Origin of the sequence: Streptomyces sp. BA2 (assembly GCF_009769735.1) — a bacterium.
GTDB lineage: Bacteria > Actinomycetota > Actinomycetes > Streptomycetales > Streptomycetaceae > Streptomyces.
The window spans coordinates 4,759,043-4,874,385 of the sequence record NZ_WSRO01000002.1 but is presented as its reverse complement, the minus strand read 5'-3'; the positions used below and the strand labels follow the sequence as shown (position 1 = coordinate 4,874,385).

Genomic DNA, 115,343 nt, shown 5'->3' with positions numbered 1-115,343 from the left:
TCCTCGTCGATGTCACGGACCATCTCCATGGCCAGCGGCGCCATCTTGCACTCGGTGTACCGCATGGCGGCGGCCGGGTCGTTGCCCGGGGAGCCGAAGTTTCCGTTGGAGTCCACCAGGGGCATCCGCATCGACCACGGCTGGGCCAGGCGGACCAGGGCGTCGTAGATGGAGGAGTCGCCGTGCGGGTGGTAGGTGCCCATGACGTCGCCGACGACGCGGGCGCACTTGTAGAAGCCCTTCTCGGGGCGGTACCCGCCGTCGTACATCGCGTACAGGACGCGGCGGTGGACGGGCTTCAGGCCGTCCCGCACGTCGGGCAGCGCACGCGACACGATGACGGACATCGCGTAGTCGAGGTACGAGCGCTGCATCTCCGTCTCGAGCCCGACGGGCTCGACACGCATGCCCACGCCGGGGACGGCGGGCTCCTCTTCGGGCATCACAGGGGTGTTCTCGTCGGCCATTGCTGGTCAAAGTCCTTTCGAGGTGCGGCTTGTGCGGCCGACTCAGATGTCGAGGAAGCGGACGTCCTTGGCATTGCGCTGGATGAACGAGCGCCGTGCCTCGACGTCCTCTCCCATCAGCACCGAGAAGAGGTCGTCGGCCTGTGCCGCGTCGTCCAGGGTCACCTGGCCGAGGACGCGGTGGTCCTGGTCCATCGTCGTGATGCGCAGCTCCTCGGCGTTCATCTCACCGAGACCCTTGAAGCGCTGGACCGAGTCGTCCCTGATGCGCTTGCCCGCCTGGCGGCCGAGCTCGACAAGCGCGTCGCGCTCACGGTCCGAGTACGCGTACTGGAAGTCGTCCCGGCTCCACTTGATCTTGTAGAGCGGCGGGCGCGAGAGGTAGACGTGGCCGGACTCGACGAGTGGCCGCATGAAGCGGAACAGGAAGGTCAGGAGCAGGGTGTTGATGTGCTGGCCGTCGACGTCGGCGTCCGCCATCAGGATGATCTTGTGATAGCGGAGCTTCTCGATGTCGAAGTCCTCGTGCACGCCCGTGCCGAAGGCCGAGATCAGGGCCTGGACTTCCTGGTTCTGCAGGATCTTGTCGATCCGCGCCTTCTCGACGTTCAGGATCTTGCCTCGGATGGGCAGGATCGCCTGGTACATCGGGTTGCGGCCGGACTTCGCCGAACCACCGGCGGAGTCACCCTCGACGATGAAGATCTCGCACTTCGTCGGGTCGTTCGACTGGCAGTCGCTGAGCTTTCCGGGCAGCGAGGCCGATTCGAGCAGCCCCTTGCGGCGGGTCAGGTCGCGCGCCTTGCGGGCGGCGACACGGGCCGTGGCGGCCTGGATGCCCTTGCGGATGATGTCCGCGGCCTCGTTCGGATTGCGGTCGAACCAGTCCGTGAGGTGCTCGTGCACGACCTTCTGTACGAAGGTCTTCGCCTCGGTGTTGCCCAGCTTGGTCTTGGTCTGGCCCTCGAACTGCGGCTCGCCCAGCTTCACCGAGATGATCGCCGTCAGACCCTCGCGGATGTCCTCGCCCGTGAGGTTGTCGTCCTTCTCGCGCAGCAGCTTCTTCTCGCGCGCGTACCGGTTGACCAGGCCCGTCAGCGCGGCCCTGAAGCCCTCCTCGTGCGTACCGCCCTCATGCGTGTGGATCGTGTTCGCGAAGGAGTAGACACCTTCGGTGTACTGCGAGTTCCACTGCATGGCGATCTCGGCCGAGAGCATGCGCTCCTTGTCCTCGGCCTCGACGTCGATGACGGTCGGGTGGATCATCTCTCCCTTGCGGGAGTTGAGGTACTTCACGAAGTCGACGATGCCGCCTTCGTAGTGGTACGTCACCGTGCGGGCCTCGGCGGCCTCGTCGTCGGTGGCCTCGGCCGAGTCCGCACCCGCCGTCGCCTTCGCCGACTCGCGCTCATCAGTGAGTTTGATCGTCAAACCCTTGTTGAGGAACGCCATCTCCTGGAAGCGCCGTGCCAGCGTCTCGAAGGAGTACTCCGTCGTCTCGAAGACGTCCGGGTCGGCCCAGAAGGTGACCGTGGTGCCCGAGTCCTCGACCGGCTCGTGCTTGGCGAGCGGGGCCGTCGGCACACCCAGCTTGTAGTCCTGGGTCCAGCGGTAGCCGTCGGTCCTGATGTCGACGGCGAGCTTCGTCGACAGGGCGTTCACGACGGAGACACCGACGCCGTGCAGGCCACCGGAGACCGCGTATCCGCCGCCGCCGAACTTGCCGCCCGCGTGCAGCACGGTGAGCACGACCTCGACGGCCGGCTTCTTCTCGACGGGGTGGATGCCCACCGGGATGCCTCGGCCGTTGTCGATGACGCGTACGCCGCCGTCGGCAAGGATCGTGACGTCGATGGTGTCCGCGTGCCCGGCGAGGGCCTCGTCGACGGAGTTGTCGACAACCTCTTGCACGAGGTGGTGCAGGCCACGCTCACCGGTCGACCCGATGTACATGCCAGGCCGCTTGCGGACCGCGTCCAGACCCTCGAGGACGGTGATCGCGCTGGCGTCGTACAAGGCTGTGACCTCGCCGTTCTCGCCAGCGACGGTAGACGGGATGTTCTCGTTGGGGTTGCCGGAATCGGCCACGAAGCGCCCTTTCTGGCACAGCACAAGCCAAGCACCCGGCAGTGACCGGAGCGGCTGCGTCGTTCAGCGATAGTCAGCTTTTTCTATGCGCCCCACGAGTGGGGCGGGATTAGCTTCCAGTCTACCGGTAGCGCCGACAGTGATGGGGGTTTGCCGGTACCTGAGTCCGCATGTGCCGTCCTGAAGCGGCGTCCTCCGACTCCCCATATACGGAGCGGGGCCCTAGGAGGCTCACAGCGGCACTCAGCGCTTCGGGGTGTCAACCTTGAGCTACCACCCGGTACGGCCTCAGCCGTAGGTGTCGCCGGGGCCCGTGCTGCCCGGTGCGCGCAGGGGTCCGAAGCGGCGCGGGGGGCCGCCGGGACCGAGGACTTTGATGAGGCGCACGGTGCCGTGGCCGAGGTCCTCGTTGAGGCGCGCCACCAGCTGGGGCGCCAGGAGACGCAGGTTCGTCGCCCAGGCCGTGGAGTCGCACTGGACGGTCAGGACGCGCTCGTTCTCGTCGTACCGCTGCGGGACACAGTGGTTGGCCAGGTCTTCGCCGACGATCTGCGGCCAGCGGCCCATCACCCCGCCGACCGCGGCAGGCGTCTCCCAGCCGCGCTCGGTGATCAAGCGGTTGATGGCGGAGCCGAGCGGCTGCGGGTCACGCCCGTCGGCGCGCGCGCCGGAGCGAAGGCCGCCCCTGCGGGCCTGCTTCTTCTGCTGCGCGGCGTCGCCACGCGCGCGTGCTTGCTCTTTGGCGGCACGGAGGGCGACACGGGCGAGGTCGACGCCGGAGGGCTCGGGCGTCTTCGGCATCTCCTTGGGGGCGTCCTGAGGCGTGTCCTTGGCGGGCTCTTCGGCGCTCATACGCACTCCCGGCTCAGGCGTGTCATACGCGCTCCACCGCGCCGTCCGCCACCGCGAACCGCGCTCCGGCGAGCACGCCCGGCACGTCGTCGTCCACCGCTGCGGTGACCAGGACCTGCTCGCCCGGCGCCACCAGCTCCGCGAGCCGCTCCCTGCGGCGCGTGTCGAGCTCCGCGAACACATCGTCCAGGACGAGCACGGGTTCGTTCCCCTCGGCACGCAGGAGGTCGTACGAGGCGAGGCGCAGCGCCAGGGCGTACGACCAGGACTCGCCATGGCTCGCGTACCCCTTCGCGGGGAGCTGGCCGAGCTTCAGGAGCAGGTCGTCGCGGTGCGGGCCGACCAGCGTCACGCCCCGCTCGATCTCCTGCTTGCGTGCCTCTTCGAGAGCGGCGATCAGCTGCTCGAACAGGACCTCACGCGTGTGGCCCTCGCCCGGCGCCGACGGCTTGTAGTCCAGGGTGACGGGCCCGCCGCCGGGTGCCAGCTGCTCGTACGCCTTGTCGGCGAGCGGCTGCAGCGCGGCGATCAGGTCGAGCCGCTGCGCGAGCAGTTCGGCGCCCACGCGCGCGAGATGCTGGTCCCAGACGTCGAGTGTGGACAGGTCCATGGAGCGTCCGCCGTGCCGCCGCGCAAGGGCCGCCGACTTCAGGAGGGTGTTGCGCTGCTTCAGCACGCGGTCGTAGTCGGACCGCACGCCCGCCATGCGCGGGGAACGCGCAGTGATCAGCTCGTCGAGGAAGCGCCGGCGCTCACCCGGGTCGCCCTTGATCAGCGCCAGATCCTCGGGAGCGAACAGCACCGTGCGCACGATCCCGAGCACATCACGGGGCCTGACCTGCGAGGACCTGTTGATGCGGGCGCGATTGGCCTTGCCCGGATTGAGTTCGAGCTCGACCAGCTGCTGGCGCTCGCCCTGCTGGACCGCCGCCCGGACGACGGCACGCTCGGCGCCCATGCGCACCAGCGGGGCGTCCGAGGAGACCCGGTGGCTGCCGAGCGTGGCGAGATAGCCGATGGCCTCCACGAGGTTCGTCTTGCCCTGGCCGTTCGGGCCCACGAACGCGGTGACGCCCGGATCGAGAGGGACCTCGACCCGGGCGTACGAGCGGAAGTCGGCCAGCGACAGATGCGTGACGTGCATGGTGTGCGCCGACCTCCCCCGGCCTTACTTCACTTGCTGAGAGGCCTGTGGGAAACAGCTGGTGTTCCCCACAGGCTGTGGATCAGTGCTCGCTCTTGGACTCGACGGCGTGGCCACCGAACTGGTTGCGCAGCGCCGCGATCATCTTCATCTGCGGGGAGTCGTCCTGCCGCGAGGCGAACCGGGCGAAGAGCGAGGCCGTGATCGCGGGCAGCGGCACGGCGTTGTCGATGGCGGCTTCCACCGTCCACCGGCCCTCGCCGGAGTCCTGCGCGAAGCCGCGCAGCTTCGCCAGGTGCTCGTCGTCGTCCAGGGCGTTGACCGCGAGGTCGAGCAGCCAGGAACGGATGACCGTGCCCTCCTGCCAGGAGCGGAAGACCTCGCGCACGTCCGTGACGGAGTCGACCTTCTCCAGGAGCTCCCAGCCCTCGGCGTAGGCCTGCATCATGGCGTACTCGATGCCGTTGTGAACCATCTTCGAGAAGTGGCCCGCGCCGACCTTGCCGGCGTGCACGGAGCCGAAGTCACCCTCGGGCTTGAGGGCGTCGAAGATCGGCTGGACCTTCGCGATGTCCTCGGCGTCGCCGCCGTACATCAGCGCGTACCCGTTCTTCAGGCCCCAGACGCCGCCGGAGACGCCGCAGTCGACGAACCCGATGCCCTTGGCGGCGAGCTCCTCGGCGTGCTTCTCGTCGTCCGTCCAGCGGGAGTTGCCGCCGTCCACGACGACGTCGCCGGGCTGGAGCAGCTCGGCGAGCTCGTCGACGGTGGACTGGGTCGCGGCTCCGGCCGGAACCATCACCCATACGACACGCGGACCCTTGAGCTTGCCCACAAGCTCTTCGAGGCTGTGGACATCCGCGACGTCCTGGTTGCGGTCGTATCCGATGACGGTGTGGCCTGCGCGGCGGATGCGCTCGCGCATGTTGCCGCCCATCTTGCCGAGGCCGACGAGACCGAGCTCCATCAGTGGTTCCTTAAGTAGCGATGTGGCGTGGAGGCACCTTCGTACCCGCGTCCGAGCCTACGCCCGGACGCACGCTCACACCTGTGGGCTCAGCCGCTCAGACGTACAGGCATGATCAGGTACTTGTAGGCCTCGTCGGCCTCCGCGTCCACGGCCGGCCTGCCGCTCAGGAGCGCGGGCTTCGTCGACGTCGTGAACGACAGCTGGGCGACCGGGGAGTCGATCGCGCTCAGGCCGTCGAGCAGGAACGTCGGGTTGAAGGCGATCGAGACGTCGTCGCCATCGAGCTGGGCGTCGACCCTTTCCACAGCCTGTGCGTCATCGCTGGAACCGGCCTCCAGGATCAGCACGCCCTGCTCGAAGCTGAGCCGCACCGGAGTGTTCCGCTCGGCCACCAGGGCCACGCGCTTCACGGCCTCGACGAACGGGGCGGTCTCGATGACCGCGATCGAGTTGAACTCCGTGGGGAAGAGCGTCTTGTACTTCGGCAGGTCGCCCTCGAGGAGACGCGTGGTCGTACGCCGCCCGGCGCCCTCGAAACCGATCAGACCCTCACCGGCACCGGAGCCGGACAGCGCCAGGGTGACCGTGTCGCCGCTCGTGAGCGCCTTCGCGGTGTCCAGGAGCGTCTTGGCGGGCACCAGGGCGACCGCGGACGCCTCGGGGTTCTCCGGCTTCCACAGGAACTCGCGGACCGCGAAGCGGTAGCGGTCGGTGGAGGCCAGGGTGACGGTGTCGCCCTCGATCTCGATGCGTACGCCGGTCAGGACGGGCAGCGTGTCGTCGCGGCCCGCGGCGATGGCCACCTGGGCGGCGGCGGAGGCGAAGACCTCACCGGGGACCGTGCCGGTCGCGGTGGGCATCTGCGGCAGCGCGGGGTACTCCTCCACAGGAAGTGTGTGGAGTGTGAATCGCGACGAGCCGCAGACCACCGTGGCCCGCACACCGTCTGTGGAGATCTCCACCGGACGGTTGGGAAGGGCGCGGCAGATGTCGGCGAGCAGCCGGCCGGAGACGAGGACCGTGCCCTCGTCGTCGATCTCGGCGTCTACGGAGACACGCGCCGAGACCTCGTAGTCAAAGCTGGAAAGGCTCAGTGCGCCTTCCTCGGCCTTCAGCAGCAGGCCCGCGAGGACAGGTGCCGGTGGCCGGGCCGGGAGGCTGCGCGCCGCCCACGCCACTGCCTCCGCGAGTACGTCGCGTTCCACCCGGATCTTCACTTAGCCGCCCTCCTGCTGTTGCTGGCACTGGGGACCAGTCTGACGCACCGCACTGACAGTGGGTGCCCGTCGGGGTCAAGTCGTGACGAGCGGCGTCGGAGGTCCGGAGCGCGAGTTGTGCACAGGCCCCTCTTCGAAGCCAATTCCCCGGTGACTCTAGGGGGCAGTAGTAGTAGGGCCTGTGGAAACCGTGGATAACCGCGTATGCGCAGGTCAGTGCCGGTTTTTTATCCACTGCGCCTGTGGGCGGAGGCGGTGGACAACCGGTGGTTTCTGTGGACGGGCGAAAGTTCTGCACACCCGATGCACAGGCAGGGGGCACTTCTCCCCAGCGCCGTCCCCAGTTTTACCCACCTTCCCCACAGGCCAACCGACCACCTTGGTGTGACGCCTTTCACTCGGCACGGTGACGGGGCGCGTTGCGTTGCCGAACAGTGGACAGCCGTGTGGAGAAGCTGGGGAAAGCTGGGGACAACCGGCCCGAGCCTGTGGGTTGCCGGTGGACAAGTTCATGCACACCCTGTGGACGAGATTTTCCTCCACAGCCTGTGGAGGGCCTTCGTCCACCAATCCACAACCACCTGACCTGGCTTGATGATCCTTCAGCAGGGTCCCCTGTGGACATCATCTGGACAACTTCCGGGTCCCCAGGGTGTGGAAGGAAAAAAGGACGCACATCTGTGGAGAACACCCCTCTCAGCTGGGGAAATCGAACAGCGGAGAGGGGCGGACGGCCTCCACGCGCGCGTGCACAACGGCAAAGGGCGCCCCGGAAGTTGCTCCGGGGCGCCCTTCAGAGGTGTTTCTCGGCGTCTGTCAGCCGTTCTTGATGCGGTTGGTGAGCTCGGTGACCTGGTTGTAGATCGAGCGCCGCTCGGCCATCAGCGCGCGGATCTTGCGGTCTGCGTGCATGACCGTCGTGTGGTCGCGGCCGCCGAACTGTGCGCCGATCTTGGGCAGGGAGAGGTCCGTCAGCTCGCGGCAGAGGTACATCGCGATCTGGCGGGCCGTCACCAGTACGCGGCTGCGCGAGGATCCGCAGAGGTCGTCCACCGTGAGGCCGAAGTAGTCCGCGGTCGCGGCCATGATGGCCGTCGCCGTGATCTCCGGAGCCGCGTCCTCGCCCCCCGGGATCAGGTCCTTCAGAACGATCTCCGTCAGCCCCAGGTCCACCGGCTGCCGATTGAGCGAGGCGAAGGCAGTGACCCGGATCAGCGCGCCCTCCAGCTCACGGATGTTGCGTGAGATGCGGGACGCGATGAACTCCAGGACCTCCGGCGGGGCGTTGAGCTGCTCCTGCACCGCCTTCTTACGAAGGATGGCGATACGCGTCTCCAGCTCCGGCGGCTGGACGTCGGTGATAAGTCCCCACTCGAAGCGGTTGCGCAGCCGGTCCTCCAGGGTCACCAGCTGCTTGGGCGGCCGGTCGCTGGAGAGCACGATCTGCTTGTTCGCGTTGTGGAGCGTATTGAAGGTGTGGAAGAACTCCTCCTGCGTCGACTCCTTGCTCGCGAGGAACTGGATGTCGTCGACGAGCAGGATGTCCATTTCGCGGTACCGCTTGCGGAAGGTGTCGCCCTTGCCGTCGCGGATGGAGTTGATGAACTCGTTCGTGAACTCCTCCGAGCTCACGTAGCGCACGCGCGTGCCGGGGTAGAGGCTGCGGGCGTAGTGCCCGATCGCGTGCAGAAGATGCGTTTTGCCAAGCCCCGACTCTCCGTAGATGAAGAGGGGGTTGTACGCCTTGGCGGGCGCCTCGGCCACGGCGACGGCTGCCGCGTGCGCGAAACGGTTCGAGGCACCGATCACGAAGGTGTCGAAGAGGTACTTCGGGTTGAGGCGCGCGGTGGGCTCGCCCGGGGCCGACGCGGGGGCGGGCTGAGCTGCCAGGGGGCCGGGTGCGCCGCTGCCGTGGACGCCGTGGCCGTTGCCGTGGCCGCCGCCCCTGGGGTCGTGGCCTCCGGAGCCCGGGGACTGCTCGTGACGCTCGCGCCGGTCGTGTCTGTCATGTCTGTCGTGGCGGTCCTGCTGGTCCTGCCGGTCCTGGCGCTCCTGCCGGTCCTGGCGGTGCTGGTCGTACGGGGAGTGCCCCTGCGGAGGCTGCGACCGGTAGTCGTGCTGGGGCTGCTGGGGGCTCGCGTACGGGTCCCGCTCGGGGAAGCCCAGCCGCGGCTGCTGCCAGCCGTAGTCGTCCTGCTGCTGGGGCTGCTGCTGCGGCCAGGCGCCGGGCGCGGGGCGCTGGTAGTCGGGGTACGCGGGGCGGGCGGTCGGCAGCTGATCGGAGCCGCGGCCCGGGGAGTGCTCATCCGGGGCGCGGCGGCCGTAACTGTCGTACGAATCATGGCCCTGACCGGGGCCGGGGTGCTGCTCGGGCTCCTCATAGCGCTGCTGCTGCTGTTGGCCGGGCTGCTGCTGGAGCGGCGGCGCCGGCGGGGTGGGCCGGTCCATGGGGTCGCCGACCGAGTCGTCCACCGTGATGGCGATACGGATCGGGCGGCCGCACTCGCGGCTCAGCGACTCGCTGACGATGGGGGCCAGGCGCCCCTCGAGCACGCCCTTGGCGAACTCGTTCGGTACGGCCAGCAGAGCGGTATCGGCGACCAGTGCCAGCGGCTGGCAGCGTTTGATCCAGCGCTCGTCCTTCGCGTCTACACCGTGCCCCCGCCCCTCACCCAGCAGCTGCTCCAGAACTCGTGGCCACACTGCGGCAAGATCGGCAGGTACGTCAGCCACAAGGCACGCTCTCTCACGGGGTCCCACGAAGGTGTGGTTCTTGGGACGGGAAATCGGGATGGGCAGGGAGAAGGGAATGAATCGGAGTTTGCCCACGGTAGTCAGGCCAACGGCTGCGGTTCAAGTTGTTGTCCACAGGCTGTGCACAGTGTCTCTCCCTGACGATCGGTTTGACCGGATGGCGTAGCCCCGCGTACCGTGACCAGGTCGAGTTGTCGATGGCTGCTGCCGCCTGCCTCCGATGGGCAAAGATCACGATCTGTGATTGTGAAGCGGTGCACTCGGTGCGTATTCGCGAGCTTCTCGTGGGCGCACGGTGACAGCCAGGCGATGTCCCGCCACCACACAATCATTTCTGGAGCCCCCGAGTGAGCAAGCGCACCTTCCAGCCGAACAACCGCCGTCGCGCCAAGACCCACGGCTTCCGCCTGCGGATGCGCACCCGTGCCGGCCGCGCGATTCTCGCGAACCGTCGTGGCAAGGGTCGCGCCAGCCTTTCCGCCTAATCGCATCAGGTCATGACGTCGTGCTGCCTACCGAGCATCGGCTGAGGCGGCGCGAAGACTTCGCGACCGCGGTACGCCGAGGACGACGGGCCGGACGCCCGCTTCTCGTCGTCCATCTTCGTAGCGGTGCAACGGACCCGCACGTGCCTGGGGAGAGCGTTCCCCCGACGCGTGCGGGTTTCGTCGTGAGCAAGGCCGTTGGCGGAGCCGTCGTACGCAACACGGTGAAGCGCAGGCTTCGCCATCTGATGCGCGACCGGGTGGGCCAGCTGCCCCCCGGTAGCCTGGTAGTCGTACGAGCGTTGCCCGGATCGGGCGACGCCGCCCATGCACAGCTGGCCCAAGACCTGGATGCCGCCCTTCAGCGGCTGCTGGGAGGGGGCGCTCGATGAAGTACCCACTGCTGGCTCTGATCAAGCTGTATCAGTGGACGATCAGTCCGTTGCTTGGACCGGTGTGCAAGTACTACCCGTCGTGCTCCCGCTACGGCTACCTGGCCATCGACCGGCACGGTGCGATCAAGGGAACGGCGCTCACTGCCTGGCGCATCCTGCGGTGCAATCCGTGGTCGCTCGGTGGTGTCGACCATGTCCCGCCGCGCAAGCGTCCGCGGTGGCACGAGATGCTGCGCGCCATGTGGCGCGAGCGCAAGGGCGGGCCCTCCGCCGCTGGCGTGCCCACCGGGGAGGTCTCCCCGGATACCCCGAGCCCGGCCGCCGAGACCCCGTCCCATGCTCAAGGAGCCTGATTAGTGGACACGATTGCCAGTCTGTTCAGCTTCATCACGACACCCGTTTCCTGGGTCATCGTCCAGTTCCACTCGCTGTACGGGGCCATTTTCGGTCCTGACACGGGCTGGGCCTGGGGCTTGTCCATCGTGTCCCTGGTGATCCTGATCCGTATCTGCCTGATCCCGCTCTTCGTGAAGCAGATCAAGGCGACCCGGGCGATGCAGACGCTGCAGCCCGAGATGAAGAAGATCCAGGAGCGCTACAAGAGCGACAAGCAGCGTCAGTCCGAAGAGATGATGAAGCTGTACAAGGAGTCGGGCACGAACCCGCTCTCCTCGTGCCTTCCCATCCTGGCGCAGTCGCCGTTCTTCTTCGCCCTGTACCACGTGCTCTCCGGCATCGCGTCGAACGACACCGTCGGCGTCATCGACAAGCCGCTGCTCGAGAGCGCGCAGAAGGCGCACATCTTCGGCGCCCCGCTGGCCGCGAAGTTCATGGACAGCGAGGAAAAGGTCGCGGCGCTGCACGCCTCGCTGACCGACGTCCGCGTCGTGACCGCGATCATGATCGTCCTGATGTCGTTCTCGCAGTTCTACACGCAGCGCCAGCTGATGACGAAGAACGTGGACACGACGGTCAAGACGCCGTTCATGCAGCAGCAGAAGATGCTGATGTACGTCTTCCCGGTCATGTTCGCCGTGTTCGGCATCAACTTCCCCGTCGGTGTCCTCGTCTACTGGCTGACCACCAACGTGTGGACCATGGGTCAGCAGATGTTCGTGATCCGCCGGAACCCGACTCCGGGCTCCAAGGCCCAGGCCGCGTTCCTGGAGCGCCTGCAGAAGCAGCTCACGCACTCCAAGAAGGTGCGGGGTCGTGGCAACACGAACGTCATCAAGGCGATCGTCGCCAAGGGCCGTGACCGCAACGAGTTCGAGCGCAAGTTCATCAACGGTCTGAGCAAGGCGGGCCTGGTGGCCCAGGCCGACGGCTCCGTCGCGCAGAGCGACTCCACTGTCGCCACGGAGACCGAGGACGGCGCCACCGCCGCCGGCGGCGGTGCCCCGAAGCGGCAGCAGCCCAAGCGCCAGAGCAAGTCGCAGCGCCAGTCCGCCGCCGCACACAGCAAGGCGGAGAGCGACTCGGAGACGGCTTCGGATGCGAAGACGTCACTGGAGAAGACTCAGGACGAGCCTGAGGACGCCGCTCCCAAGGGCAAGGCCGCGGGTGGCAAGTCCGGGTCAGGTAACGCACGCCAAGCCAAGTCGGGGCAGCGCAAGGGCCAGCAGCGGCCCAAGCACCCGTCCAAGAAGTAGAAGGAGTCCATCCCGTGACGGAAGGCACCACCGCCCCCGCCGAGGTCGAGGTCGAGGTCGAGGCCGGCGACACTCTCACCCGTCTTGAGCAGGAGGGTGAGATCGCGGCGGACTACCTCGAGGGTCTGCTGGACATCGCCGATCTCGACGGCGACATCGACATGGACGTCGAGGCTGACCGCGCCGCTGTCTCGATCATCAGTGACTCGAACAGCCGCGATCTGCAGAAGCTCGTCGGCCGTGACGGTGAGGTCCTGGAGGCGCTCCAGGAGCTGACGCGTCTCGCGGTGCACCGCGAGACCGGTGACCGCAGCCGCCTCATGCTGGACATCGCGGGCTACCGCGCCAAGAAGCGCGAGGAGCTCTCCGAGCTGGGAGCCAAGGCTGCGGCCGAGGTGAAGAGCTCCGGTGAGCCGGTCAACCTCAAGCCGATGACGCCCTTCGAGCGCAAGGTCGTGCATGATGCGGTCAAGGCCGCCGGTCTGCGCAGCGAGTCCGAGGGCGAGGAGCCGCAGCGCTTCGTCGTCGTGCTTCCCGCCTGATCGCACGCCGTTTCCCCGGCCCCGTCTGTTCGCAGGCGGGGCCGGTCTTTGTCAGCCTGATAGTCAGCCACCCCAGTGCGGTACGGAAGGACGGTCCCCGTGACGGAGGCAGCGGAGCTCCCCTCGGCGCCCGAGGAGGCCCGGGCGGTATTCGGTGAGCGCTTCTCGGACGCGGTCCGGTACGCGGAGTTGCTGGCCGACGCGGGAGTGCAGCGCGGCCTGATCGGCCCTCGCGAAGTGCCTCGGCTGTGGGAGCGGCATCTGCTGAACTGCGCGGTCCTCTCCGAGGTCGTGCCCGAGAACGTGGTGGTGTGCGATGTCGGCTCGGGGGCGGGGCTGCCGGGCATTCCGCTGGCTCTCGTCCGGCCGGACCTGAAGATCACGCTGCTTGAACCGCTGCTGCGGCGAACCACGTTCCTCACCGAAGTGGTCGAGCTGCTCGGACTCGACCACGTGACCGTCGTGCGGGGGCGGGCCGAGGAGGTCCTTGGCAAGCTGCCTCCCGTCCATGTGGTGACCGCGCGGGCCGTGGCGCCACTGGACCGGCTCGCGGCCTGGGGCGTGCCGCTCCTGCGTCCCTACGGGGAGATGCTGTTGCTCAAGGGCGACACGGCCGAGGAAGAGGTCAAGGCCGCGGGGGCAGCGCTGAGCAAGCTCGGTGCGGTGAACACCTCGGTGCTGCATGTCGGTGAGGGCGTGGTGGATCCGCTGTCCACGGTCGTGCGGGTCGAGGTCGGGGAGAGCCCCGGCGGTGTGCGCTTCGCGGCCAAGCGCGCGAAGGCTGCCCGTACGGGGCGGACGCGGCGTCGCCGCTGAGCGACCCGCCCTCTTCGGTGAGCGGTTTCAGCCCTCGTTGGTGAGCGGCCTCGACCCTCGTCGTTGATCCGTCCTGACGACGAGCCGTACTCCACAAAAGCTGCCAAACGTACGCATACCGGGGTGTCGCGCAAGCGGCACCCCGGCTGCCGTGCATCGTGTTTCACGTGAAACGTCGCTCACTGCTGCATGGCATCATCAGTCGCGGCCGCGCTGCGGAACCTCGCGAGCGTCGGCCACTCGGTTCCCTCGATAAGGGAACGGAGTTGTCCACAGAGGTGGATTCGTCCACAGAAGACCGGGCCTCGCTGGTTCACGACCCTCAAAGCATGGGAGGCTCTGTTCATTGCGAGCCTGAAGTCGAGGAGAGTGAATCCTTGCGGTCCGACGCCAACATCGCGGGACCGATGACCGATCCGGTCCCCGGTCCCCGTACCGAGTCGGCGGGGGAGGATGTTTCACGTGAAACACCGCCCCCGATGGACGACACCCCTATCGGTCGTGCTGCCCAACTGGCGGTGGAAGCCCTGGGCCGTGCAGGCGAGGGCCTGCCACGACCCGAGCAGACCCGAATCATGGTGGTTGCCAACCAGAAGGGTGGAGTGGGCAAGACGACGACAACCGTCAATCTCGCCGCTTCACTCGCTCTGCACGGCGCGCGTGTCCTGGTCATCGACCTCGACCCGCAGGGCAACGCCTCCACGGCTCTGGGCATCGACCACCACGCGGAAGTGCCGTCCATCTACGACGTGTTGATCGACAGCAAGCCGCTCTCCGAAGTCGTGCAGCCGGTCCCCGATGTCGAAGGACTCTTCTGTGCCCCGGCCACCATCGATCTCGCCGGTGCGGAGATCGAGCTGGTGTCGCTGGTGGCCCGGGAGAGCCGACTGCAGCGGGCGATCCAGGCGTACGAGCAGCCGCTGGACTACATCCTCATCGACTGCCCGCCGTCACTCGGGCTGCTTACGGTCAACGCCCTGGTTGCCGGCGCGGAGGTTCTGATCCCCATTCAGTGCGAGTACTACGCACTGGAGGGTCTCGGTCAGCTCCTGCGCAATGTCGACCTGGTGCGAGGGCACCTCAACCCTCATCTGCACGTCTCGACGATCCTGCTCACCATGTACGACGGCCGGACCCGGCTCGCCTCACAGGTGGCGGACGAGGTGCGCACCCACTTCGGCGAAGAGGTCCTGCGGACGAGCATTCCCCGCTCCGTCCGTATCTCCGAGGCGCCGAGCTACGGGCAGACCGTGCTGACCTACGATCCGGGATCGAGCGGTGCCCTCTCGTACTTCGAGGCGGCACGGGAGATCGCGCTCCGCGGCGTCGGCATTCGCTACGACGTACAGCACGCCCAGATGGGCGCTCAGAATGATCAGCACAGTATGACGGAGGGGATGCAGTGAGCGAGCGACGGAGAGGACTGGGTCGTGGCCTCGGCGCCCTGATCCCTGCGGCCCCGACGGAGAAGTCGGCCGCCCAAGCCATGGGCGGAGCTTCGGCCTCGCCCAGCGCTGTTCCGGTACTCACAGCCGAGCGAGGAGTGGCGGCCGCGAAGGTGGCGGCGCTCCCGCAGAGCCCCGTTTCACATGAAACGGAGCAGCCGCTGAACGGAGCGGTGGAGGCCGAGGAGAGTCCGGTCGGCGCGCACTTCGCCGAGCTACCTCTCGACTTCATCACGCCCAACCCGAGGCAGCCCCGTGAGGTCTTCGACGAGGACGCTCTCGCCGAGCTGGTGACCTCCATCAAGGAGGTCGGGCTTCTCCAGCCTGTCGTCGTACGGCAGGTAGGAGCCTCGCGGTACGAGCTCATCATGGGCGAGCGGCGCTGGCGGGCTTGCCGTGAGGCCGGACTCGAGCGCATCCCGTCGATCGTCCGCGCGACGGATGACGAGAAGCTCCTCCTGGACGCGCTCCTGGAGAACCTGCACCGTGCGCAGCTGAACCCGCTGGAAGAGGCTGCCGCCTACGACCAGCTGCTCAAGGACTTCAACTGCACGCACGACCAGCTGGCGGACCGGATCGGCCGTTCCCGCCCGCAGGTCTCGAACACGCTCCGGCTGCTGAAGCTGTCGCCGGCGGTTCAGCGCAGAGTCGCTGCCGGGGTGCTCTCCGCGGGCCACGCCCGTGCTCTGCTGTCCGTGGAGGACTCGGAGGAGCAGGACCGTCTGGCGCATCGGATCGTGGCCGAGGGGCTCTCGGTGCGGGCCGTCGAGGAGATCGTGACCCTCATGGGGTCGCGGCCGCAGAGCACTCCGCGGGCCAAGGGGCCGCGGGCGGGTGCTCGGGTGTCGCCGTCGCTGACCAGCCTCGCCACTCGTCTCTCCGACCGGTTCGAAACCCGGGTGAGGGTGGACCTGGGGCAGAAGAAGGGCAAGATCGTCGTCGACTTCGCCTCGCTGGAGGACCTGGAGCGCATCCTCGCGACGCTCGCCCCGGGTGAAGGGCCGGTCCTGAAGAACGGGCTTGCCGAGGACTCCGCCGAGGACGACACGTCCGAAGGCGAAGAGGCCTGAGCCTCAGCAATCAGTCCGCCGAGAGCGGGCCGTGTCCGGTCTGTGCCGGAACACGGCCCGCTCTTTGCTTTCCTACGGTATCGGTGCAATCGCATCGTGGATACGATGCGATTGGGTATGGCACATCCAGCTGACGGCACCTCATTGGGGAGGGGAGGGCCCATGCGATCGGTGAGCCGCACCGGACTGATGACTGCGGGCCTTGGGCTGGGAGCCGTCGGCGGATTCGTCGGCAGCCTGCTGAAGGAACGGAGCGCTCTGACTGCCGCCCGTGATGCGGCGGGCGAAGGAAGTGAGGAACAGCCTTCATGGGGCGTCGGCTCGTACCGCTCACGCTGGACAACCTTCCGGACCTTCCCCAGCGTTGCCGGACGTGTGTCTTCTGGGAGCTGGACCCGGTCAGCGGCCAGGCCGCGGTAAAGGCCGGTACGCCGGAGCTCGAGAAGGAGGCGTGGATCTCCGCCGTCCTGCTGGAGTGGGGCTCCTGCGGTCGAGTCGTCTACGTCGATGATGTTCCGGTGGGCTTCGTGCTGTACGCCCCGCCGGCGTACGTGCCTCGGGCCACCGCCTTCCCGACGAGCCCTGTGTCCCCCGATGCCGTGCAGCTGATGACCGCCTGGATCATGCCGGGCTATCAGGGCCAGGGGATCGGCCGGGTCATCGTCCAGACAGTCGCGAAGGACCTGCTGCGCCGGGGGTTCAAGGCGATCGAAGCCTTCGGGGATGCCCGATGGGAGAAGCCCGCCTGTGTGCTGCCCGCCGATCATCTGCTGGCGGTGGGCTTCAAGACGGTCCGTCCGCACCCCTCGTATCCACGGCTGAGGCTCGAGCTGCGTACGACGCTCTCCTGGAAGGAGGACGTCGAGTTGGCGCTCGACCGGCTGCTGGGGGCGGTGCAGAAGGAACCTGTGCTTCGGCCGCTCTGACTCACCCCGGGCCGCGCACTGCCTCACCCTCACCCCAGTCATGCGAATGGGCCAGCCCCGGAGGGCTGGCCCATTCGTGTTTCACGTGAAACAACGCGTCGCTTGTCGCGGCGCCGCTCGTTACTCGGCGATGAAGTCCGCGAGGTCGCGCTCCAGCGCGACCTTCGGCTTGGCGCCGACGATCGTCTTGGCCACCTCGCCGCCCTGGTACACGTTCAGGGTCGGGATGGACATGACGCCGTACTTGGCCGCGGTGCCCGGGTTCTCGTCGATGTTGAGCTTGACGATCTCGATCTTGTCGCCGTACTCGGCCGCGATCGCCTCGAGGGAGGGCGCGATCTGGCGGCACGGTCCGCACCATGCGGCCCAGAAGTCCACCAGGACGGGCTTGTCGTTCTTCAGGACGTCTTCCTCGAAGGAGGCGTCGGTCACGTTCTTCAGAGTGCCGGCCACGGCGGGCTCCTTAACTCGGTGGTGCGGTAGGGAGGATGGGATGTCAGACGGTGGCTGCGGCCGTCTCGCTGTCCACGAGGGCAGCGAGGAACCGCTCGGAGTCCAGGGCGGCGGAGCAGCCGGTACCGGCCGCAGTGATCGCCTGGCGGTACGTGTGGTCGACGACGTCACCGGCGGCGAAGACGCCGGGCACGTTCGTCCGGGTCGAGGGCGCGTCGACCGTCAGGTAGCCCTCGTCGTCCAACGTGAGCTGGCCCTTGAAGAGCTCTGTGCGCGGGTCGTGGCCGATGGCGATGAACAGGCCGGTCACGGGCAGCTCGGAGGTCTCGCCCGTCTTCAGGTTGCGCAGCGTCAGGCCGGAGAGCTTCTGCTCGCCCTTGATCTCGGCGACCTCGCTGTCCCAGACGAAGCTGATCTTCGGGTCGGCGAAGGCGCGCTCCTGCATCGCCTTGGAGGCACGCAGGCTGTCGCGGCGGTGCACGATCGTCACGGACTTGGCGAAGCGGGAGAGGAAGGTGGCCTCCTCCATCGCGGTGTCGCCGCCGCCGATCACGGCGATGTCCTGGTCCTTGAAGAAGAAGCCGTCACAGGTCGCGCACCAGGAAACGCCGCGGCCGGAGAGCGCGTCCTCGTTCGGCAGACCGAGCTTGCGGTGCTGGGAGCCCGTCGTCACGATGACGGTCTTCGCGCGGTGCACGGTGCCCGCCGTGTCCGTCACGGTCTTGATCTCGCCGCTGAGGTCGACGGCGATCACATCGTCCGGCACCAGCTCGGCGCCGAAGCGCTCGGCCTGGGCCCGCATGTTGTCCATGAGCTCGGGGCCCATGACGCCGTCCTGGAAGCCGGGGAAGTTCTCCACCTCGGTGGTGTTCATCAGCGCACCGCCCGCGGTGACGGCGCCCTCGAACACCAGGGGCTTCAGCGACGCTCGCGCGGTGTAGAGCGCCGCCGTGTAGCCGGCGGGCCCGGAGCCGATGATGATCACGTTACGGACGTCGGTCACGGCTTGATTCCTCGTCTCTGGAGACTGCTGCGTACTGCTGGCGGGTGCCTGTCTCAGGTCTCTCACCCCACCCAACGGATCCTACGGGGCATGCATTCCCGACGTGTCCGAGCGCACGGAAGCATGTCAGGGACGCCAGGATGCCACGCTGAGCCGGGTCTCCCGCCGCAGTGGTGAGAGGGTCAGGGCCGCGCGTAGGAGTTGGTCAGCAGTACCTTGCCCGCGGCCGTGGCCGACGACGCCTTGTCCACGCACGTCGCGTCGATGACGTAGGCGGAGACCTTCGTGGCGTCGGAGTCGTGGGACGCCACGACGAGGTAGGCGTCCTTCCCCTGATAGGTGCCCTCTTCGGCGGCGAGCGGTGTCCTGTCGCCGATGCCGAGCTGGACGCACTTCGGGACGGCGACCGTGGCCTCGCGCAGCTTCTGGTCCTTCGGGGACTCCGGGCTGGACCGCACGCCGAAGGACGGCTCGTCGCTGCCGGAGGAGTCGGGTCCCTTGGTGGGTGCCTTGGCGAGCAGGTCCGTCACCTTGCCCTTGAGCGTGCCTTCGGAGAAGGCGTGCGCGGAGTCGGTGTGGCCCGAAGCCGTGTCGCCCCTACCGCCCGAGTCGCTGCCCACGTTCTGTATCAACAAGGAACCGAGACCGATGGCGGCCGCTGTGAAGACGGCGCCGAGTACTACGTTGCGTCGACGGCCGCCCCTGAAGCGGCTTCTGCGTCCGGGCCCCGTGGAGGCGCGGGGGTGTCCTGCGGGCCGGTCAGCGGGCTCGGTGCGTTCCACGGAGGCGGGGCGTTCCACGGCGACGGACGTTGTTTCACGTGAAACACGCGCGGCGGCCGTCGGCTGTGGCGCTGGATCCGGATCGATCGACTCGACGGAGCCGGGCACGATCTCGACGGAGTCGGGTGCGATGGAGTCGGGTGCGATGGAGTCCAGCAGCGCTTCCGCCGCCAGTGCCGCGTCGATACGCCCGGCGACGTCGGCCGGCATCCGTGGCGGTCCCGGCAGCGTGCCGAGCATGCCGCGGATCTCCTCCAGGGAGTCGTAGACATCGGCACAGAGCGTGCAGTCATCAAGATGCCGCCGCACATCGGCGGTGCGGGACGGAGTGAGCAGCCCCTCCGTGAGGTCGGAGATCTCAGCGACTTCTGGGTGCCCGGCCGAGTCGGTCGTGGTTGTCACGCTCGCCCACCTCCGCCCTTCACAGCAGCTGAATCGCTTGGTCCCGCATCCCGTGGTCCCGCTGCAGGTGGGACGGATGTCCCCTGCGTCCGGTTCCTTTCCGGGTCCGACTTCTTGCCTTCGTCGTCGTCGCCGCTGTCTCCGCGCTGCTTACGGGGCTCCGTACGCAGGTGGGTGAGCAGCGGCAGCAGTCTGGCTCTTCCGCGTGCGCAGCGGCTCTTCACGGTGCCGGTGGGTACCTCGAGCACGCGGGCCGCCTCAGCCACCGGATAGCCCTGCATGTCCACGAGGACGAGGGCGGCGCGCTGGTCGTGCGGCAGGGTGCCGAGCGCCTCGACGAGCTCGCGGTGCAGATCACCGCGCTCGACGGGGGCCGCCGCCGACTCGTGCGGTTCGAGGAGCTGCTCGAGCCGGTCGGTGTCGTCGATGGGAGAGGTCTTGCGGGACGCCGCTTTGCGTGCCCGGTCGAGGCAGGCGTTCACGGTGATCCGGTGCAGCCACGTCGTGACGGCCGACTGTCCGCGGAAGGTGTGGGCGGCGCGGTAGGCGGAGACCAGAGCGTCCTGGACGGCGTCAGCGGCTTCCTCGCGGTCGCCCAGCGTGCGCAGGGCCACGGCCCACAGGCGGTCGCGATGGCGCCGGACGAGCTCGCCGAAGGCGTCCTTGTCCCCAGCCACGTGGCGGGCCAGGAGGTCCTGGTCGCTCATCTCGCCGTGCGTGGTGTCGTCCACCGTTCGAACCCCCTCCCCCGGTGAGCCTCGGCCTCAGCCTGTGAACTTCACATCCGTGATGGCCTGCTTGTACCCGGCGCTGCTGTACTCATCACGCGGTGACTGCGGTACATCGGTGAGCCAGACCAGTACGTACCGCGTCGAGACGGGCTTCTTCGCCTTGATCTTCGCGCTCTGACCCGTGGTCGTGACGGTGCCGATCTTCTTCATCGCGCTCGGAGGCGTCGACGAGGACATCGAGTCCGCGGCGTACAGCTCGACCGTGGTGTGGTCGCCGCCGTAGCGGAGGCCGAGCGACGCGGTCGACACGTCCTGCTCCTCGCCGAGGTCGTAGACGATACCGACGCCGGGCTTGTACGGGGCCAGCTTGGGGCCCTCTATGAAGCTCTTGGACCGCCAGTACGTCGAGTCGTCGCCGTCGTACGTGTTGGGGACGCCCTGAAGATCCTGCGGGCCACCCTTGAGGACGTACTCCGCGCCGTCCGTGATCTTGATCGGACGCGTGGGCTTCGGCTTGTTCTTGTCGCCCTCGTCGGAGGTGTCGGCGTTGCCGGGGTCGTCGGAGTTGCCCCGGTCCATCAGCGCGTCCGCGAGCTGCCAGCTGCCGAGCCCCAAGGCCGCGATGAGCAGTGCGGACACGGCCCACTTGAGGGCCTTGCCGGTGCGGCTCTGCAGCGGGGGCGGCGGGGTCGGAACCGGCTGGGTGACGCCAGGACGGGGCGCGGTACGGCCGTACGTGCCCTGCTGATAGGTCGTGCGCTGGTACTCGGGCGGTGCGGTGAACGCGGGCTCCGGCGGGCGGATGCGCGGCATCTCACCGATCGCCTTGACCAGCTCCTCCGGCGTCGTGCACGGCGGCTCCTGGCGGGAGGCTGTCGCACCCTCGTTCACGAGCGCGCGCATGGCGAGCTCGGAGAGGCCCCTGTGCACGCCTGCGCGCACCTGGTCGGGGGCGATCAGGCCGACGCCCTTGGGCAGCCCTGAGAGGCCGTACGCGTCGTCCTCGTACGGCCAGCGCTGGGTCAGCGAGGCGTACAGGAGCGCGCCGACCGCTTCGGTGTCCGTGCGCTGCGGGGTGTCGGAGTTGATGCCGCGCAGCGCCGCGTTCACGGCGAGGCCGCGGATGCGGTACTGACCGGAGGACGTCCGCAGCACCGCGCTCGGGGTCAGCCGCAGGTGGGCGAGGCCCTCGCGGTGGGCGGCCGCCATGGCCTGGGCGACCTGGGTGACGAGCTGGTACGCGTCGTGCGCCTCGAGAGGGCCCGCGGCGAGCAGCGCGGTCAGTTCCGTGGCGTCGGGCAGCCACTCGTGCACCACGTAGACGAGGTCGTTCTCCTCGACCGCGTCCAGGACGTGGACGAAGCGGGGGTCGCCGAGCAGTGCCGACGAGCGGGCCGCGGCCAGAACCGATCGTGCCCGCGGATGGTCGGCCGGCAGGAGATGCACGCCGACGGCCCGGCGGAGCTTCTCGTCCACCGCACGCCAGCTGCTGAAACCGTCCAGACGGGTGACGCACTCTTCGAGTCGATAGCGTCTGGCGAGCTTGTGACCGCTGTGCAGCTCGGGGGGTGATGCCGCCCCCGGGCTTGTGGGCTCCTCGGTCTCCGCTGTGCCTTCTTCTGCCGTTTCCCGCTCCCGGGTCTGGGCCACCCCGTCGGCCGTGGCCTCGTCCGCCTTCGCGGTCAGCGGCTCATCGCCGCTGTTGTCTGCCACGTCGACGGCAGCTGTGCTCCGTTCCGCCACCGTCGTTCCTGCCTCCCCATCCGTTGCGCTTCGTCAGACGCCAAAGCCAATTGTGCCCACAGTCCGGCGCTATGCACGACACGCGGTGGCCGGTGATGGTTGTGCGAACCCCTGTATCTCACCGTCCGAGACGGCCGCGGACCATCCCGACCATGGAATTGAGCTCCGCAATCCGCATCTTTCGGGCGGCCACGAAGAAGACGCCGCCGAGAATGATTCCACCGGCCACCAAGGCGATCAGGGAACCGCCGGCGCCGTCGCCCAGAGCCTTGAGGATCCCGTAGCCCACGGCGCCGCCGAGGATCGCTGCCGGGATGCACGCCATGGCGAGCCGGGCGTACGTACGCAGGACGTGGGTGCCGTCCAGATCGCCGCCGAGCCGGTTGCGCAGCCTGCGCCAGGCGACACCGACGCCGACCGCGTAGGCGAGGCCGTACGAGGCGGCCATGCCGACCACAGCCCACTGGGCGGGCAGGAGGACGTAGGCCAGGGCGCTCGCCGCCGCGTTGACGGCGGCCACGATGACCGTGTTGTAGAAGGGCGTCCGGGTGTCCTCGTAGGCGTAGAAGCCGCGCAGGATGACGTACTGCACCGAGTACGGGATCAGCCCCAGGCCGAACGCCATCAGGACGAAGCCCATGGACTGGGCGGCCTGGCTGCCGCTGGAGGCGAACAGCAGGGTGCACATCGGGACGCCGAGGGCGACGAACGCGAAGGCGACCGGGACGATCGCCACCGCGGAGGTGCGCAGGCCCTGTGAGATGTCGTCGCGGACCGCGCCGGGGTCGTTGTCGTGGGCCGCCCGCGAGATGCGGGGCAGCATGGCCGCCATGACGGAGACGGTGATGATGGCCTGTGGCATGCCCCAGATCAGCTGGGCGTTGGAGTAGGCCATGATGCCCGTGCCGTCCTTGCCGGAGGCCTTGCCCGCGGCGGTGGCCAGCTGGGTGACGACGAGCACGCCGGCCTGGTTGGCGAGGACGAAGAGCACCGTCCACTTGGCGAGCTTGACCGCCTTGCCGAGGCCGTGGCCCTTCCAGTCGAAGCGGGGCCGGAACCGGAAGCCCGTCTCGCGCAGATACGGGATCATCGCCAGGGCCTGGACAATCAGACCGAGCAGGGTGCCGATGCCCAGGAGACGGACACCGTCCGCCGGGATGTTCTCGACCCGCATGCCCGAGTCACCGGACGTTCCGTAGACCCAGATGAACAGGCCGAACGTGAAGATCATGACGATGTTGTTGAGGACCGGGGTCCACATCATCGCGCCGAACTTTCCGCGGGCGTTGAGGATCTGGCCCATCACCACGTGCACGCCCATGAAGAAGATGGTGGGCAGGCAGTAGCGGGCGAAGGTGACCGCGACGTTGTTGGCCGGCGGGTTGTTCGCGATGGGGGTCGACATCAGCTTGACCAGCAGCGGCGCCGCGAAGACGGCCAGGGCCACGATGAGGCCGAGCGCGACCATGACGAGGGTCAGCAGGCGGTTGGCGTAGGCCTCGCCGCCGTCCTTGTCGTCCTTCATGGCGCGCACCAGCTGCGGCACGAAGACCGAGTTGAGGCCACCACCGACGGTCAGAATGTAGATCATCGTCGGGAGCGTGTACGCGACGGTCCAGGCGTCACCGAGTGTCGCGGCGCCGAGGGCCGCAGTGATCACCATGGTGCGTACGAAGCCGGTGAGCCGGGAGACCATCGTGCCCGCGGCCATCACCGCGCTCGACTTCAGCAGGCTCGCCGCGCGTCCGCCGCCGCCCGACTTCGGGGCCGGGGCGGGGGCCGGGGGAGCCGCCGGGGCAGGCACCATCGGAGGCTCGGGGGGCTGGTAGCCGCCTGGCTGCTGGTAGCCGTTGCCCTGGGGGTAGCCGTTGCTCTGGGGGTAGCCGTCCTGCTGGTAGCCGCCGGGCTGCTCGCGGTAGCCGCCCGGCTGCTGGTCCCGGAAGAGGTGAGCGAAGGCGTCCGGCTCGTGGCGCTCCTCGCCGGAATGCGTGACCAGGTCGTCGACGCCCACGAACTGCGTCGTACGGGCGTCGTCGCCGTACGGGAGGTGCCGGGTCGGGCCTTCGGGTTCGGGGGCCGGGGTCTGCGCCCACACGCGGGGGTCCGGGGCGTGCTGGGGGGAGGGCGGCTGAGCGTAGAGCGGCTGAGGGTCCTGGTAGTAGCCGGGCGGCGGCGGGGGGTGCGCGGCGCGGTCGTAGAGCGCCTCGGTCACCGGGTCCTGGGCGGCGAGGTCCTGTGCGCGGTAGGGGTCCTGGTCGTAGGCGTCCTGGAGGTACACATCCGGGGCAGGCTCGGGTGGCACCTGCCCGTCCTCGGGGGGACCGGAACCGCCCGCGCCCTGGCCACGGTCACCGTCGTACGGCGCGTTCATGGATTACCCCACCTCATCGTCCCCGGGCCCACCGGCCACGACATCGCTCAACGGTCCACTCTCTCACCCGTGTCCGACGGGTCGGTGCTTTCCGGAGCGGTGTCCGGTGTCGGGTCACTCGGCTGCTCGGGGTCGTCCTCCCCCGACTCCGGGCCGGACTCGCCGTCGGGTCCGTCGTCCGGGCCCTCCTCGGCCTGCTGCCGGGCGGCCCGCTTGCGCTGCGTGTACATGCGGAACCCGGCGAGCACGAGGAGCAGCACGCCGCCCGCGATGACCAGCATCACCGTGAGGGTGATCTCGGTGACGTTCACGTCGAACTTGACCCGTTCGCCGTACGGCTGGCCGTCCTCGGTGTAGAGCTGGGCGTAGACCGGGACCGGGCCGTTGGCGTTGGCCGTGGTGGTGAACTTCACCGACTGGGCGTGGCCGCCCGCGACCTTGACCGCCTGTTCCGAGTAGGCCTTGCCACCGATCTTCAGGCGTGTGGGGTTCTCCGACGTCAGGCGCAGAACCATGTGGTCGACGCCCTGGACCAGGTTGTTCTGCACCGTCACCGGGATCGTCGCGCTGCGCCCCGAGAGCTTCGCGTCGGACTTCTTGATCAGCGCCACTTGCTCGATGAGCGTGGTCAGGTAGTTCTCCACGCCCTGGCGGAATGTCGCCGCCTCGGCTGCCCTGCCCCGCCAGGACGTCGACATCTCGCGGTCTATGGCCCGCCCGAAGGGCGTGATGACGCGGTCGGGCTCGCTGAGGATCGTCTGGAAGCGGTTGAGCTTGCTCTGGGTGTTCTGAATGGACTTGAAGGCCGACTGCGGCAGCTCCTGCTTGCGCAGCGATGCCGGATAGGACTTGGCCGACGGCACCTGGGTCGTGGCCGACGGGTCCGGCTTCGCCTTCGCCGCCGTCGACAGGCCCTGCGGCTCCGACCAGCGCTCGTCGGAGAGGGCGGTCAGCGCCTTCGCCATCGACTGGGCCTGGCTGGCGGACGGCATGCGCTGCGGGGCGACGACGATGCTGCGCTGCTTGTCCGGGTCCTGCAGCGTGACCATCAGGCTCTGGGCGAGGAACTCCTGCACGGCGAGCGTGGAGCTCTCGGCCCCTGTCATGTCGCCCTGGAAGGCCGTGGAGAGGCGTGCGTCGGCCACCACGGCCGTCGTGCCGCCGCCGATGGGCCGGGCGGCGTTGGGCGTGTACGGCAGCGCGTCGCCCTCACGCAGGCTGTCGCTACGGGCGATCACCGAGTGGGCGCCCGCCGAGGTGGAGACATCGACGATCGACGGATCGAGGGCGCCGTCCACGGGCCACGCGAAGTCCGACTGCGGCTTGACGTGGAGGATGACCTCCACGGCCTCCGCACCCACATCGGTGGCGTCCTTGAGCTGGCCCAGGTAGCCGGTGACGGCCTTGCCGTTGTGGGCGAGCGAGGCCAGGTCGGGGTCGGCGAAGGGCAGCGCGACGACCTTCTTGTCCTTCACGGTCTGCTCGAGCTTGTTGAGCCACTCCTTGGCGACCGCCTGGTTCTTGCCCGCCGTGGTGCTCTTCCCGTCGGCGGTCTGTACTCGGTAGTTCCGCGTCATCGCGTCGACCGAGGCCAGCAGGTCGGGATCGATGACCCAGGTGACATCGAGCTGGCGGCCCAGGGACAGCATCTGCTCCAGGCGGCCGCCCGGGGCGAGCTCCTTGGCCAGGTCGTCGTCCGTGAAGACGGGCGTCTGCTGCTCGTCCGAGCCGGTCTCCGCCGTGAGGTGCGCGGTGGAGATGAGCGGCCACAGATAGGTCGTCTTGGTCTTCGTGCCGGCGGCGCTTGGCTGCCAGGGCAGGAAGGTCCGCTCGAAGCCGAGCACCTGGGACCACGGCTGGGCGGCGGTCCGGCCCGTGAGGGAGACGCCGAGCTGGTAGACGCCGTCGGCGCCGAGGTCCAGGGCCTTGACCGGGACGGAGATGCTGAAGTCCTGGCGGGCGCCGGGGGCGAGCTTGGAGAACTTCTTGACGTACTTGCCGCCGACCTCAGTGCCGTCGGCTCCCGGCTGGTAGCCGGTGCGCTTGGCGGCGGAGTCGATCTGGCTCCGGCCGTTCAGGGTCGGCCCCAGGCGCAGCCCGGCCTCGGCCCCTGTCACCGCCTGCTTGCCCTCGTTGGTGACCGTGCCGGAAACGGTGAGCGTGTCTCCGTCCGACGGGGCGGTCGGTGTGAGCTTGTTGAGCGAGACGTCGACGGTGTTCGAACCGGTGGCGTCCGCCGGCGCGCTCGGCGTCGCGGCGTGCGCGGTCGGCTCCGCCGACACCTGCAGCATGCCGGCCAGCAATGGGGCGCCGGCCAGCAACGCTGCCGTACGCCGCAGCCACCGGCGGGCAGGTGAGGGACTGGTCCCCGGGAAGTCTGCCGCCTCGGCCACGCGTTGCCCGTCCTCGTCGTCGTCAGTGGTCGTCGGTTGTGCGTCCACGCATGGTAACGAGGTGCGCTGTGGCGAAGTGCCGCGGACTGCTCCACATGATCGGAAGACCTGGCCGGGGAGGGGCGCGCGGCCTCGGAGGCCCCGCCGAAAACGGGGCGGCTGGGGGCGTCCGGGGCACGTACCCTTTTCTGTTGTGCCGAACGCCAATGAAGAAAATCCCAGCGCACTGAGCCAGGTGCAGCGCCGCGCGGTCAGTGAACTGCTGCGTGTGTCCCCTGTCGCGGACGACCTTGCCCGCCGATTCCAGGAGGCCGGGTTCTCCCTTGCCCTGGTCGGCGGGTCGGTCAGAGACGCGCTCCTTGGCCGGCTCGGCAATGACCTGGACTTCACGACCGATGCCCGCCCCGAGGACGTACTGAAGATCGTCAGGCCGTGGGCGGACTCGGTGTGGGAGGTCGGGATCGCCTTCGGCACGGTGGGCAGCCAGAAGAATGGCTACCAGATCGAGGTCACGACGTACCGCTCCGAGGCGTACGACAGGACCTCGCGCAAGCCCGAGGTGTCGTACGGCGACTCCATCGAGGAAGACCTCGTACGCCGTGACTTCACCGTCAACGCGATGGCCGTCGCTCTCCCGGAGAAGGAGTTCGTCGACCCGCACGGAGGGCTCGATGACCTGGCGGAGCGGGTCCTGCGTACTCCTGGCACCCCGGAGGACTCCTTCTCCGACGACCCGCTGCGGATGATGCGGGCCGCGCGGTTCGCCGCGCAGCTCGACTTCGAGGTGGCTCCAGAGGTCGTCGCCGCCATGAAGGCGATGGCCGAGCGCATCGACATCGTCTCCGCGGAGCGTGTCCGTGACGAACTGAACAAGCTGATCCTCTCGCCGTACCCGGCGAAGGGACTGGCTCTACTTGTCGACACAGGCATCGCCGAGCGCGTACTGCCCGAGCTCCCGGCGCTGCGTCTGGAGAGTGACGAGCACCACCGCCACAAGGACGTCTACGACCACTCGCTGATCGTCCTTGAGCAGGCGATGGCGCTGGAGGAGGACGGCCCGGACCTGACGCTGCGGCTCGCGGCATTGCTGCATGACATCGGGAAGCCGCGGACGCGGCGCTTCGAGGACGACGGCCGGGTCTCCTTCCACCACCACGAGGTGGTGGGCGCCAAGATGACCAAGAAGCGGATGACGGAGCTCAAGTACTCGAACGAGCTCGTGAAGGACGTCTCGCGCCTGGTCGAGCTGCACCTGCGTTTCCACGGCTACGGGACGGGTGAGTGGACGGACTCGGCCGTACGCCGCTACGTACGCGACGCGGGCCCTCTCCTCAGCCGGCTGCACAAGCTGACCCGGTCCGACTGCACGACGCGCAACAAGCGCAAGGCCAATGCGCTGTCGCGGGCGTACGACGGCCTGGAGGAGCGCATCGCGCGGCTCCAGGAGCAGGAGGAGCTGGACTCGATCCGCCCCGACCTGGACGGCAACGAGATCATGGAGATTCTGGATGTGCGGCCGGGCCCGGTGATCGGTCAGGCCTACAAATTCCTGTTGGAGCTGCGCCTTGAGAACGGGCCGATGGAGCGGGACGCGGCGATCGCGGCGCTCAAGGAGTGGTGGGCCGCACAGGAGTGAGATGAGGCGCGGTGCGATGTTTCACGTGAAACATCGCACCGGATCCGGACATGCGAAGGGGGCACTGTTTCACGTGAAACAGTGCCCCCTTTCGCGTATGCCGTTACTTGTTCTTCAGGCAGAGCACCACGTCGTGGCCGCTACCGGTCTGGTAGTAGGAGACCTCGGTCCCCTTGACCGCATCGCACTTGCTGACGCTGCTCGTGTCGTCGAACTTCTCGATGACCTCGAACTCGGCGTCGCTCGAGGAGCAGTCGGTGTTCTTGAGGTCCGGCGCGGACTGCGTGCCCTTGTTATGCAGGCAGTCACCGACGGCGGTCGTCTCGGCGTCGCTCTGGCCGAAGTACCACTTACCGGCGGCGATAAGGATGGCGACGACTATGAAGCCACCGATGCGCAGCATGAGCTTCTTGCCGCGGCCACCACTCGGCGCGGCCGGAGGAGGAACCGGCGCCCCCTGGTTGTACGGCGGGTAAGGCTGCTGCGGCACGGTGGGCTGGCCGGGCTGGCCCGGCTGCCCGGGGTGCGGCTGCACGCCCTGGCCGTACGGATTCTGGCCCTGGGGCGGAGTAGTCACTTGGGGATCCCCCTCGAACGGAAGCGCGATGGCGCGGATACGACGTCCGTAAGTTATAGGGGTGCGGTGACATCTCTGAAGTCCAGAGGTGCTCTGTGTCACTGATGTGACACTTACTGCACGTCAAACCTGGCCATAGCGGCAGCAATTGCTGCGTAGATAACGGCCACCGTGACCACCAGCGGAACCGATCGCCCGTCAGGCGGCAGCATCAGCGCGGCTACTCCCGCCGCGCCGACGAAGGCGACGTTGAACAGGACGTCGTAGACCGAGAAGATCCGGCCACGGAAACTGTCGTCCACCGCCGACTGCACCACCGTGTCCGTGGCGATCTTCGCGCCCTGTGTCGTCAGGCCGAGCAGGAACGCGGCGACGAGCAGCGGGGCGGGGGTGAAGGGGAGGGCGAGCGCCGGTTCCAGGATTGCCGCGGCGCCCGCGCAGGTGACGATCCAGCCGCCGGCCGTCAGCCGGTTCACCGCCCAGGGAGTCACCACGGCCGCCGCGAAGAAGCCCGCCCCGGAGACGCCCACGGCGAGGCCGAGCAGGGCGAGCCCGTCGGACTCCGAGGACGACCAGGCGTACCGGCAGAGCATCAGGACCATGACCGTCAGGGCGCCGTAGCAGAACCGCATGAGTGTCATCGCGAGGAGCGCGCGGGCGGCCGGGCGCCGCTGCGACAGATGCCGCACCCCGGCCGCCAGGTCCCGCGCCGTACCGGAGAGTGCCGCGCCGAGCCGCGGCCGCACCAGCTCAGGGTCCGGGCCGAGGAGGTCACGCGCCATCCGCAGTGAGGCGAGCGCCGCGCAGAGGTACAGGGCGGCCCCGAGCAGGACGACCGCCGCGTCCGAGTCGGAGCCCACCAGGCGCACGGTGAACGCGAGACCGCCGCCCACGGTGGCGGCCAGTGTCCCCGCGGTCGGTGAGAGGGAGTTGGCCATCACCAGGCGCTCGTCGTCGACCACGCGCGGCAGCGCCGCCGAGAGCCCGGCGAGGACGAAACGGTTGACGGCGGTGACGCAGAGCGCGGAGGCGTAGAAGAGCCAGTCCGGCACGCCGCTCAGCATCAGCACCGCGGTCACCGAGGCGAGAGCGGTCCGCAGCAGGTTGCCGTACAGAAAGACCTGACGGCGTGGCCAGCGGTCGAGGAGCACGCCGGCGAAGGGGCCGATCAGTGAGTATGGAAGGAGCAGCACCGCCATCGCGGAGGCGATCGCCGCCGGCGAGGTCTGCTTCTCCGGCGAGAAGACGACGTACGTCGCGAGGGCCACCTGATAGACGCCGTCCGCGCCCTGGGAGATCAGCCGCACGGCGAGCAGGCGCCGGAAGTCCCGCAGGCGCAGCAGTATGCGCAGGTCACCGACGACAGCCATGGGGCACAGCCTCACATACGAGGAGGGTCCCCGGGCGGATTGCCCGAGGACCCTCAACAGCTGTTCAAGCGGCGGGCTTTAGCGCGCCCCTCTGTGTCTCGCTAGCGCTCGACCTCGCCCTTGATGAACTTCTCGACGTTCTCGTACGCCTCGTCGTCGAAGTACTGCACCGGCGGGGACTTCATGAAGTACGAGGACGCGGAGAGGATCGGGCCGCCGATGCCGCGGTCCTTGGCGATCTTCGCGGCGCGCAGGGCGTCGATGATGACACCCGCCGAGTTCGGGGAGTCCCAGACCTCGAGCTTGTACTCCAGGTTCAGCGGAACGTCACCGAAGGCGCGGCCCTCGAGGCGGACGTACGCCCACTTGCGGTCGTCGAGCCACGCGACGTAGTCCGACGGGCCGATGTGGACGTTGTCGGCGCCCATGTCACGGTCGCGGATCTGCGAGGTGACGGACTGCGTCTTCGAGATCTTCTTGGACTCGAGGCGGTCGCGCTCCAACATGTTCTTGAAGTCCATGTTGCCGCCGACGTTGAGCTGCATCGTGCGCTCGAGACGGACACCGCGGTCCTCGAACAGCTTCGCCATCACGCGGTGCGTGATCGTGGCGCCGACCTGCGACTTGATGTCGTCACCGACGATCGGGACGCCCGCCTCGGTGAACTTGTCGGCCCACTCCTTGGTGCCGGCGATGAAGACCGGAAGGGCGTTGACGAAGGCGACCTTGGCGTCGATGGCGCACTGCGCGTAGAACTTCGCGGCGTCCTCGGAACCTACCGGCAGGTAGCAGACGAGGACGTCGACCTGCTTGTCCTTGAGGATCTGGACGACGTCGACGGGGGCCTCGGCGGACTCCTCGATCGTCTCGCGGTAGTACTTGCCCAGACCGTCGTGGGTGTGGCCGCGCTGGACGGTGACGCCCTTGTTCGGCACGTCGCAGATCTTGATGGTGTTGTTCTCGCTGGCGCCGATGGCGTCAGCGAGGTCGAGCCCGACCTTCTTGGCGTCCACGTCGAACGCGGCGACGAACTCGACATCGCCGACGTGGTACTCGCCGAACTGGACGTGCATCAGGCCCGGGACCTTGGTGTCCGGGTCTGCGTCCTTGTAGTACTCGACGCCCTGGACCAGCGAGGCGGCGCAGTTGCCCACGCCGACGATGGCTACGCGAACCGAACCCATTCCGGTTGCTCCCTGTGTGATCTGTGTATTCCGGATGAGACCCTGCGGACCGCGGGGCCTCACTTGGCGGTGTCATCGGACGGATCCGGCGGCGGGTTCATGTCCCGCCGCCGGGGCAGGCCGCCCGACTCCCCAGATGTGCTGTCGTGCTGAGCGGAGCTGTCCGGGGCGGACCGTTGCTGGTCCCGCCCCGCGCGCTCGCTCTCGATGAGCTCGTTCAGCCAGCGCACTTCGCGCTCCACGGACTCCATTCCGTGCCGCTGCAGCTCAAGCGTGTAGTCGTCCAGGCGCTCCCGAGTACGGGCCAGGGAGGCGCGCATCTTCTCCAGACGCTCCTCGAGGCGGCTGCGACGCCCCTCGAGCACCCGCATGCGTACGTCCCGCGATGTCTGCCCGAAGAAGGCGAAGCGGGCGGCGAAGTGTTCGTCCTCGTACGCGTCGGGGCCGGTCTGTGAGAGCAGCTCCTCGAAGTGCTCCTTACCTTCCGCCGTCAGCCGATAGACGATCTTGGCGCGGCGCCCGGAGAGGGGGGCCGCGAGGGCCTCCTCCGGGGTGCCGCCCGATTCCTCGATCAACCAGCCGTTGGCGACCAGCGTCTTGAGGCAGGGGTAGAGCGTCCCGTAGCTGAAGGCGCGGAACACTCCCAGCGATGTATTGAGCCGTTTTCGCAGCTCATAGCCGTGCATCGGGGACTCGCGCAGCAGGCCGAGCACGGCGAACTCGAGGATGCCGGAGCGTCTGCTCATCTTCGCCTCCCGTCTGCCAGCGTCTGTCGACACGGTCTTTATGCCGAGCTGATGTATCGACTCGATACATCGAGACGATAGAACGGCCTTCCTGCTGGGGCAAGGGGGGAAACGGTGAACGGCATCACATCACCGATTCGTAGGAAGTAACTTGCCTGATTTGGGGTGAACTTCTGCCCTAAGAGGGTTTTGACGGTGCGTAGTCTGTGCGCCATGCAGACCGCCGGGAACCAAGTGACGCGTGAGGGCGTCGTTGTCCCTGGTGTAGTGCGGATGAGCGCTGAGAAGGGCGCATCCGTACTTCGGGGGGACCGGAAACCAGCCGCCGTTTCCAGGCGCGGATACCTGCGCCTGCCCGAGGAGTAATCGTTCGATGAGCGAGCACCGTCGCAAACCGCCGCAGCCGCAGGGCGGCGGACGCGCCGCGGCCAGACGCGGCGTCCCAGGCGCGTCGTCGGGTCGCCGCGCGGCACCGCGTGGCGCCACTGGATCGCCCACTTCCTCAACCGGTTCGCACGGATCAGGGGCCCCTGACGACGGGGACCGTTCCTACGGCGGCCGTGCCGAGGCCCGTCGTGCCGCGCAGCGCAGTGGTGCTGTCGGCGCGGGCGGAGGCCGCCGCAGAGCGGCCGAAGGAGCCGGTGCCGGGCGCGGAGGCGCCGGTGGCGGCGGTCGGCGCGGCGGTGGTGGCCCGAACGGGCCGGGCCGCGGCCGAGGCCGTGGCGGTCATGAGCCCCGCAAGAAGCGGTTCATCGACTACCCGCGTGCGAACAAGGATGGTCTGCGGCGCTGGGTTCCGTCCTGGCGTCTGGTCACCGGCCTGTTCGTCGGCCTCCTCGGCAGCCTGATGGCGATCACGGGGATCGCGTACGCCTTGGTGGAGGTGCCGAAGGTCGACGAAGCGGCCAAGGCGCAGAACAACGTCTACTACTGGGCCGACGGCAAGCAGATGGTCGCGACCGGCGGTGAGACGAACCGCCAGATCATCGACTTCGACAAGATCCCCGTGGCGATGCGCACCGCCGTCATCTCGGCCGAGAACAAGACGTTCGAGGACGACAAGGGCGTCGACCCCATGGGCATCACGCGTGCCCTGGTCAACATGGCCAAGGGCGGCGAGACCCAGGGTGGCTCGACCATCACTCAGCAGTACGTGAAGAACGCGCGCCTGGGAGACCAGTCGCAGACGTTCACGCGTAAGTTCAAAGAGCTCTTCATCTCCATAAAGGTCGGCCGGACGGTCTCCAAGGAAGACATCATGGCGGGGTACCTCAACACCGCCTACTACGGCCGCGGGGCCTATGGCATCCAGGCCGCCGCCCGCGCCTACTTCGACAAGGACGCCGCCGACCTGAACCCCAGCCAGTGCGCGCTCCTGGCGACGGTCCTCAAGGGCGCCACGTACTACGACCCGGCGGGCTCCCCCGAGGTCGACCCGGCGGCCTCTCGGGAAGCCAACACCGAGCGGGCCACCAAGCGCTGGAACTGGATCCTCGACGAAGAGGTCAAGGACGGTCACCTGACCGCCGAGGTCCGGAACAAGTACAAGGAATTCCCGAGGCTGCACAACCCTCGCTCCAACGCTCAGCTGGGTGGTCAGGTCGGATACCTGGTCGACCTTGCCAAGGCCTACGTGATCAACAATAGCGACGGCCAGATCACGGCCAACGACCTCCAGCAGGGCGGCTACGAGATCCACACGACCTTCGACAGGACCAAGGTCAAGGAACTCGAGAAGTCCGTGGAGAAGGTCCGCAAGGCGAAGATCAAACCCAAACAGCGTCCTGACAAGGACACGCACGTCCAGTTCGGTGGCGCGTCCGTGAATCCCAAGAACGGGGCGATCGAGGCCATCTACGGCGGTGAGGACGCGACCAAGCACTTCACCAACAACGCGGACCAGACCGGTGCGCAGGTCGGCTCGACGTTCAAGCCCTTCGTGCTGGCAGCGGCGTTCAAGGACGGGACGCGCGCCAAGGACGGGCCGGAAGTCCAGGACGAGACTCAGCGCACGATTGTCAACCCCAAGAGCCTCTACAGCGGCAAGAACAAGCTCAAGATCAAGAACTACAACGACAGCATCTGGACGGACCGAGAAGGCAAGGAATGGCTGCAGACCAACGACGGTGACCAGTCGTACAACGCGCCGACCTACCAGATCGACCTCCGTGAAGCGATGCGGGAGTCCGTCAACTCGGCCTATGTGCAGCTCGGCATGGACGTCGGCCTGGACAAGGTGAAGGAGGCTGCCATCGCTTCCGGCATCAAGGAGAACAGCCTGGCCAGCGCCAATTACCCATCCTTCTCCCTCGGTACGTCCTCTCCGAGCGCGATCCGCATGGCCGGCGCGTACTCCACCTTCGCGTCCAGCGGCAAGCAGAACGATCCGTACTCGGTCAAGAAGGTCGAGCACAAGGGCAACACCGTCTACCAGCACGAGTCGCAGACCAAGCGCGCCTTCGACGAGTCGGTCGCCGACAACGTCACCGACGTGCTCAGGACCGTCGTCGAGAAGGGCACGGGCACCTCGGCCCAGCTGAGCGGCCGCCAGGTGGCGGGCAAGACCGGTACGACCGACGGCAACAAGTCCGCCTGGTTCGTCGGGTACACCCCGCAGCTTTCCACCGCGATCAGCATGTACCGCCTCGACGACAACGAAGGGAACAAGAAGCGCGAGTTCCTGGAGATGTTCGGTACGGGTGGCGAGGAGAAGATCCACGGTGCCTCGTTCCCCGCGCAGATCTGGCAGGACTACATGGAGCAGGCCCTGAAGGGCGCTCGTGTGGAGAACTTCCCCGTGCCGGACCCGATTGGTTCGGTCGTCGGTGAGACCCCGCCGCCCGCTCCGAGCCCGACCCCGTCGAAGACCGAGGAGCCGGAGAAGTCCCCCTCGCCGAGCCCCTCGGATACCGGGCCGTCGCCGAGCCCCTCAGAAACCCCCGACCCCGGTGAGTCCTGTGCCGACTGGGACTGGCAGTGCAACAACAACGGAGGTGCGTCCGAAGGTGGGGACACCGACGGCAGTACCGGCGGGGAGTCGCCACCGGCCACCGATGAACCGACAGGTGGCGGAGGCAACAACGGAAGCGGCAACGGAGGCTGGCTCGGGGGCCCGGACGGCTGACCTGCTTCCCTGTGCGGGTGTTTCACGTGAAACACCCGGTTTCACGTGAAACATGCGCCGCTGAGCGCTGACGAGGGCCGCCACACCGCACCGGTGTGGCGGCCCTCGTCGTGTTCTCAGGCGCGTACGGCAGGATGTGCGGCATGCCCAGTGCAGAGACGACGCGCACGAGCGTGCACAAGACCACCAGTGCGCAACAGCCGGAGCCCGTACGGCCGACCAAGGAGGATGAGGTCGCCGCGGCCGGCAGCGAGCTGATCGGTGGACCCATCGGCCGCAGAGTGCTGTACGCGGCGACATGGTGGACTCCCGTACGCGTCATCGCGCTCGTGGCCATCGGGATGTTCGCGCTCGGCATGGTGCAGAAGATGCCGTGCTACGACGGCGCCTGGTTTCAGGGCGCGAGCTCGCAGTACACGCACGCCTGCTACTCCGACATCCCGCACCTCTACCAGGGGCGTGGTTTCGCCGACGGGCTCGTGCCCTACTTCGACAAGCTGCCCGGCGACATGGAGTACCTCGAGTACCCGGTGCTGACCGGTGTGTTCATGGAGGTGGCCTCCTGGCTGACACCGGGCAGCGGCAGCATCCAGCACCAGGAGAAGTTCTACTGGATGGTCAATGCCGGGATGCTGATGGCCTGTACGGCGGTCATCGCCGTCTGTGTCGCCCGCACTCACAGGCGCCGCCCCTGGGACGGCCTGATGGTCGCCCTGGCACCCGCCTTCGCGCTGACGGCCACCATCAACTGGGACCTGTTCGCCGTTGCTCTCACGGCTGCCGCGATGCTGATGTGGGCGCGCGGGGGGACGTTCTCCGCGGGCGTCCTGCTGGGCCTGGCGACCGCCGCGAAGCTCTACCCGGCGCTGCTCCTGGGGCCACTGCTCATCCTGTGCTGGCGGGCAGGGCGCTGGCGGCCGTTCCTCATGACGGCCGGGGCCGCGGTGGGGGCCTGGCTCGTGGTGAACCTGCCGGTGATGATCACGCATGACGCGACGGGCTTCCACATCCGCGAGGGCTGGGCGAAGTTCTACACCTTCAGCCAGGAGCGGGGCGTCGACTTCGGCTCGTTCTGGCTGATCCTCTCGCAGCGCATGGACGACCCGCTGTCCACGGACACGGTCAACACCTTGGCGACGGCGCTGATGCTGCTTGCCTGCCTCGGGGTCGGAGCACTGGGACTGACCGCACCGCGCCGCCCGCGCTTCGCGCAGCTCGCCTTCCTGGTGGTCGCCGCGTTCATCCTCACCAACAAGGTCTACTCGCCGCAGTACGTACTGTGGCTGATTCCCCTCGCAGCGCTGGCCCGGCCGCGCTGGCGTGACTTCCTGATCTGGCAGGCCTGCGAGGTCGCGTACTTCCTGGGGATCTGGCTGTACCTCGCGTACACGACAAGCGGAGACGCTCACAAGGGACTGCCGACCGAGGGCTATCAACTCGCCATCGTGGTCCACCTGCTGGGGACGCTGTACCTGTGTGCCGTGGTCGTACGCGACATCCTGATGCCGGAGAGGGACCCGGTGCGGCGGTCCGGGGACGATGACCCCTCAGGGGGCGTCCTGGACGGCGCACAGGACGTCTTCGTCCTCGGTCAGGCGGCCCATCCGCCGCGGCACGCGGTGCACGCCACCGAGGCGCCCCAGGTGCGATGGGGGACGACGTCGGGCGACGTTTCGCCCTGAGCGAACAGGCCGCTGGGGTGGTCGGGAACGACTGAGGGCCAGGAACGACTGATGGGCCGGGAACGCCTGAAGGGCCAGGAACGACGACTGTCGCTCCTGGCCCTTCAGTCTGTTCAGTCTGTGGTCGTTCCGGCCGCGATCAGCGGTCGACGATGCGGTCGAACTGCGTGGTGGTGTGGCGCAGATGGGCCACCAGCTCCTCGCCCACCTTCGGCTCCGGAGCGTCCGAGGGTACGAAGAGGATGGAGACCTGCATGTGCGGCGGCTCCGCGAACCAGCGCTGCTTGCCGCCCCAGACGAACGGCGAGAGGTTGCGGTTGACGGTCGCGAGGCCCGCGCGGGCCACGCCCTTCGCACGCGGCACCATGCCGTGCAGCGCCTTCGGGGCCTCCAGGCCGACGCCGTGCGACGTGCCGCCCGCGACGACGACCAGCCAGCCGTCGGACGCGACCTTCTGCTGGCGGTAGCCGAAGCGGTCGCCCTTGGTCACCTGCGTGACATCCAGGACGGCGCCGCGGTACTCGGTGGCCTCGTGGTCACCCAGCCACAGATGCGTACCGATGCGCGCGCGGAAACGCGTCTGGGGGAACTGCTGCTGCAGGCGGGCGAGTTCGTTGGCCTTGAGGTGGCTGACGAACATCGTGTGCAGCGGAAGACGGGCAGCACGCAGCCGGTCCATCCAGCCGATGACCTCCTCGACGGCATCCGAGCCGTCGGTGCGGTCCAGCGGCAGGTGGATCGCGAAGCCCTCGAGCCGCACGTCCTCGATGGCCGCGTGCAGCTGTGAGAGCTCCTGCTCGCTCACGCCGTGCCGCTTCATCGAGGACATGACCTCGATGACGACGCGGGCGCCCACGAGGCCGTGTACGCCGTCCAGGGACGACACGGAGCGGATGACGCGGTCGGGCAGCGGCACGGGCTCCTCGCCCCGCCGGAACGGGGTCAGGACCAGCAGGTCACCGCTGAACCAGTCCTTGATCCGGGCGGCTTCGTACGTGGTGCCGACGGCGAGGACGTCGGAGCCGAAGCGGGTCGCTTCTTCCGCGAGGCGCTCATGACCGAAGCCGTAGCCGTTGCCCTTGCAGACCGGGACGATTCCCGGGAACTGCTCCAGCACGTGCTTGTGGTGTGCCCGCCAGCGCGCGGTGTCGACATAGAGCGTGAGCGCCATGGCCGGATCCCGGAACCTTTCTCGTGGCTGCGGTGTATCAGAGGTATGAAGACTATTCGTGGTTGCGCGAATTGTGCCGGGGCGGTGCGGTCAGCGACGCGACATGTAGATGTCGAGCGCCTTGTGGAGCAGCTTGTTGAGCGGGAAGTCCCACTCGCCGATGTACTCGACAGCCTCTCCACCCGTGCCCACCTTGAACTGAATCAGTCCGAAGAGGTGGTCCGTCTCGTCCAGAGAGTCGGAGATGCCCCGCAAGTCATAGACGGTGGCGCCGAGCGCGTAGGCGTCCCGGAGCATCCGCCACTGCATCGCGTTCGAGGGCCTGACCTCACGGCCGATGTTGTCCGACGCGCCGTAGGAGTACCAGACGTGCCCGCCGACGACGAGCATCGTCGCCGCGGACAGGTTCACGCCGTTGTGCCGCGCGAAGTACAGCCGCATGCGGTTGGGGTCCTCGGAGTTGAGGGCCCGCCACATCTGCTGGAAGTAACCCAGCGGCCGCGGACGGAACTTGTCGCGGACCGCGGTGATCTCGTAGAGGCGCTGCCATTCGGCGAGGTCCTCGTAACCGCCCTGGACGACCTCGACGCCGGCCTTCTCAGCCTTCTTGATATTGCGTCGCCACAGCTGGTTGAAGCCCTTGAGGACCTCGTCCAAGGAGCGGTTGGCCAGCGGGACTTGGAAGACATAACGCGGCTGTACGTCACCGAAGCCGGCGCCGCCGTCCTCGCCCTGCTGCCAGCCCATCTTGCGCAGCCGGTCGGAGACTTCGAAGGCACGCGGCTCGATGTGCGTGGCCTCGACGTCCCGCAGTCGCTTCACGTCCGGGTTCTGGATGCCGGACTTGATCGCGGGAGCGTCCCAGCGCCGGATGACGACCGGCGGGCCCATCTTCACGGAGAAGGCGCCCTGCCGCTTCAGATGCGCGAGCATCGGCTGCAGCCAGTCGTCCAGGTTCGGGGCGTACCAATTGATGACCGGGCCCTCGGGAAGGTAGGCGAGGTAGCGCTTCACCTTGGGCAGCTGGCGGTAGAGCACCAGGCCCGCACCGACGAGTTCGCCGGTCCGGTCGTCGAACCAGCCCAGGTTCTCCGAACGCCATTCACTCTTCACATCCGCCCATGCCGGGACCTGGCAATGACTTGCCGACGGCAGGCTCTGGATATACGCCAGATGCTGCTCGCGACTGATGGTCCTCAGGGTCAGACTCATTCGGGGCGCTCCTCGGGCTGGTGTGTCCCCATGGGTACAGGGGCTCCGGCTCTCGCGCCGAAGCCTACTGTGCCCCGAGAGCGCCCCGTCTGGGCGTACGGAACCTTGGCCCCCGCCCTATGCGCGGCGGGGGCGTCGAGGGGCGGCTACCAGAGCCCGCCGAAGAGTCCGCCGTGGGCCATACCCAGGAAGAATCCGATCGCCGATGCGCCGAGGCCGAGGATCAGGCCGAAGCGCTCGCGGGTCGTCTCGGAGATGAACTGTCCCCACGCACCCGTGGCGATCCCCACCAGGCCGGCCCATGAGCTGAGCAGGTGGAGGTTGTGGAACATCGCCGAGACGAAGGCGATCGCACCCAGGATCAGGGTCACGCCGAGCAGCGTGTCCTGCAGGGGATGGGCCTTGCCGTCCGTGGCGAAGAGAGAGCCGGCGCTGTTCGGTCGCAATGTCTGTGCCATAAGGCACCTCCTGCGGAAGGCGGCGCACTGTAGCGCCATACACACCCGATGTGTACAGATTCTGCCCTTCCGCGGCCGGATTTCAACCGGAAGCCCAGGTGCGGGTACTCTGTACCGTCTGCACCGGTGTCTGCCCAGGCCATGGCAGGGACTCCCGATCGGTCTACTGATCGGGGAGCCCGATTGTCAGTGGCTGCCGATACCGTTGCGTACGCATCACGACCCTCCTGCCACGGAACGACCGTGGCCGCTGAGTCCAAAGGAGGTGGGTTCCACATGCGTCACTACGAAGTGATGGTCATCCTCGACCCCGATCTCGAGGAGCGCGCTGTCTCCCCGTTGATCGAGAACTTCCTCTCCGTCGTCCGTGAGGGCAACGGAAAGGTTGAGAAGGTCGACACCTGGGGCCGTCGTCGTCTCTCGTACGAGATCAAGAAGAAGCCCGAGGGCATCTACTCGGTCATCGACCTCCAGGCCGAGCCTGCGGTCGTCAAGGAGCTCGACCGCCAGATGAACCTGAACGAGTCGGTCCTCCGGACCAAGGTCCTCCGTCCCGAGACCCACTGAGCTTCGTAGCTCAGCGGTACTCGGGATCCGAGTAGCAGCAGCAAAAGCAGCCAGCAGCAAACCCGCCGAGAGGTTCCCCCATGGCAGGCGAGACCGTCATCACGGTCGTCGGCAATCTTGTCGACGACCCCGAGCTGCGCTTCACCCCGTCCGGTGCGGCGGTCGCGAAGTTCCGTGTCGCGTCCACTCCCCGCACCTTCGACCGCCAGACCAATGAGTGGAAGGACGGCGAGAGCCTCTTCCTCACCTGCTCGGTCTGGCGTCAGGCGGCGGAGAACGTCGCGGAGTCGCTTCAGCGAGGCATGCGCGTCGTCGTGCAGGGCCGGTTGAAGCAGCGGTCCTACGAGGACCGTGAGGGCATCAAGCGCACGGTCTACGAGCTGGACGTCGAGGAAGTCGGCGCCAGCTTGAAGAACGCCACGGCCAAGGTCACCAAGACCACCGGCCGAGGCGGCCAGGGCGGCGGATTCGGCGGCGGCGGTGGCGGCGGCCAGCAGGGCGGCGGCAACTGGGGCGGCGGCTCCGGTGGCGGTCAGCAGCAGGGCGGCGGCGGTGCTCCCGCCGACGACCCCTGGGCGACCGGTGCGCCGGCCGGCGGCGGCCAGCAGGGCGGCGGCGGTGGCTGGGGCGGAAGCTCCGGCGGCTCCGGCGGCTCCTCTGGCGGCGGCTACTCGGACGAGCCCCCCTTCTAGGCCTCAGGGCCAAGGGTGGGCCGTTCCCACACTTCTTGATCACACAGGAGAAACACCATGGCGAAGCCGCCTGTGCGCAAGCCTAAGAAGAAGGTCTGCGCATTCTGCAAGGACAAGGTCACGTACGTGGACTACAAGGACACGAACATGCTGCGGAAGTTCATTTCCGACCGCGGCAAGATCCGTGCCCGCCGCGTGACCGGCAACTGCACGCAGCACCAGCGTGACGTCGCCACGGCCGTGAAGAACAGCCGTGAGATGGCGCTGCTGCCCTACACGTCCACCGCGCGATAAGGGAAGGGTGACTGACTAATGAAGATCATCCTCACCCACGAGGTCTCCGGCCTCGGTGCCGCCGGCGAGGTCGTAGACGTCAAGGACGGCTACGCCCGCAACTACCTGATCCCGCGGAACTTTGCGATCCGCTGGACCAAGGGTGGCGAAAAGGACGTCGAGCAGATCCGTCGTGCTCGCAAGATCCACGAGATCGCGACCATCGAGCAGGCCAACGAGGTCAAGGCCAAGCTCGAGGGCGTCAAGGTCCGTCTGGCCGTCCGCTCCGGCGACGCCGGTCGTCTCTTCGGTTCCGTCACCCCGGCTGACGTCGCTTCGGCGATCGAGGCTGCCGGTGGTCCGAAGATCGACAAGCGCCGTGTCGAGCTGGGCTCGCCGATCAAGACGCTGGGCGCCCACGTGACGTCCGTGCGTCTGCACCCCGAGGTTGCCGCTCAGGTCAACATCGAGGTCGTCTCCGCCTAAGCACTGCGCTTGGCAGAGCTGAAGCAACCGTTGGGCCGCACCCTCAGGGTGCGGCCCAACGTGTTTCACGTGAAACAGCCGCCGTGAAACAGCGGGTCAGGCTCAGCGGGTGGCGCCGGTGACGATCCAGTGGCCGGAGCGTGTGCGCAGCCAGAGGGTCACCATGCGGACCGCCATCATCAGGGTCATCGCTGCCCAGACGGCGGTCAGTCCGCCGCCGAAGGTCGGCACGAGGAGCGCCGCCGGAGCGAAGACCGCCAGTGTGGCCAGCATCGCCCAGGCCAGATACGGGCCGTCTCCCGCGCCCATCAGGACGCCGTCAAGGACGTAGACGATGCCGCAGATCGGCTGGGAGATGGCCACCACCACAAGTGCGGGCAGGGCCGCGTCCTGGACGACGGAGTCGCTGGAGAAGAGCGGGATGAACAGCGGCCGGGCGAGGACGACAAGCCCGCCGAGCACGACCCCCGATGCGATGCCCCACTGCACCATGCGGCGGCAGACGTCGCGCGCGCCCTGGGGATCGTTCGCGCCCAGGTAGCGGCCGATGATCGCCTGGCCGGCGATGGCGATGGCGTCGAGTGCGAAGGCCAGCAGGCTCCACAGGGACAGGATGATCTGGTGGGCGGCCACATCGGCGTCGCCGAGGCGGGCCGCCACCGCGGTCGCGATCATCAGAATCGCCCGCAGTGAGAGCGTACGGACGAGGAGTGGTGCGCCCGCTTGGGCGCAGGCTCTGATGCCGGCGGCGTCGGGGCGCAGGGAGGCGCCGTGGCGTCTGGCTCCGCGGACGACGACGAAGAGGTAGACGGCGGCCATCGCGCACTGGGCGATGACGGTGCCCCAGGCGGAGCCGGCGATGCCCAGGCCGGCTCCGTAGACGAGGACCACGTTGAGGACGCCGTTGGCGACGAAGCCGCCGATCGCCACGTACAGCGGGGTCTTCGTGTCCTGCAGTCCGCGCAGGACACCGGTGGAGGCGAGCACGACGAGCATGGCGGGGATGCCGAGCGAGGAGATACGGAGGTACGTGATCGCGTACGGTGCCGCGGTGTCCGATGCTCCGAAGAGCTCCACGAGCGCGGGCGCGGTGGGAAGGACGACGGCGATGACGGCGGCGCCGAGCAGGAGGGCGAGCCAGACGCCGTCCATGCCCTGGCGGATGGCGGCCTGCAGATCACCGGCGCCCACCCGGCGGGCTACGGCGGCCGTGGTCGCGTAGGCGAGGAAGACGAAGACGCTCACGGCGGTGGTGAGGAGCGCCGAGGCGACGCCGAGTCCGGCCAGTTGTGCGGTGCCGAGATGGCCCACGATGGCGCTGTCGGCCATCACGAAGAGAGGCTCGGCGACGAGTGCGCCGAAGGCGGGAACGGCGAGGGCGATGATCTCTCGGTCATGCTGTCGCCGAGCGGCCTTGGTCGCCGCGGGAGCCTGCGTCATGGACACCAATCTAATCTTCCACAGGTAAGAGATGCAATGCCATTAAGACCCTTACCTGGTCTCGAGTCGGACACTCTTCGGGACGCTGTTCGGCAGGATCTTGGTCCGACTGGGGAAGTTTTTCTTCTGCACAGCCGGTGGATGCGAAACGTGCAGGTCAGGGCGTGTTTATAGAGAAGGCTGAGTGCTTGTTCACAGGGCTGTCCACCGAGCCGTGCACAGGTTTGGCGGGGTTCTCCACAGCAACGCGCCCGTCATCCACACCGCCTGTGGATAACCAGATTGGCTGACGGTGGCCACGGGCCTACCGTAGGGCGGCGCCCCCCTCGTGATCCTGCCTCGGAAAGCCCGTAAATCCGACGCGTCAGAACCGGAGTTGGGCCGCTTATTTGTCAGTGTCGTGCCGTAAGAAAGAGGGGCACGGCTAGGTCCGCGCGGCGGACATGAGGGAGGTGGCCCGGTGAGTATTTCCGAGCCCTTGGACGACCCCTGGGCCGACAGCGGTCCCGGTGACCGTCTGCCCGCCTCCCGACAGCGCCGCGACGGAGGCCGAGGCCGCGACGAGCAGCACGACCGCGGTCGTGAAGGCGGCGGCTGGGACGGCGGAGGCACCGCCTTCGAACGCGTACCGCCGCAGGATCTCGATGCCGAGCAGTCCGTGCTCGGTGGCATGCTGCTCTCCAAGGACGCCATCGCCGATGTCGTCGAGGTGCTCAAGGGCCACGATTTCTACCGGCCCGCGCACGAGACGATCTACACGGCGATCCTCGACCTGTACGCCAAGGGCGAGCCGGCCGACCCGATCACGGCGGCGGCCGAGCTCACCAAGCGCGGTGAGATCACCAAGGTCGGCGGCGCATCGTATCTGCACACGCTGGTGCAGACGGTGCCGACGGCGGCGAACGCCGAGTACTACGCGGAGATCGTTCACGAGCGTGCGGTCCTGCGCCGCCTCGTCGAGGCGGGCACGCGCATCACCCAGATGGGATACGCGGCCGACGGCGACGTCGACGAGATCGTCAACAGCGCCCAGGCAGAGATCTACGCGGTCACCGAGCAGCGAACCAGCGAGGACTATCTGCCGCTCGGCGACATCATGGAGGGCGCGCTCGACGAGATCGAGGCGATCGGTTCGCGCAGCGGTGAGATGACCGGTGTGCCGACGGGCTTCACCGATTTCGACTCGCTGACGAACGGTCTGCATCCTGGCCAGATGATCGTCATCGCGGCCCGTCCCGCCATGGGTAAGTCCACGCTGGCGCTCGACTTCGCGCGCGCCGCGTCCATCAAGCACAACCTGCCCAGCGTCATCTTCTCCCTGGAAATGGGACGCAACGAGATCGCGATGCGTCTGCTGTCCGCGGAGGCGCGGGTGGCGCTGCACCACATGCGCTCCGGCACGATGACGGACGAGGACTGGACGCGGCTCGCGCGCCGGATGCCCGAGGTCTCGGCGGCCCCGCTCTACATCGACGACTCCCCGAACCTGTCGATGATGGAGATCCGCGCCAAGTGCCGCCGCCTCAAGCAGCGCAGCGACATCAAGATGGTGATCATCGACTATCTGCAGCTGATGCAGTCCGGTGGTTCCAAGCGCGCCGAGAGCCGCCAGCAAGAGGTCTCGGACATGTCGCGAAACCTGAAGCTGCTCGCCAAGGAGCTCGAGGTCCCGGTCATCGCGCTCTCGCAGCTCAACCGTGGCCCCGAGCAGCGCACGGACAAGAAGCCCCAGGTCTCCGACCTGCGTGAATCCGGCTCGATCGAGCAGGACGCGGACATGGTGATCCTGCTGCACCGCGAGGACGCGTACGAGAAGGAGTCACCGCGCGCGGGGGAGGCGGACATCATCGTGGGCAAGCACCGTAACGGCCCGACGGCGACGATCACGGTCGCCTTCCAGGGGCACTATTCGCGCTTCGTGGACATGGCGCAGACGTAGCGGTTCCGGGTCCGTGACTCCCGGACGGCGCTCAGCGCCTCGTCTCGTACCTGGTCAGGATCACGCCGCAGGGAAACGTCCGCGTCTCCACCAGGTTCAGGTTCACCCAGCTGTCCAGCGCGGTGAAGAACGGCGTGCCGCCGCCCACCAGGACCGGCGCGGTGGCCAGCACGTACTCGTCGATCAGCCCGGCCCGCATGGCCGCCCCGGCGAGCGTCGCGCCGCCGATGTCCATCGGGCCGCCGTCCTCGGCCTTGAGCCGGGTGATCTCGGCGGCCGCGTCGCCGGTGACCAGGCGGGTGTTCCAGTCGACCTTGTCGATCGTCGAGGAGAACACCACCTTCGACATGTCCCGCCAGCGGTGCGCGAACTCGATCTCCGCCGGGGTGGCGTTGGGCTGTTGGTCGCCGGTCGGCCAGTAGGAGCTCATCGTCTGCCACAGCTTGCGCCCGTAGAGCGACAGGTCGGTCGCCTGCAACTGGTCGGACCAGAACTGGAACAGCTCGTCGCTCGGCACGCTCCAGCCGATGTCGTCGCCGGGCGCGGCGATGTAGCCGTCCAGGGTCAGGTTCATGCCGAAGATCAATTTCCGCATGGCGCCAGCCTTCCGTGAGGAGGTCTCACGCGTATAGACCGGCACGGAGCGGGAAACTCATCGGCGGCGAGACCCTCCACCGTCGTAGCAGTTTCGTTCCGGCGGTACGTCAGGACAGGTGCCGCAAGGTCTTGCCGAGGGTGGCCATGCCCTCGGCGATGTCGGTGGCGGTGGGAGCGGCGTAGCCGAGTACCAGGCCGGGGCGGTGCGGCCGTTGGCTGTGCCAGGACAGGGGCTGGACCTTCACGCCGCGGGCCAGGGCTGCCGCCGCGAGGTCGGTGTCGCGGAAGCCGGCGTCGAAGGTGATCGTCAGGTGCAGGCCCGCCGCGGCGCCGTGCACGAGGGCCTGCGGCAGATGAGTGCTCACCGCGGCGATCATCGCGTCCCGGCGGCGGCGGTGGCGGCCGCGCAGGAGACGCAACTGGCGTTCCAGGGCGCCCGATTCCATCAGCTGGGCCAGGACGAGCTGGGGCAGGACGGCGTTGCCGAGGTCGGCGAAGCGCTTGGCGGCGACCAGCGCGTCCCGGTACCTCGGCGGCGCGAGGACCCAGCCGATGCGCAGCGCCGGAGCGAGCAGCTTGGACACGCTCCCGGCGTAGCAGACGTGCTCGGCGAGCAGGGAGCGCAGGGCGGGGACCGGAGCGCGGTCGTAGCGGTGCTCGGCGTCGTAGTCGTCCTCGATGATGAGCCCGCCCCGCTCGGTGGCCCAGCGCATCAGGTCACGCCGCCGTTCACCGCCGAGCACCACGCCCGTCGGGAACTGGTGCGCCGGAGTCAGCAGCACCGCGGGGGCGTCCGTGGCACGCAGCTCGTCGACGCGGATGCCGTCGGCGTCGACCGGGACCGGTGGGGTGGCGAGGCCGCCGTTGCGCAGATGCTGGCGGGCGCCGAGCGAGCCGGGGTCCTCCACGGCTACCGCGCGGATGCCGTCGCCGTGCAGCACCTGGCCGAGCAGGGTGAGGGTCTGGGCGGTGCCCGCGGCGATGACCACGTCGCCCGGGTCGGCGCGGATGCCTCGGTTGCGGGCCAGCCAGTCGGCGACGGCGATCCGCAGCGCCGGGGCCCCGCGCGGGTCTCCGTAACCGAAGTCGGACGCCGAGAGCTCCTTGAGTACGGTGCGTTCGGCGCTCAGCCACGCGGTGCGGGGGAAGGCGGCGAGATCGGGCATGCCGGGCGAGAGATCGATCCGGGCCGGGGCGGATCGCAGCGCGTCGAAGACATCCGTGCCGGGCGGGGCGGCGAACAAGACACTCGGGGGCGGCGGAGGCGGGTCCGCGGGCGCCTCGGGCCGGGCTTTCGCCGGTGCGGCGACCACTACCGTGCCGTTTCGCCCCCGCCCGGCGACGTGTCCGTCCTCGCTCAGGCGCTGGTAGGCCTCGGTGATGACGCCGCGGGACACGCGGAGTTCGCCCGCGAGGACGCGGGTGGCCGGGAGCCTGCTGCCCACCGGCAGGCGGCCGTCCGCTATCGCGAGGCGCAGGTGCCGGGCCAGCCAGTCCGCGCGGCCACCCGCCGGGGCGTCGTCGATGTTCAGCTGGAGGAAGTCGGCACCGGCCGGTGCCTCGTACGTCGCGGATCCTTGGGGCGGGGACTCTGCCGCGTCGGTTGCGGATCCCGGGCCCTGGGACCCTGCCCCGTTCGTTATGGACTGGTCAGTGGCGCTGTCATTGGACCTGTTCACCGGGCCATAGTGGCACCAGGGTGAAGTCATGCAGACAGCAGCCGCAGCAGCCGACACCACCACAACGACACCGGATCCCGCCGCGCGACCGGCAGTTGACTACGTCCACGGATACTCGCACCGTGAGGCCCGCAGGCTGGGGGACCAGGCGGACACCCTCGCCGCGCTGCTGCACGCCGACACGGCGTATCCGGCGGGGAGCCGGGTCCTGGAGGTCGGATGCGGGGTCGGCGCCCAGACCGTTCACCTGATCGACTCCAGCCCGGGGGCCCGTTTCGTGGCCGTCGACCGTTCGGCGGACTCCCTGGCGAAGGCCGGCGCCCGCGTGACGGCGCACGCGCCCGACGCGCACGTGCAGTGGCGCCGTGCTGATCTCTTCGCTCTCCCTTTCCCGGACGCCGAGTTCGACCACATCTTCGTCTGCTTCGTCCTGGAGCATCTGGCGGCGGCCCAGCGGGCGCTCGCCGGACTGCGGCGGCTGCTGCGGCCGGGCGGGACGATCACCGTGATCGAAGGGGACCACGGGTCGGCGTTCTTCCATCCCGACAGCGCCTACGCCCGTGCGGCGATCGACTGCCTGGTTCAGCTCCAGGCAGACGGCGGGGGAAACGCCCTGGTCGGGCGGCAGTTGCAGCCGCTCCTCAGGCAGGCCGGCTACGAAGGCGTCCGGGTGCGGCCCTGCACCGTCTACGCGGACCGGACCCGGCCCAAGCTGGTCGAAGGCTTCACTCGCAGCACGTTCATCGCCATGATCGAATCCGTCAGGGGCGACGCGCTGGCCTCGTCCCTCATCACCGAGGCCGACTGGGACCGCGGGATGGCCGATCTGCGCAGGACCGCGGACGACGACGGGACCTTCCACTACACGTTCTTCAAGGCCACGGGTACGCGTTCCGATCGGCGCGGTTGATCTACGCGTTCCGCGTAGCGTGGCCGGCGGAATTCGCTCGACGCGCGGCTTCTCCGAAGGTGGACTGGGGCCATGACATCACCGCGTGAAGAGTTGCTGCCCACCACCCGTCGAGCCCTGCTGCACCGAGTCGCCACCGCTCAGGCGGAGGGGAGAGCGCCCTCGCTCGTCGCCTCGGTGCTCAGGGACGGCGAGTTGGTGTGGACCGAGGGGCGCACCTGCGTCGCGGGGCATGCACCGGACGAGGACGTCCAGTACCGCATCGGCTCGATCACCAAGACCTTCACCGCCGTACTGGTGATGCGGCTGCGCGACGAGGGCGCCCTCGACCTCTCCGACCCTCTGGAGAAGCACCTCACGGGAACTGCCGCGGGCGACGTCACCATCGCGGAACTGCTCGCGCACACCAGCGGGTTGGCGGCCGAGACCCCAGGTGAGTGGTGGGAGCGTACGCCGGCCTCGCAGCGCCCCGAGCTCGATGACGTACTCGGTGAGCATCCTTTCAAGCACCCCACCGGGCGCCGGTTCCACTACTCCAACCCCGGTTACACGCTGCTCGGTTCGCTGATCGAGGCGCTGCGGGGGGACTCCTGGGAAGCGGTGCTGCGCCGCGAGGTCCTGGAGCCGCTGGGCCTGGACCGGACGAGTGCGCAGCCGCAGGCCCCGCATGCCGGTGGCTGGGCCGTCCATCCGTGGGCGGACGTGATGATGCCCGAACCCGCCGAGGACCTGGGCCTCATGGCTCCGGCCGGGCAGCTGTGGTCCACGACGGCGGACCTGGGTCGCTTCGCCGCCTTCCTCCTGGAGGGCGACGACCGGGTCCTGTGCGCCGATACGGTGCGGGAGATGCGGGCGCCGGCGTCGCCTCTGCCCCCAGGGGACTGGGACGTGACGTACGGCCTGGGGACGCAGCTGATCCGTGGGGACGGGCGCACCTTTGCCGGGCACGGGGGCTCACTGCCGGGCTTCATGGCCGGGCTGTGGGCGAGCGCGGAGGACGGCCTGGTGGCGGTCACGCTGACCAACTGCACCTCCGGCCCTGCCGTGACGGCGCTGGCTCTCGACCTGCTGAAGATCGTGGCCGAGGCCGAGCCTCGTATCCCGGAGGCGTGGCGTCCCCTGACCGAGCTCGATGAGGGGCTGCTGGAGCTGGCGGGGCCCTGGTACTGGGGGACGAGCACCTTCGTGCTGCGGCCGCAGGCCGAGGGAGCACTCGACCTGTCGCCCATCGAGGGCCAGGGCCGCGGATCGCGATTCCTGCCGAACGGTGACGGCTCCTGGACCGGGCTCGACGGCTACTTCGCCGGGGAGCAGCTGCGGGCGGTGCGGCGGCCCGACGGGACGGTGAGCCATCTCGACCTGGGGTCGTTCTTCTTCACCCGGGAGCCGTACGACGCGGGGGCTCCCGTGCCGGGTGGGGTGGACCGGGAGGGGTGGCGCGGGCTTCCCCAGTAAGAGCTCGTAAGACCTCGAAGACCTCGTACGAGACGGCTGGGCGTCGTGTTTCACGTGAAACACGACGCCCAGCGGCATGACGCATCAACAGCGGCGTCAGAGCTGCAGCTTGAACCCCACGTGCGATGCCGTGAACCCCAGCCGCTCGTAGAAACGGCGGGCATCGGTGCGGGTGGCATCGGAGGTCAGCTGCACCAACTGGCAGCCCTGGCGCCGGGATTCATCGACGGCCCACTCGATGAAGCGGGTTCCGAGGCCGCTGCCGCGCTCGTCGGCGTGGACGCGCACGCCCTCGATGATGGACCGAAGTGCTCCCTTCCGGGACAGGCCCGGAACGATCGTGAGCTGCAGCGTGCCGACGACGCGTCCCTCGCGCGCGGCGACGACCTGGTGCTGGTTCGGGTCCGCGGCGAGGCGTTCGAACGCGGTGAGGTACGGGGTGAGGTCGTCCGGCGACTCGCGCGTGCTGCCCAGGGGGTCGTCGGCGAGCATCTCCACGATGGCGGGGATGTCGTCGGCGACCGCCGGGCGTATCTCAAGATCTCCCATGAGACGCAGCCTATGCAGCCACCCGCCTTTCCGGCAGGGCAGGCCACTCAACCCTCACTGAGGATCTACGCCGGGACCCGACTGAAGATCTACGCCGGGACCCGCACCGCTTCCACGGCCCTGACCAGCGGTGCCAGCTCCGGGTTCAGCGCCGCCTCGTCGAGCGCCTCGCGCAGCGCGGCGTCGTTGGTGGGGCGCGCCTCGGCGAGGAGTGCGGCGCCCGACTCGCTGACGTCCGTGTAGATGCCGCGGCGGTCGGTGGGGCACAGGTAGCGGGACAGCAGCCCGCGGTCCTCGAGCCGGGTGACCAGGCGCGTGGTGGCGCTCTGGCTGAGTACGACGGCGTCGGCGACCTGCTTCATCTGCAGATGGCCGCCCTCCCCGTCGTGCTGGCGGCTGAGGACGTCCAGCAGGGAGTACTCGCGCACGCTGAGGTCGTGCTCGGCCTGCAGGGCGCGCTCGATGTGGGTCTCGATCTTCCCGTGGAGCAGGGAGAGCGTGCACCAGCCCTGCGCAAGGGCGGTCAGTGCGGGGTCCGTCGCTGTCATGGCTCTTGTTCCTCCGTCCCGGAGCTGCTGAGGACCAGGATAGTCCACTGATGCAATATCCAGCGGTTGCAAGTAACCCGCGTGCGCAACTATTGTGAACGCAAGCTAAGCGCACCTGCAATCGTCTTGGAAGGTAGAACCATGCCTCTCGCGCTACTGGCCCTCGCGATCGGGGCCTTCGGAATCGGGACCACAGAGTTCGTGATCATGGGACTGCTCCCTGAGGTCGCGGGTGACTTCGGCGTCTCCATCCCCACGGCCGGCCTCCTCGTGACCGGCTACGCACTCGGCGTCGTGCTCGGCGCTCCCCTGATGACCGCCCTCGGCACCCGTATCTCGCGCAAGCGGATGCTGATGCTGCTCATGGGCCTGTTCATCGCGGGCAACCTGCTCTCCGCCGTGGCCCCGGCTTTCGGCGTCATGCTGGCGGGCCGCGTCGTCGCCTCGCTCGCCCACGGCGCGTTCTTCGGCATCGGCTCGGTCGTCGCGGCCGAACTGGTCGCGCCGGAGAAGAAGGCCGGAGCCATCGCCATGATGTTCACGGGCCTGACCGTGGCCAACGTGGTCGGTGTGCCGCTCGGCACGCTCGTCGGGCAGACCCTCGGCTGGCGCACCACCTTCGCGATCGTCGCGGGCCTCGGCGTCATCGGCCTGGCCGGTATCGCCAAGCTCGTTCCTGACCTGCCCAAGCCCGAGGGCGTACGGCTGCGCCACGAGCTGGCCGCGTTCCGCAACGTCCAGGTGCTGCTCGCCATGGCGATGACGATCCTCGGCTTCGGCGGTGTCTTCGCGGCCGTCACCTACCTCGCGCCGATGATGACGGACGTCGCCGGCTACGCGGACTCCTCCGTGACCTGGCTCCTCGTCCTCTTCGGTCTCGGCATGGTCGCGGGCAACCTGATCGGCGGAAAGTTCGCGGACCGAGCCCTGATGCCGCTGCTCTACATCTCGCTGAGCGCGCTGGCCGTCGTGCTCGCCCTCTTCACCCTCACCGCGCACAACAAGATCGCGGCAGCCGTGACCATCACGCTGATCGGTGCCCTGGGCTTCGCCACCGTGCCGCCGCTGCAGAAGAGGGTGCTCGACCAGGCCTCCGGCGCGCCAACGCTCGCCTCGGCCATGAACATCGGCGCCTTCAACCTCGGCAACGCGCTCTCGGCCTGGCTCGGTGGCCTCGTGATCTCCGCGGGCCTCGGCTACACCGCCCCGAACTGGGTGGGCGCGGTTCTCGCGGGCTCCGCGCTCCTCCTGGCCGTCGTCTCGGCCACGCTCGAGCGCCGCTCGGCCACTCCCAGCCGGGTCGTCACGGGCATGGCCCCTGTCGAGCAGGCGACGCCCGTCCACCACTGACCCCCTCCAGCCCCCCTCATGAGCACCACCGCACAAGGAGAAACCCCCATGAGCACCACCACCCCCGCCGTCGCCCCGCTGACCACGCAGGACGCCGAGGCACTCGTCACCGCGGCCCGCCGCGCGGCCGAAGCGGCCGATGTCACGGTCAGCGTCACCGTCCTCGACGCGGGCGGCCACCTGCTCGCCTTCCGGCGCGACGACCGGGCGGTACTGATCTCCGGCGAGACCAGCACCCGTAAGGCGTACACGGCGCTCCAGCTCAACGCCCCGACCGCCGACCTCGTCGACCTGGTCAAGCCCGACGGCCCCTTCCATACCCTGCCCACCGCCCTCGACCGGCCGCTCCTCTTCATCGCCGGTGGCGTGCCGGTCCACCGTGAGGGCCGACTGATCGGCTCCATCGGCGTCGGCGGCGGAGCGCCCGAGCAGGACCACGGGTTCGCCACGGCGGCCGTGGACGCCCTCCGGTAGTACGGCACCGCTGGTACGACGCCACGCGAGGACATGACGAAGGCCCGCCCCCAACCACCGGGAACCATCCGGTGGTTGGGGGCGGCCCTCTGTGTGCGGTCAGCCGGCCGCGACCGTCAGCGGCGCGAAGCGGCGGGTCCAGTCGCCGGGCAGCTCGGGGATGCCGTACGTCATCACGGCATTGAAGGCGGTCGGTGCGAGGCCGCGTTCCTTCACCCAGGCGAGCAGCTCTTCGTGACGTACGTCGATGTCGGTGCGCAGCGGGCGGTCCGAGGCCGCGGCGAGCGAGGCGATCAAAGCCTTCGCCGTCTCCGTGTCCCGGGCGATCAGGGGGCCGATGACATGGGTCTCCATGTTCGGCCAGGCGCCCGCGTAGCCGGTGATGGTGCCGTCCTCCTCCGCGACCCGCAGCTGGTCGCCGAAGGCGGGAAGCCGAGTGAGTACGTGCGTGCGGTCGAGGCCGAAGACCTCGGTGTCGAGCCTGACGATCGCGGGCAGATCCTCCGCGGTCGCCGGCCGGGTGGCGACGTCCGGCAGTGGGCCGCCCGGGGTGAACCGGCCGCGGACCATCTCGGCGCGGCCGGTGGTCTTGAATCCGAGCTGCTCGTAGAGGGGGCGGCCGTTGGGCGTCGCGTGGAGGGTGAGCGGGGTGGTGCCCGCGCCCTCGATGACGTACCGCATCAGGTGGCGGCCGAGGCCCTTGCGGGCGTGCCGCTCGGCGACGAGGACCATGCCGATCGCTCCGAGGCCTGGGCTCCCATAGGGGCCGTACTCGGTCACCACGCAGGCGGCGATGAGGCTGTTGCCGTCGGGGTCGTCGATGCCGTAGCCCGTGCCGGCCGAGAGCAGTAGCCCCCATTTGTGGTCCTCGCGTGGCCAGCCTCGATCCTGCGACAGATCGGCGCAGGCGGTGAGGTCACGCAGGGTCAGCCGGCGGATGGGCAGGGCGGAGAGGGAAGGTGTCGACACTCGGGTCAGGCTGTCTGACGCATGACCTTGGCGTCCACCGGTTTGTGGGCAGAACCACGTCGGTTTTGGCCACGTCGGTTTTGGTCACGTTGCTTCCGGCCACGGCGGGTCAGGCCCCAGGGCTTGAGCACCGAGATGACCGTCATGAAGAGATAGGCGCTCAGGGAGACGATGGGTCCGGCGATCAGACCGGTCGGATCCGTCACCGGGTCTCCCGCGGACACGGTGGCGACCGTGTCGTTGATGCCCGGGCGCAGAGCGAACGCCGACGCGGCGGTGGTGGCCAGGGTCAGCCAGAACTTCGTGTAGACCCAGCGGTGCCTGGCGAGTCCCCAAGGAGTTCCGAGGGACAGCAGCAGACCGCTCAGCAGGGTGAGCAGTGCGAGCGGCAGCACCAGCCAGTCCGCGAAGAGCTTCATGGAGCGGGCGGCGGCCTCGGTCACCGAGGCCGAATCCGTGGTGATGGCCGCGAAGGCAAGCGCGAGCAGGCCGAGCGTAAGCCCGAGCCAGCCTGCGGCGGCGGTGACATGGACGACGAGGGTGGCCCGGCGAGCGGGGCGGCTTAGTTTCACGTGAAACACGGTGCCGGGACCGGAGGCCGAGGGCGTCTGACAGCGGGAGTAACCGCGGGTACTAGCCTCGGCGTACATGGCACGCCTTCACCTCTTCGACCTGGACGGAACGCTGCTGCACGGCACGGCGGCTCCCGTGGAGATCTCGCGCCAGCTCGGCCTCGATGCCGAGATCGCGGAGCTGGAACGGGAATTCGTGGCGCAGCGGATCGACTCGCCCCAGTACGCGGCCCGTGTGCACGCCCTGTGGGCGGACCTCACGGACACGCAGGTCACAGCGGCTTTCGACGGAGCGCCGTGGCTGATGGGGATCCGGGAAACCTGGGCCGAGATCCGGGAGGGCGGCGACTATTGCGCGGTGATCTCGCTGTCGCCGTCGTTCTTCGTGGAGAGGCTGCTCGGCTGGGGCGCGCATGCCGCGCACGGGTCGCGTTTCCCCGCCGTGCCGTTCACCGAGCCGGTGAATCCGACGGGCATTCTCAATGCCGCGGCCAAGGTGAAGATCGCGGACCGGCTCTGTGAAGAGTTCGGGGTGGGGCGGTCCGATTGCGTCGCTTATGGCGACTCGCTCTCGGACCTGGAGCTGTTCGGAGCGGTGCCTGTTTCGGTCGCTGTCAATGCGGATCAGCGGCTGGTTGGGCTCGCTACCCACTCTTATGTCGGGCGTGATCTGCGTAAGGCGTATGAATTGGTGTGCGGCGCCCGGTAATTGGGGCAATTGGCAGGCGCCGGTCGCTGAATTCCTGGTGAAGGGCGGTGGGACTTGTGCGCCGGACGGCTGCCGGTATGGTCGAGTCCGGTTCGCGCCGGGTGCATCTCAGCGCACCCCTGGGGGGCACGGGCGGACGTCAACGCAGCCTAACGGGGCGAAGAGATCGAAGACCTGAACTTTCCGTTATGCGACCGGCGTTACGGGGAGGAGTGGGACGCTGCGGTGAGATGACTGCGGGCAATGTCACATTTGATACCTACTTGTCCGTAGGGTCCGGAATCCGAGGTTCAATGTGGCCACATTGGCTGCCGAGGCAGAGCGGGGAAAGTAAGCGGCTTCCTACAGGGAAGTGCACGGACCGACTGAGAGATGTTCGAGGCGAGGCACAGCATGGACGCTCCGACCACCACGTCGGCGGGCAACGGCACTTCCGGCGACAACGGCGGTGGAGGCGGCTGGTTCACCCCACGGAAGGCGCCGAAGCCGTCGGAGGGCGGCGAGCAGCCGACACGGCCCGAGGGCGGTGAGCCCGAGGCGACCGAGGGACGCAGGGTGTCCGCCATACGACCGGTGGGCAGGCCCGGCCCGGCCGGCTCCGAACCGGAGGCCCCGCCCGCGACCGAGCCGCCGGAGGCCCCGCCCGCGCCCGAACCGCCGGAGGCCCGCCCCGCGCCCGAACCCGAGCGCGCGGCCGAGGAACGAATACCGGCAGCCCGGGAAGCAGCAGCACCGGCGCCCGCTCAGGCCGCCCCCCAGAGCGCACCCCAGGCCGCCCCCGCACCACATCCCGAGCCGCGTTCCGAACCGCACCCGCAGCAGCCGCACCCGCAGCAGCCGCACCCCCAGCAGCCGCACTCCGAGCGCGTACCGGAACCACGGAAGCCCTCCCCAACGGTCTCCCCCACGGGTTCCCCCGACGCGCTGCGCGTCCAGCGGACGATGGCTGAGATAGGCCCCGTCGCCGACAAGGTCACCTCGTACTTCTACGCGCTGCTCTTCACCCGGCACCCCGACCTGCGCCCCCTGTTCCCCGCCGCTATGGACACCCAGCGGGACCGGCTGCTCAAGGCGCTGCTGACCGCGGCCGAGCACATCGACCACGCAGACGTACTCACCGCGTATCTGAAGAACCTCGGGCGTGGGCACCGCAAGTACGGCACCCGGCCCGAGCACTATCCGGCCGTCGGTGAGTGCCTGATCGGTTCGCTCAGCCGGTACGCGAGCGCGATCTGGGACGAGGAGACCGAGGCCGCCTGGGTCCGGACGTACACGACGATCTCCCAGATCATGATCGACGCGGCGGCCGCAGATGAACTGCGCGCCCCCGCCTGGTGGTTCGCCGAGGTCGTCTCGCACGATCTCAGGACGCCCGACATCGCTGTCGTCACCGTCCGCCCCGACCAGCCCTATCCCTTCCTGGCAGGCCAGTACACGAGCCTGGAGACGCCCTGGTGGCCGCGGATCTGGCGGCACTACTCGTTCGCTTCGGCGCCGCGCTCCGACGGGCTCCTCTCGTTCCACGTGAAGGCCGTCCCCGCGGGCTGGGTCTCCAACGCCCTGGTGCACCACGCCCGCCCCGGCGACGTCCTGCGCCTCGGCGCGCCCGCCGGTTCGATGACTGTCGACCACACCACCGACAGTGGATTGCTCTGCCTGGGCGGCGGCACCGGCATCGCCCCCATCAAGGCGCTCGTCGAGGACGTCGCCGAGCACGGCGAGCGGCGGCCGGTCGAGGTCTTCTACGGCGCCCGCACCGACCACGACCTGTACGACATCGACACGATGCTGCGCCTCCAGCAGACCCACCCCTGGCTCTCGGTCCGCCCGGTCGTCGACGGCAGGGCCCAATTGCCGGACGCCGTGCGCGAGTACGGCCCCTGGAACGAGTACGACGCCTACCTCTCGGGCCCGCCCGGCATGATCCGCAGCGGCGTCGACGCGCTGCGGGACGTCGGCATCCCGGCAGGACGCATCCGCCACGACTCCGTGGAGGAACTGGTCGCCGCGGGCGATTAGCCCCAGCTCAGGGACGTGCGTCCAGCCAGCTCAGGGACGTGCGATCAGCCCAGATCAGGGGCATGCGATCAGCCCAGATCAGGGGCGTGCATCGCGCGTACGCCCTCGATGTTGCCGTCCAGGTAGTGCCGCAGCGACAGCGGTACGAGGTGGACCGAGGCGATCCCGACCCGGGTGAAGGGCACGTGGACGATCTCGTACTCGCCGCAGGGCTCCTCCATCTCCGGGCCGTGCCGCAGCGAGGCGTCCATGGACTCCAGGCGGCAGACGAAGAAGTGCTGGACTTTGACGCCGGTCGCGCCACCGTCCTCGCCGATGTGCTCGACGGTGTCCACGAAGCAGGGCACCACGTCGGAGATCTTGGCGCCGAGTTCCTCGTGCACCTCACGATGGAGCGCGTCGACGACGGTCGCGTCCTCCGGCTCCACACCGCCACCAGGGGTGACCCAGTAAGGATCGACGCCGGGCTTGGTCCGCTTGATCAGGATCAGGTCGTCGCCATCGAGCAGGACGGCGCGTGCGGTGCGCTTGACCACGGGTCGGACGGTCATGGGAGGAATGTGGCCCGGACTGTTCCACGTGAAACATCGTGAACCAGCCGGAGTCCCGCTCAAGCCCAGTCGACGGCAGCACGCAGCAGCCACTCGTGCGCCCGCGCGATGTGCGGCATCGCGAGCGTGCCGGTGCGTACGACGAGGAAATACGTGCGCAGGGGCGGCACCGCCGGGTCCAGCAGGGCCACGACCTCGCCACTCTTCAAGGCGGGCGCACAGAGATAGCGTGGCAGGACGGCGAGTCCCGCCCCGGTGGCGACGCAGGCGAGCACCGCTCGCAGGTCCGGCACAATGACGGCGCCCGATGCGGCCGGACGGGTGTCGAAGACGGCGGCCCAGTAGCGGGCGACCAGCGGCAGCGACTCGTGCACCTCCACCACGGGCAGGTTCTCCAGCGCCGACGCGCCCTTGCGGCGGAGCTTGCCGGGGCCGATGCGGGCCGCCCAGCGCCGGCTCGCGACCAGGACGTGCTCCTCATCGCACAGCGGTGTCGCGGTGAGCAGCGTCCCGCGTGGCCTGGTGGTGGCGATGGCCAGGTCGTGATGCCCGGCGGAGAGCCCTTCGAGGACCTCCTCCGCGTTGCCCAACGAGGCGCGCAGTGCGAAACCCTGTCCGTCCTCCCCGGTCAGTCTGGTGAGGGCGGGTAACGCGCGGGCCGCGGTGAATTCAGGAGGCCCAGCGAGGTGGAGGGTGCGTACCGAAGAGTCCTCTTCGAGCCCTGTCTCGGCGATCTCCACGAGGGCGTCGAGATGCGGCGCGGCCTTGTGGGCGAGCTCGTCCCCGATGGTCGTGGGGGTCACGCCGCGCGCCTGGCGCAGGAACAGGGGGCGGCCCAGCTGCCGCTCCAGGGTCCGTATCTGCGAGGTGACGGCGGGCTGGGACAGGCCGAGCAGGGCTGCCGCGCGCGTGAAGGAGCCGGCCCGGTGCACGGTCACGAACGTGCGCAGCAGGGCCAGATCCACGGCGGTGCCCTCCCCTCCCGGCCCTCGGGCCGCGCCCAACTATAAATATGTCGATAGGTCTCTGTCGCTACTGTGATTGGACACTGACACAGAGTCAACTAGCCTTGTGCGCGCGGTTCTTCGCGCGCAGAACCGGAACGGTCCGAGCCACGAGGGGGGAGGCTCGGACCGTTCGTTGTGCGTAGCGCGGTACTAGCCGGGAGCGGTCCCACGCACCTGGGGCTCTCAGCCCGCCGACTCGTCCAGGGCGCGCAGCACGTCCGCCACCAGGTCTTCGGGGTCCTCGGACCCGGCGGAGAGGCGGATGAAGCCCTCCGCGACGGCGTCCCCGCCCCAGCGGCCACGCCGCTCCGCGGTGGAACGCACGCCGCCGAAGCTCGTCGCGTCGTCCACCAGACGCAGCGCATCGAGGAAACGGTCGGCTTGCGCGCGTGAGGGCAGCGTGAAGGAGACCACGCACCCGAAGCGCCGCATCTGCTGCGAGGCGATCTTGTACGACGGGTCGTCGGGCAGTCCCGGATAGCGGAGCCCGGTCACCTCACCGCGGGCGCGCAGCGCCTCGGCCAAGGCCAGGGCGTTGGCGTTCTGACGCTCGGCGCGCAGCTGGAGCGTGGCGAGCGAGCGATGCGCCAGCCAGGCCTCCATCGGACCGGGGATGGCACCGACGATCTTGCGCCAGCGCCGCACGGAGGCGATCAACTCGGCGTCGCGGCAGGCGACGTACCCAAGGAGGATGTCGCCGTGGCCGGTGAGCATCTTGGTGCCGCTGGCCACGGAGAAGTCCGCGCCGAGTTCGAGGGGGCGCTGGCCGAGCGGTGTGGCCAGGGTGTTGTCGACCGCCACGAGGGCTCCACGCGCGTGTGCCGCGTCGGCGAGGCGCCGCACGTCGCACACGTCGAGGCCCGGGTTCGACGGCGTCTCGATCCACAGCAGCTTGGCGCCGTCCAGGACGTCGAGCTGGGCGTCGCCGCCGGTCGGGGCGGTGCGCACCTCGATGCCGTACGCGGTGAGCTGCTCCCTGACCAGGGGCAGCGCCTGATAGCCGTCGTCCGGCAGGACCACCGCGTCACCGGCGCGCAGCTGCGAGAAGAGCACCGCCGAGATGGCGGCCATCCCGGAGGCGAAGACCAGGGTCTCGACATCCGTGCCGACGGCTCCGTCACGGCCCGCGCCTTCACCCCCATCCGGCGCTTCGAGCTCGCCGATGGCCTGCTCGAGAAGCGTCCAGGTCGGGTTGTCGTCCCGGCCGTAGGTGTACGGCCCGGTGGGATCGCCCGGCAGGTGGAAGTGCGCGGCGAACACCGGTCCCGGGAGGGTCGGCTCGTACTTGACCGGCTCGGGGAGACCGGCGCGCACGGCTCTCGTGCCGTCGCCCGTACCGGTGCCTGTTCCCGCGCCGGTACCTGCGCCGCTACCTGCGGCTATCGATGCGGAGTCCGTCATGCCGCCCGCCCTTCCCTTGCTTCGCGTACGGCGCCGAGCAGGCCGTCGCTCGCCGCCTCCACCATTCTCAGGCACGCCTCGAACCCGTCGTCGTCCCCGTAGTACGGGTCGGGGACGTCCAGGTCGCCGAGGCCGGCGGCGACGGGATCGTACGAGCGCAGCAGCCGTACCTTGTCCGCGTCGGCCGGTGTGGGCGCGAGGCGGCGCAGGGTCCGGTGGTGGCCGGAGTCCAGTGCGATCACCAGGTCGAGCCGGGCGAACCAGGAGACCTGGAAACGGCGCGCCACGTGACCGGTCTCATAGCCTGCCGCCGCCAGGACGGAGACAGCGCGCGGATCGGCGCCGTCCCCCTCGTGCCAGCCGTCGGTGCCCGCGCTGTCCACTCGGACGAGGCCGCCGAGTCCGGCCTCGTCGACCCGGGCGCGGAAGACGGACGCGGCCATGGGGGAGCGGCAGATGTTGCCGGTGCAGACGAAGCACACGGAGAAGGCCATGGGGCGGGCTCAGTCCTTGTCGTCGGGCAGGACGACGTTCATCGCCCAGGACACGACCGAGATGATCAGGCCGCCCAGGACGGCGGTCCAGAACCCCTCGACGTGGAAGCTCACGTCGAGCTTGTCGGCCAGCCACGACGTGAGCAGCAGCATCAGGGCGTTGACCACGAGCGTGATCAGGCCGAGGGTCAGGATGAACAGCGGGAAGGTGAGCACCTTCACGACCGGCTTGACCAGGAAGTTCACCAGGCCGAAGAGCAGTGCGACGACGATCAGCGTGAGCGTCTTCTTGCCCGTGCTGTCGCCGGTCAGCGTGATCTTGTCGAGGAGCCACACGGCGACGGCCAGGGCTGCCGCGTTGGCGATCGTCTTGACTACGAAATTCTTCATGTGTCTGATCGTTGCAGACGGACGGCCAGAGCGGTCGGACCGCTGGCTGGGGCAAGGGGCGTACGAGGACGATGAAGGCATTCCGGCTGGATGAACTGGAGACCGAGCGCGCCGCGAACGACGGCGCGTATCTGCAGTTTCTGCGCGAGCGGAACATGTCGGTCGGGCTGTACGCGCTCGACGCCGGGGAGTCCGATCCACAGCAGCCTCACCAGCAGGACGAGGTCTACATGATCGTCAGCGGTCGGGCGTCGATCACGGTCGGTATGGAGACCACCCAAGTCGCGCGCGGCAGCGTGGTGTACGTGCCGGCCGGGGTGGCCCACAAGTTCCACCACATCAGCGAGGACCTGCGGGTGCTCGTCGTCTTCTCGCCGCCGGAGGGCTGAGTCCCGCGCCGCAGGGCCCCTTGGAGGGCTGGTCCTCTACGCCGCAGGGCTGACTTCTCGGGGCCGCGACCTCGGGGTTCCCTAGGGGGCGGATCAGGGGAGGACAAGGGATGCGAGGCCCCCGTCGGGCCCTCTGCCGCCCTAGCATCGAATGCAAGAAGTAGGACAGATGCGAAGAGAGGTAAGGACGATGGCTGCGCAGGAGATCTTCTCGGGATTGCCGTGGTGGGTGAAGTGGATCGCGGTGCCGGTCATCGCCCTGGTCGTGTTCGGCGGTTTGATAGCGACCGTTGTGGGATTCGTGGTCGGCCTGCTGTTCAAGGCACTGATTTTCGTCGCCTTGGTGGGTGGACTCATCTACGTCGTACGGAAGTTCATATCCGGCTCGACCTCTTCGCGCAGCGATTGGTGACTTCTCGCAACAGTTCCCTCGGGTGGGGGAAGTTTCCTGGTGCGGCGCCTTAGACCGGTGGCCAACGGTTAGAGTCCGAAAACCGACGCGGGGCGAGCCCCGCGCACGGGCGCACTGCGCTCCCACCCGTGTATCCCCGGGCACGGGCGGAACCCCCACGCGTTTCGGGAGTGAACCTTGGCCTCGGTTGACGCCACACCCGCCGACATCTCGTCCAACGACCCTCCGTACGCGGCGTCGCCGACTGTCTCGGCTTCAACTGCCGCCGCGCCGACCCTCATTGGGTCGGTGCAGCGGGCGATGCGTCTGCTGGAGGCCGCCTCCGCGCATCAGGAAGGGGCGCCCGCCAAGCAGTTGGCCCGGGAGGCCGGGCTCGCCCTGCCCACGGCGTATCACCTGCTGCGCACGCTGACCCACGAGGGCTATCTGCGCCGGGACAAGGGCGTGTTCGTGCTCGGCGAGGCGGCCGAGCGGCTGAGTGCGAGCGGGGCGCAGCAGAATCGTCGCGGCATGATCGACGAGGCCCTGGAGCACTGGCGCGATGCCATCGGTGTGCCGGTCTACTTCGCCGTCTACCGCGAGGGCGAGATCGAGGTCGTGGCCGTCGCGGACACGCCGGGGAATCCGGCGGTGGAGGAGTGGGCGGACTTCCGCGAGACCGGACACGCCCATGCGATCGGGCAATGTCTGCTCGCCCAACTCGACGACGAACAGCGGCAGGACCACCTCTCCCGCTATCCGGTGCAGTCGATCACTCGGTACTCGGTCCGTGACGACCGGAGTTTCATCCGCCGCCTGGACGGGATGGGCCGGATGAAGCCCGTGGTGGAGCGGCAGGAGTACGCGTTGGGCACGGTCTGTGCCGCGATTCCGATCACCGCGGGCGACACGGCGGCCACGATGGCGATTTCCGTTCCGACCTATCAGGCGGACCGACTACTTCCCGCCGCACGGCAGTTGCAGAGTGAGATCGGAAAGCTACTAGGGACACTTGCTTTCTCTATCAGCATCTGAAAACTCACTCCTTGTGATCTGATGTGTACGTTAAGCAAGATGCCATGAGTGTCAGGGAGTTGGTTCCTGGCCAGTCGAGCTTTAGCGACGGGGTAGGCGGGCGATGCACGAGTCGGTCCAGGCAGAGGTCATGATGAGCTTCCTAGTTTCCGAGGAGTTGTCGTTTCGCATCCCGGTGGAGCTGCGTTATGAAACCGGCGACCCCTACGCAGTCCGGCTGACCTTCCACCTCCCCGGAGACGCCCCGGTGACCTGGGCCTTCGGGCGTGAGCTGCTGGTCGACGGGGTGGGCGGGGCGTGCGGTGACGGGGACGTGCACATCGCCCCCACCGATCCCGAGCTGCTCGACGAGGTGCTCATCCGGCTTCAGGTGGGCACGGACCAGGCGCTGTTCCGGGTGGGGATTCCGCCGCTGCTCGCCTTCCTCGACCGTACGGACAAGCTGGTTCCGCTGGGGCAGGAGCGGGCGCTCGCCGACTTCGAGACGCACCTGGACGAGGCGCTCGACCGGATCCTCGCCGAGGAGCAGAGCGCGGGCTGACCTTCACGAGCCAAGGGGCGCAGCCGTACGGCAGATTGGTGCATTTCGTGGCATCGGCCGCTCAGGTCCTTGCGGCGCCCCCCCTCGGCATCGGCCGCTCAGGCCTTGCGGCGTCGGCCCTTGCCGCCGCGGCTCTGCTTGGCGGCGGGGGTGGCACCGCTTCCGGGCCCGGTCCCGGTCGCGGTCCCCGGCCGGCCCGCGGGGGTCGAGCGGTCGGCCGAGACCACCAGAGCGGCGAGCGCGGTCGTCACCGGTACCGAGGCGACCAGGCCGATCGAGCCCACCAGCGTACGCACGATCTCCTCGGCCACCAGCTCGCTGTTGGCCACCGTGCCCACGCTGCTCTGGGCGATCGAGAAGAGCAGAAGGAGGGGCAGCGCGGCGCCCGCGTAGGCCAGGACGAGGGTGTTGACGACCGAGGCGATGTGGTCGCGGCCGATGCGGATGGCGGCGCCGTACAGACCCCGCCAGCCCATCGTGGGGTTGGCCTGGTGCAGTTCCCAGACCGCGGACGTCTGCGTCACGGTCACGTCGTCGAGCACGCCGAGCGAGCCGATGATGACGCCGGCGAGCAGCAGACCGCTCATGTCGATGTCCGGGTACAGGCCGTGGATCAGGCCGGTGTTGTCGTCCGTGTTGCCGGTCAGCGAGGCCCAGCCGATGAAGAGCGAGCCGAGGAGTCCGATCAGGAGCAGCGAGATCAGCGTGCCGAGGACCGCGACCGACGTACGCGCCGTGAGGCCGTGGCACAGATAGAGCGCGATCAGCATGATGGCGCTGGCCCCGATCACCGCCACGACCAGCGGGTTCGAGCCCTGGAGGATCGCGGGCAGGATGAAGAACGTCAGGACCAGGAAGCTCAACGCCAGTGCGACCAGGGCCATGACGCCGCGCAGCCGGCCCACCACGACGACGGCGAGCGCGAAGATCCCGGCGAGCAGCGCCATGGGGAACTTCCGGTCCACGTCGGTGACGGAGTACTGCAGCGCCTCGGGAGCTGTGGGCTCGTAGGCGACCACCACCTGCTGGCCCTGGCGCAACTGCCGGGGTGAGTCCGGCTGGACGATCTCGGTGAAGGTGCGGCCCTTGTCCTTGCCGCTGGTCACCTCGATCGTGGCCTTCTTGCAGATGCCCTCCGCGCGGGACTGCGCGGACTGGCCCTCGGCCGTGGAGGTGTCGCCGTTGGGCGGGGTCTGCGAGGCGTTCACGTCCTTGCAGGGGAGCTCCTGCACCTTCGTCACGTCGGCCGACTGGGTCTGCCGGTCGAAGCCGACTCCGGTCCGCTCGTGGCCCGGTGCGCCACCGGGCCAGAACACCGCGAGCCCCACGACCACCGCGGTGGCGAAAGGAATCAGCACGGCGGCGATGACCTTGCGCAGATGCTTGGAGACGGGCGCGGCCGGACCGTGGCTGTGGGAGTGCCCGTGGGGGTCCGGGGGACGGTTCGGGACGGGCGGCTGGGACGGCGGCTGTGTCGAGGTCACTGCCCGATCATCGCAAGAACGGAGGGGGCCCTCTGTTCAGCGTGGCCGACATGACGCTAGCGTGGAGCCACCTTTGCAATCGCGGGAGCTCGGAGCACCGGGCTGAGAGGGCGCTGACCTCCGTACGAATCGGCACAAGAGTGCACGAACAGTACGGAATCCGCTGCGTCGACCGCCGAACCTGTTACCGGGTAATGCCGGCGTAGGGAGTAGGTCTCATGACCACATCGGACGCACGCACGCCTGCCTCGACGCAGAACCAGAGCGACGAGGCCGGGAAGTCCATCGGCTGGCACAAGGCGTATGTCGAGGGTTCACGCCCCGACCTGCGGGTGCCGGTCCGACAGGTGCACCTCACCAACGGCAAGGCCGTGACCCTGTACGACACCTCGGGGCCGTACACCGACGAGTCCATCGACACCGACGTCCGCAGGGGCCTCGCGCCGCTGCGCGAGAACTGGATCATCGCCCGAGGCGACACCGAGGAGTACGTGGGCCGCCCGCCCCGCCCCGAGGACGACGGCATCAAGCACACCTCCCCCCGCGGCGGCCTGAAGAACCTCGACGCGGTCTTCCCCGGCCGCCCGCGCCAGCCGCGCCGGGGCCGCGACGGCCAGGCGGTGACGCAGCTCGCGTACGCCCGCCGCGGCGAGATCACGCCCGAGATGGAGTTCATCGGGATCCGCGAGAACCTCGACCCCGAGGTCGTGCGCGCCGAGGTCGCAGCGGGCCGCGCGGTCATCCCCGCCAACGTCAACCACCCGGAGATCGAGCCGATGATCATCGGCAAGAGGTTCCTGGTGAAGGTCAACGCCAACATCGGCAACTCCGCGGTCACCTCCTCCATCGAGGAGGAGGTGGACAAGATGACCTGGGCGACCAAGTGGGGCGCCGACACGGTCATGGACCTGTCCACCGGGCGCAACATCCACACCACCCGCGAGTGGGTCCTGCGCAACTCCCCCGTGCCCATCGGCACCGTGCCGCTCTACCAGGCCCTGGAGAAGGTCGACGGCCAGGCCGAGGCGCTGACCTGGGAGATCTACAAGGACACGGTCATCGAGCAGGCCGAACAGGGCGTGGACTACATGACGGTGCACGCGGGCGTGCGCCTTCCGTACGTCCCGCTGACCGCCAACCGCAAGACCGGCATCGTCTCGCGCGGCGGCTCGATCATGGCGGCCTGGTGCCTCGCGCACCACAAGGAGAGCTTCCTCTACGAGAACTTCGAGGAGCTCTGCGAGATCCTCGCGTCGTACGACGTGACGTACTCCCTCGGCGACGGTCTGCGCCCCGGTTCGATCGCGGACGCCAACGACGAGGCGCAGTTCGCCGAGTTGCGCACTCTCGGGGAACTCAACACGATCGCCAAGCGTCATAACGTACAGACGATGATCGAGGGCCCGGGACACGTCCCGATGCACAAGATCAAGGAGAACATCGACCTTCAGCAGGAGATCTGCGAAGAGGCGCCGTTCTACACCCTCGGCCCGCTGACCACCGATATCGCGCCCGCGTACGACCACATCACCTCCGGCATCGGCGCCGCGATGATCGGCTGGTGGGGCACGGCGATGCTCTGCTACGTCACGCCCAAGGAGCACCTGGGCCTGCCCAACCGCGACGACGTGAAGACCGGCGTCATCACGTACAAGATCGCGGCCCACGCGGCGGACCTCGCCAAGGGGCATCCGGGCGCCCAGGACTGGGACGACGCGCTCTCGGACGCACGCTTCGAGTTCCGCTGGGAGGACCAGTTCAATCTGGCCCTCGACCCGGTCACGGCACGGGAGTTCCACGACGAGACGCTGCCGGCGGAGCCCGCGAAGACGGCGCACTTCTGCTCGATGTGCGGGCCGAAGTTCTGCTCGATGAAGATCTCGCACGACATCCGGCGTGAGCACGGCGGCACGCAGGAGGAGATCGCGGCGGGCATGGACCAGAAGTCCAAGGAGTTCGCGGCAGCGGGAAACCGCGTGTACCTGCCCATCGCCGACTGAGGCACTGAGGCATGATTCGCGCCGCGCTTCGGGCGGGCATCGCGCCCGCCCGAAGCAGCGTCGCGTACTACTCCGGTGTGCGTACTACTCCGGCTTGTGGTCGGGACCGCCGAAGTCCGGGCTTGAGAAGTCCGGGCTCGAGAAGCTCGGGCGCGGTCCCGCCGCCGGGCCGCCGTCCGGGCTGCTGAATCCCGGCCTGTTGTAGCCGAGCTGGGGCATGCGGCCGCCCGGGTCCGTCGACGGTGTACGAGCCGCGTGCGCCGCCCCCGGATCCGCGAGCGCCTCCCGCAGGAACGGCAGGACGCCGCGCTCCATGAGTGCCTCGCCCCAGGCTTCCCTGGCGCGAACCACCTCCTCGTTCCGTTCTCCGTACGGACCGGCCTGGAGCGACGTGGCGCCGTTGCGCAGGGCGGTCAGGAGCAGGCCGATCGCGGCGATCAGGATGCCCCCTGCGGTGAGCGCGCCGAACAGCCACCCCGCGGTGAGCATGGTGTCCGCGAAGGCGGGCTCGGGGTTGAGCATCTTCAGGATGTAGCCGACGAGCAGGAAGATCGCGGCGGCTGCCCCGGCGAGGACCGGTGCGAGCACCGCGACGACGGCGATGGCCCCCGCCCCTGAAGCCTGGGTGGTGACCTCCCCCATCGTGGTGGCGAGACCGATGCCGCCGGAGCCGGCTTCCGCCGGTCCCTCGCTGCTCCGCTCCCGGATCGATGGTGCGGCAGATCCGCTTTCGCGCAGTTCTTCGCGGACCTTCACATAGTGCGTGTACTCGGTCGTGGCGGCGGCAGTGATCAGCGCAGTGGCGTTCAGGGCCATGGTGCGCAGCTGCTCGGGATTGAGCCGCTCGCCCACTGCGGCGAGATCAGGTCGATTCGGTGCCGTGCGCAGCGCCTCGTTGAGGATCCGCTCGTACTCGGGGCGGTCCTCATTGAGCAGGTGTGGAGCGCTGTTCATGTGCATCCCCCGATGCTCCGTAGGGCTTGGGGCTCGCATGGCTACGAGCCGTCGGGCAGAAACGGAGGGGAGCCTGCTACGGATAAGCCGATGGTAGAGCCGTGAAGGCACGCGGTGACAGGGGGTTTCCGGAAATAGGCCCCTTGGCCAGCGTGATCGTGTAGAGGTGCACCTGCCCAGCGAACGCTCAGTTATCCAGGGGGAGTTGGCAGACCAGCAGTTTTCCGGCCATGGTCACGCCGCCGTCCATGGCGATGGCCAGGCCGCCTGCGTAGATGTGCGGCCCCTCGATGACCGGACCGCCCCCGTCCGAGTCATCCTCGGAGCCGACGTCACCGAGCAGATACGGGATGGGGCTGTGGCCATGCACGATGCGGTGGCCGCCGTACATGTCGAGGAGTTCGCGTACGGCGGAGGGGCCCGACTCGTCGCGGAAGGCGAAGCGCTTGGTGAACTTCCGGAAGAGGTCCCAGCACTCGTCGGCGTCGTTGCGTGTGAGGGTCTCGCGGACCGTGTCGTTCACGGCTTCGATCGAGTCGCCGTAATCCAGATAGGCGGTTGTGTCGGAGTGCATCAGGAGATGCCCGTCCTCCGCCTCGATCGCGTCGAGGCGGGCCATCCACTGCAGATGGTGGTCCTCGAGGCGCTCCATGTCGGTCTTCTGGCCGCCGTTCAGGAGCCAGGCGGCCTGAAAGGTGGCCGTGCCTGCGCCCGAGTTGACCGGGGTGTCGCCGAACCGCTTGGCGCCCAGGAGGAGCAGCTCGTGGTTGCCCATGAGCGCCTTGCAGTAGCCGCCGGCGGCCGCGGCCTGCGCGGAAAGCCGCATCACGAGGTCGATGACGCCGATGCCGTCCGGGCCGCGGTCGGTGAAGTCGCCGAGGAACCACAGGCGCGCGTTGCCCGCGGACCAGTCACCCTCGGCGTCGATGAGGCCCTGCTCCTGGAGCGCCGCGAGCAGCTCGTCCAGATAGCCGTGCACATCGCCCACCACGAACAGCGGGCCGTGTTCGTCGGACGCCGGCGCCTGTGGAGGCTCGGGCATGGCCTGCACCTCCACTTGCACGGTGTCGCCGCGGTTGATGACGGGCAGATCGCGCTGGGTGGGGGTGTAGCCGTCGTCCAGCGTCCCGGGGGCCTCCCCGGGGGCGCCCGGAACCGCCACGCCCGCCGGATCCCCCTGGACCGGACCGGTCTCATGGACGTACGCCGGAACGCGGAAGTCGCGCAACGTCGCCGTCCGCACATCGGGTCCCTGACCGGCCCCCTGAGTCATCGACCCCTCCACCACCATTGCGCCGCATCTGCACCGAGATCGGACTGCTTGGTCGCAGCGGCCCGCGGTGTCGTCCGCCCATCATAGGAATGCGGCTCGCGCTGTGTGGTGCACCAGGGGTGGTGAATCAGTGCGGAACCCCAGTTCACCGAGGTTTTCTCCCGAATTGGGTAGGGGTTTCCCCCCAGGCCACGACCGGGATGTGCCAGGCGGTTTCGGTTGACGGCCGGTCGGCGGCCGGTCGGCGACCGGTTGGCGGCCACTTGATGACCGGTCGACGGGGGTTCTCCCCGCCGACCGGCACGCTCAACCGGTTCCGGGTGAGCGGGGTGGGCTGACCGTCGTACGCGGTGGACGTCGCTCGGACGAGGTGCGCACGATCAGCTCCGTCGGTATCACCTGCTCGACGGGCCGGCCCGAATCGAGGCCTTCGATGGCGTCGATGAGGAGCTGGACGACGGCCGTGCCGATGCGCCGCGGTTTGAGCGAGAGCGTGGTGATGGGGGGTTCGGTGGTGGCGTAGACCGTGGATTCGCTGCAGCAGACGAGCAGCAGGTCGTCGGGGACGCGCAGGCCGTACCGCCGGGCGGCGGCGAGGAGGTCTGTTCCGTTGGGGTCGAAGAGGCCGTAGACGGCGTCGGGGCGGTCGGGTCTTGCGAGCAGCCGGTCGGCAGCGACCGCGCCGGCACACGGGTCGTGGGCCGGGTAGGACTCGTACACCGGGTCCTGTCCGACGCGCTCGCACCAGCGCAGATAGGCGGTCGTGGACAGATGGGTGTACGTGTCCGTGGTGGTCCCGGTGAGCAGTCCGATCCGGCGGGCTCCGGCCGCCGCGAGGTGGTCGAGGATTTCGAGGACCGCCGCCTCGTGGTCGTTGTCGACCCAGGCGGTGACCGGCAGAGACCCGGCCGGACGGCCGTCGGACACGACGGGTAGGCCCTGGCGCACGAGTTCGCTGACGACGGGGTCGTGGTCGGACGGATCGACGACGACGGTGCCGTCGAGCGCGACGTTCGACCACACGTCGACCGGGCTGCGCCGGGAGGTGGCGGGCAGGATGACGAGGGCGTAGCCGCGGGCCAGCGCGGCCGAGGTCGCGGCTCTGGCCATCTCCGCGAAGTACGCGAATTCGGTGAAGGTGAAAGGTTCATCCCCGTAGGTCGTCACGGTCAGGCCGATCAGGCCCGATTTGCCGGTACGGAGCGTTCGGGCCGCCGCGGAGGGGCGATAGCCCAGCCGTTCGGCGACCTCGCGGACATGGCGTCGGGTGGCGTCCGGGAGCCGGCCCTTGCCGTTGAGAGCGTCGGAGACAGTCGTGATGGAGACACCGGCGGCTGCGGCGACGTCTCTGATGCCCGCTCGGCTCTGCCGGTTGCCCCGGCGGGCGGTCTCCGCTCGGCTCACCTGGTGGTTCCCTGCTGCTGTCATGGCGAGCCGATAGTAGGGCTCATGAGGGTGGGTAGTGCGGACGCATATTCACTCGTTGACAGGCACGTTTCTGCATGGCTGAAACGGGTCAACAGCCTTGGATTGCAAGGGAGTTGGCGGGTTCGAGGGTGGACGGTCCCTTGTCGTCGCGCACAGGCCTGCCAAATGAGCGATGTTTCGAAGAGGTCTCAACTCACCTTCACGGGTGATGCGCGCCACGGAGTGAGCCACCGGCGCGCACTGGAGGGGGGAGCGCTCCCCCCTCGTTGCACGCCCAGCGGAGCGGATGCCCCTGACCCATTCGCAGCAGAGCTGAATCCTCATAAGGTGAGGAGTATTGAAGTTCAGGGTGTTCAGGTGTTCAGGCGTTCAAGAGGAGGACTGCGGTGAGCGAGACGAGCCCGAGGCTGCGTGCCGAGCTGGAGGGTATCCCCACTTACAAGCCGGGGAAGCCCGCCGCGGCCGATGGCCCGGTGGCCTACAAGCTGTCCTCGAACGAGAACCCCTACCCGCCGCTGCCGGGCGTCATGGAGAGCGCGCTCGCCGCCGCGGGTGCGTTCAACCGCTACCCCGACATGGCGTGCACGGGCCTGATGAGTGAACTCGCCGACCGCTTCGGGGTGCCGGTGTCGCACGTGGCGACGGGCACCGGTTCCGTCGGCGTCGCGCAGCAGCTGATCCAGGCCACGTCGGGCCCGGGGGATGAGGTCATCTACGCCTGGCGGTCCTTCGAGGCGTACCCGATCATCACGCAGGTGAGCGGGGCCACGTCGGTGAAGGTGCCGCTGACGCCGGGGGACGTCCACGACCTGGACGCGATGGCCGACGCCATCACCGACCGGACGCGGCTGATCTTCGTCTGCAACCCGAACAACCCGACCGGCACCGTGGTGCGCAGGGCCGAGCTGGAGCGGTTCCTCGACCGGGTGCCGAGCGATGTCCTTGTGGTGCTCGACGAGGCCTACCGCGAGTTCATCCGGGATGCCGAGGTGCCGGACGGCGTGGAGATCTACCGCGAGCGTCCGAACGTCGCCGTGCTGCGTACGTTCTCCAAGGCGTACGGCCTCGCGGGCCTGCGCGTCGGCTTCGCGATCGCCCATGAGCCGGTGGCCGCCGCGCTGCGCAAGACGGCGGTGCCCTTCGGGGTGAGCCAGCTCGCGCAGGACGCGGCGGTGGCTTCGCTGCGGGCCGAGGACGAGCTGATGGGCCGCGTCGGCTCGTTGGTCGCCGAGCGCACGCGGGTGGTCGAGACGCTGCGCGGGCAGGGCTGGACCGTGCCCGAGACGCAGGCGAACTTCGTGTGGCTGCGGCTCGGGGAGCGTACGACCGACTTCGCGGCGGCGTGCGAGAAGGCCGGCGTGGTCGTACGGCCGTTCGCGGGCGAGGGGATGCGGGCCACGATCGGGGAGACCGAGGCGAACGACATCTTCCTGCAGGCGGCGGAGGCGTTCCGCAAGGAGCTCTAGCCTCCGGCGGTGTTCCGACAGCAGGGCCCCGGGGGTGTTCCCCGGGGCCCTGCTCGTGTTCCCCGCGGTAAAGGGGGACCCCCCCTTCACGTGCCGACAGCTTGTGCGACATAATTGCTTGTGAATGTGAACGCGTTCACAAGCGTGTCCCGGTTGCTCCCGAGGTAAGTGGGATTAAAGGCGCAAACCGCCGAGGTGAGCACGGCCGTAAGGAGAAGTCGACGTGGATCTGGCTCTGGCGCCCGAGACATTGGCGCGATGGCAGTTCGGCATAACCACCGTCTACCACTTCCTGTTCGTCCCTCTGACGATCTCGCTGGCCGCCCTCACGGCGATCCTGGAGACGGCTTGGGTGCGCACGGGCAAGGAGCACTACCTCAGGGCGACCAAGTTCTGGGGAAAGCTGTTCCTGATCAACATCGCGATGGGTGTCGTCACCGGCATCGTCCAGGAGTTCCAGTTCGGCATGAACTGGTCCGACTACTCGCGCTTCGTCGGTGACGTCTTCGGGGCGCCGCTCGCCTTCGAGGCGCTCATCGCCTTCTTCTTCGAGTCGACCTTCATCGGCCTGTGGATCTTCGGCTGGGACAAGCTCCCGAAGAAGCTGCACTGCGCCACGATCTGGATCGTCTCCGCCGGAACCATCGCGTCGGCGTACTTCATCATCGCGGCCAACGCCTTCATGCAGCACCCGGTCGGCTACAAGATCGTGGAGCGGGACGGCACCAAGCGCGCGGAGCTCACCGACTTCTCGAAGGTGCTCTTCCAGGAGACGACGCTGGTCAACTTCTTCCACGTCATCTCGGCGGCCGTCCTGGTCGGCGGCGCCTTCATGACCGGCATCGCGATCTTCCACCTGCGCAAGAAGCAGCACATCCGCACCATGCGGATGTCGATGCGGCTCGGCCTGGTCACCGCGTTCGTCGGCACCCTCCTCACCGTGGTCAGCGCCGACACCCTCGGCAAGGTCATGTACGAGCAGCAGCCGATGAAGATGTCGGCCGCCGAGGCCCTGTGGGAGTCGGAGAAGCCGGCGCCGTTCTCGCTCTTCGCGTACGGCGATGTCTCCGAGGGACACAACAAGGTCGCCATCGAGGTCCCCGGGGTCCTTTCCTTCCTCGCCAAGAACAACTTCAGCGCCGAGATCCCCGGCATCAACGACCTCAACAAGGAGGCGCAGGAGAAGTTCGGGCCCGGCGACTACCGGCCCAACATCCCCACCGCCTACTGGTCCTACCGCTGGATGATCGGCTTCGGCGGGGTCTCGATGGCCCTGTGCACCGCCGGACTCTGGCTGACGCGGAAGAAGTTCTGGCTGGCGCCTGAGCACCGCACGGGCGAGGACGACGTGCCGAAGCTCATGCTCACCAAGAACAAGGAACTGACGCCGAAGCTCGGCAACTGGTGGTGGCGGCTCTCCCAGTGGACGCTGATCTTCCCCCTCATCGGCACCGCCTGGGGCTGGATCTTCACCGAGACCGGGCGGCAGCCCTGGGTGGTCTACGGCGTCCTGAAGACCCAGGACGCGGTCTCGCCGGGGGTGTCGCAGGGTGAGGTGATCACTTCGCTGGTCGTGTTCACCGGGATCTACGCGATCCTCGCCGTGATCGAGGTGAAGCTGCTGCTCAAGTACATCAAGGCGGGTCCGCCCGAGCTCACCGAGGCCGACCTCAACCCGCCCACCAAGATCGGCGGTCCCGGTTCCGGCTCGGGTTCCGATGATGACGCCGATGCCGACCGGCCCATGGCCTTCTCGTACTGAGGGAGTTGATCGACATGGAACTTCACGACGTCTGGTTCGTGCTGATCGCAGTCCTGTGGATCGGCTACTTCTTCCTGGAGGGCTTCGACTTCGGGATCGGCATCCTCACCAAACTGCTCGCCCGTGACAGGACCGAGAAGCGGGTGCTCATCAACACCATCGGCCCCGTCTGGGACGGCAACGAGGTGTGGCTGCTCACGGCGGGCGGCGCGACCTTCGCCGCCTTCCCCGAGTGGTACGCGACGCTCTTCTCCGGCTTCTATCTGCCCCTCCTGATCATCCTGCTCTGCCTGATCGTGCGCGGTGTCGCCTTCGAGTACCGGGCGAAGCGGCCCGAGGAGAACTGGCAGCGCAACTGGGAGCAGGCCATCTTCTGGACCTCGCTGATCCCGGCCGTGATGTGGGGCGTGGCCTTCGCCAACATCACGCGCGGCGTGAAGATCGACGCCCACAAGGAGTACGTGGGCGGCTTCTGGGACCTGCTGAACCCGTACGCGATCCTGGGCGGCCTGGTCACCCTGGCGCTGTTTACCTTCCACGGCGCGGTCTTCGCCTCGCTCAAGACGGTGGGGGACATCCGTGTGCGGGCGCGGAAGCTGGCACTCGGGCTCGGCCTGGCGGCCGCTGTCCTGGCGCTCGGGTTCCTGCTCTGGACGCAGGCGGACAACGGCGACGGCAAGAGCCTGGTCGCGATGATCGTGGCCGTGGTCGCGCTGGTGGGTGCCATCGGGGCGATCAAGGTGGGGCGCGAGGGCTGGTCGTTCGCGCTGTCGGGCATCACGATCGCGGCGGCTTTCGCGATGATTTTCCTGACGCTCTTCCCTAACGTCATGCCGTCGTCGCTGAACGAGGAGTGGAACCTCACGGTCACCAACGCCTCGTCGAGTCCCTACACCCTGAAGATCATGACCTGGTGCGCCGGCATCGCGACGCCGATCGTGCTGCTCTACCAGTCGTGGACCTACTGGGTGTTCCGCAAGCGGATCGGTACGCAGCACATCGCGGACGCGGCGCACTGAGTCCTCGCGTGTTGGTCCCTGAGCCCATCGGCTGTCTTCTTCCGGTCCCTCGGAGGGTGTGTTTCACGTGAAACCAATCGACCCGCGTCTGCTGCGGTACGCCCGTGCCACCCGGTTCTTCCTGGCCGCGGTGGTGGTCCTCGGCGTCGCCGGGGCGGGCCTGGTCGTCGCTCAGGCGATGCTCATCGCCGAGATCGTGGTCGGTGCCTTCCAGAAGGGGCTCGCCCTCGGCGATCTGGGGACGCCGTTCGTCCTGCTCGTGGTGGTCGCGGCGGGGCGGGCGCTTGTCGCCTGGCTGACCGAGCTCGCCGCCCACCGGGAGAGCGCGGCGGTGAAGTCGGAGCTGCGGGGGCGGCTGCTCGACCGGGCGGGGCTGTTGGGTCCGGGCTGGCTGAGCAGCCAGCGGACGGGGTCGCTGGTCTCGCTGGCCACGCGGGGCGTGGACGCACTCGACGACTACTTCTCGCGCTATCTGCCGCAGTTGGGGCTCGCGGTGGTGGTTCCGGTGGCGGTGCTCGCGAGGATCGTCACCGAGGACTGGGTGTCGGCGGCGATCATCGTCGTGACGCTGCCGCTGATCCCGATCTTCATGATCCTGATCGGTATGGCGACCCAGAACCGGATGGACCGTCAGTGGCGGCTCCTGTCCCGTCTGTCGGGGCACTTCCTGGACGTGGTGGCGGGCCTGCCGACCCTGAAGGTGTTCGGACGCGCGAAGGCGCAGGCCGAGTCGATCCGGCAGATCACGGGCGAGTACCGACAGGCGACGATGCGTACGCTGCGCATCGCCTTCCTGTCGTCGTTCGCGCTCGAACTCCTCGCGACGCTGTCCGTGGCGCTGGTCGCGGTGACGATCGGAATGCGGCTCGTCCACGGCGACATGGATCTGTACGTGGGTCTGGTGATCCTGATCCTCGCGCCCGAGGCCTACCTGCCGCTGCGGCAGGTCGGAGCGCAGTACCACGCGGCGGCGGAGGGGCTCTCCGCCGCCGAGGAGATCTTCGAGGTCCTGGAGGCTCCGGTGCGGGCCGCCGGGGACGCACCGGCTCCTTCGGGGACGTTGAGCGTGGAGGGCGTGACGGTCCGGTATCCGGGCCGGTCTTCGGACGCGGTCTCCGGGGTTTCGTTCGCGGTGGAGCCCGGCGAGACCGTGGCTCTGGTCGGGCCCAGCGGCGTGGGCAAGTCGACGCTGCTCGACGTGGTCCTCGGGTTCGTCGAGCCTGCTGAGGGGCGGGTGTGTGTCGGGGGCGTCGACCTGGCCGAGGTCGCGCCGGAGCGGTGGCGGGAGCGGATCGCCTGGGTCCCGCAGCGGCCGCACCTGTACGCCGGGTCCATCGCGGAGAACGTACGCCTTGCGCGGCCGGACGCGGACGACGCTTCCGTGCGCGATGCGTTGGAGGCGGCGGGGGCCTGGGGGTTCGTTTCCGCGCTGCCGGGTGGTGTGGGGACGCTGCTCGGGGAGGACGGGGCGGGGCTTTCGGCCGGGCAGCGGCAGCGGCTCGCTCTGGCGCGGGCGTTCCTGGCCGACCGGCCTGTGGTCCTCCTTGACGAGCCGACCGCGGCTCTGGACGGGGAGACCGAGGAGGGCGTCGTCGAGGCGGTTCGGCGGCTGGCCGTGGGGCGGACCGTGCTGCTGGTGGTGCATCGGCCGGCGTTGCTGGGGGTTGCGGATCGTGTCGTACGGCTGGATGCACACGTCGGTGAGGTCCAGCGCCGTGGGCACGCCGTCAAGGTGCCGGGTGCCGTTGCCGGCGATTCCCTCTCCCCCGGCGGCCCGATCGTGCCGGGTGGCCGCGAGGAGGGGTACGAGATACCCCACCCGAAGGGCGACGTGCTGGCCCGGGTGCGGGGTGCCGCACAGGCGCGGAAGGGCAAGCTCGTGCTCGCCCTTCTCCTCGGCGCCCTCGCGATCGGCAGCTCCGTAGGGCTGATGGCGACCTCGGGGTGGCTGATCAGCCGGGCGTCCGAGCAGCCGCCGGTGATGTACCTGATGATCGCGGTGACGGCCACCCGCGCCTTCGGCATGGGCCGTGCCGTCTTCCGCTACGCGGAGCGCCTCGTCTCGCACGACGCCGTCCTGCGCATGCTGGCCGACACCCGCGTCGCCGTCTACCGCCGCCTTGAGCGCCTCGCCCCGGCCGGGCTCAGGAAGACCCGCCGCGGGGACCTCCTCTCCCGCCTGGTCGCCGACGTGGACGCCTTGCAGGACTACTGGCTGCGCTGGCTCCTGCCCGCGTCGGCCGCCGCTGTCGTGGGCGCCGGAGCCGTCGGCTTCACCGCCTGGCTGCTGCCCGAGGCCGGCGCGGTCCTCGCCGTCGGCCTGCTCATCGCCGGGGTGGGCGTACCGCTGCTCTCCGGAGCCGTCGCCCGCCGGGCGGAGCGCAAGCTCGCCCCCGCGCGCGGGGTGCTGGCCACCCGCGTGGCCGATCTGCTCACCGGTACCGCCGAGTTGACGGTCGCGGGCGCGCTGACCCGGCGTACGGCCAAGGCGAAGGAAGCCGATGCCGCGCTGACCCGCATCGCGTCCAGGACCGCCACGGCCACGGCGCTCGGCGACGGGCTCGGCGCGCTCGCCACCGGTCTCACCGTGGCCGCCGCCGCTCTCGTCGGCGTACCGGCGGTGCACGACGGGCGGCTCAGCGGCATTGCCCTCGCCGTCGTCGTCCTCACTCCGCTCGCCGCCTTCGAGGCGGTCCTCGGGCTGCCCCTCGCCGTGCAGTACCGCCAGCGCGTCAGGAAGAGCGCCGAGCGCGTCTACGAGGTCCTGGACGCCCCCGAACCCGTCCCCGAGCCCGCTGTCCCCGCACAGCGCCCGCAGACGCCCTTCCCGCTCCGTGTCGAGGGGCTGCACGCCCGGTACGAGGGCCAGGACCGGGACGCGCTCGCGGGCGTCGGCCTGACGCTGGAGCGTGGTCGGCGCATCGCGGTGGTCGGCGCTTCGGGTTCCGGCAAGACGACGCTCGCCCAGGTGCTGCTGCGCTTCCTGGGGGCGAGCGAAGGGTCGTACAGCCTGGGCGGCACGGACGCGGCCACGCTGGACGGCGACACCGTGCGCGAACTCGTCGGGCTCTGCGCGCAGGACGCGCACATCTTCGACAGCTCCGTACGCGAGAACCTGCTCATCGCACGCAAGGGCGCCAGTGACGACGAACTGCGCGGCGCCCTTGCGCGGGCCCGGCTGCGGGAGTGGACCGACTCGCTCCCCGAAGGGCTCGACACCCTGGTCGGCGAGCACGGGGCCCGGCTCTCCGGAGGCCAGCGGCAGCGCATCGCCCTGGCCCGCGCGCTGCTCGCCGACTTCCCCGTACTCGTCCTTGACGAGCCGGCCGAACATCTCGACCTGCCGACCGCCGACGCGCTCACCGACGACCTCCTTGCTGCCACCGAAGGCCGTACGACGGTGCTCATCACGCACCGGCTCGCCGGGCTCGACGCGGTGGACGAGGTGATCGTCCTGGACGCCGGCCGGGTGGTGCAGCGTGGTCCGTACGCGGACCTCGTGGTGGTGGACGGGCCGCTGCGGCGCATGCTGGAACGGGAGCGGGCGGCGGACCTGCTGGTGACGGCCGCCGGGTAGGGCCGCGGGGCGCCGAGCCAGTCGGCTCGGGGCCCCGACTTTCCTCGCCAAATAGGACTAACTACTCTCAAAGGCATGTCAGCCCCCTCGGCCTCCGCCGCTTCTGAGCAACCCGATGGCACATCGGACCCGGTCGAGGCGGCAAAGAAGGCGACCCGCGGCCTTCAGGGGCTCTCCCCCGAGCTCACCGCGCGCGTGCCGCAGCTCCTGGAGGCGATGCGCTCCGTGGGCGCCGGGCTCGAACTGCACACCACGCTCGACCGCATCTGCGAGACGGCGGCCGAGCTCGCGGACGCCCACTACGCGGCGATCGGCGTCGTCTCCGAAGACGGCAAGGGGCTCTCCGACTTCGTCTACACCGGCATCGACGAGAAGACCGCCGAGCGCATCGGGCGCCTGCCCGACGGACACAAGGGGCTGCTCGGCGCCCTCATCCACCAGCCGGAGACGCTGCGCCTCGCGGACCTCTCGGCCGACCCGCGCTCGTGCGGCTTCCCGGCCCACCACCCGCCGATGCGGACCTTCCTCGGCGTCCCCATCCGCGTCCAGGGCGAGATCTTCGGCAACCTCTACCTGACCGAGAAGCGGGGCGGCGCCGACTTCAACGAGTACGACGTGCACATGGTCCGCGTGCTCGCGACGGAGGCGGGCATCGCCATCGGCAACGCCCGCCTCTACGAAGCCGCCATGCAGCGCGAGCGCTGGATCGACGGTTCCGTGGCGGTCACCACGGCGCTGCTCTCGGGGAGCGATGCGGAGGAGGCGCTCGCCGTCGTCGCCGAACAGGCCCGCCATCTCGCCGACTCGGCCGCGGGGATCGTGCTCCTGCCCGACGACGAGGGCGGCATGGAGATCGTCGCCGTCTCCTCGGACGAACCCTCCGGGATTCTCGGCGTGGTCGTCCCCCCGGAGAGCCGGATCATCACCGATCTGCTCGCCGGTGACTCCGTGTTCCTCGACGACGCGGCCACGGACCCGCGCGTCATGACCGACCTCGCCCGCGGCTACGGCCCCGTCATGATGCTGCCGCTGCAGAGCGACGGCCGCGTCATGGGGACGCTCGTCACGCCACGCGCGCGTGGCGCTCGGCCGTTCAGCGAGACCGAGCGGACCCTCGCCACCCAGTTCGCCTCGCAGGCCGCCCTCGCGCTGATGATGGCCGAGGCGCAGCGCGACCGAGAACGGCTCGCGGTGTACGAGGACCGCGACCGGATCGCGCGGGACCTGCACGACCTCGTGATCCAGCGCCTGTTCGCCACCGGGATGATGCTGGAGAGCGCCCAGCGCAGGTCCGTCGTGCCCGAGGTGCAGACGGGGGTGGGCAAGGCCGTCGACGAGCTCGACGTGACGATCCAGGAGATCCGTACGGCGATCTTCGCCTTGCAGCAGGGACCGGCCGAGGCTCCTTCGGGGCTGCGTACGCGGGTCCTTCGCGAGATCAACATGGCCGCGGTGCCGCTCGGCTTCAAGCCCACGCACCACTTCGTCGGGCCCGTCGACACCGTGGTCGGCGAGCTCACCGGCAAGAACCTCATCGCGGCTCTGCGCGAGGCGCTGTCCAACGCGTTCCGGCATGCGCGGGCCGACCGCATCGACGTCGTCGTCGACGCGACGGTGATCCTGCCCGACGGTCAGCAGGGCGTACGCCTGACGGTCTCGGACGACGGAGTAGGCATCGCGGAGGGCGGCCGGCGCAGCGGCCTGAAGAACCTCAAGAGGCGTGCGGAGTCGCTCGGCGGGGACAGTTGGTACGGGTCCGGCATCGGGGAGGACGGGGGCGGTACGGCGGTGGTGTGGCAGGCGCCCTACTAGTGGCGCCCTACCAGTAGGGGCCGCCGCCGTCCGGCACGGCGGGCCCTGTTCGGCCGTACGGAAGTGGGCTGTTCGGGGCACTGGGTGCCCCGGGTGTACGAGTTGAGTACGACCCCGCCACGGCGGCAGGGCAACCATCCCTGACATGCGCTTGAGCCACCGCCGTACCCACCACCCGCTCGTCGCCGTGACGGTACTGCTGTGCGCGCTCCTGTGCCCCATGCCCGCCGACGCCTCCGAGGAACGGGGCGATGGATCGGGAGACGGATCGGGCGACGGACCGGGCGACGGACCGGGCGCGAGCGCCGAAGTGGCACGCCTCTACGAGGAGGCTTCCGCGGCGACCGCACGCTACGAAGAGGGCCGACAAGCGGCCGAGGTGCAGCGCGCGAAGGTCCGGAAACTGGACCGACTCCTTACGAAGAAGCGGCACGCGGTCGACGTGCTGCACGCGGACCTCGGCCGGATGGCCAGCGCCCAGTACCGCAGCGGCGGTGGCCTTTCCCAGACCGCCCAACTCCTGCTCGCCGAAAGCCCCGAAGAGCTGGTGCGTGGTCAGCGGTTGATGCGGCAGGCGGATCTCGCCGTCACCCACACCGTCGGCAAGACCCAGCGTGCCGCCGCCAGGCTCGCGGACGCCAAGCGCACCGCGGACCGTGCCAAACGCGCCCTGGACCGCCGCCACGACCACCTCGCGGAGCTGAAGCACGGGATCGAGAGCAAGCTGGAATCGGCGCAGTGGACCTTGCAGGGCGAGGCCGACCGGTCGGTCGCCGCCGGGCAGTGCAGAGGCGCCGTACGCCTGGATCAGCCGGAAACGGACTCCACGCGCGCGTGGACGACGCCCGTGGAGACGTACGAACTGTCGGCGGGCTTCGACAGTGCCGGTGGCCGCTGGTCGCACCGGCACACGGGGCAGGACTTCGCGGTCGGCATCGGGGCGCCGGTGCGGGCGGTCGGCGCGGGCCGGGTGGTGTCCGTGTCGTGCGGGGGCGCCTTCGGCATCGAGGTCGTGGTGGAGCACGAGGGCGGCTACTACACGCAGTACGCGCACCTGGCCGCCGTCGCCGTCGACCAGGGCGAACGGGTGGACCCCGGGCAGTGGGTCGGGCAGGCGGGCACCACCGGCAACTCGACGGGGCCGCACCTGCACTTCGAGGTGCGGCTCACGCCGCATCTGGGGTCCGGCGTGGACCCCGCCGAGTGGCTGGACGAGCGGGGAGTGCGGCTCTAGCGGGCGGCCCGCTTCTCGCTTTTCGGGCGGCCCGCTTCTCGCTTTGCCGCTGTCCTGCCGTCAGTCCCGCTGCTCGTCCAGGATCCGCTCGATGACGATCGCGACGCCGTCCTCGTTGTTGGCGACCGTGCGTCCCGAAGCGGCGGCGAGCACGTCCGGGTGCGCGTTGCCCATCGCGTACGACGTGCCCGCCCAGGTGAGCATCTCGATGTCGTTCGGCATGTCCCCGAAGGCGACGACCTCCGCGGGCGTGATGCCGCGCTCGGCGCAGCACAGCTCCAGGGTGCTGGCCTTGGAGACTCCCGGGCCGCTGATCTCGAGCAGGGCGCTCGGGCTCGACCGGGTGATCTCCACCTGGCCGCGCACGGCATCGCGGGCCACGGTCAGGAAGTCGTCGGGCGTGATCTCGGGGTGGAAGGCGAGGACCTTCAGGATGGGCTGGGTCGCGTTCTCGGAGTCCTCGGCGAGGAGCTTCTCCGCGGGGGCGATGCTCTCGCCGGGCTCCAGGTGCAGGGGCGGGTACGTCGGTTCGTGGTGCAGTCCGCCGGTCCGCTCGACCGCGAAGGACGTGCCCGGGGCCGCCGCGCGCAGCAGGCGGACGACGTCGAGCGCGTCCTCGCTCCGCAGCTCCCGCACCTTCACGAAGCGATGGCCGCCCGATCCGTCGTGCAGGTCGACCACGGCGGCGCCGTTGCCGCAGATGGCGAGGCCGTGGCCGTGCACGTGAGCGCTGACGACGTCCATCCAGCGGGCCGGGCGGCCGGTCACGAAGAAGACCTCGATCCCGGCTCGCTCGGCGGCGGCGAGTGCGGCGACGGTGCGGTCGGACACGGACTTGTCGTCACGCAGAAGGGTGCCGTCCAGGTCCGTGGCGATCAGCCGGGCCTTGGGCCGGTGGAGGGCGGAGGCGGCCGGGGTCTTGGGCCGTGGGGTAGCTGAGGTCACGCCATCGATTGTCCCGCACATGGGTGCACGGGCGTGCGCTGGGGCGCACATCTGAGTGCGTTTATGCCCCTGTTGTGCTGTCTCCCAGCTGCACCAGGGCCTCCGTGGCGATCCGCTCGAAGACCTTCTCGTCGGCGGCGAAATCCGTTCCCGGCAGCGGCCAGTGCAGAACGATCTCGTTGAAGCCCAGCTCAGCGTGGTTGCCTGCGAAGTCGACGAAGGCGTCGAAGGAGTCCAGGGGACGGTCGGGGGTGAAGCCGGTGAGCAGGATCTTGTCGAGCTCGGCGACGTCGCGCCCGATCGCGTCACACGCCGTGGCCAGCTTCTCGGCCTGTCCGCGGATGGCTTGAAGTGACTGCTCCGGGGTGCCGTTCTCGAAGAGCTTCGGGTCGCCCGTGGTCACCCACGCCTGACCGTGGCGCGCGGCGAGCTTCAGGCCGCGCGGCCCGGTCGCGGCGACCGCGAAGGGCAGCCGGGGGCGCTGGACACAGCCCGGGATGTTCCGCACCTCGGAGGCCGAGTAGTACGCGCCCTCGTACGAAACGACGTCTTCAGTAAGAAGACGGTCGAGCAGCGGCAGGAACTCGCCGAAGTGGTCGGCCCGTTCGCGCGGGGCCCAGGGCTCGTCGCCCGCCTTGAGCAGTGCGGTGGCGTCGAAGCCGTTGCCGCCCGCGCCGATGCCGAGGGTGATCCGGCCGTCGGACACGTCGTCCAGCGTGATCAGGTCCTTGGCGAGGGTCACCGGGTGCCGGAAGTTCGGCGAGGTGACCAGGGTGCCGAGGCGCAGCCGGTCGGTGGCGGCCGCGGCGGCGGTCAGGGTCGGCACCGCGCCGAACCAGGGCCCGTCCCGGAAGGTCCGCCAGGAGAGGTGGTCATAGGTGTACGCGGTGTGGAAGCCCAGTTCCTCGGCCCGCTGCCAGCGCTCCTTGCCGCCTTCGTGCCAGCGGCGGACGGGCAGGATCACGGTGCTCAGACGCAAACTCATGTATCCGAGCGTATGCCCCGAGAACGTGCGCCCCTGCAGCTCCTCGCCCCTGCCTGGTCAGTGCGGGGCCGGGAAGCGGAGGTAGGCAGGGGGTACGGCGGCGGTGAGCCAGACGCCGTTGGCGCTGACCTGGAAGACATGGCCGTCGCGGTGCATCGCGCCCGCGTCGACGGAGAGCACGACCGGCCGGCCGCGACGGGCGCCGACGCGGGTGGCGGTCTCGCGGTCGGGCGAGAGATGCACGGCGTGGCGGTTCATGGGCCGCAGGCCCTCGACGCGGATCGCGGCCGTACTGCGGGCCACCGTGCCGTGGAAGAGGTACGCGGGCGGGGTCGCTGGAGGCAGATTGAGGTCGACGTCGACGGAGTGCCCCTGACTGGCACGGATCCGGCCGTCCGCCACGGCGAAGCGCTGTTTGTCGTTCACGGCCACCACATGCTCCAGCTCGGCACGCGTGAAGCGGAAACCGTGCGCCTCCGCTGCCGCGATGAGGGCGTCGATCTCCACCCAGCCGCTCTCGTCGAGCGTGAGACCGATCCTTTCCGGCTGATGACGCAGGTGCTTGGACAGGTATTTCGACACCTTCACGGTGCGGCGCTCGCCCGCCGAGCCGTCGGAGGGGGCTTCTCTATTCATCCGTTCAGCCTCGCTCCGAAGCGTTCTCCTCGCACTTGATTTTCGTCCACCGACTTTTCATCCATCACATTTCGTCCACAGGTTTGATCCACAGCCAAGTCCAGTTATCCACAGGGGAATTGGCGATTCTGTGGACAACACCCAAGCCGTTTAGCCCTTTTGGTCAACAGATCCGTGATTGAGGCGACTTGCCGCAAGTGAGTCCAATGTCCTGGCCTGAACCTCACGTTCGGCGGCCGCCGCCACGAACGCGGCGGCATTCTCCCGCCCAACGAGGCTCTCCACGGCCTGCATTGTCGACGCGGGAAGCGCCACACGAAGCGGCTCGTTCGTACGTGAGGGCGGCTGCCCGGACGCGAGGTGCTGCTGGAGGTGCCGGGTCGCGAACAGCCGCATGGCGCGGGCCAGTTCGGCGTCGACGGACTGCTGTGCAAGGGGCCTCAGACGCCGGACGAGCGCGGCCGCCTCCGCCGCGTCCGCCTCGCTCGGCGGATGCTGGCCGAGATAGCGCGCGAAGACATGCTCTGTGGTGAACTCCAGGAAACGGGAGGCTATGTGCTCGACCTGCCCCCTCAACTCCCGCAGATGGCCCGATATTGCGGACAGCGGAACCCCGGCGGCATGCAACTCCACGGCGACCGCGAGCTCTTGAGGGCTTGGCACCAGGAATTCGTCTTCCCTGCCCGGCATGGGCTCGAGCACGCCGAGCGCTATCGCGTCGGCCACCGCGGCCTCGTCAGGCTCTCCGCCGAACGCCGCGTCCAGCTCCGCCCGCGTCATCCGGTCGGCCTTCTCGTCCGTCCACGGGCCGCCGACCTCGGCGGCGAGACCCAGGACGCCGCCGAGTCCCCGGCCCGCGTCCCAGGCTTCGAGCAGCTCCTTGATGGAGGCCAGGGTGTAGCCCCTGTCGAGCAGATCGGCGATCTGTCTCAACCGGGCCAGATGCGCGTCGCCGTACACATTGGCCCGGCCGCGCCGCTCGGGCCGGGGGAGCAGGCCGCGGTCCTGGTAGGCGCGGATCGTGCGGACCGTGGCGCCGCTGTGGTGCGCCAGATCCTCGATGCGGTACTCCGCCGGTCTGGGCCCGGCGCCGCGGTGACCCACTGGCCCCTGCCCGGCGCCGTGGTGACCCACCGGTCCCTGCCCGGCGCCCGACTGCTCGTCCACGCTCCCCGCCTCCGTAAACCCTCGTGCTAGGCGATGGCCGCTCGGCCGACCGCAGCGGCCGCGGCCCGTGCCGCGGGTGACTCCGCCAGATATTCGACGGCCTTGCGCAGCGAGCCTTCCTGCGAGGGATGGTACGACCGCCGCAGATAGCGGGGTATGGCCGCACCGAGCTCCCGCCATGGGGGCAGCAGGCCCTTCCGGACGGCCTTGTTGTGCTCGACCAGCGAGTAGCGGAGGCGGCCCGCGAGCTGGGGGTCCCGGCGCATCAGATAGGCGGTGCCCCAGACCCACAGGTACAGCATCACGGGCGCCGTGACCGTCATGCCCGCGATGCGGCGGGCATAGCGGGGCAGGCCATCGCCGCCGCAGTGCTGATACATGTCGAAGGCGACCGAGCGATGCTCGACCTCCTCCGCGCCGTGCCAGCGCAGCAGGTCGAGCATGACCTCGTCGCCGTCCGCGTGGTCCAGGCCGTCGGCGTGCAGCACCCAGTTCCCCAGGACCGCCGTGAACTGCTCGATCGCCGCGACGACCGCGAGGCGGAAGCGCAGCCACTCCTGCGTCGGTATCGGAGCACCCAACGGCGGCTTCTCGCCGAGGAGTTTCTCGAAGAGGAAGTCGACGTACTTGGTGAACGCGGCGGTGTCGAGCCGCTGTGCCGCCAGGTGATCGAGCACGTGCGCGTGCTGCACGCTGTGCGTCGCCTCCTGCCCCATGAACCCCTTGACGTCCTTGAGCAGCACTGGATCCGTGACCAGGGGCAGGCCTTCCTTGAAGACCTTCACGAACCACCGCTCCCCCGCGGGGAGAAGCAGATGCAGCACGTTGATCACGTGGGTGGCGGTGGGCTCGTCCGGTATCCAGTGCAGCGGGGTCCGATCCCAGTCGAACGAGACCCGGCGCGGAACGATCGCGTAGTGCTCCTCGGTGTTCGTGTCGGTGCTCTTCTCCGTGCTCACAGTGGCGGCTCCAATCGGGCTATCGCACGCAGGACCTTGGGCGTGAAGCGGGACATGAGGTGGGCTCCACGGGCCTCCGGGGTGACCGGGACGACGGCCTGGTTCTTGACGACCGCGCGCAGGATCGCGTCGGCGACCTTCTCCGGCGGGTAGTTCCGCAGGCCGTACAGGCGCGAGGTCTTCTTCTGGCGGCGCTTCTCCTCCTCGGCGTCGACGCCGGTGAAGTGCGTGGTCGCCGTGATGTTCGTGTTCACGAAGCCGGGGCATATCGCGGAGACCCCGATGCCCTGGCCCGCCAGCTCCGCGCGCAGGCACTCGCTGAGCATCAGGACCGCCGCCTTGGAGGTGCTGTAGGCAGGGAGGGCCTTGGAGGGCTGATACGCCGCCGCGGACGCGGTGTTGACGATGTGACCGCCCTGGCCGCGCTCGGCCATCTGCTTGCCGAAGAGCCGGCAGCCGTGGATCACGCCCCACAGATTGACGTCGAGGACCTTCTTCCAGTCCTCGGCGCTCGTGTCGAGGAACGAGCCGGAGAGACCGATCCCCGCGTTGTTCACCAGGACGTCGACGACGCCGTACTCCCTGGCGACCTTCTCAGCGAGCTTCTCCATGGCCTGCTCGTCGGTGACGTCGACCGTCTCGCCCCAGGCCTCGGGGGCGCCGATCAGACGGGACATCTCCGCCGTGCGCGCCGCGCTCTCCGCGTCCCGGTCGACGGCCACGACGCGTGCGCCCGCCTCGGCGAACGCGAAGGCGGTGGCCCGGCCGATGCCGCTGCCGGCGCCCGTGACCAGGACCAGCTGGCCGCCGAATCGATCGGCGTGCTTCCCCGTGGCCACGCTGTCGTTGGCGGGCACGCCGTCCTCGTTCGTGGTGACGAAGTCCGTGATCCACGCGGCCAGTTGGTCGGGGCGGGTGCGGGGCACCCAGTGCTTGGCCGGGATGCTGCGGCGCACCAACTCCGGTGCCCACAGCTCCAGTTCGTCGTAGAGCCGCTCGGACAGGAAGATGTCGCCGGACGGAGTGATGAGCTGCACGGGGGCGTGCGCGTAGGCATCGGCGCGGGGCCTGCGCATCCGCGCGCGGACGTTGTCGCGGTAGAGCCACGCCCCGTGCGCGGCGTCCGACGGCAGCGACGACGTCGGGTAGTCGCCCGCCGGCACCTTCTCCACGCGTTCGAGGATCTTGGGCCACCGCTTGCCGAGCGGACCACGCCAGGCGAGCTCGGGAAGCACCGGTGTGTGCAGCATGTACACGTACCAGGACTTGGCGCCCTGGCCGAGGAGCTGGCCGACCTTGCGCGGTGTTGGCCGGGTCATTCGCTTCTTGATCCAGTGCCCGAAGTGGTCGAGCGAGGGCCCCGACATCGACGTGAAGGACGCGATGCGCCCCTCGGTGCGCTTGACCGTCACGAACTCCCAGGCCTGCACCGAACCCCAGTCGTGGCCGACCAGATGCACCGGTTTGTCCGGGCTCACCGCGTCCGCGACGGCCACGAAGTCATCGGTCAGCTTCTCCAGGGTGAAGCCGCCCCGCAACGGCTGCGGAGCCGTCGACCTGCCATGGCCCCGCACGTCGTAGAGCACGACGTGGAAGCGGTCGGCGAGGCGCTCGGCGACCTCCGACCAGACCTCCTTGGAGTCCGGATAGCCGTGCACGAGCAGCACCGTGGGCTGTGTCGGGTCGCCCAGCTCGGCGACGCACAGCTCCACTCCGCCCGTACGCACCCAGCGCTCGCGGGCGTCCTTGATTCCCTTGGTGATTCCTCCCGTGGTCATGCGGCGGCCCTCTCCTCAGCCCAGCGCCGCACATGCGGCAGATCGTCGTCCAGCCAGAACGCGCTCTCTTCGGGGTCCTTGGAGTCGGTGACGACCAGGATCTCCTCGAACTTCGCGCCCGTACCCCTGAATCCGAGGTGCGGTTCGACCGCCCAGAGCCCCTTCTGGGGCGGGTGGTCGGAGAATTTGTACGGCGACCAGAGCGGCGACCAGCCGTCCCGGTGCCCATGGATCGCGTCGCTGGCAAGGCCCTTCAGGGACTGCGTGCCGAAGCCGAAGACGTTCGGCGACAGGCGGCGCTCCTTGACCCGGTCGACCTTGTGCGCGATGACGCCGAAGGGATACGCGCGATGGCGGTTGGCATAGCCCTGGCGGACCATGAGCCGGTCCACGTCCTCATAGATCTCGCGCAACGGGCGGCGCTCACGCACCTCGCGCAGGAGCAGCTCGCGGTGCGCCTCCAGATCGGCGAGCAGCTTGTCGTGCACGGGATTGAGGCCGAGGCAGCCCGAGTAGCCGATGTCCGCCGTGTATCCCTTGTAGACCGGGGCCATGTCGAGGATGAAAGGCATCCCCGGCTCGAGGCGGCGGTTGGTGGGGAAGAACTGCAGCGGTATCCGGAAGTTCACGAACGCCGTGCGGTCCCCGAACCAGGCGAAGGGCAGGTGGAACCAGTCCCGCACACCCCGCTCCCGCAGCCACTCACGCTGCATCCGAGCCGCCTCGCGCTCGGTCACGCCCGGCTTGAGCTGCGCCGCGACCGCCTCCGCGCATTCATACGCGAGGGTCTGCACTTCCCTGAACCCCCGCAGTTCCGCGGAGAGTTCACCTGCCACTGCTGAGGTCATGCCACCGTCCGTCCGTGTCCGTTCCATCGCAGTACGCGTCCGTAACTTGACACTGATGAATGTGACAATGCTCAGCGGCTACGTCAATAGCTGTGCACGAGCCGGACCCGACTCCGGGGTTAAGCCGGGGGCATCCCCCAGGGGGCGACCTCAGGACGACCCTTACGGGCCCGTAATACCCGAGAGTGAGGCGAGGACAGCACCCTGGTCTGACGCTCGGTGTGGTCTGCGCCACTACCTTCGAAACGTGACTGTGATCGCGACCGAAAGCCTGAGCAAGCGGTTCCCGAGGGTGACCGCGCTTGACCGGCTCTCCATGGACATCGGGCCCGGTGTAACCGGACTCGTCGGAGCCAATGGAGCCGGCAAGTCCACACTGATCAAGATCCTGCTGGGTCTGTCCCCCGCCACGGAGGGCACCGCCGCTGTGCTCGGCCTCGACGTCGCCACCAGCGGCGGCCAGATCCGTGAGCGCGTCGGCTATATGCCCGAGCACGACTGCCTGCCGCCCGACGTCTCGGCCACCGAGTTCGTCGTCCACATGGCGCGCATGTCGGGACTGCCGCCCACGGCGGCCCGTGAACGCACCGCGGACACGCTGCGGCACGTCGGTCTTTATGAGGAGCGCTACCGCCCCATCGGGGGCTATTCGACAGGCATGAAGCAGCGCGTGAAACTCGCGCAGGCCCTCGTCCACGACCCGGACCTGGTCTTCCTTGACGAACCGACCAACGGCCTCGACCCCGTGGGCCGCGACGAGATGCTCGGCCTCATCCGCCGCGTCCACACGGACTTCGGCATCTCCGTCCTGGTCACCTCGCACCTGCTCGGCGAGCTCGAGCGCACCTGTGATCACGTCGTCGTCATCGACGGCGGCAAGCTCCTGCGGTCCAGCTCCACCACCGACTTCACCCAGACCACCACGACGCTGGCCGTCGAGGTGACGGACACCGACGAACACCCCGACGGCACGAAGGTGTTCCGCGAGGCACTTCAGGGTCGAGGGGTCACCACCCACGAGGGAAGCGGCCTGCCCGGCGCCGGGCACACCGTGCTGCTCGAAGCGGTCGGCGACGAGACGTACGACCTGGTCCGCGATCTCGTCGCGGACCTCGGCCTCGGCCTGGTCCGGATGGAACAGCGCAGGCACCACATCGCAGAGGTCTTCCAGTCCGAACAGTCCGAACAGTCCGAACAGCCGGAACAGTCCGGACAGTCCGAGAAAACCGAGCTGACGGAAGCGCGGAAGGAGGCGGTCCGCCATGGCGGTTGAGCAGCCCCCGGCACACGCCGGCGAACAGACCCAGATCCACAACATCGGCTATCGCAACTACGACGGCCCGCGCCTGGGCCGCGCCTACGCCCGCCGCTCGCTCTTCTCACAGAGCCTGCGCGGGGCGTACGGACTCGGCCGCTCGGCCAAGTCCAAGGTCCTCCCCATGATTCTCTTCGCGGTGATGTGCGTCCCCGCCGCGATCATGGTGGCGGTCGCCGTGACCACCAAGGCGAACGACCTCCCCCTCGACTACACCCGCTACGCGATCGTGCTGCAGGCCGTCATCAGTCTCTTCCTCGCCGCCCAGGCTCCCCAGACGGTCTCCCGCGACCTGCGCTTCAAGACCGTCCCCCTCTACTTCTCCCGCCCCATCGAGCACAGTGACTACGTACGCGCCAAGTTCGCGGCGATGGCCTCCGCGCTCTTCGCCCTCACGGCCGCGCCGCTGCTCGTCCTCTACGTAGGGGCGCTGCTCGCCAAGCTCGACTTTGCGGACCAGACCAAGGGCTTCGCCCAGGGGCTCGTCTCCGTGGCGCTGCTCTCGCTCCTCTTCTCCGGCATCGCCCTCGTCATCTCCGCGATCACGCCCCGCCGCGGCTTCGGGATCGCCGCTGTCATCGCCGTACTGACCATCAGCTACGGAGCGGTGTCCACGGTCCAGGCCATCGCCTACGAACAGGGCAGCACCGACGCCATCGCCTGGCTCGGCCTCTTCTCGCCGATCACGCTCATCGACGGCGTACAGACCGCCTTCCTCGGCGCGACCTCCGCCTTCCCCGGAGGGGAAGGCCCCTCGTCCGGCACGGGCGTGGTCTACGTGATCGTCGTCCTCGCCCTCATCGCGGGCTGCTACGGCGCGATGATGCGCCGCTACCGAAAGGTCGGGCTGTGAGCACCATCAACATCGACCACACCTCCCGCTGGTTCGGCAACGTGGTGGCGGTCAACGACATCACGATGAACGTAGGCCCGGGCGTCACCGGCCTCCTCGGTCCGAACGGCGCGGGGAAGTCCACCCTCATCAACATGATGGGCGGCTTCCTCGCCCCCTCCACCGGCAGCGTCACCCTCGACGCCAAGCCGATCTGGCGCAACGAACAGATCTACAAGGACATCGGCATCGTCCCCGAGCGCGAGGCGATGTACGACTTCCTCACCGGACGCGAATTCGTCGTCGCCAACGCCGAGTTGCACGGCCTGGACAAGCGGGCCGCGCACAAGGCCCTCGCCACGGTCGAGATGGAGTACGCGCAGGACCGCAAGATCTCGACGTACAGCAAGGGCATGCGCCAGCGCGTGAAGATGGCGTCCGCCCTCGTCCACGAACCGTCCGTGCTCCTGCTCGACGAGCCGTTCAACGGCATGGACCCCCGCCAGCGCATGCAGCTGATGGACCTGCTGCGGCGCATGGGAGACGAGGGCCGCACGGTCCTCTTCTCCTCGCACATCCTCGAAGAGGTCGAGCAACTCGCCTCGCACATCGAGGTGATCGTGGCCGGCCGGCACGCGGCGAGCGGTGACTTCCGCAAGATCCGCCGCCTGATGACCGACCGCCCGCACCGCTACTTGGTGCGTTCCAGCGACGACCGCGCCCTGGCCGCCGCCCTGATCGCAGACCCGTCGACGGCAGGAATCGAAGTCGACCTCAAGGAAGGCGCCCTGCGCATCCAAGCCATCGACTTCGGGCGCTTCACCGCCCTGTTGCCACGCATCGCCCGCGATCACGACATCCGGCTCCTCGCGGTCTCGCCATCGGACGAGTCCCTCGAGTCGGTCTTCTCCTATCTCGTCGCGGCCTGAAGGGAGCCATCGTGTACGACCCCACTGTCGCCCGGCTCACCTACCGGGCCCTGCTCGGCCGCCGCCGGGCGCTGATCCTCTTCACCCTGCCCGTCCTGCTGATCGTCATCTCCGCCGCGGTCCGCGGATTCAGCGGCGCCGACGACCAGGTCGCCTCCGACCTCCTCGGCGGCTTCGCGCTCGCCACGATGGTGCCGATCATCGGCGTCATCGCGGGCACCGGAGCCATCGGCCCGGAGATCGACGACGGCTCCGTCGTCTATCTCCTCTCCAAGCCGGTCAAGCGGCCCACGATCATCGTCACCAAGCTCACCGTCGCCATCGCCGTGACCATGGCGTTCTCAGCGATCCCGACCTTCATCGCGGGCATGATCCTGAACGGCAACGGCCAGCAGATCGCCGTGGCGTACACCATCGCCGCCCTGGTCGCCTCCATCGCGTACGCCGCGCTCTTCCTGCTCCTCGGCACCATCACCCGGCACGCGGTGGTCTTCGGACTCGTCTACGCCCTCGTGTGGGAGGCCCTCTTCGGGACGCTGGTCTCCGGGGCGCGCACGCTCAGCGTCCAGCAGTGGTCGCTCGCCGTCGCACAGAAGACCGCGGGCGGCGACCTGGTCACCTCGGACGTCGGACTGCCGGTCGCCACGGTGCTCCTTGTCGGCGTCACGGTCCTGGCCACCTGGTATGCCGGGCAGAAGCTGCGGTCGCTGACGCTGGCCGGGGAGGAGTGATTAATTCAGTGGCGGGCAAGTCGGGGCGCGGGCACAGTAGTTGTGTCACCGCGCCACGACCCTGGCGCCCGCTTACTGGGAGAGGAGCCGACGTGTCCATCAGTAGTCCGTCGAGTTCCCAGCAGGGCAGCCCGCGGCAGGCTTCGGAGTAGTTACTCACTCCGTAGAGCCCCGCCCACGGGGGAGTTGCCCGGGGCGGCCGCTTCGAGCGCGCACTTCGCTGCGCGGGCCGCCCACCCGGAGGATTGGCCGAGTGGTAAGGCAGCGGCTTGCTAAGCCGTCGTCGGGACCGAAATCCCGCGCGCGTTCGATCCGCGCATCCTCCGCCAGACGTCGCACTGAGCCGAGGCCCGCCGACAGGCGGCCTCAGGCTCTCAGGCCCTCAGGCCAGGAACCGCTCGAGCACCACCGCGATGCCGTCGTCCTCGTTCGACGTCGTCACCTCGTCGGCCACCGTCTTGAGTTCCTCATGGGCGTTGGCCATCGCCACGCCATGTGCCGCCCAGCCGAACATCGGGATGTCGTTGGGCATGTCGCCGAAGGCGATCGTGTCCGAGGCCTTCGCGCCCAGACGGCGGGCCGCGAGGGACAGGCCCGTCGCCTTGGAGAGACCGAGGGGGAGCAGCTCGACGATGCCTTCGCCGGCCATCGTCACGCCGACCAGGCCACCCGCCACCTGACGCGCCACCGAGGCCAGCTCGTCGTCGCTCAGGCCCGGGTGCTGGACGTACACCTTGTTCAGCGGGGCCGCCCACAGCTCGGCGACATCGGTGAACGGGACGGCGGGCAGCGGGCCGTCCTGCACCGCGTACCCAGGACCCACGATCACTTCGCCGTCGAGGCCGTCACGGCTCGCGGCGAGCGCCAGCGGGCCGATCTCCGCCTCTATCTTGGCGAGGGCGATGCCGGCCAGCTGCCGGTCGAGCGTGACCGATGTGAGCAACCGGTGCTCGCCCGCGTGGTAGACCTGCGCGCCCTGCCCGCACACCGCAAGGCCGTCGTAGCCCAGATCGTCGAGGATGTGCCGGGTCCAGGGCACGGCACGGCCGGTGACGATGATGTGCGCGGCGCCCGCCGCGGTGGCCGCGGTGAGCGCGTCGCGCGTACGCGCCGAGACCGTGTCGTCGGAGCGCAGCAGCGTTCCGTCGAGGTCGGTCGCGACGAGTTTGTACGGGAAGGACGGCGTGGCGGGAGCAGGGTGGCTCACTTGTTGATGGGCTCCAAGATCTCTCGTCCCCCCAGGTACGGACGCAGCACCTCGGGGACCCACACGGAGCCGTCGGCCTGCTGGTGGTTCTCCAGGAGGGCGACGATCGTGCGCGGGACGGCGCAGAGCGTGCCGTTCAGCGTCGCGAGCGGCTGCGTCACCTTCTTGCCGTCGCTCTCGTCGCGCATCCGGATCGACAGACGGCGCGACTGGAAGGTGTCGCAGTTCGACGCGGAGGTCAGCTCGCGGTACTTGCCCTGCGTCGGGATCCAGGCCTCGCAGTCGAACTTCCGCGACGCCGACGAGCCCAGGTCACCCGTGGCCACGTCGATGACCTGGAACGGCAGGCCGAGGCCGGTCAGCCACTGCTTCTCCCACTCCAGGAGGCGCTTGTGCTCGCTCGTAGCGTCCGCCGGGTCGACGTACGAGAACATCTCGACCTTGTCGAACTGGTGCACGCGGAAGATGCCGCGGGTGTCCTTGCCGTACGTGCCGGCCTCGCGGCGGAAGCAGGGCGAGAAGCCCGCGTACCGCAGGGGCAGCTTGTCGGCGTCGATGATCTCGTCCATGTGGTAACCGGCGAGCGCGACCTCGGAGGTGCCGACCAGGTAGTAGTCGTCCTTCTCCAGGTGGTAGACGTTCTCGGCGGCCTGGCCGAGGAAGCCCGTGCCCTCCATGGCGCGCGGGCGGACCAGGGCGGGCGTCAGCATCGGGATGAACCCGGCCTCCGTCGCCTGCGCGATCGCCGCGTTCACCAGGGCCAGTTCGAGCAGCGCGCCGACACCCGTGAGGTAGTAGAAGCGCGATCCCGAGACCTTCGCGCCGCGCTCGACGTCGATGGCGCCGAGCGCCTCGCCGAGCTCCAGGTGGTCCTTGGGCTCGAAGCCCTCGGCCGCGAAGTCGCGCGGTGTGCCGATGGTGTCGAGGACGACGAAGTCCTCCTCGCCGCCGACCGGGACGTCCGGGTGTACGAGGTTGCCCAGCCGGCCAAGGAGGCGCTTGGTCTCCTCGTCGGCCTCGTCCTGGGCGGCGTTGGCCGCCTTGACGGCGGCGGAGAGCTCGCCGGCCTTCTTCAGGAGCTCGGCCTTCTCGTCACCCGAGGCCTTGGGGATGAGCTTGCCGAGCGCCTTCTGCTCGGAACGGAGCTCGTCGAAGCGGAGCCCGGACGACCTGCGCCGCTCGTCGGCGGAGAGCAGGGCGTCGACGAGCGCGACGTCCTCTCCACGGGCGCGCTGGGAGGCGCGAACACGGTCGGGGTCCTCACGGAGCAGGCGAAGGTCAATCACCCCACCAGGCTACCGTCGAGCGGTTCCGGCTCTCGACTCGGTAATCCACTCTGTAGCGTTATGACCGATTTGCCGGAATGGGAATTCCCGAAAGAGGCTCGACGAGAATGAGCCAGCAGTCGGCCATCGGTCGGCTTCCGCGCACCTGTCGAGCAGTTGCCGAATCTCGCTCCGGCCCCCCTGCTTCCGGGTCAATGAAAAGGGTGTCATTCCCCGAAATGGGGCAGAGGGGACTCGCCCCATTGACCTGATCCCCTTGCATGGAGCGGGACTTGGGAGCGCGGTTGTCCACAGGAATATCCCCTGCCGAAAAGTTATCCACAGGCTGTGCGAAAGATCTGTGGATGCCGGAAGAGATCGTTCCGAAAGCCGCATGCGCGACGAAGGATTCCCGTCCCAAACCACCCTCACACCCACTTTCGAGTGGAAATGGTTCGCTCCAAAGAGTTGATCAATGGAAAAGAGTGGACGAGGGGTGACGTGCGCGACTGTGGACGCACTTGCAGGGTGTGGGCCGATTTGTCGACCATGTCGTGCTTCGTTGTCGACTTGTCCCCAGGTCAAGAACGGGCCCTGTGGATAACTTTGTGGACAACGTAAATCAGCAGGTAAGACCGCTCGCCCGACCAGTCGGCACGCTGATCGGCTCATCGGGCCTCCCGCTCAGGACCGGCCGTCCTGGCACTGGGTCAGCCAGTCCGACGCCGCAAGGAACTCGCCATCGGTCGTGCCGGGCCGCAGCGGCCGGACGTCACCGGGCGCCACCCCCGCCCGCGGGTACGACCCGAGGAAACGCACCTGAGGGCAGATCCGTTTGAGGCCCATCAGGGCCTCGCCCACGCGGCGGTCCGTGATGTGGCCCTCGGCGTCCACGGAGAAGCAGTAGTCGCCGATGCGCTGACCGGTGGGGCGCGATTCGATCCGCATCAGGTTGACGCCGCGTACGGCGAATTCCTGGAGCAGTTCGAGCAGGGCGCCGGGGTGGTCGTCGCCGAGCCAGATGACCACCGAGGTCTTGTCCGCGCCGGTCGGCGCCGCGGGACGGGCCGGGCGGCCGACCAGGACGAAGCGGGTCTCGGCGGTCGCCGCGTCGTGGATCTCGCTGACCAGCGGCTCAAGGCCGTACGTCGCCGCCGCGAACTCACCCGCGAAGGCCGCGTCGAAGCGTCCCTCCTGGACCAGGCGCGCGCCGTCCGCGTTCGAGGCCGCCGATTCCCACAGGGCGTCCGGCAGGTTCGCGGCGAGCCAGTTGCGGACCTGGGGCTGGGCCACCGGGTGGCCGGTCACCGTCTTGATGTCCTTGAGCTGCGTGCCGGGCCGTACGAGCAGCGCGAAGGCGATCGGCAGGACGACCTCGCGGTAGATCATCAGCGGCTCGCCCTTGGCGAGCTCGTCGACGGTGGTCGTGACACCGCCCTCGACGGAGTTCTCGATCGGCACCAACGCGGCCGCCGCGTCGCCGGACCGGACCGCGTCCAGTGCGGCCGGCACGGACACCATCGGGATGAGCTCCCTGGTGGCCGCTTCCGGGAGCGTACGGAGGGCGGCCTCGGTGAAGGTGCCCTCGGGGCCGAGATAGGTGTAGCGCATCGCCGACATACCGTCACCCTAATGGCCTGTCCACGGCACGGCTCCCGCGTCTCACGAAGCGGCACCCGCCCCACGTACGAACGAGACCGAGACCCAGCCCTACCCCTCCAGCAGCCGCTGCCCCACGTACTCGCCCTTCGCGGCCCCGCCCGGCACCGCGAAGAGCCCGCTCGCCTCGTGCCGGATGAACTCCGACAGCGCGTCCCCGCGGTCGAGCTTGCGCTGCACCGGCACGAAGCCGCGCAGCGGGTCGGCCTGCCAGCACACGAAGAGCAGGCCCGCGTCCGGCTCCCCGCCCTTGTCGAAGCCGTCGTGGTACGAGAACGGGCGGCGCAGCATCGCGGAGCCGCCGTTCTGGTCGGGCCGGGTGATGCGGGCGTGGGCATTGAGGGCGATGACGTACTTGCCGTCCGCGCCTGCCTTCTCCAGCTTCGGCTCGGTGGTCTCCGAGCCGCCGGTCAGCGGTGAGCCGTCCGACTTGTGGCGCCCGATGACCGCCTCCTGGTCCTTGAGACCGAGCTTCTCCCAGTCGTCGAGGAGCATCCGGATGCGGCGTACGACGACATACGAGCCGCCTGCCATCCACGACGGGTCCCCCGTGGCGGGCACGTAGATCCGCCGTTCGAAGTCGTCCTCCGACGGCTTCGGGTTGTTCGTGCCGTCGATCTGACCCATCAGGTTGCGGGTCGTCATGGGGTGCGCGGTCGCGCCTGGCGAGCGGTTGAAGCCGTTCATCTGCCAGCGCACCCGCGCCGCGTCCCCCGCCTCCTTCTGGAGCGCGCGCAGCGCGTGGAACGCGACGAGCGGGTCGTTCGCCCCGACCTGCACCCACAGGTCGCCGTCGCTGCGCGCCTTGTCGAGGTGGTCGGAGGAGAAGTCCGGCAGCGGGTCGAGCGCCGACGGGCGCTGCTTCTCCAGGCCGGTGCGCCCGAAGAAGCTGTGGCCGAACCCGAAGGTGACGGTCAGGGACGACGGGCCCGCGTCGCGGGCGACATCCGTGTCCTCCCCCGCCGCGGCCTTGCCCGCCATCAGCCGCTCGGCCGTCGCCGACCAGCGGCGCAGCAGGGCGGCCGCCTCCTTGCGGCCCGCGCCCGCCGACAGGTCGAAGGCGATCAGATGGCCGCGGGACTGGACGGGCGTGGTGATGCCCGGCTGATGTTTCCCGTGAAACATGACCGTGTCCGCGCCAAGGGACGCCAGCGACGCCGCCTTCTCGGGGGTGTCCGAGGGAGCCGCGGCGTACCCGGCCGCACCGCCCGCCGCGCCGAGCGCGAGACCGGTGGCGCCGGCGGTGCCGAGCAGCCGCCGCCTCGAAATCCCGTTGTCCGCCATGGTGGTTCCGTTCAGCCGATCTGCGCGTTCTTGTTCACGGTCACTTGGTCGATGTCGGAGGTCCGCACGGTCACCGCGATCTTCCACTTGCCCGCCATCGGAATCTGCACCCCGCTCGAGCTCCAGTGTCCGGTGGCGATGCGGTCGGGGGCGACGGGCAGCGGGCCGACATCCTTCGACTTGAGGGTGAAGGAGACCTTCACCTCGGGGATGTCGAAGGCGCTGCCGTTCGGGCGCTTCACGAAGATGTGCATCTCGTTGCTGCCGGTGCGGCCCGGGTCCAGGTCGAGCTGCACGGTGCCCTTGCCGTCGTCGGAGCCCGTGTCGAAGGGGATCTTGAGGGTGAGCGGACCTGACCGCTGTGCGGCGGCTGCCGTCTTCGAAGCCGCGGCTTCCTCCTCCGTGCGTCCGGGCTCGGTGGAGGTGAGGACCGTGGTGACGGCGAGCAGGACGACGGCGACGCCCGCCTCGGCGAGCACGGAGCGCCGCAGGCCGGACCGGTTCGGGTCGGCGTCGCGGATCCGCTTCTCGCGGGCGGTGGTCATGGCGGCCTGCTGGCGGGCGAGTTGGGCCGAGCGCTTGGAGTCCTCTCCCGTGCCCCCGGCGGCCACCGTCACCGGCTTCTTCTCCACACGCTTGGCCGCCGCGTGCTTCTCCGCGTGCTTCTCCGCGTGCTTCTCCGCACGCTGCTCGACGACGGCCGCCGCCGCGGCCTCCGGCGCCACGTCGCCCGCCTGGCCCGCGATCCGCGCCGTCCAGCGCCGGGAGATCCAGGCGACGCCGACGAGGACGACCACCAGGCCGACCTTGATGAGGAGCAGCTGTCCGTACCACGTACCGGTGAGGGCCGACCACGAGCCGACCTGCCGCCACGACTGGTAGAGCCCGGTCGCGGCCAGGGCGACGACGCTGCTGAACGCCACGCGCGAGAAGCGCCGCACCGCCCCTGCCTCGACCGACGGCGCGAAGTAGAGGGCGACGACGAGCGCCGCTAGCCCGCCGAGCCAGGCGGCGACAGCGAGCAGATGCACGACGTCCACGGGCATCGCGATCCCGGCCTGGATGCCGGTCGAGGCGTGCTCGGCCATGGCCCAGGTCGCGCCGAGCCCGACGGCGACGACGCCTCCGCCGATCGCGAGCCCGAAGGTGAGGTCCCTGCGCTCCTTGGGGTCGGTTCGCTTTTCGTACGCACCGAAGAGGACGGCGATGAAGAGCGCGGCGGCGGCGAGGAGCAGCAGCCGTGAGACCAGCGCGGCTCCCGTCTTCGTCTGGAGCACGTCGCCGAGCTTGGCCATGTCGAAGGCGTCGGCGATCTTCCCCGACCCGGTGTAGGGCGCGCGGAGCAGCAGCATCACGAGGGTGGACGCGGTGAGCGTGACCCAGCCGGACACCACGAGGCGCTGCACGGGGCGCACGCCGGCGCCACGCGGCCAGCAGCCGAGCACGAAGGCCGCCCCGCCGACGACGAGGATGAACCCGGCGTACGAGAGGTAGCGCGCGAAGCCGTAGAGCCCGCCGACGAATCCGCCGCCCACCTCCTGGTCCGGCAGCGCGACCTTCGTGTCGGAGGGCGCGCCCACGGAGAAGGTGAAGGCCCCGGAGATGGGGTGGCTGTCGGCGGAGACGACTTGGTAGGCGACGGTGAAGGTGCCGTCGGGCAGCCCCTTGTGCAGCTTCACGCCGTACGTGTTGGCCCCGAGGTCACTGGTCTTGCCAGTGTCGACGCGCTTGCCGGCCGGGTCGAGCACCCGTACGGAACCGTCGGACATGGCGACCTTCTCGGAGAAGGTCAGTGAGACGCGGGCGGGCGCCGTGTCGACCACCGCCCCCTGCTTGGGGTCGCTGCCCGTCAGCGCGGCATGGGCGGAGGCGGGGGCCGCCGTGGCCAGCAGGGCGCCGAGGAAGACGGCGACGACGAGCAGGAGCCGTCCGACGCCGGGGGTTATCCCGAAGCGGGCGGCGGCCCCGGAGCGAGCTCCACAGCGGGGAGCGATGGTCTGCATCAGCGATCAGTCCCTCAGTGCGACGCGTGCTTGCCGGGCTTGGGGTTGTACGTGGCGGCCTTCACCGGGACCTCAATGTCGATGGGGTCCGACTTCTCGAAGTGCAGCGTCACCGCGACCTTGTCGCCCTGCTTCGGTTTGTGCTTGAGCTCCTCGAACATGAGGTGGTTGGCGCCCCGCGCGAAGTCGAGCTCGCCGTTCGCGGGTACGTCGAACGACTTCTGCTCCTTCATCGCGTTGCCCTTGGTGCTGTGCAACGTGACCTTCTTGGCGAGGGAGCTGGTCACCGAGGTGAGCTTGTCGGCGCCGCCCTTGTTCGTGACGGTGAAGAACCCGGAGGCCATGGTGTCCATGGCAGGCTCGGGCATGAAGGCGCCGGCGACCTTGAGCTCGGGCTTGTCCGATGCCGCGCCGCCGTCCTTGTCGGCGGACGCGTCGGAGCAGCCCGCGAGGGCGAGCCCCGCCGTCAGTGCGATGGCGCCGCCGATGAGAGTGCGGCGGTTCACGGGGTCGCTCCCTTGACGATCTTGGGGAGGTCCTTGGTGTAGTCGTCCACCGTGGTGTCCTCGCCGTACAGGACGTACCCGGCGTCGGTCTTCGGCGAGAACGCGATGACCTGCGTGCCGTGCATCGAGACGACCTTGCCCTTCTCCTTCTTGGAGGGCTCGATGCTGATGCCGAGGGTGCGGGCGCTGCCCTGGATGGTGTCGAAGTCACCGGTCAGACCGATGAAGTCGGTGTCCTGGGCCTTGAGCCACTTACCGAGGGCCTCGGGTGTGTCGCGCTCGGGGTCCGTGGTGACGAAGACGACCTGGAGCTTGTCCTGTTCGGCCTTGGGCAGCTGCTTCTTGGCGACGGCGATGTTGCTCATCGTCAGGGGGCAGACGTCCGGGCAGTTGGTGTAGCCGAAGTAGATGAGCGTCGGCTTGCCCTTGGTCTCGGCGCGCAGGTCGTACTTCTTGCCGTGCGTGTCCTTGAGGACGAGGTCCGGCTTCTCGAAGGGCTTGTCGAGGATGGTCGCGGCCTTGTCGCCGTTGGACTCGACGGAGACGTCCGCGACGGGCTTCTTGCCGTCGTCACCGCCGCCGCAGGCGGACAGGGTGAGGGTGGCCGCGGCCAGCATGGCGGCGGCGAGCAGCTTTTTCTTGCGCATACGAAAATGTCCCAGATGTGAGGGGGCCCGGGCGCACCGGGGGCAGGCGAAACGCCCCCGGTGCGGCCCGAAGGGTGGCTCAGCTGTTGGCGCGCCGACGCCCGGCGAGCACGCCGAACGCCACGCCTGCGGCGCCGACGACGATGCCGACGATGCCGAGGACGCGGGCGGTGGAGTCGCTGCTGTCGGAGGACGCGGCGGACTCGCTCTTGTCGTCCTTGGCCTCGGCCTTGTCATCGGCCTTGTCGTCGTGCGAGGCGGCGGCGCCGTGGCCGTCGGACGCGGCGGTCAGGGCGAGGGCGGGCGCCGGGTGCTCCGGCTCCTCCTGGCCCTTCTGCTGCGGCTCGATCCAGCGGACGACTTCCTTGTTGTCGTACGTCTGGACGGCCTTGAAGACGAGCTCGTCGGCGTCCTCGGGCAGCGCGCCGATGGAGAGCGGGAACTTCTGGAAGGTGCCCGGCTGGACACCCTTGCCGTCGGCGGTCCAGGTGACCTTGGAGACGGCCTCGTCGATCTTCTCGCCGTGCATCTCCAGCGGCTTGTCGAGCTTCGTCTTGGTGACCTTGGCGGTCCAGCCGGGGACGGGCTGCGTCATGACGGAGGCGAGCGGGTGGTCCTCGGGGAAGGAGATCTCGAGCTTGTTGGTCGAGGCGTCGTCCATCTCGTTCGGCACCTTGAAGTTGACCGTGGCGTAGCCGCCCTTGGCGGCCTCGCCCTCGGCCGTGACGCTGACGTGCGCGAAGGCGGGGACGGAGAGCAGCAGGACGGCGGAGGCGGCGACGCCACCGACGACGGAGACGCGGGAGGCCTTCACGGTGGACAGCGCAGACAGAACAGACATGGCTAGAACACTCCACTTTCAGCGGTGGTGATCAGCGGTGCCGAGCACGTCGGCAGCGGTGATCAGGGGAGAGTGCGCGCGGCGGCGAACCGAGCGGGCACGCGCGCGTGGACGCCGCCGGCCGTGAGGCACCTCTCCGTAGTGCTGCGGTAGGAGTGCGTCGCGTCAGGCAGCGAGTGCGAGTGCGGCGGCGGCCGGCGGGCCCCGCCTGATCACCGTGTGCTGGAGCGCGGTGGTGTGCGGCTTCGGCGGTCCGAAGAACGCTGTTCGGGGTGTCCGGAGATCCGCACCGGGCGCCCCGGGAAGTCCGGCGCGCAGGACGCGTACGAGAGCGAGCGCCCCGCGCAGGGAACGTACGAGAGCCCCCTCGGCGACTCCGTAAGCCCCGTGTGCCGAGAGCCGCGCAAGCCGGAGCAGCGCGATGTCGCCGTGGCGCAGCAGCCAACCGGCGGCGACGGCGGCCAGTACGTGCCCCAGGAGCATCGGAAGCGACGGGAGCAGCGACATGGAGTCCATCGCCGTGTCCGCCGCCGTGGCCGGGGCGCTGTGGTGCGTGGCGTGGCTCGCGGCCCCGCCGCCCGGCTCCACGCCCGCCGTCGTCAGGATCCGGTGGGCCTGGGCGGGACTGAGGTTGGCGGCGCCGGCCCCGCACACCAGACGCGCGGCCCGCTCCACCAGCGAGGGTTCGGCGGACGCCACCGCAGTGCCGCCGTGCTGGCCGACTCCGAAGAGCGCATGCAGGCCGACCTGCCCCGCGGCGAGCGCGGCGGCGATGCCCGGCAGCGAGCGCTCACGCCCGGCGAGCGGAGCCGCTACGGCGAATACGGCGAGGAATCCGATGCCCAGCGTCCACAGCGGGACGGCGGCGCAGGAAGCGAGCACATGGCCCCCGGCGGACAGCACGACGCAGAGCACGGCGAACACCGCGGCTCTCAGCAGCCGGAGGTCGACTCCGGCGCGCGCCTCGCGCTGGTGGGGGGCAGTCATGGCCGGAACATCATTGCACTGGGCTTACCCGCCGCATACGGCAGGTCCGCAAGCTCCCATGGGTGCCGATGGATGCCCATGGATGCCGATGGGTGCCGTTCGATGTCCATCGGCACCGAATGGGTGCCTTTCGGGACGCTTGAAAGTGGCTTGTGAGCGGCATGTCTACACCGTCGTGAGTCGTCCGCGCGTCCGCCGTATGGGCGGCATCACGTCAACTGCGCGCTTATACACGGGCGCTTACGGCAATACGTATCGGTATGTCGAGCCGCGGCCAGGAGGCTGGAGCATGAGCATGTGGTGGTCTCTCCATTTGCGGCGCGAAGCTGCGAGCGTCCCGCTGGCCCGCCGGTTGCTGATCGGCACGATGGAGACCGCGGGGGTGGATCCTGACGTCTCGTACGACCTGTCGGTGGCTCTCAGCGAGGCCTGTGCCAACGCGGTGGAGCACGGCGGCGCGGCGGTGCCCCCCGAGGGGGCGGCCGGGGCCTATCGGGTGACGGCGTACCTGGACGGCGAGAAGTGCCGCATCGAAGTGGCCGATTCAGGTCCGGGGTTCGTCCCTGTCGCGACGCACGCTTCCGACTCCGCCGAGCATGGACGCGGGCTGTTTCTCATCCAGGAGCTCGCCGATCATGTGCACTACGGCCAGCGGCCGGGTGGCAGAGGCGGCGCGGTGATCAGCTTCGACAAGATCCTCAAGTGGCGCGAGGACACGCCGCTCGTCACGGCCTGAACCCGCTGTGGGCCCCCAGAAGCCTCCTGAATCCGTCTGGAGCCGTCTGAAGCCCTGAGGCTCACTCGGGCGGCAGCGCCCGGCACAAAGCCTCGAGTGCCGCTCCGTAGGCGTGCTCCGGTGGCGTGGAGTAGCCGACGACCAGGCCGTCGGGAGCGGGCATGGTGGCCTCAGGGTGGCGGAACTCGGCGAGGCCCTCCAGTGCGAGCCCCTGCCAGGCGGCCGCCTTCGCCGTGGACTGTTCGGTGCCGGGCGGCAGCCGCAGGACGGCGTGCAGGCCCGCGGCGACTCCGGTCGGGCTGATGTGCGGGGCATGCGTGGCGAGGGCGGCGACGAGCTGGTCGCGGCGGTGGCGGTAGCGCTGACGCATACGGCGGATGTGCCGGTCGTAATGGCCCGACTCGATCAGATCGGCCAGCGTGAGCTGGTCGATGACGCTCACCCACGCCTCTCGTTCGCCCTTCGCCGCGAGCACCCCGTCGATGAGGTGTTCGGGCAGAACAAGCCACCCCAGACGCACTCCCGGAGAGAGGCTCTTGCTGACCGAGCCCATGTAGATGACGCGTTCGGAATCCAAACCCTGTACGGCGCCCACCGGCTCCCGGTCGTAGCGGAACTCGCCGTCGTAGTCGTCCTCCAGGACGAGGCCGCCGCGGGTGCGCGCCCAGTCGATCACCGCCGCGCGCCGGGTCGGGTGCAGGGGGCCGCCCGTCGGGAACTGGTGTGCGGGCGTGAGCAGTACACCCCGGATGCGCTGACTCTCAGTCAACTCCTCGATCCGGGCGCCCTTTTCGTCGAGGTCGAGCGGGACCGTCCGTACGCCCGCGGTCGCGAGGATGGAGCGATGGAAGCCGAGGCCGTACGACTCCACGGCCAGCCGGCCGCGCAGCATCCCGCCTCCGCCGGTACCGAACAGCAGCCGCAGGGCGTGCGCGAACCCGGAGCACACCACGATCCTCTCCGGGTCGGCGCGCACCCCTCGGGCCCGCCCCAGGTAGCCGGCGAGCGCCCGGCGCAGCTCGACGCGCCCCTGCGGGTCACCCGGCCCGAAGGCGTCGTTCGGCGCAGAGTTGAGGGCGCGCCGGGCCGCGGCGAGCCAGGCGGTGCGCGGGAAGGAGGCCGCGTCCGGCTGGCCCTGGCGCAGGTCGTACGCGGGCGGGGCGGGCTTCGTCGGCCGGGTGGGTGCCCGCTTGGGGACGCGGGTGCGGGCGGGAGGCGCCGCCCGGTCGGCCACCCGGGTGCCGGAGCCCTGCCGTGCGGTCAGCCAGCCCTCGGCGACCAGCTCGGCGTAGGCGTCGGCGACGGTGTTGCGGGCGATGCCCAGGTCCGCGGCGAGGGAGCGGTACGGCGGAAGCCGCGTCCCCGGAGCGAGCCGTCCCTCGCGCACGGCGTCCCGCAGGGCGCGGATGAGGACGGCACGGCGGCCACCCGTCCCGGAGAGCTCCAGGTGCAGGTCACTCCCGATGCGCTCGGCCAGATTGACCCAAGATTCCACCATGGAAATGCACCCTATCCGAGGTCTATCCAGCCCGTAGATTCATGGTCATGACGAACAACGAGAACGCCACGCAGACCGCCGCCAAGACCGCCGCACAGACTCTCGCGCCCGCTCCCCGCCTCAACTTCGCCAAGGCCGCCCCCAAGGCCTTCAAGGCCGTGATCGGACTCGACTCCGCGGCCCGCGACGGGCTCGACCCGGCCCTGGTCGAGCTGATCCAGATCCGCGCCTCGCTGCTCAACGGCTGCGCGTACTGCCTCCACATGCACACCTCCGACGCGCGCAAGGCGGGCGAGGACGAGGCGCGGCTGCACATGGTCGGCGTCTGGCGCGAGGCCAGGAACTTCTTCACGGAGAAGGAGCAGGCGGCCCTCGACCTCACCGAGGCCGTCACGCTCGTTCACCAGGGCGGTGTCCCGGACGACGTCTACGCCCGCGCGGCGGCGCACTTCGACGAGACGGAGCTGGGCCACGTCCTGGCCCTGATCTTCACCATCAACACCTGGAACCGCATCGCCCTGAGCACCGCCAAGGTGGCGGGCGAGGACGAGCGCCAGGCATGAGCGTCGGGCCCCCGCCCCGGAAACGCAGAACCGGGCCCCTTCTTAAAGAAGAGGCCCGGTTCTCAAGAAGAGGCCCGGTTCAGCAGGACGCTCAGCCCTTGAGCTCGGCCATCCACGCCTCGACGTCGTCCGCACGCCGCGGCAGCGCCGCCGACAGGTTCTTGTTGCCGTCGGCCGTCACGAGGATGTCGTCCTCGATCCGCACGCCGATGCCGCGGTACTCCTCCGGCACCGTCAGGTCGTCCGCCTGGAAGTAGAGACCGGGCTCGACGGTCAGGCACATGCCGGGCTCCAGGACACCGTCGGCGTACGTCTCACGACGCGCGGCCGCGCAGTCGTGGACGTCCATGCCGAGCATGTGACCGGTGCCGTGCAGGGTCCAGCGGCGCTGGAGACCCAGCTCCAGGACGCGCTCGACCGGGCCCTCGACGAGGCCCCACTCCACGAGCTTCTCGGCGAGCACGCGCTGCGCTGCGTCGTGGAAGTCGCGGTACTTGGCGCCGGGCCGCACCGCCGCGATGCCGGCCTCCTGGGCCTCGTACACGGCGTCGTAGATCTTCCGCTGCAGCGCGTCGAAGCGGCCGTTGATCGGCAGCGTCCGCGTCACGTCGGCGGTGTAGTACGTGTGCGTCTCCACACCGGCGTCGAGCAGCAGCAGCTCCCCGGCGCGCACGGCGCCGTCGTTGCGCACCCAGTGCAGCGTCGTGGCGTGCGGGCCCGCGGCGCAGATCGAGCCGTAGCCGATGTCGTTGCCGTCGACGCGGGCGCGCAGGAAGAACGTGCCCTCGATGTAGCGCTCGCTGGTCGCCTCGGCCTTGTCCAGGACGCGCACGACGTCCTCGAAGCCGCGGGCCGTCGAGTCGCACGCCTTCTGCAGCTCGCCGACCTCGAACTCGTCCTTGACCAGACGGGCCTCGGACAGGAAGACGCGCAGTTCCTCGTCGCGCTCGGCCGTGACCTTGTCGGTCAGCGCGGCCTCGATGCCGGCGTCGTAGCCACGGACGACGCGGACGGAGCCGGTCGCCTCGCGCAGCTGTCCGGGCAGCTCGCGCACGTCGGACGCCGGGATGCCGTACAGCGTCTCGGCCTCGGTCAGGGAGTGCCTGCGGCCGACCCACAGCTCGCCCTGGCCGTCCAGCCAGAACTCGCCGTTCTCGCGGTTGGAGCGCGGCAGCAGGTAGATGGTGGCCTCGTGGCCGCTCGTGCCGTCCGCGAAGTCCGTCGGCTCAAGGACGAGGACGCCGTCCTCGGTCTGGTTGCCGGTCAGGTACGCGTATTCGACGGAGGCGCGGAAGGCGTACTCCGTGTCGTTCGAGCGGGTCTTGAGATTGCCCGCGGGGATCACGAGGCGCTCGCCCGGGAAGCGCGCGGAGAGCGCGGCACGGCGGGCGGCGGTGTGCTCGGCCTGGGCGATCGGCTGCAGGTCGTGCAGCTCGGTGTCGGCCCAGCCGGACTTCATGTTCTCGGCGAGCTCGTCGGAGACTCCCGGGTACAGGCCGTTCTTGCGCTGCTTGATCGGCTCTTCCTCGGACTCGATCTCCAGGTCTTCCGGGGTCTCCGGGTTCTCCGGATTGAGCTCCTCCGACACGATCTGCCTCCTATGTACGACACTGGGCCCCCTCCATCGTACGGGCGTACGGAAGGGGGCCCAGAGCCGGAAGGCCCATTACATGCCGTATTGCGGGGGTCACTCGGAATTGCGGCGGGTCACTCGAAACGGGCCGCAAGGAGCACCACGTCCTCGTCGCTGTCGACCGCGTCGAGCCCGTCGGGCAGCACCGTCCGCAGGACGTGATCGACGAGCGCGTCCGGGTCGTCGCGCACCGACTTCGGCACGCTCGCCGCCGCCGCGTGCAGCCGTGCGAAGGCGCGGTCCATGGCGTCCCCGGTGCGGTGCAGCAGGCCGTCCGTATAGAGAAGCACCGTTTCTCCCGGCTCCGGCTGGAACTCCACGCTCGGCGCCTCCCAGCAGGCGAGCATCCCCAGCGGTGCCGAGAGCGAGGTCTCCACGAACTCCGTGCGCCGCTCGCCGATCACCAGGGGTGGACTGTGCCCCGCCCCCGCCAGGACGATCTTGCGCAGCGCCGGTTCGCAGTAGGCGAAGAGGGCCGTCGCGGACCGCGCGGGCTCGGTGAGCCGAAGGAGCAGCTCCAGATCGGACAGTACGGCGACGGGGTCCTCGCCCTCCATCACGGCGTACGCCCGCAAGGAGGCCCGCAGGCGCCCCATCGCGGCGACGGCGCTCGGCCCGGACCCGGTGACGGACCCGACCGCGAGGCCGAGCGCGGCGTCCGGCAGCGGCAGCGCGTCGAACCAGTCGCCGCCTCCGAGCGCTGAGGTGCGGTGCCGCGCGGCGAGCTGCACCCCGGCGACCCGCGGCAGGCGCGAGGGCAGCAGCTCTTCGCGCAAGGTGGCCTCCGTCGTGCGGGCGCGGTCCAGTTCGATCAGCCGTGCCAGATGCTCGGCGGCCTGGCGTGTGTAGAGCCCGACGAGGTGGCGCCGGCGCTCGCCGGGCTCCGCGGGCTCGTCGTACAGCCAGACGGCGGCGCCGATCCGGCCCACGGTCTCGGTGGACAGGGGCAGCGCGTAGCTCGCGGCGTAGCCGAGCCGGGCGGCCACTTCGCGGTGGCGGGGGTCGAGGCTGCTGTCGGCGAGCAGATCGGCGTTGACGATCTCGGTCTCGGCGCCCGGGGGTGTGGGCGGTGCGTCGAGGAGCCGCCCGAAGGCGGTGGCGGCGCGGGGGACCGTCTCGATGTGGCCGAGGTCGGCGCGGGCGAGGCCGAGGCCGACGGTGGTGTCGGGGCCGAGCCCGTCGGCGGGCTCCAGGACGAGCAGGCCGCGGCGCGCGCCGACGAGGGCGGCTCCGGCGCGCAGCAGTTCGTGCAGGGCTTCGTCGAGGGTGGCCGTGCGGGCCAGGCGTTCGGTGAGCTCCTGCAAGGTGGTCAGATCGGAGATCCAGCCCGCGAGCCGGTCCTGGATCATGAGGGTCGGTGCGCCTTGGGCCTGTGGGGCGGGCGCGACAGTGTGGGCTGGTGGCGGAACAGTTGAATCGATTCCGGCCACTTTCGGAAGGTGCGGAGCGTTCATGGCTGACGGCTTTCCGGCCGGTGCGTATTGCTCAATAGCATCGCAAACCCCCATGTCATTCTGCGCCGCTAGCAATGTTCTCCACATCTACACGCACTGGTTAGGGGATGTCCAGCATTGTCCAGCTGGGATTCCTGGTGTCCGTGGGAATTCTGTGACGTATCGCGATCTTGGGAACTTGGCTCAAAAGTGCCTGAGGCGACGGCCTATTGCGATCGACTGGGATTGTTCAACAAGGGGCACTCCCAGGCCCTCAGGCACGGGAGGCGCGTCACAGCGGCCGTGATGGGTACGTACTCGGTGATGACCAGGGGCAGTTGAGATCCGCCCGGAACCTGGCGACGGACCCGGGCGTCTTAACTCACGACGACCGTGCCCCATCCTCCCGTGGGGGAGGCGGCGAAGAAGTACGCGGGACAGCAAACGCCAGGCACCGCCACCCCACGCCACGCTAACGCTCGGCCCTTAGGGGTTCCCCATGCCGCAGGCTGGGGTGTGATGCGCCAGTTCTACGCACAGCGAAGTGATCCACACATGGTGTGATGTGGCCCGCCGTGTTCCTCGGCGTGTAAACGGAAAGGAACGAGCGCTCATGCGCGAGATCCTCGGAAGGCGACGCAGGCTCCTGTCCAGGCTCACCGGCAGGAAGTCTGACCAGAGTCCTGGTCTGATCGGCGCGGCCCTGACCTTTGCCACGGCATGGAAATGGCCCGTGGTGCCAGGTGTCGGACTCGACCGGCGAGACGGCACCCGCTGCGCCTGCCCCGACCCCGACTGCACAGTGCCAGGAGCTCACCCTCTCGACCCCGGTCTGCTGACCGCGACGACCGACGAGCGCATGGTGCGCTGGTGGTGGACGAACCGCCCGGACGCGCCCATCGTGCTCGCCACCGGCAACAGCGCCCCGTGCGCCGTCAGCCTGCCCGCGATCGCGGGAGCGCGCGCCCTGGCCGCGCTCGACGAGATGGGCATCAGGCTCGGCCCGGTCGTCGCGACCCCCGCCCGCCTCTTCCTGCTCGTCGCGCCTTACTCCATGGAGCAGTTGGGCGAGCTGCTGTACGCCAAGGACTACGTCCCGGGCTCGCTGCGCTTCCACGGAGAGGGCGGATATCTCGCGCTGCCGCCCTCCGAGACGGGCCAGGGGCCGGTGCGCTGGGAGCGGGCTCCGCTGCCCGGCTCCGCGGTGCCGTGGGTGCCCGACGTAGAGGCCGTGGTGGACGCGGTGGTCGACGCGCTCACTCGTACGGGTGTGAGCGCGCCCGAGTTGTAGGGGAAATGGGCGCGCGGCGAGCCGGGCGCCCATCAAACGTCGTTAGTGTCAGGCCCCATGAACCCCCGCCTGATCGCGCTCATGGGCGTCGTGGCCATTACGGTTCTCCTGCCGCTCGCCGGCGCGTCCGCGGGGCCTGTGGGCGACGGTGACGCCGAAGCCAGGTCGCCGGAGCGGCCGGCGGACGCGGCACCGGGGGCGGCGCCGGATCCCGACGCGAAACAGCCCTCCACGGAGAAGCCGACTTCGAAACGGTCCTCTACGGAGGGGGCGTCCAGGGAAGGCGCGTCTACGGAGGGCGCATCTTCGGACGACCGGCCCACGGACAGCTCGTCGTTCCTCACGGGGCTCGGCCTCGACAACACCGCGCAGTGCGGCCCCGAACTCACCTCCCCCAAGGGCATCGAAGCCCAGACGTGCGTCCTGACCCAGGGGCACGACACCTGGGGGCGCACGTACTACCGCAACACCACTGGTGATGAGCTGAGCGCCGTACTGACCGTTATGGCACCCGGCGGACGCACCGTCCAAATGCATTGCGCGGTCGGAGCCGCGGACGAGCCGGGGGCGTGCGAGACGCCTCGGGAGCGTACGGCGGGAAATGCCGAGGAATATTCGGCGGTGGTGGAGTTCGCTGACGGGAGTGGCGGACCGTTGCTCCTGCGCTCTGGGAGCAACTCCGCTCGGCCGAAAGCCAGTTGAGTCAGCGGGTCGGGCCGGACAGCGGGCCGGACATGAAAGGGCCCGGTTGCTGGCGACGGGGGATGCACCAGCAACCGGGCTACCTGAACGGTAACAAGAGATCTGCTCTGGGCAAATTCGATCTCGGATATCCGGACAGGGATTTACCTGTGACGGCCGGGAGTTGTGACAGGAGTCACCCGCTCCCTTCCGACTGACTGGTGGGTCAGCTCAGCGTCACCTGGCGGTTGGTGAGACCGCCGCGCGCCCGGCGCTCCTCCGGCGTGAGCGGGGCGTCGCTGCCCAGCGCCTTCGCGAGCCGCTCGGCGAACTCCGCGGCGGGCTTCTCGATGTCCTCGGCGCCCATGCCGCTCGGCAGGTCCCACACCGGGACCGTCAGACCGTGCGCCCGGAAGGATCCGACCAGACGGGTGCCATCGCCGAGGCTCGACGCACCGGCCGCGTGCAGCCGGGCGAGCGCGTCGAGGAGCTGCTCCTCGGGGTGCGGCATGACCCAGCGCAGGTGGTTCTTCTCGGGGGTCTCGCACCAGTACGCGGAGTCCACGCCGGAGAGCTTCACGGTCGGGATGGCGGCGGCGTTCGCCCGCTCCAGGGACGCGGAGACCTCCGTGGACGCGTTCTCCGAGTCCGGAACCCAGAACTCGAAGCCCGCGTGCACGATCGGCTCGAATGTGCCGTCGGGGTCGAGGAGATCCTGAAGGCGCGGCCCGTCGGCGGGGGCGCGGCGGGCCTGGACCGGGGAGCCGGGCTCGGCGGTCAGGGCGCGCTGGAGGGTGTCGGCGAGGTCGCGGCTGATGTCGCCGGACGCGGTGTCGTTCTGCAGGCCGAGCAGGACCGAGCCGTCGTCGCGGCGCAGCGCGGGCCAGGCCATCGGCAGGACGGTCGCCAGCAAGACGGAGGGCACGCCGTCCGGCAGCCCGTCCTTGAGGGGCAGTTCGACGGTCGCCGCCGGGACGAGCTCGCGCAGAGCCACCCAGTCACCCTCGCCGGGCAGGCCTTCGAAGGGGCGCTGCACCAGCTCGGTCACCGCGTGCGCGGCGGCCCGGCCGTGACAGGCCTTGTAACGGCGGCCCGAACCGCAGGGGCAGGGTTCGCGGGCACCGACGACAGGGACCTGCCCGTCCGTCAGCTGCGGCTGCTTGCCCTTGGTCTGAGGGCGCTTCTTGGCCATCTTGGGTGTCTCCCGGATGCGGCTTTACAGCGTGGCTCTTCGTACGTCTTGGGCGTACGGGCGCGAGCCTAGCCGCTCACCCGGAGGGCGTCGGGATTCAGCCGGAGTCGGCAGGAGTAAGGCGAAGCCATCGGTCGCGGTCACCGCTCGCAGTCACGGCTCGTGGTCATCGCTCGCGGTCGTCGAAGGCGCGTACGCGAGGTCCGGTATCGCGGAGCCCGCGGGCGCCGCGACGCGCGTAGCGAAGTCCTCGTGGCAGTGCCCGGCATGTACGACGACCCACACCGTTACCTCGCCGTGGGTGTCGTCGCGTACGCCCCACGTCTCGGCGAGGGACGTGATGATGTTGAGCCCGCGCCCGCCGTGCGCGGTGACCGATGGCGTGGCCGGAACGGGGCGGGTCGGGCCACCGCCGTCCGTCACCTCGACCGTCAGCCTGCCTGTCGCGTCCACGCGCCAAGCGGCCCGGACATCACCGTCGCCGACCATTCCTTCGCCCAGCGGCCTGCCGTGCCGACAGGCATTGCTGAGCAATTCCGAAAGGATCAGTACGGCATCGTCGACGACCGATTCCGGCACCCCGTTCCCGCGCAGTTGATCGCGCATCCGGTGCCTTGCTTCTCCCACGCCCGCCGGGCCATGGGGTACGGCCATGCTCGACGACGCGGGCACCTCCCGTGCCACCACCAACGCCACCCCCGAGACCTCCTTCGCCCCACGCCACGGTGTGAATGCCCCAATGGACTGGACCGGAAACCGGCCAACCCTTGTGCGGTGACGCACTCGTAACGATCGAATACGGACCGAACGCGCCGGTGCACACCCTGTAACTGACGGGATTGCGGTTAGCGGCGGCCCAACTGGGACAGCACCTGCTTGGGGCGATTCGTGATGATGGCGTCGACGCCGAGTTCGGCGCAGAGCTCCACGTCCTCGGGTTCGTTCACGGTCCACACGTGCACCTGGTGACCCGCGCGTTTGAGTTTGGCCACGTAGGCGGGGTGGTTGCGGACGATCCGCATGCCGGGGCCGGCGATTCGAACGCCCTCGGGAAGGCGGCCGTCGCGGTGGCGCGGCGAGACGAACTGCATCAGATAGACCGTCGGCAGGGTGGGGGACGCGGCCCGCACGCGGTGCAGGGAGCGCGCCGAGAAGCTCATGACGCGTACGGGAGAGGGGCCATCGGCGGGTGGGGAATCCAAACCGAAGCGCTTCAGTAGAAGAAGCAGCCTTTCCTCGACCTGGCCCGCCCAGCGGGTGGGGTGCTTTGTCTCGATGGCCAGCTGGACGTCGCGCCCCGAAGCGTTGCTCTCGGCCACGAGCTCGAGGAGCCGCTCCAGGGTGAGGACGGAGGTGTCCTCCCAGTCGGGGCCTTCGTCGGCCTCACCGTGGTTGTTCTTCCAGGAACCGAAGTCGAGGGTGGCGAGATCGGCTAGCTCCAGGGCCGACACGGCTCCACGGCCGTTCGACGTGCGGTTCACGCGACGGTCGTGGACACAGACGAGGTGTCCGTCCGCGGTGAGGCGTACATCGCATTCGAGAGCGTCGGCACCGTCCTCGACAGCCTTCTTGTACGCGGCCAGCGTGTGCTCGGGGGCGTCTTCGGAGGCTCCGCGGTGGGCGACGACCTGGATCTGTTGCTGTCGTGCGAGGGTCACCGCGTCATGGTGCCATCACGGGGTACTCGAAGGCTTGCCCGAGGTGTCGCACACAAGGCCGGATCCACAGGATCGGCTTATGGTGCCCTGACAGCCCATGGGAAAAGCTGACTGCAGACACATGCACAGTTGGGCACAGCCAGGCCGTGACCGAGAACGACAGCGTGGACCGAGGAGAAGAGCTGTGAGCACCGAGAACGAGGGCAACGAGGTACCCCCGGCCCCGTCAGCGCCTCCCGTGCCGGTGGAATCTCCCGCTGCTTCCGCCGCCCCTGCAACCCCTTCCGCCGACCCCGCGCCCCCTTCCGTCGCGCCCGACCCCGCGGCGCCGACCTCCGCGGTGTCCGCTCGGGAACCGTCGGCGCACGAGGCTCCCACGCATGCCGGAGCCGCCGCGGGCGCGCCCCAGCACGCCGCCCCGCACGCCTCCGGTGCCGGCGCCTGGCCGCCTCCGCCGCCGCCCGCCGTTCCCTCGTACGCCCAAGGTGGAGGCTCCGGCTCCGGATGGGGCGCTTCGTACGCGGCGCAGCACCCGGAGGGTCCCAAGCCCGCGGGCCGTCGCGGTGGTCTGATCGCCGCGGTGCTCGTGGCCGCGCTGGTCGCGGGCGGTGTCGGCGGCGGCATCGGCTTCTGGGCGGCCGACCGGAACGACAACAGCACGGGCTCGACCACGGTGTCCGCGTCGGACACCCCGGCCGACCTCAAGCGCGAGCCCGGCACGGTCGCCGGCATCGCGAACAAGGCGCTGCCCAGCGTCGTCACCATCGAGGCCCAGGGTGGCAACGGAGAGGGCGGCACGGGCACCGGCTTCGTCTACGACACGCAGGGCCACATCCTCACGAACAACCACGTCGTGGCGTCCGCGGCCGACGGCGGGAAGCTCGCGGCGACGTTCTCGGACGGCAAGAAGTACGACGCCGAGGTGGTCGGCCGCGCCGAGGGCTATGACGTCGCCGTCCTCAAGCTCAAGAACCCGCCCTCGAACCTGAAGCCGCTCCCCCTCGCCAACTCCGACAAGGTGGCCGTCGGCGACTCGACGATCGCCATCGGTGCCCCCTTCGGCCTCTCGAACACGGTCACCACCGGCATCGTCAGCGCCAAGGACCGCCCGGTGACCTCCAGCGACGGCGCGAGCAGCAAGAGCTCGTACATGAGCGCCCTGCAGACCGACGCGTCCATCAACCCCGGCAACTCCGGCGGCCCACTGCTCGACGCGGGCGGCGCGGTCATCGGCATCAACTCCGCGATCAAGCCCGCGGAGAGCGGCGGCGGCCTCGGCGGAGGCGGCCAGTCCGGCTCCATCGGCCTGGGCTTCGCGATCCCGGTCAACCAAGCCAAGTACGTCGCCCAGCAACTGATCAAGAACGGCCAGGCCGTCTACCCCGTGATCGGGGCCTCGGTCGCCCTGGAGGAGAACGCGGGCGGCGCCACGATCTCCCAGGAAGGCGCGAGCGGTACGCAGGCGGTCACCCCGAACGGTCCGGCGGACAAGGCGGGCCTCAAGCCCGGCGACGTCATCACGAAGCTGGACGACACGGTGATCGACAGCGGCCCGACCCTGATCGGCCAGATCTGGACCCACAAGCCGGGCGACACCGTCGAGATCACGTACAAGCGCGACGGCAAGGAGCACAAGGTCGACGTGGTCCTGGGCCAGCGCAAGGGCGAGAGCTGACCCGCTACTCTTGTCCCCGCACCGCCCTGAACGGCGGTGCGGGGTGGGTTGCCCGAGCGGCCTAAGGGAACGGTCTTGAAAACCGTCGTGGCGCGAGTCACCGTGGGTTCAAATCCCACACCCACCGCTTGCAGGCCAGCGTGTGTGCTGGTCAGAAGGGTG

Annotated in this window: 103 protein-coding genes and 2 tRNA genes (1 of these 105 cut by a window edge); 45 read left to right on the top strand and 60 right to left on the bottom strand. The window is 69.1% G+C overall.

The window, feature by feature from the left end; all coding sequences use genetic code 11:
• The 7 genes from gyrA to dnaA form a co-directional block, all read right to left on the bottom strand.
• Positions 1-467 carry the 5' portion of a DNA gyrase subunit A gene (gene gyrA / locus E5671_RS24665; RefSeq protein ID WP_160506119.1) on the bottom strand. It extends 2,134 nt beyond the left edge of the window, so the window shows 467 of its 2,601 coding nt (coding positions 1-467); the start codon lies at positions 465-467; the stop codon falls past the left edge of the window.
• Between the two features lie 42 nt (positions 468-509).
• Complete coding sequence (gyrB, locus tag E5671_RS24660) at positions 510-2,579, bottom strand: DNA topoisomerase (ATP-hydrolyzing) subunit B (protein ID WP_160506118.1); 2,070 nt, start codon at positions 2,577-2,579, stop codon at positions 510-512.
• Between the two features lie 264 nt (positions 2,580-2,843).
• Positions 2,844-3,407 (bottom strand): DUF721 domain-containing protein, encoded by a 564-nt coding sequence (locus E5671_RS24655; RefSeq protein WP_443032687.1) that lies wholly within the window; start codon positions 3,405-3,407, stop codon positions 2,844-2,846.
• Positions 3,408-3,429: 22 nt separating this feature from the next.
• Positions 3,430-4,551: a DNA replication/repair protein RecF gene (recF, locus tag E5671_RS24650; protein ID WP_160506117.1), complete on the bottom strand. Its 1,122-nt coding sequence runs from the start codon at positions 4,549-4,551 to the stop codon at positions 3,430-3,432.
• A gap of 82 nt (positions 4,552-4,633) precedes the next feature.
• Positions 4,634-5,518: a phosphogluconate dehydrogenase (NAD(+)-dependent, decarboxylating) gene (gnd, locus tag E5671_RS24645; RefSeq protein WP_160506116.1), complete on the bottom strand. Its 885-nt coding sequence runs from the start codon at positions 5,516-5,518 to the stop codon at positions 4,634-4,636.
• Positions 5,519-5,607: 89 nt separating this feature from the next.
• Positions 5,608-6,738, bottom strand: a complete 1,131-nt coding sequence (dnaN, locus tag E5671_RS24640) for a DNA polymerase III subunit beta (protein ID WP_160506115.1) — start codon at positions 6,736-6,738, stop codon at positions 5,608-5,610.
• 816 nt (positions 6,739-7,554) lie between these two features.
• The gene (dnaA, locus tag E5671_RS24635; RefSeq protein WP_160506114.1) at positions 7,555-9,471 is read right to left on the bottom strand and encodes a chromosomal replication initiator protein DnaA; all 1,917 of its coding nucleotides are present in this window, start codon (positions 9,469-9,471) and stop codon (positions 7,555-7,557) included.
• A 368-nt stretch (positions 9,472-9,839) separates the two neighbouring features.
• On the opposite strand from dnaA, the gene rpmH reads away from it, so the two are divergent.
• The 9 genes from rpmH (at position 9,840) to E5671_RS24590 (ending at position 16,823) form a co-directional block, all read left to right on the top strand.
• The gene (gene rpmH, locus E5671_RS24630; protein WP_006381191.1) at positions 9,840-9,977 is read left to right on the top strand and encodes a 50S ribosomal protein L34; all 138 of its coding nucleotides are present in this window, start codon (positions 9,840-9,842) and stop codon (positions 9,975-9,977) included.
• Positions 9,978-9,997: 20 nt separating this feature from the next.
• On the top strand, positions 9,998-10,369 hold the full coding sequence (gene rnpA / locus E5671_RS24625) for a ribonuclease P protein component (protein ID WP_160506113.1): 372 nt from the start codon (positions 9,998-10,000) through the stop codon (positions 10,367-10,369).
• Positions 10,366-10,725 (top strand): membrane protein insertion efficiency factor YidD, encoded by a 360-nt coding sequence (gene yidD, locus E5671_RS24620; protein ID WP_160506112.1) that lies wholly within the window; start codon positions 10,366-10,368, stop codon positions 10,723-10,725. The genes rnpA and yidD overlap by 4 nt, the downstream gene beginning before the upstream one ends.
• A 3-nt stretch (positions 10,726-10,728) precedes the next feature.
• Complete coding sequence (yidC, locus tag E5671_RS24615) at positions 10,729-12,024, top strand: membrane protein insertase YidC (protein WP_160506111.1); 1,296 nt, start codon at positions 10,729-10,731, stop codon at positions 12,022-12,024.
• A gap of 14 nt (positions 12,025-12,038) precedes the next feature.
• Positions 12,039-12,566 (top strand): R3H domain-containing nucleic acid-binding protein, encoded by a 528-nt coding sequence (locus tag E5671_RS24610; protein WP_160506110.1) that lies wholly within the window; start codon positions 12,039-12,041, stop codon positions 12,564-12,566.
• 99 nt (positions 12,567-12,665) lie between these two features.
• On the top strand, positions 12,666-13,382 hold the full coding sequence (gene rsmG, locus E5671_RS24605) for a 16S rRNA (guanine(527)-N(7))-methyltransferase RsmG (protein ID WP_160506109.1): 717 nt from the start codon (positions 12,666-12,668) through the stop codon (positions 13,380-13,382).
• A gap of 329 nt (positions 13,383-13,711) precedes the next feature.
• Positions 13,712-14,788, top strand: coding sequence for a ParA family protein (locus tag E5671_RS24600; RefSeq protein WP_160506108.1), 1,077 nt, complete (start codon positions 13,712-13,714; stop codon positions 14,786-14,788).
• Positions 14,785-15,897 carry a ParB/RepB/Spo0J family partition protein gene (locus tag E5671_RS24595; RefSeq protein ID WP_160506107.1) on the top strand — a complete coding sequence of 371 codons (1,113 nt, stop codon included), beginning with the start codon at positions 14,785-14,787 and terminating at the stop codon, positions 15,895-15,897. Before E5671_RS24600 ends, E5671_RS24595 begins: the two co-directional genes overlap by 4 nt.
• A gap of 308 nt (positions 15,898-16,205) precedes the next feature.
• Positions 16,206-16,823, top strand: coding sequence for a GNAT family N-acetyltransferase (locus tag E5671_RS24590; RefSeq protein WP_160506106.1), 618 nt, complete (start codon positions 16,206-16,208; stop codon positions 16,821-16,823).
• Positions 16,824-16,943: 120 nt separating this feature from the next.
• On the opposite strand, the gene trxA is transcribed toward E5671_RS24590, so the two are convergent.
• From trxA to E5671_RS24555, 7 genes are all read right to left on the bottom strand, one after another.
• Positions 16,944-17,276, bottom strand: a complete 333-nt coding sequence (gene trxA, locus E5671_RS24585; RefSeq protein ID WP_160506105.1) for a thioredoxin — start codon at positions 17,274-17,276, stop codon at positions 16,944-16,946.
• Between the two features lie 43 nt (positions 17,277-17,319).
• Positions 17,320-18,279 (bottom strand): thioredoxin-disulfide reductase, encoded by a 960-nt coding sequence (gene trxB, locus E5671_RS24580; RefSeq protein ID WP_160506104.1) that lies wholly within the window; start codon positions 18,277-18,279, stop codon positions 17,320-17,322.
• Positions 18,280-18,461: 182 nt separating this feature from the next.
• On the bottom strand, positions 18,462-19,463 hold the full coding sequence (locus tag E5671_RS24575) for a hypothetical protein (RefSeq protein ID WP_160506103.1): 1,002 nt from the start codon (positions 19,461-19,463) through the stop codon (positions 18,462-18,464).
• A complete protein-coding gene (sigM, locus tag E5671_RS24570; RefSeq protein WP_202122242.1) occupies positions 19,460-20,170 on the bottom strand; it encodes an RNA polymerase sigma factor SigM in 711 nt (236 codons plus the stop codon). Before sigM ends, E5671_RS24575 begins: the two co-directional genes overlap by 4 nt.
• A gap of 57 nt (positions 20,171-20,227) precedes the next feature.
• Positions 20,228-21,937 carry a protein kinase family protein gene (locus E5671_RS24565; RefSeq protein WP_160506101.1) on the bottom strand — a complete coding sequence of 570 codons (1,710 nt, stop codon included), beginning with the start codon at positions 21,935-21,937 and terminating at the stop codon, positions 20,228-20,230.
• A 118-nt stretch (positions 21,938-22,055) separates the two neighbouring features.
• A complete protein-coding gene (murJ, locus tag E5671_RS24560; protein WP_160506100.1) occupies positions 22,056-24,308 on the bottom strand; it encodes a murein biosynthesis integral membrane protein MurJ in 2,253 nt (750 codons plus the stop codon).
• Between the two features lie 47 nt (positions 24,309-24,355).
• Positions 24,356-26,701: a DUF6049 family protein gene (locus E5671_RS24555; RefSeq protein ID WP_160510389.1), complete on the bottom strand. Its 2,346-nt coding sequence runs from the start codon at positions 26,699-26,701 to the stop codon at positions 24,356-24,358.
• A gap of 193 nt (positions 26,702-26,894) precedes the next feature.
• Between E5671_RS24555 and E5671_RS24550 the strand changes: the two genes are divergently transcribed.
• Positions 26,895-28,337, top strand: a complete 1,443-nt coding sequence (locus E5671_RS24550; protein ID WP_160506099.1) for a CCA tRNA nucleotidyltransferase — start codon at positions 26,895-26,897, stop codon at positions 28,335-28,337.
• Between the two features lie 103 nt (positions 28,338-28,440).
• On the opposite strand, the gene E5671_RS24545 is transcribed toward E5671_RS24550, so the two are convergent.
• The 5 genes from E5671_RS24545 to E5671_RS46385 all read right to left on the bottom strand — a co-directional run bounded on the left by E5671_RS24545 (position 28,441) and on the right by E5671_RS46385 (position 32,944).
• Positions 28,441-28,914, bottom strand: a complete 474-nt coding sequence (locus tag E5671_RS24545; RefSeq protein WP_160506098.1) for an LppU/SCO3897 family protein — start codon at positions 28,912-28,914, stop codon at positions 28,441-28,443.
• A gap of 113 nt (positions 28,915-29,027) precedes the next feature.
• Entirely contained in the window at positions 29,028-30,284 is a 1,257-nt protein-coding gene (locus E5671_RS24540) for an MFS transporter (protein WP_160506097.1), read from the bottom strand.
• Positions 30,285-30,385: 101 nt separating this feature from the next.
• Entirely contained in the window at positions 30,386-31,468 is a 1,083-nt protein-coding gene (locus E5671_RS24535; RefSeq protein ID WP_160506096.1) for an inositol-3-phosphate synthase, read from the bottom strand.
• A 59-nt stretch (positions 31,469-31,527) separates the two neighbouring features.
• Positions 31,528-32,214 carry a PadR family transcriptional regulator gene (locus tag E5671_RS24530; RefSeq protein ID WP_160506095.1) on the bottom strand — a complete coding sequence of 229 codons (687 nt, stop codon included), beginning with the start codon at positions 32,212-32,214 and terminating at the stop codon, positions 31,528-31,530.
• Positions 32,215-32,734: 520 nt separating this feature from the next.
• Positions 32,735-32,944 (bottom strand): hypothetical protein, encoded by a 210-nt coding sequence (locus E5671_RS46385; protein ID WP_237330231.1) that lies wholly within the window; start codon positions 32,942-32,944, stop codon positions 32,735-32,737.
• Positions 32,945-33,061: 117 nt separating this feature from the next.
• Between E5671_RS46385 and E5671_RS24525 the strand changes: the two genes are divergently transcribed.
• Both E5671_RS24525 and E5671_RS24520 read left to right on the top strand, forming a co-directional pair.
• A complete protein-coding gene (locus tag E5671_RS24525; RefSeq protein ID WP_237330230.1) occupies positions 33,062-35,338 on the top strand; it encodes a transglycosylase domain-containing protein in 2,277 nt (758 codons plus the stop codon).
• 134 nt (positions 35,339-35,472) lie between these two features.
• Positions 35,473-37,020 (top strand): glycosyltransferase family 87 protein, encoded by a 1,548-nt coding sequence (locus E5671_RS24520; protein ID WP_160510388.1) that lies wholly within the window; start codon positions 35,473-35,475, stop codon positions 37,018-37,020.
• 139 nt (positions 37,021-37,159) lie between these two features.
• Here E5671_RS24520 and E5671_RS24515 read toward each other — a convergent pair whose 3' ends face one another.
• The 3 genes from E5671_RS24515 to E5671_RS24505 all read right to left on the bottom strand — a co-directional run bounded on the left by E5671_RS24515 (position 37,160) and on the right by E5671_RS24505 (position 39,861).
• Positions 37,160-38,191 carry an alanine racemase gene (locus E5671_RS24515; protein ID WP_160506093.1) on the bottom strand — a complete coding sequence of 344 codons (1,032 nt, stop codon included), beginning with the start codon at positions 38,189-38,191 and terminating at the stop codon, positions 37,160-37,162.
• A gap of 90 nt (positions 38,192-38,281) precedes the next feature.
• Entirely contained in the window at positions 38,282-39,403 is a 1,122-nt protein-coding gene (locus tag E5671_RS24510; RefSeq protein ID WP_160506092.1) for a lipid II:glycine glycyltransferase FemX, read from the bottom strand.
• Between the two features lie 146 nt (positions 39,404-39,549).
• Positions 39,550-39,861 carry a hypothetical protein gene (locus tag E5671_RS24505; protein WP_160506091.1) on the bottom strand — a complete coding sequence of 104 codons (312 nt, stop codon included), beginning with the start codon at positions 39,859-39,861 and terminating at the stop codon, positions 39,550-39,552.
• Between the two features lie 276 nt (positions 39,862-40,137).
• On the opposite strand from E5671_RS24505, the gene rpsF reads away from it, so the two are divergent.
• From rpsF to rplI, 4 genes are all read left to right on the top strand, one after another.
• Positions 40,138-40,428 carry a 30S ribosomal protein S6 gene (rpsF, locus tag E5671_RS24500; RefSeq protein WP_006604399.1) on the top strand — a complete coding sequence of 97 codons (291 nt, stop codon included), beginning with the start codon at positions 40,138-40,140 and terminating at the stop codon, positions 40,426-40,428.
• Between the two features lie 80 nt (positions 40,429-40,508).
• On the top strand, positions 40,509-41,120 hold the full coding sequence (locus E5671_RS24495) for a single-stranded DNA-binding protein (protein WP_160506090.1): 612 nt from the start codon (positions 40,509-40,511) through the stop codon (positions 41,118-41,120).
• 57 nt (positions 41,121-41,177) lie between these two features.
• Positions 41,178-41,414 (top strand): 30S ribosomal protein S18, encoded by a 237-nt coding sequence (gene rpsR / locus E5671_RS24490; RefSeq protein ID WP_003949403.1) that lies wholly within the window; start codon positions 41,178-41,180, stop codon positions 41,412-41,414.
• A gap of 18 nt (positions 41,415-41,432) precedes the next feature.
• Positions 41,433-41,879 (top strand): 50S ribosomal protein L9, encoded by a 447-nt coding sequence (gene rplI, locus E5671_RS24485; protein ID WP_160506089.1) that lies wholly within the window; start codon positions 41,433-41,435, stop codon positions 41,877-41,879.
• A 102-nt stretch (positions 41,880-41,981) separates the two neighbouring features.
• Here rplI and E5671_RS24480 read toward each other — a convergent pair whose 3' ends face one another.
• Entirely contained in the window at positions 41,982-43,319 is a 1,338-nt protein-coding gene (locus tag E5671_RS24480) for an MATE family efflux transporter (RefSeq protein ID WP_160506088.1), read from the bottom strand.
• Positions 43,320-43,779: 460 nt separating this feature from the next.
• On the opposite strand from E5671_RS24480, the gene dnaB reads away from it, so the two are divergent.
• Positions 43,780-45,258, top strand: coding sequence for a replicative DNA helicase (dnaB, locus tag E5671_RS24475; protein ID WP_160506087.1), 1,479 nt, complete (start codon positions 43,780-43,782; stop codon positions 45,256-45,258).
• A gap of 31 nt (positions 45,259-45,289) precedes the next feature.
• Here the strand turns inward: dnaB and E5671_RS24470 are convergent, their stop codons facing one another.
• Positions 45,290-45,853, bottom strand: a complete 564-nt coding sequence (locus E5671_RS24470) for a dihydrofolate reductase family protein (RefSeq protein ID WP_160506086.1) — start codon at positions 45,851-45,853, stop codon at positions 45,290-45,292.
• Between the two features lie 109 nt (positions 45,854-45,962).
• The gene (gene pdxR, locus E5671_RS24465; protein WP_443032686.1) at positions 45,963-47,534 is read right to left on the bottom strand and encodes a MocR-like pyridoxine biosynthesis transcription factor PdxR; all 1,572 of its coding nucleotides are present in this window, start codon (positions 47,532-47,534) and stop codon (positions 45,963-45,965) included.
• Between the two features lie 28 nt (positions 47,535-47,562).
• Between pdxR (E5671_RS24465) and E5671_RS24460 the strand changes: the two genes are divergently transcribed.
• Together E5671_RS24460 and E5671_RS24455 are read left to right on the top strand one after the other, a co-directional pair.
• Positions 47,563-48,444, top strand: coding sequence for a methyltransferase domain-containing protein (locus E5671_RS24460; protein ID WP_160506084.1), 882 nt, complete (start codon positions 47,563-47,565; stop codon positions 48,442-48,444).
• Between the two features lie 72 nt (positions 48,445-48,516).
• Positions 48,517-49,899, top strand: coding sequence for a serine hydrolase domain-containing protein (locus E5671_RS24455; protein ID WP_160506083.1), 1,383 nt, complete (start codon positions 48,517-48,519; stop codon positions 49,897-49,899).
• A gap of 96 nt (positions 49,900-49,995) precedes the next feature.
• Here E5671_RS24455 and E5671_RS24450 read toward each other — a convergent pair whose 3' ends face one another.
• Entirely contained in the window at positions 49,996-50,448 is a 453-nt protein-coding gene (locus E5671_RS24450) for a GNAT family N-acetyltransferase (protein ID WP_160506082.1), read from the bottom strand.
• Positions 50,449-50,537: 89 nt separating this feature from the next.
• Positions 50,538-50,996: a MarR family winged helix-turn-helix transcriptional regulator gene (locus tag E5671_RS24445; RefSeq protein WP_160506081.1), complete on the bottom strand. Its 459-nt coding sequence runs from the start codon at positions 50,994-50,996 to the stop codon at positions 50,538-50,540.
• Positions 50,997-51,137: 141 nt separating this feature from the next.
• Between E5671_RS24445 and E5671_RS24440 the strand changes: the two genes are divergently transcribed.
• Positions 51,138-52,346: an MFS transporter gene (locus E5671_RS24440; protein WP_160506080.1), complete on the top strand. Its 1,209-nt coding sequence runs from the start codon at positions 51,138-51,140 to the stop codon at positions 52,344-52,346.
• 48 nt (positions 52,347-52,394) lie between these two features.
• Positions 52,395-52,820: a GlcG/HbpS family heme-binding protein gene (locus E5671_RS24435; protein ID WP_160506079.1), complete on the top strand. Its 426-nt coding sequence runs from the start codon at positions 52,395-52,397 to the stop codon at positions 52,818-52,820.
• 99 nt (positions 52,821-52,919) lie between these two features.
• On the opposite strand, the gene E5671_RS24430 is transcribed toward E5671_RS24435, so the two are convergent.
• Positions 52,920-53,789, bottom strand: coding sequence for a GNAT family N-acetyltransferase (locus E5671_RS24430; protein ID WP_160506078.1), 870 nt, complete (start codon positions 53,787-53,789; stop codon positions 52,920-52,922).
• 5 nt (positions 53,790-53,794) lie between these two features.
• A complete protein-coding gene (locus tag E5671_RS24425; protein WP_336605832.1) occupies positions 53,795-54,361 on the bottom strand; it encodes a DUF2269 domain-containing protein in 567 nt (188 codons plus the stop codon).
• 76 nt (positions 54,362-54,437) lie between these two features.
• Between E5671_RS24425 and E5671_RS24420 the strand changes: the two genes are divergently transcribed.
• Positions 54,438-55,070, top strand: a complete 633-nt coding sequence (locus tag E5671_RS24420; RefSeq protein WP_160506076.1) for an HAD family hydrolase — start codon at positions 54,438-54,440, stop codon at positions 55,068-55,070.
• Between the two features lie 393 nt (positions 55,071-55,463).
• Positions 55,464-57,089, top strand: coding sequence for a globin domain-containing protein (locus E5671_RS24415; protein ID WP_202121246.1), 1,626 nt, complete (start codon positions 55,464-55,466; stop codon positions 57,087-57,089).
• 68 nt (positions 57,090-57,157) lie between these two features.
• Here the strand turns inward: E5671_RS24415 and E5671_RS24410 are convergent, their stop codons facing one another.
• The 5 genes from E5671_RS24410 to E5671_RS24390 form a co-directional block, all read right to left on the bottom strand.
• A complete protein-coding gene (locus tag E5671_RS24410) occupies positions 57,158-57,640 on the bottom strand; it encodes an NUDIX domain-containing protein (RefSeq protein ID WP_160506074.1) in 483 nt (160 codons plus the stop codon).
• A gap of 59 nt (positions 57,641-57,699) precedes the next feature.
• A complete protein-coding gene (locus E5671_RS24405; protein WP_160506073.1) occupies positions 57,700-58,605 on the bottom strand; it encodes a LysR substrate-binding domain-containing protein in 906 nt (301 codons plus the stop codon).
• A 225-nt stretch (positions 58,606-58,830) separates the two neighbouring features.
• Positions 58,831-60,048, bottom strand: coding sequence for a cystathionine gamma-lyase (locus tag E5671_RS24400; protein WP_160506072.1), 1,218 nt, complete (start codon positions 60,046-60,048; stop codon positions 58,831-58,833).
• Positions 60,045-60,542: a low molecular weight protein-tyrosine-phosphatase gene (locus tag E5671_RS24395; RefSeq protein WP_160506071.1), complete on the bottom strand. Its 498-nt coding sequence runs from the start codon at positions 60,540-60,542 to the stop codon at positions 60,045-60,047. The genes E5671_RS24400 and E5671_RS24395 overlap by 4 nt, the downstream gene beginning before the upstream one ends.
• 9 nt (positions 60,543-60,551) lie before the next feature.
• Entirely contained in the window at positions 60,552-60,932 is a 381-nt protein-coding gene (locus E5671_RS24390) for a phage holin family protein (protein WP_160506070.1), read from the bottom strand.
• 71 nt (positions 60,933-61,003) lie between these two features.
• Here E5671_RS24390 and E5671_RS24385 point away from each other — a divergent pair, with 71 nt between their 5' ends.
• From E5671_RS24385 to E5671_RS24370, 4 genes are all read left to right on the top strand, one after another.
• Complete coding sequence (locus E5671_RS24385; RefSeq protein WP_160506069.1) at positions 61,004-61,321, top strand: cupin domain-containing protein; 318 nt, start codon at positions 61,004-61,006, stop codon at positions 61,319-61,321.
• 190 nt (positions 61,322-61,511) lie between these two features.
• Positions 61,512-61,733, top strand: a complete 222-nt coding sequence (locus tag E5671_RS24380) for a DUF5326 family protein (RefSeq protein ID WP_160506068.1) — start codon at positions 61,512-61,514, stop codon at positions 61,731-61,733.
• A gap of 288 nt (positions 61,734-62,021) precedes the next feature.
• Positions 62,022-62,747 (top strand): helix-turn-helix domain-containing protein, encoded by a 726-nt coding sequence (locus E5671_RS24375; RefSeq protein WP_160510387.1) that lies wholly within the window; start codon positions 62,022-62,024, stop codon positions 62,745-62,747.
• Positions 62,748-62,850: 103 nt separating this feature from the next.
• Entirely contained in the window at positions 62,851-63,288 is a 438-nt protein-coding gene (locus E5671_RS24370) for an SsgA family sporulation/cell division regulator (RefSeq protein ID WP_160506067.1), read from the top strand.
• 98 nt (positions 63,289-63,386) lie between these two features.
• Here E5671_RS24370 and E5671_RS24365 read toward each other — a convergent pair whose 3' ends face one another.
• Entirely contained in the window at positions 63,387-64,772 is a 1,386-nt protein-coding gene (locus tag E5671_RS24365) for a YibE/F family protein (RefSeq protein WP_160506066.1), read from the bottom strand.
• Between the two features lie 218 nt (positions 64,773-64,990).
• Here E5671_RS24365 and thiC point away from each other — a divergent pair, with 218 nt between their 5' ends.
• The gene (gene thiC, locus E5671_RS24360; protein ID WP_160506065.1) at positions 64,991-66,772 is read left to right on the top strand and encodes a phosphomethylpyrimidine synthase ThiC; all 1,782 of its coding nucleotides are present in this window, start codon (positions 64,991-64,993) and stop codon (positions 66,770-66,772) included.
• 84 nt (positions 66,773-66,856) lie between these two features.
• On the opposite strand, the gene E5671_RS24355 is transcribed toward thiC, so the two are convergent.
• The 3 genes from E5671_RS24355 to E5671_RS24345 all read right to left on the bottom strand — a co-directional run bounded on the left by E5671_RS24355 (position 66,857) and on the right by E5671_RS24345 (position 70,427).
• Positions 66,857-67,732 (bottom strand): hypothetical protein, encoded by an 876-nt coding sequence (locus E5671_RS24355; protein ID WP_160506064.1) that lies wholly within the window; start codon positions 67,730-67,732, stop codon positions 66,857-66,859.
• Positions 67,733-67,913: 181 nt separating this feature from the next.
• A complete protein-coding gene (locus E5671_RS24350) occupies positions 67,914-69,014 on the bottom strand; it encodes a metallophosphoesterase (RefSeq protein ID WP_443032798.1) in 1,101 nt (366 codons plus the stop codon).
• 291 nt (positions 69,015-69,305) lie between these two features.
• Positions 69,306-70,427, bottom strand: a complete 1,122-nt coding sequence (locus tag E5671_RS24345) for a LacI family DNA-binding transcriptional regulator (protein ID WP_160506062.1) — start codon at positions 70,425-70,427, stop codon at positions 69,306-69,308.
• Positions 70,428-70,813: 386 nt separating this feature from the next.
• Here E5671_RS24345 and hisC point away from each other — a divergent pair, with 386 nt between their 5' ends.
• From hisC to E5671_RS24315, 6 genes are all read left to right on the top strand, one after another.
• Positions 70,814-71,893 carry a histidinol-phosphate transaminase gene (gene hisC, locus E5671_RS24340; protein ID WP_160506061.1) on the top strand — a complete coding sequence of 360 codons (1,080 nt, stop codon included), beginning with the start codon at positions 70,814-70,816 and terminating at the stop codon, positions 71,891-71,893.
• A 223-nt stretch (positions 71,894-72,116) separates the two neighbouring features.
• Positions 72,117-73,655, top strand: coding sequence for a cytochrome ubiquinol oxidase subunit I (locus tag E5671_RS24335; RefSeq protein WP_160506060.1), 1,539 nt, complete (start codon positions 72,117-72,119; stop codon positions 73,653-73,655).
• Between the two features lie 14 nt (positions 73,656-73,669).
• Positions 73,670-74,674: a cytochrome d ubiquinol oxidase subunit II gene (gene cydB / locus E5671_RS24330; RefSeq protein ID WP_160506059.1), complete on the top strand. Its 1,005-nt coding sequence runs from the start codon at positions 73,670-73,672 to the stop codon at positions 74,672-74,674.
• Positions 74,675-74,741: 67 nt separating this feature from the next.
• Positions 74,742-78,251 carry a thiol reductant ABC exporter subunit CydD gene (gene cydD / locus E5671_RS24325; protein ID WP_160506058.1) on the top strand — a complete coding sequence of 1,170 codons (3,510 nt, stop codon included), beginning with the start codon at positions 74,742-74,744 and terminating at the stop codon, positions 78,249-78,251.
• A 75-nt stretch (positions 78,252-78,326) separates the two neighbouring features.
• The gene (locus E5671_RS24320) at positions 78,327-80,063 is read left to right on the top strand and encodes a GAF domain-containing sensor histidine kinase (RefSeq protein ID WP_160506057.1); all 1,737 of its coding nucleotides are present in this window, start codon (positions 78,327-78,329) and stop codon (positions 80,061-80,063) included.
• 145 nt (positions 80,064-80,208) lie between these two features.
• Entirely contained in the window at positions 80,209-81,297 is a 1,089-nt protein-coding gene (locus tag E5671_RS24315; RefSeq protein ID WP_160506056.1) for a M23 family metallopeptidase, read from the top strand.
• 60 nt (positions 81,298-81,357) lie between these two features.
• Here the strand turns inward: E5671_RS24315 and E5671_RS24310 are convergent, their stop codons facing one another.
• From E5671_RS24310 to E5671_RS24280, 7 genes are all read right to left on the bottom strand, one after another.
• The gene (locus tag E5671_RS24310) at positions 81,358-82,242 is read right to left on the bottom strand and encodes a Cof-type HAD-IIB family hydrolase (protein ID WP_160506055.1); all 885 of its coding nucleotides are present in this window, start codon (positions 82,240-82,242) and stop codon (positions 81,358-81,360) included.
• A gap of 61 nt (positions 82,243-82,303) precedes the next feature.
• Positions 82,304-83,227 carry an LLM class flavin-dependent oxidoreductase gene (locus tag E5671_RS24305; RefSeq protein ID WP_160506054.1) on the bottom strand — a complete coding sequence of 308 codons (924 nt, stop codon included), beginning with the start codon at positions 83,225-83,227 and terminating at the stop codon, positions 82,304-82,306.
• Between the two features lie 57 nt (positions 83,228-83,284).
• The gene (locus tag E5671_RS24300) at positions 83,285-83,863 is read right to left on the bottom strand and encodes an RNA 2'-phosphotransferase (protein ID WP_160506053.1); all 579 of its coding nucleotides are present in this window, start codon (positions 83,861-83,863) and stop codon (positions 83,285-83,287) included.
• A gap of 150 nt (positions 83,864-84,013) precedes the next feature.
• The gene (locus E5671_RS24295) at positions 84,014-84,967 is read right to left on the bottom strand and encodes a MerR family transcriptional regulator (RefSeq protein ID WP_160510386.1); all 954 of its coding nucleotides are present in this window, start codon (positions 84,965-84,967) and stop codon (positions 84,014-84,016) included.
• A gap of 89 nt (positions 84,968-85,056) precedes the next feature.
• Positions 85,057-85,989, bottom strand: coding sequence for a metal-dependent hydrolase (locus E5671_RS24290; RefSeq protein WP_160506052.1), 933 nt, complete (start codon positions 85,987-85,989; stop codon positions 85,057-85,059).
• Positions 85,986-87,767, bottom strand: coding sequence for an SDR family oxidoreductase (locus E5671_RS24285; RefSeq protein ID WP_160506051.1), 1,782 nt, complete (start codon positions 87,765-87,767; stop codon positions 85,986-85,988). The genes E5671_RS24290 and E5671_RS24285 overlap by 4 nt, the downstream gene beginning before the upstream one ends.
• Complete coding sequence (locus E5671_RS24280) at positions 87,764-88,615, bottom strand: M24 family metallopeptidase (RefSeq protein WP_160506050.1); 852 nt, start codon at positions 88,613-88,615, stop codon at positions 87,764-87,766. Before E5671_RS24280 ends, E5671_RS24285 begins: the two co-directional genes overlap by 4 nt.
• Before the next feature lie 253 nt (positions 88,616-88,868).
• On the opposite strand from E5671_RS24280, the gene E5671_RS24275 reads away from it, so the two are divergent.
• The 5 genes from E5671_RS24275 (at position 88,869) to E5671_RS24255 (ending at position 92,751) form a co-directional block, all read left to right on the top strand.
• On the top strand, positions 88,869-89,888 hold the full coding sequence (locus E5671_RS24275) for an ATP-binding cassette domain-containing protein (RefSeq protein ID WP_160510385.1): 1,020 nt from the start codon (positions 88,869-88,871) through the stop codon (positions 89,886-89,888).
• Positions 89,878-90,783 (top strand): ABC transporter permease, encoded by a 906-nt coding sequence (locus E5671_RS24270; protein ID WP_160506049.1) that lies wholly within the window; start codon positions 89,878-89,880, stop codon positions 90,781-90,783. The genes E5671_RS24275 and E5671_RS24270 overlap by 11 nt, the downstream gene beginning before the upstream one ends.
• The gene (locus E5671_RS24265) at positions 90,780-91,691 is read left to right on the top strand and encodes an ATP-binding cassette domain-containing protein (RefSeq protein ID WP_160506048.1); all 912 of its coding nucleotides are present in this window, start codon (positions 90,780-90,782) and stop codon (positions 91,689-91,691) included. Before E5671_RS24270 ends, E5671_RS24265 begins: the two co-directional genes overlap by 4 nt.
• An 11-nt stretch (positions 91,692-91,702) precedes the next feature.
• Positions 91,703-92,422 (top strand): ABC transporter permease subunit, encoded by a 720-nt coding sequence (locus tag E5671_RS24260; protein WP_160506047.1) that lies wholly within the window; start codon positions 91,703-91,705, stop codon positions 92,420-92,422.
• A 239-nt stretch (positions 92,423-92,661) separates the two neighbouring features.
• A tRNA-Ser gene (locus E5671_RS24255) sits at positions 92,662-92,751 on the top strand.
• Positions 92,752-92,804: 53 nt separating this feature from the next.
• On the opposite strand, the gene E5671_RS24250 is transcribed toward E5671_RS24255, so the two are convergent.
• The 9 genes from E5671_RS24250 to E5671_RS24210 form a co-directional block, all read right to left on the bottom strand.
• On the bottom strand, positions 92,805-93,629 hold the full coding sequence (locus E5671_RS24250; protein ID WP_160506046.1) for an HAD-IIB family hydrolase: 825 nt from the start codon (positions 93,627-93,629) through the stop codon (positions 92,805-92,807).
• A complete protein-coding gene (gene serS, locus E5671_RS24245; protein WP_160506045.1) occupies positions 93,626-94,915 on the bottom strand; it encodes a serine--tRNA ligase in 1,290 nt (429 codons plus the stop codon). Before serS ends, E5671_RS24250 begins: the two co-directional genes overlap by 4 nt.
• Positions 94,916-95,578: 663 nt before the next feature.
• Positions 95,579-96,514, bottom strand: a complete 936-nt coding sequence (gene pheA, locus E5671_RS24240; RefSeq protein WP_160506044.1) for a prephenate dehydratase — start codon at positions 96,512-96,514, stop codon at positions 95,579-95,581.
• A gap of 90 nt (positions 96,515-96,604) precedes the next feature.
• Complete coding sequence (efeB, locus tag E5671_RS24235) at positions 96,605-97,837, bottom strand: iron uptake transporter deferrochelatase/peroxidase subunit (RefSeq protein WP_160506043.1); 1,233 nt, start codon at positions 97,835-97,837, stop codon at positions 96,605-96,607.
• 11 nt (positions 97,838-97,848) lie between these two features.
• Positions 97,849-99,840, bottom strand: coding sequence for a copper resistance CopC/CopD family protein (locus E5671_RS24230; protein WP_160506042.1), 1,992 nt, complete (start codon positions 99,838-99,840; stop codon positions 97,849-97,851).
• A gap of 14 nt (positions 99,841-99,854) precedes the next feature.
• Positions 99,855-100,346: a copper chaperone PCu(A)C gene (locus E5671_RS24225; RefSeq protein WP_160506041.1), complete on the bottom strand. Its 492-nt coding sequence runs from the start codon at positions 100,344-100,346 to the stop codon at positions 99,855-99,857.
• On the bottom strand, positions 100,343-100,993 hold the full coding sequence (locus E5671_RS24220; RefSeq protein WP_160506040.1) for an SCO family protein: 651 nt from the start codon (positions 100,991-100,993) through the stop codon (positions 100,343-100,345). Before E5671_RS24220 ends, E5671_RS24225 begins: the two co-directional genes overlap by 4 nt.
• Positions 100,994-101,072: 79 nt before the next feature.
• Complete coding sequence (locus E5671_RS24215; RefSeq protein ID WP_160510384.1) at positions 101,073-101,807, bottom strand: DUF1775 domain-containing protein; 735 nt, start codon at positions 101,805-101,807, stop codon at positions 101,073-101,075.
• A gap of 192 nt (positions 101,808-101,999) precedes the next feature.
• Complete coding sequence (locus E5671_RS24210; protein ID WP_160506039.1) at positions 102,000-102,821, bottom strand: hypothetical protein; 822 nt, start codon at positions 102,819-102,821, stop codon at positions 102,000-102,002.
• A gap of 289 nt (positions 102,822-103,110) precedes the next feature.
• Between E5671_RS24210 and E5671_RS24205 the strand changes: the two genes are divergently transcribed.
• The gene (locus tag E5671_RS24205; RefSeq protein ID WP_160506038.1) at positions 103,111-103,557 is read left to right on the top strand and encodes an ATP-binding protein; all 447 of its coding nucleotides are present in this window, start codon (positions 103,111-103,113) and stop codon (positions 103,555-103,557) included.
• A gap of 61 nt (positions 103,558-103,618) precedes the next feature.
• Here the strand turns inward: E5671_RS24205 and pdxR (E5671_RS24200) are convergent, their stop codons facing one another.
• A complete protein-coding gene (gene pdxR, locus E5671_RS24200; RefSeq protein ID WP_160506037.1) occupies positions 103,619-105,055 on the bottom strand; it encodes a MocR-like pyridoxine biosynthesis transcription factor PdxR in 1,437 nt (478 codons plus the stop codon).
• Positions 105,056-105,102: 47 nt separating this feature from the next.
• Between pdxR (E5671_RS24200) and E5671_RS24195 the strand changes: the two genes are divergently transcribed.
• Complete coding sequence (locus E5671_RS24195) at positions 105,103-105,618, top strand: carboxymuconolactone decarboxylase family protein (protein WP_160506036.1); 516 nt, start codon at positions 105,103-105,105, stop codon at positions 105,616-105,618.
• A 91-nt stretch (positions 105,619-105,709) separates the two neighbouring features.
• On the opposite strand, the gene E5671_RS24190 is transcribed toward E5671_RS24195, so the two are convergent.
• Both E5671_RS24190 and E5671_RS24185 read right to left on the bottom strand, forming a co-directional pair.
• The gene (locus E5671_RS24190; RefSeq protein WP_160506035.1) at positions 105,710-107,206 is read right to left on the bottom strand and encodes an aminopeptidase P N-terminal domain-containing protein; all 1,497 of its coding nucleotides are present in this window, start codon (positions 107,204-107,206) and stop codon (positions 105,710-105,712) included.
• A gap of 119 nt (positions 107,207-107,325) precedes the next feature.
• Positions 107,326-108,759, bottom strand: a complete 1,434-nt coding sequence (locus E5671_RS24185) for a PP2C family protein-serine/threonine phosphatase (protein WP_160506034.1) — start codon at positions 108,757-108,759, stop codon at positions 107,326-107,328.
• 538 nt (positions 108,760-109,297) lie between these two features.
• On the opposite strand from E5671_RS24185, the gene E5671_RS24180 reads away from it, so the two are divergent.
• Positions 109,298-109,975 (top strand): bifunctional DNA primase/polymerase, encoded by a 678-nt coding sequence (locus E5671_RS24180; RefSeq protein ID WP_160506033.1) that lies wholly within the window; start codon positions 109,298-109,300, stop codon positions 109,973-109,975.
• A gap of 57 nt (positions 109,976-110,032) precedes the next feature.
• Entirely contained in the window at positions 110,033-110,677 is a 645-nt protein-coding gene (locus tag E5671_RS24175; RefSeq protein WP_160506032.1) for a hypothetical protein, read from the top strand.
• Between the two features lie 205 nt (positions 110,678-110,882).
• On the opposite strand, the gene E5671_RS24170 is transcribed toward E5671_RS24175, so the two are convergent.
• The 3 genes from E5671_RS24170 to E5671_RS24160 form a co-directional block, all read right to left on the bottom strand.
• Positions 110,883-111,848 carry a DUF5926 family protein gene (locus tag E5671_RS24170; protein ID WP_160506031.1) on the bottom strand — a complete coding sequence of 322 codons (966 nt, stop codon included), beginning with the start codon at positions 111,846-111,848 and terminating at the stop codon, positions 110,883-110,885.
• Positions 111,849-112,001: 153 nt separating this feature from the next.
• Positions 112,002-112,631 (bottom strand): ATP-binding protein, encoded by a 630-nt coding sequence (locus E5671_RS24165; protein ID WP_160506030.1) that lies wholly within the window; start codon positions 112,629-112,631, stop codon positions 112,002-112,004.
• A 62-nt stretch (positions 112,632-112,693) separates the two neighbouring features.
• Positions 112,694-113,506 (bottom strand): glycerophosphodiester phosphodiesterase family protein, encoded by an 813-nt coding sequence (locus tag E5671_RS24160; protein ID WP_160506029.1) that lies wholly within the window; start codon positions 113,504-113,506, stop codon positions 112,694-112,696.
• 184 nt (positions 113,507-113,690) lie between these two features.
• Between E5671_RS24160 and E5671_RS24155 the strand changes: the two genes are divergently transcribed.
• The gene (locus E5671_RS24155) at positions 113,691-115,181 is read left to right on the top strand and encodes a trypsin-like peptidase domain-containing protein (RefSeq protein ID WP_160506028.1); all 1,491 of its coding nucleotides are present in this window, start codon (positions 113,691-113,693) and stop codon (positions 115,179-115,181) included.
• A gap of 42 nt (positions 115,182-115,223) precedes the next feature.
• Positions 115,224-115,308: transfer RNA gene (locus E5671_RS24150), tRNA-Ser, on the top strand.
• The last annotated feature ends 35 nt before the right edge of the window (positions 115,309-115,343 follow it).

Bases quoted from the DNA above. Each gene is read 5' to 3' on its own strand.
- sigM (WP_202122242.1), bottom strand. From the start codon at position 20,170: ATGAGCGACCAGGACCTCCTGGCCCGCCACGTGGCTGGGGACAAGGAC.
- E5671_RS24305 (WP_160506054.1), bottom strand. From the start codon at position 83,227: ATGAGTTTGCGTCTGAGCACCGTGATCCTGCCCGTCCGCCGCTGGCAC.
- E5671_RS24460 (WP_160506084.1), top strand. From the start codon at position 47,563: ATGCAGACAGCAGCCGCAGCAGCCGACACCACCACAACGACACCGGAT.
- gnd (WP_160506116.1), bottom strand. From the start codon at position 5,518: ATGGAGCTCGGTCTCGTCGGCCTCGGCAAGATGGGCGGCAACATGCGC.
- E5671_RS24370 (WP_160506067.1), top strand. From the start codon at position 62,851: ATGCACGAGTCGGTCCAGGCAGAGGTCATGATGAGCTTCCTAGTTTCC.
- pheA (WP_160506044.1), bottom strand. From the start codon at position 96,514: ATGTCGGCGATGCGCTACACCTATCTCGGCCCCGAGGGCACCTTCACC.
- E5671_RS24480 (WP_160506088.1), bottom strand. From the start codon at position 43,319: ATGACGCAGGCTCCCGCGGCGACCAAGGCCGCTCGGCGACAGCATGAC.
- rpsF (WP_006604399.1), top strand. From the start codon at position 40,138: ATGCGTCACTACGAAGTGATGGTCATCCTCGACCCCGATCTCGAGGAG.
- E5671_RS24320 (WP_160506057.1), top strand. From the start codon at position 78,327: ATGTCAGCCCCCTCGGCCTCCGCCGCTTCTGAGCAACCCGATGGCACA.
- E5671_RS24390 (WP_160506070.1), bottom strand. From the start codon at position 60,932: ATGAAGAATTTCGTAGTCAAGACGATCGCCAACGCGGCAGCCCTGGCC.
- E5671_RS24445 (WP_160506081.1), bottom strand. From the start codon at position 50,996: ATGACAGCGACGGACCCCGCACTGACCGCCCTTGCGCAGGGCTGGTGC.
- E5671_RS24380 (WP_160506068.1), top strand. From the start codon at position 61,512: ATGGCTGCGCAGGAGATCTTCTCGGGATTGCCGTGGTGGGTGAAGTGG.
- E5671_RS24185 (WP_160506034.1), bottom strand. From the start codon at position 108,759: ATGGGGGTTTGCGATGCTATTGAGCAATACGCACCGGCCGGAAAGCCG.
- E5671_RS24455 (WP_160506083.1), top strand. From the start codon at position 48,517: ATGACATCACCGCGTGAAGAGTTGCTGCCCACCACCCGTCGAGCCCTG.
- E5671_RS24505 (WP_160506091.1), bottom strand. From the start codon at position 39,861: ATGGCACAGACATTGCGACCGAACAGCGCCGGCTCTCTCTTCGCCACG.
- rpsR (WP_003949403.1), top strand. From the start codon at position 41,178: ATGGCGAAGCCGCCTGTGCGCAAGCCTAAGAAGAAGGTCTGCGCATTC.
- rplI (WP_160506089.1), top strand. From the start codon at position 41,433: ATGAAGATCATCCTCACCCACGAGGTCTCCGGCCTCGGTGCCGCCGGC.
- E5671_RS24470 (WP_160506086.1), bottom strand. From the start codon at position 45,853: ATGCGGAAATTGATCTTCGGCATGAACCTGACCCTGGACGGCTACATC.
- efeB (WP_160506043.1), bottom strand. From the start codon at position 97,837: ATGGCGGACAACGGGATTTCGAGGCGGCGGCTGCTCGGCACCGCCGGC.
- murJ (WP_160506100.1), bottom strand. From the start codon at position 24,308: ATGAACGCGCCGTACGACGGTGACCGTGGCCAGGGCGCGGGCGGTTCC.
- E5671_RS24220 (WP_160506040.1), bottom strand. From the start codon at position 100,993: ATGCGCAAGAAAAAGCTGCTCGCCGCCGCCATGCTGGCCGCGGCCACC.
- E5671_RS24280 (WP_160506050.1), bottom strand. From the start codon at position 88,615: ATGACCTCAGCAGTGGCAGGTGAACTCTCCGCGGAACTGCGGGGGTTC.
- yidD (WP_160506112.1), top strand. From the start codon at position 10,366: ATGAAGTACCCACTGCTGGCTCTGATCAAGCTGTATCAGTGGACGATC.
- E5671_RS24400 (WP_160506072.1), bottom strand. From the start codon at position 60,048: ATGACGGACTCCGCATCGATAGCCGCAGGTAGCGGCGCAGGTACCGGC.
- pdxR (WP_160506037.1), bottom strand. From the start codon at position 105,055: ATGGTGGAATCTTGGGTCAATCTGGCCGAGCGCATCGGGAGTGACCTG.
- E5671_RS24355 (WP_160506064.1), bottom strand. From the start codon at position 67,732: ATGCACATGAACAGCGCTCCACACCTGCTCAATGAGGACCGCCCCGAG.
- thiC (WP_160506065.1), top strand. From the start codon at position 64,991: ATGACCACATCGGACGCACGCACGCCTGCCTCGACGCAGAACCAGAGC.
- E5671_RS24655 (WP_443032687.1), bottom strand. From the start codon at position 3,407: ATGAGCGCCGAAGAGCCCGCCAAGGACACGCCTCAGGACGCCCCCAAG.
- E5671_RS24175 (WP_160506032.1), top strand. From the start codon at position 110,033: ATGAACCCCCGCCTGATCGCGCTCATGGGCGTCGTGGCCATTACGGTT.
- E5671_RS24170 (WP_160506031.1), bottom strand. From the start codon at position 111,848: ATGGCCAAGAAGCGCCCTCAGACCAAGGGCAAGCAGCCGCAGCTGACG.
- cydB (WP_160506059.1), top strand. From the start codon at position 73,670: ATGGAACTTCACGACGTCTGGTTCGTGCTGATCGCAGTCCTGTGGATC.
- E5671_RS24510 (WP_160506092.1), bottom strand. From the start codon at position 39,403: ATGAGTCTGACCCTGAGGACCATCAGTCGCGAGCAGCATCTGGCGTAT.
- E5671_RS24180 (WP_160506033.1), top strand. From the start codon at position 109,298: ATGCGCGAGATCCTCGGAAGGCGACGCAGGCTCCTGTCCAGGCTCACC.
- E5671_RS24520 (WP_160510388.1), top strand. From the start codon at position 35,473: ATGTGCGGCATGCCCAGTGCAGAGACGACGCGCACGAGCGTGCACAAG.
- E5671_RS24440 (WP_160506080.1), top strand. From the start codon at position 51,138: ATGCCTCTCGCGCTACTGGCCCTCGCGATCGGGGCCTTCGGAATCGGG.
- E5671_RS24590 (WP_160506106.1), top strand. From the start codon at position 16,206: ATGGGGCGTCGGCTCGTACCGCTCACGCTGGACAACCTTCCGGACCTT.
- E5671_RS24600 (WP_160506108.1), top strand. From the start codon at position 13,712: ATGGGAGGCTCTGTTCATTGCGAGCCTGAAGTCGAGGAGAGTGAATCC.
- E5671_RS24300 (WP_160506053.1), bottom strand. From the start codon at position 83,863: ATGAATAGAGAAGCCCCCTCCGACGGCTCGGCGGGCGAGCGCCGCACC.
- E5671_RS24530 (WP_160506095.1), bottom strand. From the start codon at position 32,214: ATGAGCAGACGCTCCGGCATCCTCGAGTTCGCCGTGCTCGGCCTGCTG.
- E5671_RS46385 (WP_237330231.1), bottom strand. From the start codon at position 32,944: ATGACCGCCACGGCCTCGGCCGCGGCCCGGCCCGTTCGGGCCACCACC.
- E5671_RS24210 (WP_160506039.1), bottom strand. From the start codon at position 102,821: ATGACTGCCCCCCACCAGCGCGAGGCGCGCGCCGGAGTCGACCTCCGG.
- E5671_RS24315 (WP_160506056.1), top strand. From the start codon at position 80,209: ATGCGCTTGAGCCACCGCCGTACCCACCACCCGCTCGTCGCCGTGACG.
- recF (WP_160506117.1), bottom strand. From the start codon at position 4,551: ATGCACGTCACGCATCTGTCGCTGGCCGACTTCCGCTCGTACGCCCGG.
- E5671_RS24205 (WP_160506038.1), top strand. From the start codon at position 103,111: ATGAGCATGTGGTGGTCTCTCCATTTGCGGCGCGAAGCTGCGAGCGTC.
- E5671_RS24515 (WP_160506093.1), bottom strand. From the start codon at position 38,191: ATGGCGCTCACGCTCTATGTCGACACCGCGCGCTGGCGGGCACACCAC.
- E5671_RS24395 (WP_160506071.1), bottom strand. From the start codon at position 60,542: ATGGCCTTCTCCGTGTGCTTCGTCTGCACCGGCAACATCTGCCGCTCC.
- E5671_RS24415 (WP_202121246.1), top strand. From the start codon at position 55,464: ATGGACGCTCCGACCACCACGTCGGCGGGCAACGGCACTTCCGGCGAC.
- E5671_RS24410 (WP_160506074.1), bottom strand. From the start codon at position 57,640: ATGACCGTCCGACCCGTGGTCAAGCGCACCGCACGCGCCGTCCTGCTC.
- E5671_RS24345 (WP_160506062.1), bottom strand. From the start codon at position 70,427: ATGACAGCAGCAGGGAACCACCAGGTGAGCCGAGCGGAGACCGCCCGC.
- E5671_RS24195 (WP_160506036.1), top strand. From the start codon at position 105,103: ATGACGAACAACGAGAACGCCACGCAGACCGCCGCCAAGACCGCCGCA.
- E5671_RS24535 (WP_160506096.1), bottom strand. From the start codon at position 31,468: ATGGGTTCGGTTCGCGTAGCCATCGTCGGCGTGGGCAACTGCGCCGCC.
- E5671_RS24385 (WP_160506069.1), top strand. From the start codon at position 61,004: ATGAAGGCATTCCGGCTGGATGAACTGGAGACCGAGCGCGCCGCGAAC.
- E5671_RS24420 (WP_160506076.1), top strand. From the start codon at position 54,438: ATGGCACGCCTTCACCTCTTCGACCTGGACGGAACGCTGCTGCACGGC.
- E5671_RS24285 (WP_160506051.1), bottom strand. From the start codon at position 87,767: ATGACCACGGGAGGAATCACCAAGGGAATCAAGGACGCCCGCGAGCGC.
- E5671_RS24540 (WP_160506097.1), bottom strand. From the start codon at position 30,284: ATGGCTGTCGTCGGTGACCTGCGCATACTGCTGCGCCTGCGGGACTTC.
- E5671_RS24230 (WP_160506042.1), bottom strand. From the start codon at position 99,840: ATGCAGACCATCGCTCCCCGCTGTGGAGCTCGCTCCGGGGCCGCCGCC.
- E5671_RS24525 (WP_237330230.1), top strand. From the start codon at position 33,062: ATGGCGATCACGGGGATCGCGTACGCCTTGGTGGAGGTGCCGAAGGTC.
- E5671_RS24270 (WP_160506049.1), top strand. From the start codon at position 89,878: ATGGCGGTTGAGCAGCCCCCGGCACACGCCGGCGAACAGACCCAGATC.
- E5671_RS24495 (WP_160506090.1), top strand. From the start codon at position 40,509: ATGGCAGGCGAGACCGTCATCACGGTCGTCGGCAATCTTGTCGACGAC.
- E5671_RS24450 (WP_160506082.1), bottom strand. From the start codon at position 50,448: ATGGGAGATCTTGAGATACGCCCGGCGGTCGCCGACGACATCCCCGCC.
- E5671_RS24435 (WP_160506079.1), top strand. From the start codon at position 52,395: ATGAGCACCACCACCCCCGCCGTCGCCCCGCTGACCACGCAGGACGCC.